The organism is Acinetobacter sp. UNC436CL71CviS28, assembly GCF_000620525.1.
In the GTDB taxonomy this organism is placed as follows: domain Bacteria; phylum Pseudomonadota; class Gammaproteobacteria; order Pseudomonadales; family Moraxellaceae; genus Acinetobacter; species Acinetobacter radioresistens.
Map to the genome: position 1 here is coordinate 1 of NZ_JIBB01000012.1, position 84,308 is coordinate 84,308.

Annotated in this window: 81 protein-coding genes, 1 other RNA gene and 1 pseudogene; 51 read left to right on the forward strand and 32 right to left on the reverse strand. The window is 42.9% G+C overall.

From position 1 onward, the window contains the following. Positions 1-334: pseudogene (locus tag N518_RS0106005) on the forward strand (IS4 family transposase); the annotation flags it as partial. A 96-nt stretch (positions 335-430) separates the two neighbouring features. After that, positions 431-1,198, forward strand: coding sequence for a class I SAM-dependent methyltransferase (locus N518_RS0106010; RefSeq protein ID WP_005027564.1), 768 nt, complete (start codon positions 431-433; stop codon positions 1,196-1,198). Positions 1,199-1,241: 43 nt separating this feature from the next. On the opposite strand, the gene N518_RS0106015 is transcribed toward N518_RS0106010, so the two are convergent. Further along, a complete protein-coding gene (locus tag N518_RS0106015) occupies positions 1,242-2,051 on the reverse strand; it encodes a cytochrome C assembly family protein (protein ID WP_005027562.1) in 810 nt (269 codons plus the stop codon). Between the two features lie 144 nt (positions 2,052-2,195). On the opposite strand from N518_RS0106015, the gene ffh reads away from it, so the two are divergent. After that, on the forward strand, positions 2,196-3,611 hold the full coding sequence (ffh, locus tag N518_RS0106020; protein ID WP_005018824.1) for a signal recognition particle protein: 1,416 nt from the start codon (positions 2,196-2,198) through the stop codon (positions 3,609-3,611). Between the two features lie 156 nt (positions 3,612-3,767). Continuing rightward, entirely contained in the window at positions 3,768-4,334 is a 567-nt protein-coding gene (locus tag N518_RS0106025; protein ID WP_005018825.1) for an RBBP9/YdeN family alpha/beta hydrolase, read from the forward strand. Here the strand turns inward: N518_RS0106025 and N518_RS0106030 are convergent. Together N518_RS0106030 and N518_RS0106035 are read right to left on the reverse strand one after the other, a co-directional pair. Beyond that, positions 4,316-5,050: a type III pantothenate kinase gene (locus N518_RS0106030; RefSeq protein WP_005018826.1), complete on the reverse strand. Its 735-nt coding sequence runs from the start codon at positions 5,048-5,050 to the stop codon at positions 4,316-4,318. The two genes, N518_RS0106025 and N518_RS0106030, sit on opposite strands and share 19 nt — an antisense overlap. Positions 5,051-5,067: 17 nt before the next feature. Then, a complete protein-coding gene (locus N518_RS0106035) occupies positions 5,068-5,814 on the reverse strand; it encodes a biotin--[acetyl-CoA-carboxylase] ligase (RefSeq protein WP_005027555.1) in 747 nt (248 codons plus the stop codon). A 30-nt stretch (positions 5,815-5,844) separates the two neighbouring features. Between N518_RS0106035 and N518_RS0106040 the strand changes: the two genes are divergently transcribed. From N518_RS0106040 to N518_RS0106065, 6 genes are all read left to right on the forward strand, one after another. Continuing rightward, positions 5,845-6,654 carry a sulfite exporter TauE/SafE family protein gene (locus tag N518_RS0106040; protein ID WP_026055462.1) on the forward strand — a complete coding sequence of 270 codons (810 nt, stop codon included), beginning with the start codon at positions 5,845-5,847 and terminating at the stop codon, positions 6,652-6,654. 150 nt (positions 6,655-6,804) lie between these two features. Then, positions 6,805-7,500, forward strand: coding sequence for a GntR family transcriptional regulator (locus N518_RS0106045; protein ID WP_026444054.1), 696 nt, complete (start codon positions 6,805-6,807; stop codon positions 7,498-7,500). A 10-nt stretch (positions 7,501-7,510) separates the two neighbouring features. Then, positions 7,511-10,960 (forward strand): chromosome segregation protein SMC, encoded by a 3,450-nt coding sequence (smc, locus tag N518_RS0106050; RefSeq protein WP_026444055.1) that lies wholly within the window; start codon positions 7,511-7,513, stop codon positions 10,958-10,960. Between the two features lie 2 nt (positions 10,961-10,962). Next, on the forward strand, positions 10,963-11,973 hold the full coding sequence (locus N518_RS0106055) for a cell division protein ZipA C-terminal FtsZ-binding domain-containing protein (RefSeq protein WP_026444056.1): 1,011 nt from the start codon (positions 10,963-10,965) through the stop codon (positions 11,971-11,973). 75 nt (positions 11,974-12,048) lie between these two features. Further along, positions 12,049-14,085 carry an NAD-dependent DNA ligase LigA gene (ligA, locus tag N518_RS0106060; protein WP_010700205.1) on the forward strand — a complete coding sequence of 679 codons (2,037 nt, stop codon included), beginning with the start codon at positions 12,049-12,051 and terminating at the stop codon, positions 14,083-14,085. Positions 14,086-14,355: 270 nt separating this feature from the next. Then, positions 14,356-15,555, forward strand: a complete 1,200-nt coding sequence (locus tag N518_RS0106065) for an MFS transporter (protein WP_034593708.1) — start codon at positions 14,356-14,358, stop codon at positions 15,553-15,555. Between the two features lie 93 nt (positions 15,556-15,648). Here N518_RS0106065 and N518_RS0106070 read toward each other — a convergent pair whose 3' ends face one another. Continuing rightward, a complete protein-coding gene (locus N518_RS0106070) occupies positions 15,649-17,085 on the reverse strand; it encodes an alpha,alpha-trehalose-phosphate synthase (UDP-forming) (RefSeq protein WP_026444058.1) in 1,437 nt (478 codons plus the stop codon). Further along, complete coding sequence (gene otsB / locus N518_RS0106075; RefSeq protein WP_026444059.1) at positions 17,073-17,921, reverse strand: trehalose-phosphatase; 849 nt, start codon at positions 17,919-17,921, stop codon at positions 17,073-17,075. The genes N518_RS0106070 and otsB overlap by 13 nt, the downstream gene beginning before the upstream one ends. Positions 17,922-18,454: 533 nt before the next feature. On the opposite strand from otsB, the gene ftn reads away from it, so the two are divergent. From ftn to bioD, 6 genes are all read left to right on the forward strand, one after another. Beyond that, positions 18,455-18,919, forward strand: coding sequence for a heteropolymeric bacterioferritin subunit Ftn (gene ftn / locus N518_RS0106080; RefSeq protein WP_005018842.1), 465 nt, complete (start codon positions 18,455-18,457; stop codon positions 18,917-18,919). A gap of 107 nt (positions 18,920-19,026) precedes the next feature. Then, positions 19,027-19,743, forward strand: a complete 717-nt coding sequence (locus tag N518_RS0106085) for a transporter (RefSeq protein ID WP_026444060.1) — start codon at positions 19,027-19,029, stop codon at positions 19,741-19,743. Positions 19,744-19,848: 105 nt separating this feature from the next. Continuing rightward, entirely contained in the window at positions 19,849-21,141 is a 1,293-nt protein-coding gene (gene bioA, locus N518_RS0106090; RefSeq protein WP_026444061.1) for an adenosylmethionine--8-amino-7-oxononanoate transaminase, read from the forward strand. Beyond that, positions 21,128-22,285, forward strand: a complete 1,158-nt coding sequence (locus N518_RS0106095; protein WP_005018849.1) for an 8-amino-7-oxononanoate synthase — start codon at positions 21,128-21,130, stop codon at positions 22,283-22,285. Before bioA ends, N518_RS0106095 begins: the two co-directional genes overlap by 14 nt. Then, positions 22,282-23,064 carry a malonyl-ACP O-methyltransferase BioC gene (gene bioC, locus N518_RS0106100; protein ID WP_026444062.1) on the forward strand — a complete coding sequence of 261 codons (783 nt, stop codon included), beginning with the start codon at positions 22,282-22,284 and terminating at the stop codon, positions 23,062-23,064. Before N518_RS0106095 ends, bioC begins: the two co-directional genes overlap by 4 nt. Next, positions 23,061-23,705 (forward strand): dethiobiotin synthase, encoded by a 645-nt coding sequence (bioD, locus tag N518_RS0106105; protein WP_026444063.1) that lies wholly within the window; start codon positions 23,061-23,063, stop codon positions 23,703-23,705. Before bioC ends, bioD begins: the two co-directional genes overlap by 4 nt. A gap of 48 nt (positions 23,706-23,753) precedes the next feature. On the opposite strand, the gene rluB is transcribed toward bioD, so the two are convergent. The 6 genes from rluB to N518_RS0106135 all read right to left on the reverse strand — a co-directional run bounded on the left by rluB (position 23,754) and on the right by N518_RS0106135 (position 28,035). Then, a complete protein-coding gene (rluB, locus tag N518_RS0106110; RefSeq protein ID WP_005027528.1) occupies positions 23,754-24,659 on the reverse strand; it encodes a 23S rRNA pseudouridine(2605) synthase RluB in 906 nt (301 codons plus the stop codon). A 41-nt stretch (positions 24,660-24,700) separates the two neighbouring features. After that, the gene (gene scpB / locus N518_RS0106115) at positions 24,701-25,291 is read right to left on the reverse strand and encodes an SMC-Scp complex subunit ScpB (protein ID WP_005027526.1); all 591 of its coding nucleotides are present in this window, start codon (positions 25,289-25,291) and stop codon (positions 24,701-24,703) included. Then, positions 25,288-26,079 (reverse strand): segregation and condensation protein A, encoded by a 792-nt coding sequence (locus N518_RS0106120; protein ID WP_005027523.1) that lies wholly within the window; start codon positions 26,077-26,079, stop codon positions 25,288-25,290. The genes scpB and N518_RS0106120 overlap by 4 nt, the downstream gene beginning before the upstream one ends. Before the next feature lie 237 nt (positions 26,080-26,316). Continuing rightward, on the reverse strand, positions 26,317-26,586 hold the full coding sequence (locus N518_RS0106125) for a hypothetical protein (RefSeq protein WP_005018862.1): 270 nt from the start codon (positions 26,584-26,586) through the stop codon (positions 26,317-26,319). 74 nt (positions 26,587-26,660) lie between these two features. Beyond that, positions 26,661-27,278, reverse strand: coding sequence for an L-threonylcarbamoyladenylate synthase (locus N518_RS0106130; RefSeq protein WP_005018864.1), 618 nt, complete (start codon positions 27,276-27,278; stop codon positions 26,661-26,663). Between the two features lie 94 nt (positions 27,279-27,372). Then, positions 27,373-28,035, reverse strand: coding sequence for an elongation factor P hydroxylase (locus tag N518_RS0106135; RefSeq protein ID WP_005018867.1), 663 nt, complete (start codon positions 28,033-28,035; stop codon positions 27,373-27,375). A 97-nt stretch (positions 28,036-28,132) separates the two neighbouring features. Between N518_RS0106135 and N518_RS0106140 the strand changes: the two genes are divergently transcribed. The 6 genes from N518_RS0106140 (at position 28,133) to lysM (ending at position 31,881) form a co-directional block, all read left to right on the forward strand. Further along, entirely contained in the window at positions 28,133-28,690 is a 558-nt protein-coding gene (locus N518_RS0106140) for a YceD family protein (protein ID WP_005018869.1), read from the forward strand. 73 nt (positions 28,691-28,763) lie between these two features. Beyond that, on the forward strand, positions 28,764-28,949 hold the full coding sequence (gene rpmF / locus N518_RS0106145) for a 50S ribosomal protein L32 (protein ID WP_000290730.1): 186 nt from the start codon (positions 28,764-28,766) through the stop codon (positions 28,947-28,949). A 154-nt stretch (positions 28,950-29,103) separates the two neighbouring features. Continuing rightward, positions 29,104-30,090, forward strand: coding sequence for an ACP S-malonyltransferase (fabD, locus tag N518_RS0106150; RefSeq protein ID WP_005027519.1), 987 nt, complete (start codon positions 29,104-29,106; stop codon positions 30,088-30,090). Beyond that, positions 30,087-30,821 (forward strand): 3-oxoacyl-ACP reductase FabG, encoded by a 735-nt coding sequence (fabG, locus tag N518_RS0106155; RefSeq protein WP_026444064.1) that lies wholly within the window; start codon positions 30,087-30,089, stop codon positions 30,819-30,821. The genes fabD and fabG overlap by 4 nt, the downstream gene beginning before the upstream one ends. An 85-nt stretch (positions 30,822-30,906) precedes the next feature. Next, the gene (acpP, locus tag N518_RS0106160; protein WP_005018879.1) at positions 30,907-31,146 is read left to right on the forward strand and encodes an acyl carrier protein; all 240 of its coding nucleotides are present in this window, start codon (positions 30,907-30,909) and stop codon (positions 31,144-31,146) included. A 219-nt stretch (positions 31,147-31,365) separates the two neighbouring features. Next, complete coding sequence (lysM, locus tag N518_RS0106165; RefSeq protein WP_005027514.1) at positions 31,366-31,881, forward strand: peptidoglycan-binding protein LysM; 516 nt, start codon at positions 31,366-31,368, stop codon at positions 31,879-31,881. 84 nt (positions 31,882-31,965) lie between these two features. On the opposite strand, the gene N518_RS0106170 is transcribed toward lysM, so the two are convergent. Continuing rightward, complete coding sequence (locus N518_RS0106170; protein ID WP_005018882.1) at positions 31,966-32,733, reverse strand: hydroxymethylpyrimidine/phosphomethylpyrimidine kinase; 768 nt, start codon at positions 32,731-32,733, stop codon at positions 31,966-31,968. A gap of 99 nt (positions 32,734-32,832) precedes the next feature. Here N518_RS0106170 and N518_RS0106175 point away from each other — a divergent pair, with 99 nt between their 5' ends. Further along, the gene (locus N518_RS0106175; protein WP_005027511.1) at positions 32,833-33,489 is read left to right on the forward strand and encodes an HAD-IA family hydrolase; all 657 of its coding nucleotides are present in this window, start codon (positions 32,833-32,835) and stop codon (positions 33,487-33,489) included. 123 nt (positions 33,490-33,612) lie between these two features. On the opposite strand, the gene hemJ is transcribed toward N518_RS0106175, so the two are convergent. Beyond that, the gene (gene hemJ, locus N518_RS0106180) at positions 33,613-34,062 is read right to left on the reverse strand and encodes a protoporphyrinogen oxidase HemJ (RefSeq protein WP_005018886.1); all 450 of its coding nucleotides are present in this window, start codon (positions 34,060-34,062) and stop codon (positions 33,613-33,615) included. Next, positions 34,062-35,291: a beta-ketoacyl synthase N-terminal-like domain-containing protein gene (locus N518_RS0106185; protein WP_026444065.1), complete on the reverse strand. Its 1,230-nt coding sequence runs from the start codon at positions 35,289-35,291 to the stop codon at positions 34,062-34,064. Before N518_RS0106185 ends, hemJ begins: the two co-directional genes overlap by 1 nt. A 291-nt stretch (positions 35,292-35,582) precedes the next feature. Between N518_RS0106185 and N518_RS0106190 the strand changes: the two genes are divergently transcribed. The 7 genes from N518_RS0106190 to rimI all read left to right on the forward strand — a co-directional run bounded on the left by N518_RS0106190 (position 35,583) and on the right by rimI (position 43,453). Continuing rightward, positions 35,583-37,052 (forward strand): EcsC family protein, encoded by a 1,470-nt coding sequence (locus N518_RS0106190; protein ID WP_005027509.1) that lies wholly within the window; start codon positions 35,583-35,585, stop codon positions 37,050-37,052. A gap of 159 nt (positions 37,053-37,211) precedes the next feature. Continuing rightward, on the forward strand, positions 37,212-37,586 hold the full coding sequence (gene rpsL / locus N518_RS0106195) for a 30S ribosomal protein S12 (RefSeq protein ID WP_000246374.1): 375 nt from the start codon (positions 37,212-37,214) through the stop codon (positions 37,584-37,586). A 164-nt stretch (positions 37,587-37,750) separates the two neighbouring features. Continuing rightward, positions 37,751-38,221, forward strand: a complete 471-nt coding sequence (gene rpsG / locus N518_RS0106200) for a 30S ribosomal protein S7 (RefSeq protein WP_004655203.1) — start codon at positions 37,751-37,753, stop codon at positions 38,219-38,221. A 133-nt stretch (positions 38,222-38,354) separates the two neighbouring features. After that, complete coding sequence (fusA, locus tag N518_RS0106205) at positions 38,355-40,490, forward strand: elongation factor G (RefSeq protein ID WP_026444066.1); 2,136 nt, start codon at positions 38,355-38,357, stop codon at positions 40,488-40,490. Between the two features lie 95 nt (positions 40,491-40,585). Further along, positions 40,586-41,776, forward strand: coding sequence for an elongation factor Tu (gene tuf / locus N518_RS0106210; protein WP_026444067.1), 1,191 nt, complete (start codon positions 40,586-40,588; stop codon positions 41,774-41,776). A gap of 237 nt (positions 41,777-42,013) precedes the next feature. Beyond that, positions 42,014-42,889: a metal-dependent hydrolase gene (locus tag N518_RS0106215; protein WP_005406897.1), complete on the forward strand. Its 876-nt coding sequence runs from the start codon at positions 42,014-42,016 to the stop codon at positions 42,887-42,889. 105 nt (positions 42,890-42,994) lie between these two features. Then, positions 42,995-43,453: a ribosomal protein S18-alanine N-acetyltransferase gene (gene rimI, locus N518_RS0106220; protein WP_026444068.1), complete on the forward strand. Its 459-nt coding sequence runs from the start codon at positions 42,995-42,997 to the stop codon at positions 43,451-43,453. 11 nt (positions 43,454-43,464) lie between these two features. Here the strand turns inward: rimI and N518_RS0106225 are convergent, their stop codons facing one another. The 3 genes from N518_RS0106225 to trxB form a co-directional block, all read right to left on the reverse strand. Next, on the reverse strand, positions 43,465-44,280 hold the full coding sequence (locus N518_RS0106225; protein ID WP_005027500.1) for an arginyltransferase: 816 nt from the start codon (positions 44,278-44,280) through the stop codon (positions 43,465-43,467). A 19-nt stretch (positions 44,281-44,299) separates the two neighbouring features. Continuing rightward, complete coding sequence (gene aat, locus N518_RS0106230) at positions 44,300-45,031, reverse strand: leucyl/phenylalanyl-tRNA--protein transferase (RefSeq protein ID WP_005027498.1); 732 nt, start codon at positions 45,029-45,031, stop codon at positions 44,300-44,302. A 127-nt stretch (positions 45,032-45,158) separates the two neighbouring features. Further along, complete coding sequence (gene trxB / locus N518_RS0106235) at positions 45,159-46,118, reverse strand: thioredoxin-disulfide reductase (protein WP_005018904.1); 960 nt, start codon at positions 46,116-46,118, stop codon at positions 45,159-45,161. A gap of 251 nt (positions 46,119-46,369) precedes the next feature. On the opposite strand from trxB, the gene N518_RS0106240 reads away from it, so the two are divergent. Then, positions 46,370-49,501: a DNA translocase FtsK gene (locus tag N518_RS0106240; protein ID WP_005027496.1), complete on the forward strand. Its 3,132-nt coding sequence runs from the start codon at positions 46,370-46,372 to the stop codon at positions 49,499-49,501. Between the two features lie 64 nt (positions 49,502-49,565). Here the strand turns inward: N518_RS0106240 and N518_RS0106245 are convergent, their stop codons facing one another. The 6 genes from N518_RS0106245 to N518_RS0106270 form a co-directional block, all read right to left on the reverse strand. Further along, entirely contained in the window at positions 49,566-49,853 is a 288-nt protein-coding gene (locus N518_RS0106245) for a PA4642 family protein (protein WP_005027494.1), read from the reverse strand. Positions 49,854-49,981: 128 nt separating this feature from the next. Further along, on the reverse strand, positions 49,982-50,254 hold the full coding sequence (gene minE, locus N518_RS0106250) for a cell division topological specificity factor MinE (RefSeq protein ID WP_005018909.1): 273 nt from the start codon (positions 50,252-50,254) through the stop codon (positions 49,982-49,984). A 2-nt stretch (positions 50,255-50,256) separates the two neighbouring features. After that, positions 50,257-51,069: a septum site-determining protein MinD gene (gene minD, locus N518_RS0106255; protein ID WP_005018911.1), complete on the reverse strand. Its 813-nt coding sequence runs from the start codon at positions 51,067-51,069 to the stop codon at positions 50,257-50,259. Between the two features lie 60 nt (positions 51,070-51,129). Then, positions 51,130-51,831 (reverse strand): septum site-determining protein MinC, encoded by a 702-nt coding sequence (gene minC / locus N518_RS0106260; RefSeq protein WP_005027492.1) that lies wholly within the window; start codon positions 51,829-51,831, stop codon positions 51,130-51,132. 120 nt (positions 51,832-51,951) lie between these two features. After that, entirely contained in the window at positions 51,952-53,001 is a 1,050-nt protein-coding gene (locus N518_RS0106265) for a hypothetical protein (protein WP_005018915.1), read from the reverse strand. Positions 53,002-53,036: 35 nt separating this feature from the next. Beyond that, positions 53,037-53,951, reverse strand: coding sequence for an acyltransferase (locus N518_RS0106270; RefSeq protein WP_005018916.1), 915 nt, complete (start codon positions 53,949-53,951; stop codon positions 53,037-53,039). Positions 53,952-54,191: 240 nt separating this feature from the next. On the opposite strand from N518_RS0106270, the gene N518_RS0106275 reads away from it, so the two are divergent. The 9 genes from N518_RS0106275 (at position 54,192) to N518_RS0106315 (ending at position 63,332) form a co-directional block, all read left to right on the forward strand. Continuing rightward, positions 54,192-54,821, forward strand: coding sequence for an OmpA family protein (locus tag N518_RS0106275; RefSeq protein ID WP_005018918.1), 630 nt, complete (start codon positions 54,192-54,194; stop codon positions 54,819-54,821). A 125-nt stretch (positions 54,822-54,946) separates the two neighbouring features. Beyond that, entirely contained in the window at positions 54,947-56,986 is a 2,040-nt protein-coding gene (locus tag N518_RS0106280; RefSeq protein ID WP_005018919.1) for a UvrD-helicase domain-containing protein, read from the forward strand. 39 nt (positions 56,987-57,025) lie between these two features. After that, complete coding sequence (dut, locus tag N518_RS0106285; protein WP_005027489.1) at positions 57,026-57,478, forward strand: dUTP diphosphatase; 453 nt, start codon at positions 57,026-57,028, stop codon at positions 57,476-57,478. A 219-nt stretch (positions 57,479-57,697) separates the two neighbouring features. Continuing rightward, positions 57,698-59,122 carry a phosphomannomutase/phosphoglucomutase gene (locus N518_RS0106290; RefSeq protein ID WP_005027487.1) on the forward strand — a complete coding sequence of 475 codons (1,425 nt, stop codon included), beginning with the start codon at positions 57,698-57,700 and terminating at the stop codon, positions 59,120-59,122. Positions 59,123-59,132: 10 nt separating this feature from the next. Next, on the forward strand, positions 59,133-60,053 hold the full coding sequence (argB, locus tag N518_RS0106295) for an acetylglutamate kinase (RefSeq protein WP_005018923.1): 921 nt from the start codon (positions 59,133-59,135) through the stop codon (positions 60,051-60,053). A gap of 143 nt (positions 60,054-60,196) precedes the next feature. Further along, positions 60,197-61,045, forward strand: a complete 849-nt coding sequence (locus N518_RS0106300) for a class II glutamine amidotransferase (protein WP_005027485.1) — start codon at positions 60,197-60,199, stop codon at positions 61,043-61,045. A 284-nt stretch (positions 61,046-61,329) separates the two neighbouring features. Then, the gene (locus N518_RS0106305; RefSeq protein ID WP_005404364.1) at positions 61,330-61,776 is read left to right on the forward strand and encodes a bacteriohemerythrin; all 447 of its coding nucleotides are present in this window, start codon (positions 61,330-61,332) and stop codon (positions 61,774-61,776) included. Between the two features lie 150 nt (positions 61,777-61,926). After that, a complete protein-coding gene (locus N518_RS0106310; RefSeq protein ID WP_005027483.1) occupies positions 61,927-63,009 on the forward strand; it encodes a membrane protein in 1,083 nt (360 codons plus the stop codon). After that, positions 63,009-63,332: an RnfH family protein gene (locus N518_RS0106315; protein ID WP_005027482.1), complete on the forward strand. Its 324-nt coding sequence runs from the start codon at positions 63,009-63,011 to the stop codon at positions 63,330-63,332. The genes N518_RS0106310 and N518_RS0106315 overlap by 1 nt, the downstream gene beginning before the upstream one ends. A gap of 45 nt (positions 63,333-63,377) precedes the next feature. On the opposite strand, the gene N518_RS0106320 is transcribed toward N518_RS0106315, so the two are convergent. After that, positions 63,378-63,776 carry an outer membrane protein assembly factor BamE gene (locus N518_RS0106320; protein WP_005027479.1) on the reverse strand — a complete coding sequence of 133 codons (399 nt, stop codon included), beginning with the start codon at positions 63,774-63,776 and terminating at the stop codon, positions 63,378-63,380. Positions 63,777-63,887: 111 nt separating this feature from the next. Between N518_RS0106320 and fur the strand changes: the two genes are divergently transcribed. Further along, positions 63,888-64,325, forward strand: a complete 438-nt coding sequence (fur, locus tag N518_RS0106325; protein WP_005018930.1) for a ferric iron uptake transcriptional regulator — start codon at positions 63,888-63,890, stop codon at positions 64,323-64,325. A 64-nt stretch (positions 64,326-64,389) separates the two neighbouring features. On the opposite strand, the gene N518_RS0106330 is transcribed toward fur, so the two are convergent. Both N518_RS0106330 and N518_RS0106335 read right to left on the reverse strand, forming a co-directional pair. Then, positions 64,390-65,508: a PilT/PilU family type 4a pilus ATPase gene (locus tag N518_RS0106330; protein ID WP_005018931.1), complete on the reverse strand. Its 1,119-nt coding sequence runs from the start codon at positions 65,506-65,508 to the stop codon at positions 64,390-64,392. A 28-nt stretch (positions 65,509-65,536) separates the two neighbouring features. Then, entirely contained in the window at positions 65,537-66,574 is a 1,038-nt protein-coding gene (locus N518_RS0106335) for a type IV pilus twitching motility protein PilT (RefSeq protein WP_005018932.1), read from the reverse strand. A 123-nt stretch (positions 66,575-66,697) separates the two neighbouring features. Between N518_RS0106335 and N518_RS0106340 the strand changes: the two genes are divergently transcribed. Continuing rightward, entirely contained in the window at positions 66,698-67,393 is a 696-nt protein-coding gene (locus N518_RS0106340; protein WP_026444069.1) for a YggS family pyridoxal phosphate-dependent enzyme, read from the forward strand. Positions 67,394-67,452: 59 nt separating this feature from the next. Here the strand turns inward: N518_RS0106340 and N518_RS0106345 are convergent, their stop codons facing one another. Further along, entirely contained in the window at positions 67,453-71,055 is a 3,603-nt protein-coding gene (locus tag N518_RS0106345) for an AAA family ATPase (protein WP_026444070.1), read from the reverse strand. Then, on the reverse strand, positions 71,052-72,314 hold the full coding sequence (locus tag N518_RS0106350) for an exonuclease SbcCD subunit D C-terminal domain-containing protein (protein ID WP_005027472.1): 1,263 nt from the start codon (positions 72,312-72,314) through the stop codon (positions 71,052-71,054). Before N518_RS0106350 ends, N518_RS0106345 begins: the two co-directional genes overlap by 4 nt. Positions 72,315-72,769: 455 nt before the next feature. On the opposite strand from N518_RS0106350, the gene N518_RS0106355 reads away from it, so the two are divergent. Together N518_RS0106355 and N518_RS0106360 are read left to right on the forward strand one after the other, a co-directional pair. Beyond that, the gene (locus N518_RS0106355) at positions 72,770-73,225 is read left to right on the forward strand and encodes an ABZJ_00895 family protein (RefSeq protein WP_005027469.1); all 456 of its coding nucleotides are present in this window, start codon (positions 72,770-72,772) and stop codon (positions 73,223-73,225) included. A gap of 18 nt (positions 73,226-73,243) precedes the next feature. Then, positions 73,244-74,158: a TIGR01777 family oxidoreductase gene (locus tag N518_RS0106360; protein WP_005027467.1), complete on the forward strand. Its 915-nt coding sequence runs from the start codon at positions 73,244-73,246 to the stop codon at positions 74,156-74,158. 10 nt (positions 74,159-74,168) lie between these two features. Here the strand turns inward: N518_RS0106360 and N518_RS0106365 are convergent, their stop codons facing one another. Together N518_RS0106365 and hemB are read right to left on the reverse strand one after the other, a co-directional pair. Then, complete coding sequence (locus tag N518_RS0106365; protein ID WP_005027466.1) at positions 74,169-75,302, reverse strand: NAD(P)/FAD-dependent oxidoreductase; 1,134 nt, start codon at positions 75,300-75,302, stop codon at positions 74,169-74,171. 15 nt (positions 75,303-75,317) lie between these two features. Next, entirely contained in the window at positions 75,318-76,331 is a 1,014-nt protein-coding gene (hemB, locus tag N518_RS0106370; RefSeq protein WP_005027463.1) for a porphobilinogen synthase, read from the reverse strand. Positions 76,332-76,436: 105 nt separating this feature from the next. Here hemB and N518_RS0106375 point away from each other — a divergent pair, with 105 nt between their 5' ends. The 4 genes from N518_RS0106375 to N518_RS0106390 are packed head-to-tail and all read left to right on the forward strand — an operon-like array spanning position 76,437 to position 79,919. Then, positions 76,437-76,937: a thioesterase family protein gene (locus tag N518_RS0106375; protein WP_005027462.1), complete on the forward strand. Its 501-nt coding sequence runs from the start codon at positions 76,437-76,439 to the stop codon at positions 76,935-76,937. Continuing rightward, positions 76,927-77,238 carry a hypothetical protein gene (locus tag N518_RS17090; protein WP_026444071.1) on the forward strand — a complete coding sequence of 104 codons (312 nt, stop codon included), beginning with the start codon at positions 76,927-76,929 and terminating at the stop codon, positions 77,236-77,238. The genes N518_RS0106375 and N518_RS17090 overlap by 11 nt, the downstream gene beginning before the upstream one ends. Continuing rightward, positions 77,235-78,383 (forward strand): EmrA/EmrK family multidrug efflux transporter periplasmic adaptor subunit, encoded by a 1,149-nt coding sequence (locus N518_RS0106385; protein WP_026444072.1) that lies wholly within the window; start codon positions 77,235-77,237, stop codon positions 78,381-78,383. Before N518_RS17090 ends, N518_RS0106385 begins: the two co-directional genes overlap by 4 nt. Positions 78,384-78,389: 6 nt before the next feature. Then, positions 78,390-79,919: a DHA2 family efflux MFS transporter permease subunit gene (locus N518_RS0106390; RefSeq protein WP_005027456.1), complete on the forward strand. Its 1,530-nt coding sequence runs from the start codon at positions 78,390-78,392 to the stop codon at positions 79,917-79,919. Positions 79,920-79,967: 48 nt separating this feature from the next. On the opposite strand, the gene glpK is transcribed toward N518_RS0106390, so the two are convergent. Next, the gene (gene glpK, locus N518_RS0106395; RefSeq protein ID WP_005027454.1) at positions 79,968-81,455 is read right to left on the reverse strand and encodes a glycerol kinase GlpK; all 1,488 of its coding nucleotides are present in this window, start codon (positions 81,453-81,455) and stop codon (positions 79,968-79,970) included. Positions 81,456-81,584: 129 nt separating this feature from the next. Between glpK and ssrA the strand changes: the two genes are divergently transcribed. Together ssrA and N518_RS0106400 are read left to right on the forward strand one after the other, a co-directional pair. Continuing rightward, positions 81,585-81,943, forward strand: a transfer-messenger RNA (tmRNA) gene (gene ssrA, locus N518_RS16710). Positions 81,944-82,124: 181 nt separating this feature from the next. Beyond that, on the forward strand, positions 82,125-83,477 hold the full coding sequence (locus N518_RS0106400; protein ID WP_026444073.1) for a tyrosine-type recombinase/integrase: 1,353 nt from the start codon (positions 82,125-82,127) through the stop codon (positions 83,475-83,477). A gap of 192 nt (positions 83,478-83,669) precedes the next feature. Here N518_RS0106400 and N518_RS0106405 read toward each other — a convergent pair whose 3' ends face one another. After that, complete coding sequence (locus tag N518_RS0106405) at positions 83,670-83,963, reverse strand: hypothetical protein (RefSeq protein ID WP_026444074.1); 294 nt, start codon at positions 83,961-83,963, stop codon at positions 83,670-83,672. A gap of 88 nt (positions 83,964-84,051) precedes the next feature. On the opposite strand from N518_RS0106405, the gene N518_RS16715 reads away from it, so the two are divergent. Next, positions 84,052-84,308, forward strand: a 257-nt coding sequence (locus N518_RS16715; RefSeq protein ID WP_026444075.1) for a transposase, incomplete at its 3' end; no start/stop codon positions are given.

Consider the following 84,308-nt stretch of genomic DNA (forward strand, 5'->3'; position numbering starts at 1 on the left):
CTGGGAAATTGAAACCTTATTCAGTTGTCTCAAAGGACGCGGGTTTAATCTTGAAAATACGCGCTTGACAGACCCTAGACGAGTGAAAAAATTGATTGCGGTGTTAGCTATAAGCTTCTGTTGGTGTTACTTAACGGGTGAATGGCAACATGATCAAAAAAAAGCGATAAAAATAAAGAAGCATGGACGACTCTCAATGAGTTTATTTCGCTATGGTTTAGACTATGTTCAAATGGCGATTCAGCGTTTAATTGGTTTTGGGAAAAAAGAAGAGTTTAAGGAAATTTTGGCAATTTTAAGAAGGCAGAACCCTGATAGGATAAGGGTTCTGTGAAATTTGTCGTGTACAGAGAACTATTTTAATAGATAGCAACAGGATAGGCTTTGCATTGTACAAGGTTTTATTCAAATTCAGGCAGGATGGGTTCCCATGGAAAACCGACAGTTTAAGGACCATTTTTCAAAAGACTCAAGACAGTATGCATTGTACCGGCCGAATTACCCCCATATATTAGCCAAAATGCTGGCCGAGCTTGCTCCATCTTGTGCGCGTGCATTGGATTGTGGCTGCGGTACAGGCCAACTTTCGGTCTTGCTTGCCGAGTATTTTGATGAGGTGGTTGCGACAGATGCCAGTACAGAGCAGATTGCCAAGGCTCAGCCACATCAACGGATAAACTATAAAACTGCCTTGGCAGATAATAGTGGACTACCCGGAGAAAGTGTAGATCTGATCACGGTCGCGCAAGCCGCGCACTGGCTTAAACTGGAAAGTTTTTATGAAGAGGTGAGACGGGTTGCACGTCCAGATGCCATAATCGCTCTGATAAGTTATGGTGTGTTACATGTAGACGGAGAGGTAAATGCACCTATTCAACATTTTTACTACGACACCATCATGCCTTATTGGCCTCCTGAACGGCGCCATGTAGAAGATGAATACCAGAACTTGGCTTTTCCATTTCAACCAGTTGAAACACCTGCTCTGAACATGCACATGATGTGGAATCTGGAACAGCTTCTCGGGTATATCAGTACATGGTCTGCATTAAAACAAGCCAGACAGAGCTTGGGTATTGATCCCTTAAAGTCACTTCAAGCCGAATTAGTGGCAATGTGGGGCAATCCTCAACAGACCAAACTGGTTAAATGGCCATTAGCCTTGCGTATTGGTCGTGTACATCCAGTATTAAAATAAGAAGCTGACGTAAAACTGAGATTCAAAAAATACTCAATTTTATTTAACGGCCTAATATCATTTCTAAAATAAATTTACTGCCAATGAAGCCAATAGCCAGCAAAAGAAAACCGACTAATGTAAAGCGAATCGCCTTTTGACCACGCCAGCCGAATTTGTAATGCCCAAGTAAAAGGGCACCATAAATAAACCAGGAAATGATACTAAAAGCCGTTTTATGAGCCAGATGCTGGGCGAAGAAGTTATCAACAGTAAAGAAACCCAGACCCAAGGCAATCGTAAGTAAAATAAAGCCGGTAATAATCAGGTCAAATAGCAGGGATTCCATTGCCTGAACAGAAGGCAATAAATTCACCCAAATCCGGCGTTTCTGTTTGTTTTTAAGTTCACGGTTCTGGAACCAGAGCAGCACCGCATGAATAGTTGCCATCAGCAGAACCGCGTATGCAGATAATGATAAGATAATGTGCAGGTCTAAACCTAAATCCCGCTGCTCAATAATCTGGGTCGGACGGCTAAAAGCGAATCCCATGACCAGACCGGTCGCCGCTACAGGTATACCTAACAGGTTTAAGGCCAATACCGGTCGGTAAGTACTAAACAGCAGGCTCAACAGCAGCATCAGTCCTGAGGTGAAAGACATCAGGTTGAAAACATCATAATTAATGCCCGCTGGTGTAAGCATATCGCTATACAATACTGCTGCATGCAGAAAAAGTCCTAAGCCCAGCATAATGCCGATGAGCCCATGGTTTGGTTGATGTTTAGACATTAAATTAACAAACAAATACCAGAATGATGTGGTATAAGCGATTAATGCTAAGATCGTAAAAACCAAGGGGAGACTGAGCATGTCAAACCTTTTCTCGGACTATGAATATTGAAGTTATAAGATATAAATTCTACGCGAACTACAGTATCCTATAGCATTCTATGCATAAATTTTCTATTTTTAGGAAAGATTTTTTGCAACTGGCCATTTTAAGCGGATTTTGCAATGTTTGATACCTTAACAGAACGACTCACGCAGAGTTTAAGAAATGTTACTGGCTCAGGGCAACTGACCGAAGACAATATTAAAGATACGTTACGCGAAGTACGTATGGCGCTTCTTGAAGCCGATGTTGCGTTACCTGTAACTCGTGAATTTATTGCGAAAGTTAAGGAACAGGCATTGGGTCAGGAAGTTATGAGCCAACTTTCTCCTGGGCAGGCTTTTGTCAAGATCGTCTATGACGAACTGACCAAAATGATGGGAGAGGCTAATGAAAGTCTTGACTTAGCTGCAAAGCCTCCGGTTATAGTACTACTTGCAGGTTTGCAGGGCGCTGGTAAAACGACAACTGCTGCAAAATTGGCTCGCTTTTTAAAAGAACGTCAAAAGAAAAAAGTAGCAATGGTTTCTGCCGATATTTACCGCCCGGCAGCCATTAAACAGCTTCAGACCGTTGCGAATGAAGTCGGTGCGGAATTCATTGAGTCAAGTGCTGATGAAGATCCGATTGTTATTGCGAATCGTGCCATAGAACAGGCCAAGATCAAGTTTGCTGATGTGCTGATTGTCGATACTGCAGGCCGTCTGCATATTGATGATGACATGATGGGTGAAATTAAAGCACTCCATGCTGCCATTCAGCCAACTGAAACCCTGTTCGTGGTAGATGCCATGACTGGTCAGGATGCTGCAAATACTGCCAAGGCGTTCAATGATGCCTTGCCTTTGACTGGCGTGATCCTGACCAAAACTGATGGTGATGCACGCGGTGGTGCGGCATTGTCAGTGCGTGCTATTACCGGCAAGCCAATCAAATTTCTGGGGATGGGTGAGAAACTTGATGCCCTGGAACCTTTCCATCCGGAACGTGTTGCACAGCGTATTCTGGGTATGGGTGATGTTCTGTCACTGGTCGAAGAAGTTGAACGTAAGATCGACAAAGAAAAAGCCGAAAAAATGGCGAAGAAACTGCAAAAAGGTGGCAGTTTTAACTTTGAAGATATGCTGATGCAATTCGAACAGATGAGCAAAATGGGCGGCATGATGGGTTTTCTGGACAAGTTGCCAGGTATGAGCAACTCAGGAATTCAGCAGGCGCTAGAGCAGGCTAATCCTGAAAAGCAGGTCAAGAAAATGGAAGCTATCATTCAGTCTATGACTGTAAAAGAGCGCCGTAATCCTGACCTGATTAATCCGAGCCGTAAAAAACGTATTGCTGCTGGTTGTGGTATGGACGTCGCCGAAGTCAATAAACTGATTAAACAGCATGCTCAGATGGCAAAAATGATGAAAAAGTTCTCCAATCCCGCAGGTATGAGCAAGATGATGCGTTCACTTGGCAATCTGCAAAAACAGTTTGGTGGCGGTGGTGGCGCAGGCCCGCTTTTTGGCGGAAACGACCCGCAGAAAAAGCCTTAATCGTATTTAAAAACAGAGCGCACTAAGCGCTCTTTTTTATTTTCAAGCTTAAGAATTTAGATATTTTAAGGTTAAGAAAACCCAACATTTGCTTACCCGAATCAGTCATAGTTTACGGCACACTCAAGGCATTCATCGTCAAAAGTGAGAAGAAAAATGACACAGGTTATTGTAGTTCATGGTTATACCGCTGGCCCTGAACAGAACTGGTTCCCCTGGATTCAACAATATGCCAAACAGCAAAATGTCAGTTTGCAGGTACTACGTCTGGACCCTTCAACAACTCCTAAACTGCAAGACTGGGATCAGCAAATGGCTGAGCAAATTAAAGAGATTAATGAAAACAGTATCTTTATTGGTCACAGTCTGGGCTGTATTGCCACCTTGCATTACTTATCACATCAATTAAAGAACCAGAAGATCAAACAATTGGTACTGGTGGCAGGCTTTAACGGTCGTTTAGGGCGTCTTGAAGAGGTTGACCCTTTTATTGATGCCTGCAAAATTGACCTGGAACTATTAAAGCAGCAGATAGAGCATCGGGTTGTGATCTATTCAGAGGGTGATGACCGTGTACCACCAAAATTTAGCTTGGAACAGGCTAAAAGCCTGGATGCTGAAGTTATCCAGGCTAAGCATCAAGGGCACTTTATTGACTCTGAAGGCTGTACCGAGCTGCCGGAGGTGTGGCAGGCGATTGAACCTTATGTGCTGACTGAATAATAATGAATATAACGTTGTAGCCCCTTGAGCAGTAAATCAGTTTCAACTTCAGGTTGATACTGCTCAAGGAAGCGGGCAAACAGTGGTGCATCGCCTCCAGTCAGAATTAACTGACGGGGGGACTGTAGCAAGACATGCTTGATAGTACTGAGGAGGCCTAATAATATTCCATGGTGTACTGCATCGAGTGTATTACGGCCAGGGCTCAAGTCATCAAAAGCTGCTTCAGGAATACGAATTCCTTTAGTGTGCTGAATCAATGCATCACGTTGCAGATAGAGGTTCGGCAAAATATATCCACCTAAATGCTGATGACCGTGTGTCAGATCAATAGTCAGTGCTGTTCCACAGCTGATGATACATAAGTCCTGTTTTGGCCGGGCTACGGCAAGAACCTGCAGCCAGCGGTCAATACCGAGCTGCGTGACATCATAGGCACATTCAAGGCCAGCATATTCAGCATGAACTTTGGCAAAAGTTACAGGAATATTCAGGAACCTTAAAATTTTATAAATACGATCATTATTTTTTTTATCCTGAACCGAAGATACGCCAACCCGGGATAAATCTAAACTTTTAAAGTGCTGAATCAGACCTAACAGCAAGTCAGACGGTGACTGTAAATGCAACTCGGCTGCATGTTCAATCACCTGTTGATCTTCAGTAATCCAGTATTTCAGGCGTGTATTGCCAATATCTAACCATAACTCTCTCATAGCACAACCCTGATTTTTTACTGCTGACGGCGTAAGCGGCCCTGATAAAAAGTATGGCTTTCATCAGCGATTTGTAACGTAACTGCGCCATCATTTTGAATTCCGATGAATTTTCCTTCAGCAATACCTTGATGATGCTCGAAGTAAACCATATCGTTTAAAAAAGCGGCATGATGATTAAAGCGGTTTGCCAGCTGATGGCTACCATGACTAAACCATTCTCCTGCCTGCTGGATGGCATGATAAAGTTCAGCGATAAGTTGCATTAAATCTATTTGAGCCAAACCCAGTTGTGTCAACGAAGTTACCGACTGGTCGAGTACATCATGTATCTGGTAAATGTTGATCCCTACGCCAATAATAGCTTGCTGTGCAGTAATTGGTTCCACCAGAATGCCGCCCCATTTCCCCTGATGGCTGTAAAGGTCGTTTGGCCACTTGACCTGAAGTTTAAGGGGTTGTAAAGAAGGGCATTGCAAGATATTCAGGGCTATTTCAAGAGCCAGCCGGCCGTCTATTGCTGTTCCTGTCTGCAACAATGTGCTTAAATAAATGTTTCCTTCAGGCGATACCCAAGGCCTCTGATGCTGGCCACGCCCTTGAGTTTGTCTGGCACTACAGACCAGTGCAGACTTTATTCCTTTCTGTGCAATTTCACGGACATCATCATTGGTTGAGGTGGTCTCTGCTTTAAGTACTACTGCCTCAGGGCAATGGTGTGTTTGCGCCAGTAGTTGCTGGAGCCGGCGGGAATCTAAATCCATATTGAAATAAAGAGAAATGAGAAATTAATGATGGAGTTAATCATATATTTGCTGATTGGTGCAATTGCAGGTTTTGCTGCCGGTCTGTTTGGAGTAGGCGGCGGCCTGATTATTGTACCTATTCTTTATATCGTTTTTACCCAGTTAAATTATGATCCGAATGTGCTGATGCATATGGCGGTTGGTACTTCTTTAGCCACCATCATTGTTACTTCAATCAGTTCGGTAATGGCACATCATAAACGCGGTGCCGTATTATGGGCAGTGTTTAAAAACTTGGCTCCTGGCTTGGTTCTTGGTTCTTTTCTGGGAGCGGGTGTGGCAGATCTGCTGTCTGGACAGCATCTGCAGCTGGCTATTGGGCTGTTTGCCATATGGGTTGCATACAAGATGTTCAGGGGTGCACATGTTCAGGTAAATCCGGACCGCACATTACCTTCTGCACCGGTACAAATGCTGGCCGGAGGAGGTATTGGTATAGCTTCTGCCATTTTTGGCATTGGTGGAGGCAGTCTGACAGTGCCTTATTTAAACCGGCATGGTGTGATCATGCAAAAGGCTGTAGCTACCTCTGCGGCCTGTGGCTTACCAATTGCCATTGCAGGTGCCTTGGGCTTTATCTGGTTTGGACACCAGGCAAATGTAGAAGTGCCAAATGCGATTGGCTATGTTCATATCTATGCATTTATTGGTATCAGTACAATGAGTTTCATTACTGCCAAGCTGGGTGCCAGAGTCGCCCATATGCTTTCTCCCGTTATGCTCAAAAAGTGCTTTGCCGGAATGTTGAGTGTCGTAGGTGTATATTTTATTTATCAGGCAGTCAGTATTTATTTCTAAAGCTTTCTCTTTCATGATGTGAGAATTGACCTAAAATACCTGAAAATTGTCCGACAATGACATAGTTTTAAAGTTTAAAGCTGTCAACAATTCATTTACCAATAAAAAACTGCATTCAGTGCAGTTTATATAAATAAAAGTAGGTGAGTCATGACAGTTAAAGCAACAGACAGTCTCTCTGAACAAATTGCTAAAAGCATTGCTGAACAGATTATCAGCGGAGAACTGGTTGAGGGTGAACGGATACAGGAATTGAGAATTGCCAAGGAGCTGGATGTCAGCCGTGGGTCAGTCCGTGAAGCACTGCTTTTATTAGAGCGTACTCATCTAATTGAGATTTATCCGCGTCGGGGGGCAATTGTAGCTGAAATGTCGCCTCAACAGGTTCGAGCGCTATTTGATACCAGTTGCTTGCTGCTCGGGCAGGTGGTCCAGCAAATCAGTCAGGGCTGGCGTGGTACAGATGCCCAGATTCTACAGCAACTTCTGGTTTATTTGCAGGAGCAGGTAAAACATGGCCATACGGAAAAATTTTATGATCAGATTTTCGAATATCTGATGGAGCAGCAAGGAATAGTTGCCAATCTCTATTTAATGAAATTTCTGAATGAGCTGTTACCTTCTTTGAGACGCAGCTATTTTCTGACCTTAAATACTTCACGTCGTGAGCTGCAGGAGTCATTTGAACTGTTTAAATTAGTGATTGATGCTATTTTGAACCGAAATTCACAACAAGCCACTTTATTTATGGAAGATTTTTGTCGACACTTGCGCAACCTTGTGTTGGAATCGCTGACACGAATGAAACAGATCGAATTAGCTTGGGCCCGTCGCTCGCGTCGCTAATCAGGACACTATGCGTTTAAGCAGTTTAAAACTTTCCGGCTTCAAATCGTTTGCCGATTCAACCACCTTGAATTTCAGAGATAGCCGCAGTGCAGTGGTAGGCCCAAATGGCTGTGGCAAATCTAATGTGATTGATGCCATCCGCTGGGTAATGGGCGAGTCTAGTGCTCGTCAGCTGCGAGGTGGCAGCATGCAGGATGTTATTTTTACCGGTACAGCAAAACGAAAACCTGTGGGTATGGCCAGTGTCGAGCTCCGCTTTGACAACACCTATGGAAAACTGGGCGGCGCCTACAATGCATATAACGAACTGGCTGTACGTCGACAGGTTAACCGTGAAGGTAAGTCTGAATATTTTCTTAATGGTACGCGCTGCCGCCGCCGCGATATAACCGATATCTTTTTGGGAACCGGTTTGGGCCCACGTTCCTATGCCATTATTGAACAGGGCATGATTAACCGGCTGGTAGATGCCAAACCTGATGAAATGCGGGTTTTCATTGAGGAGGCCGCCGGTATTTCACGTTATCAGGCCCGTCGCCGAGAAACGCTGCTACATCTTGAACATACCACTCAAAACCTGTCCCGTCTGGAAGATATTGCGCTAGAGCTTAAAAGTCAGCTAAAAAGTTTAAAAAAACAGGCCGAAACTGCAGTTCAGTACAAGGAACTGGAAAATCGGATTCGTACCCTTAAAATCGAAATTCTCTCTGTGCAATGTGAACGAAGCCAGCATTTGCAGCAGGAATATACCTTGCAGATGAATGAACTGGGAGAGTCTTTTAAACTGGTGCGTTCTGAGCTACATACTCTAGAGTATAATCTGACCTCGACCAGCGAGCTATTTCAGCGGTTATTGCAGCAATCTGCCCCTTTACAGAGTGAGTGGCAGCAAGCTGAAAAGAAAATGGCTGAACTCAAAATGACGCTGGAACAGAAGCAGTCACTATTTCAGCAAAACAACACGATGCTTAACCAGCTTGAGCAGCAGAAAGTTCAGACTAAAGAAAGGCTGAAGTTGATTGAGCTTCAGCTGGAAAATCTGTATCAGCAACAGGAACAGCTGGATGAGCAGATACAGCAACAGGAACAGCAGCACCAAGGTCGGACTCAGGATATACAACTTTTAAAAGCCCAGCAGCAACAGGTAGGGCAACAGTTTGAGCAGCTCAAACAACAGGTCGAAAAACAGCAACAGCAGAAAATGCAGATGTTGGCGCAGACCGAGCAGCTCTTAAAAAATATTGCTCGGATTGAACAGCAACGTGAAACTTTACATACCCAGATTGCCCAGCTTCAACAGCAGTATGAATCAGATGAGCTTGAACAGCGATATACTGAAAAACAGCAGTTGCAACAGCAGATTGAAGTTTTAGAACTGCAGATTAATGCAAGAAAGCAGAAAATTATCGGGCTTGAATCAGGCTATACACAAAAGAGCAGTGAACTGGGAGAGCTGAAATCATCAATTCATGTACTATATTCTGAACAGAAAAACCTGAAACAGTTGATGACTCAACATGGTCCGGTAATCCAGAAAGACCAGGTACAGTTAGTACAAATACTTAAACTGAACAAGCAGGCTAAACCATATGCAAGCCTCATTGAAAAGTTTCTGTCTAAATGGCTGACTGCACATGTGCTAGAGACCGGGCAAAGCTTCAGCGAGAACATTTCAAGACAACTTAAAGGCCACTCAGATGAACTCATTCAACTGGACCACTTACCTTGTTTAGCCAACTGGATTGAAACACCACATTATTCTTTATGGACACAGGTTGCGGTCGCTACAACTTTATCTGAAGCGCTATCTTTACAGGATAAACTGCATACTGGTCAGTCCATCCTGACACTCGATGGTTATCATGTAGGTGCAGATTGGACCATTGCACTTTATTATGATGATGACAGCCAAGCCGGACAGGGTATGTTAAGCCACCGTATCCGTCTGGAAGAAATCGAAGCATTATTAATACAGTCTGGTGAGCAGCTGGAACAGCAAGAAGCTCAGCTGTTAACGGTCAAGCAGCAAGTCCAGACCGAGCAGCATCAACAGCAATTACAGCTTGATCTGCTTAAGCAGCAGCAAACAGTATTACAGCAGCTTGATATCAGCATTGCTAAAATACAAAGTACCGCACAGGCACTGAAATTACAGCAGCAGCAATTACATATCCAGCTGCAACAGTTTGATCTTCAGCTGCAAGAAGATGCCATGCAAAAGGATGATCTAGAAATTGATCTGCATGCCTTGGGTTTAAAGCTCGAGCAGATACTGCCAGACTATAAAGCCCAGCAGTTCCAGTTTGAAGAATTGACTGAGCAGCTGGAAAGTACCCAGCAAAATCTGCAACATGCCCAACAGGAGCTGGATTTAATACGCCGGCAGGCAATACAAACCAGGCAACAGATTGAATTGCTGGAAAAAGATGCTTCATTTTTAAAAGTCCAGTATCAGCAGATTATAACGCAAATAGAGCAGTCTAAAAAATTTGTTGACCCTATTCAGCTGGAGTTACCTAATCTGGAGTCGCAATTTTCACAGCAGCAGCAACTTACTGAAAATTTAGAAAAAAGCTGGCATAAATGGCAAGTTGAACTGAATCAGGTTCAGGAAAAACAACAGCAACTGACGGAACAGCGTCATCGTTTTCAGCAGCAGGATGAGTCTTTGCGTACCGAGCTGGAAGAAAAGCGTCTAGCCTGGCAGGCGGCCAAATCAGACTTTTTGCATTATGCTGAACAGCTTAAAGAATTAAATAGCGAGCCGGTTTTAGGGCTAAAGATTGATTTGTCTGGTCATCAGCAACAGCTTGAAAAAATACAGCAAAAATTTGAAAAAATTGGTGCAGTAAACCTGGCTGCTTCACAGGAATATGATGAGGTAAGCCAGCGTTTTGAAGAGCTGATTCATCAGATGCGGGACTTGGAAAATACTGTAGAGCAGCTAAAAAATGCCATGAAGAGTATCGATCAGGAAACCCGTAAGCTGTTTATGAGTACTTTTGATCAGGTAAATGCCGAGCTACAGGTACTATTTCCTAAAGTCTTCAATGGCGGTGAGGCCAGTCTGAGCTTGGAAGATGACTGGCAATCTGGTATTAAATTAATGGCACGGCCACCTGGGAAACGTAACAGTTCTCTGGCTTTATTGTCAGGTGGAGAGAAAGCACTGACTGCACTGGCCTTGGTATTTGCAATTTTCAGGCTAAATCCGGCTCCGTTTTGTGTACTGGATGAAGTTGATGCGCCTTTAGATGATGCCAATGTTCAGCGGTTTTGTAATTTGGTAAAAGAACTTTCTGAACAGGTACAATTCATTTACATTACACATAATAAAATTGCAATGACCATGGCAACAGACTTACTCGGTGTAACCATGCCTGAGCCAGGAACATCAAAATTAGTCACAGTCAATTTAGAACAAGCAAAAGAATACGGTTTAGTCGCGGAGGCATAAGTATGGAAGTCACTACCATGATAGGGATTATTGTTGCTGTTATTATTATTCTGGTCGGGCTGCGTATGATGCTGAAAAAGCCAAATACGGCACCCTCACTCGAATCTGAACTTTATATAGACCCGCAAAGCAACAAGCCGGTGATTCCCCGTCATGTCCGTGACCAGCTACAGGCCAGCGAGAGTGCGGTTACACCAACAGTGCGCAAAGAACCACAGCTTGATCAGAGCTCGGCCACTCAACAGTCTGTACCAACAGCCGGACAACATTCTAAACAAGCTTCAGAACCTGAAGTATCTGCTTCTCAGTCTGTCTCTACAGATAAGGCTGAAACTCGGGCTCAGCCAGAAGCACCTGCAGAAGCTATTGCTTTGAGTGAAACTCAGGCGCAAGTAAAGAAAGTAGAAAAGACAACTTCAGAATCAACTGAAGTGGCTGATGGGTCTGAGCCAAAAGAGCCGGAATTTAGCTTGAATCCCACTATTGAAACTGCCGAAATTGCCGAGTTTGATGGTGAAAGCAATATCCTTGATGTACATTTACATGAACAGCAGCGCTGTGATGATGAAAGTGCTCTAGCAACTGCGCAGCAGATTATTGCACTGAATGTTTATCCGAATCCGCGCCGTGCTTTATCAGGTGATAAAGCCCTGAAGGTACTGTTAAAATATGGTTTGCGTTATGGTGAAATGTCCTGCTTCCACCGCTATGAAAAAACAGAAGAACAAAGTCCACTGATGTTCTCTGTACTGCGTATTACTGATGAAGGTCCGGCAGGTTTTGACCTTGAAAGTCTGTCTACCGAGCAAGTACAGGGTTTGGCTTTCTTTCTGGCATTGCCGAATCCGAATGCTATTACCGGTTTTGATATGATGACCAGTATTGCCGGCCTGATTGCGCGGGAAATTGATGGTAAAGTATATGATGAACAGAATCTTGAGTTTACGCCACAGCTTAAAGAGCACTGGCGTCATCAGGTGATTGATTACCGGCCGGATCATGTCAGTGTCTGATCGGATATTTAATTAAAAAACAGATTGAAAGCAGCATCAGGGCGGGAGTATCCGCCCTTTTATATGGTGAATCTTATGGAATCTACAGCAGGCATTGTGACGCAGATGCGTCAACTTATACAGCTGATCGCACAGCATAATCACGCTTATTATGTAATGGATCAGCCCAGTATTTCCGATAATGAATATGATTCCCTGTTTCATCAGTTAAAAGCACTCGAAGAGCAGTATCCGGATCTTGTTCAAAATGATACGCCGACTCGTCGTGTAGGTGGACAAGCTCTGAGCAAGTTTATGACAGTCAGACATGCAGTGCCGATGCTGTCGCTCGGAAACGTGTTTAATAAGGAAGACCTGTTCGCGTTTGCCCGTCGGGTAGAGGAGCGTCTTCCGGGACAACAGGTCAAGTATGAGGTTGAGTTAAAACTCGATGGGCTGGCTATTTCACTCTGGTACGAAAATGGTGAGCTGGTACGTGGGGTAACGCGGGGCGATGGAGAAACTGGAGAAGATATTACCCAGAATGTTAAAACTATCCGTAATTTGCCAAAGTACCTTTATTCTGATCAGGCTGCTATACCTAAATTGCTGGAAGTACGAGGGGAAGTTCTAATTCCTAAAACCGGTTTTTTAAAATTAAATGCTGAAAATGAAGCCAAAGGTGAAAAAATATTTGCCAATCCGCGCAATGCTGCTGCTGGAAGCCTTCGCCAGTTAGATCCGGGTATTGCCGCTGCACGTCCATTGGCCTTTTATGCTTATGGAATTGCCCAGTGTGAACCAGAGCATCACTTAAATTCCATGACCGAAAGTCTGCACTGGTTACGTGATCTGGGCTTTGAAATTGCCGAACGGCAATTTTTATGTGATTCGATTGAAGAAGTACAGCGCCGCTATGAAAAAATTATGGAAGAGCGCGCTGACCTGGGTGTAGAAATTGATGGCATGGTGGTTAAGGTAGATAGCCTTAAACAGCAAAAACAGTTGGGCTTTCTAAGCCGGGAACCACGCTGGGCAACTGCCTATAAGTTCCCTGCAATTGCAGCCCTCACTACAGTAGAGAATATAGACTGGCAGGTAGGACGAACAGGTATCCTGACGCCTGTTGCCCGGTTAAATCCGGTATTTGTCGGAGGTGTAACAGTATCCAATGTAACACTGCATAATATTGGCGAGATTCACCGTCTGGATGTAAGAATTGGCGATACAGTGAGCGTTTACCGAACCGGAGACGTGATTCCTAAAGTGGAAAAAGTCTGGCCTGAGTTTCGTCCGGACACTGCCGAAGTCATAAACCTACCGGAAACCTGTCCTGTGTGTGCCTCACCTGTAGTGATGCCGGAAGGTGAGGCTTTGGCCCGCTGTTCGGGAGAGTTATATTGTGCAGCACAGCGAATTGAATCAATTCGCCATTTTGTGTCCCGCAAGGCTATGGATATTGAAGGTTTGGGGGACCGCTGGGTAGAGTCACTGCTGCATCTTGAACTGTTGAAAGATGTCTCAGACATTTATCATCTGCACCAGCATCGGAATACGTTGCTTGGCATTGAAAAAATGGGTGAAAAATCAGTTCAGAACCTGATCAATGCAATTGAACAAAGTAAAAAAACTACACTGGCCCGTTTTATTTATGCCCTGGGGATACGAGGTGTCGGTGAAACAACGGCACGGATGCTGGCCAACAGCTTTCAAACCCTAGAAGCCTTGCAACAGGCAGATGTAGATAGCTTGAAAAAAGTGCCTGATGTAGGCGATATAACAGCCGAATGGATTTATGACTTTTTCCGTGCAGAACATAACCTGGAAGTAATTGATCGATTGCTGGCCGCAGGCATCCATTGGGATGCACCAATTGCCTCAACGCGTCAGCCATTGAATGGTGAAAGCTGGGTTTTAACAGGCACACTTGAGCACCTTACACGCGAACAGGCTACCCAGATGTTACAAGCTTTAGGCGCACGTGTAAGTGGCAGTGTATCTGCCAAAACTAAATGTGTGGTTGCCGGGGAAAAGGCTGGGTCAAAACTGGAAAAAGCACAAAAGCTTAATATTCAGACACTAAATGAAAGGCAGTTTATTGAGCTAATGGAGACCTATGGTCAAGTAATTTAATGTAAATTAAATTACATGGTTTATCCACATTCATGCTGTTTTTTAGTGCATTGAAAATGTTTTCAAAGCCTTACGTAGTAAGACTTTTACAGTTACAAAAAAGACTGAAAAAATATTTTGAAATGGATGTATTGTTCTTGTAAGTGTGTATAATTTCGCCATCAAAAGCCCTTGCCAATAAGTAGATATATCTACAAACCGGTAGGGGTTTTTCTATTGGAATTCTCTGGAATGGAATACCAAGGTCTTTTTTAATGGTGGTGGCACACTGTGATACTTTTCTCCAGAACAGCAGTTTTAGATAGCGCAGCTCAACTGAGTGCACAACGTCTATCTACACGTTTGAACTTTTTTAGCTTGGGCTTTGGAACGGCGGCCTGGGCGCCCTTGATTCCATTTGCACAGCAGCGTCTAAATTTAAATCATGCTGATTTTGGTTTGTTATTGCTCTGTATGGGTGTAGGGTCAATGATTGCTATGCCTGCGACTGGGGCTCTGGTACAACGAATCGGTTGCCGTGCAATTATTGGCTTTGCGGCGCTGTTGATACTGTTAGTATTGCCGGGGCTTGCTGTCTGGAATACATCAGTAATGATGGCGGTTTCTCTGTTCCTGTTCGGTACAGCTGCAGGAAGTTTTGGGGTTGCCCTCAATTTACAGGCAGTTATTGTAGAGAAGAACAGTCTGCGTGCCATGATGTCGAGTTTTCATGGTATGTGCAGCTTAGGTGGCTTGGCTGGTGTAATGACTGTAACGGCGCTTTTAGCGGCTGGCGTATCGCCACTGATTAGTGCGCTGGCAGTAAGTATTATGCTATTCGTCATTAGCATTATTGCGGTTCCAGCTTCATTAAGTGAAATTGAACGCGATGAACAGATTGAAGCAGACACGGCAGAGCATAAAAAAAGTCACAAAAAACTGCCTGCGCCTATTATCTTGCTGATTGGACTAATGTGCTTTATCGCATTTTTATCGGAAGGTGCGGCCATGGACTGGAGTGGCATTTACCTGACCAGCAAATATGGTGTTAATCCCGCCTTTGCAGGGCTGGCTTACACTTTCTTTGCGATTGCCATGACATTGGGCCGTTTCTCGGGGCGTTACCTGTTGAAAAAACTGGGTGAAAAAAATATTGTAACTTATAGTGCTATCTGTGCTGCTACAGGTTTAGCAGTGGTGGTACTGGCTCCACATTGGTTTATTGTACTGTTAGGTTATGCACTGGTTGGTCTAGGTTGTTCAAATATCGTACCTGTCATGTTTTCACGTGTTGGACGTCAGAACTTTATGCCTAAAGCGGCAGCCCTATCTTGTGTATCGACTATGGCTTATACAGGATCTCTGTCTGGCCCGGCATTGATCGGTGTAATTGGTGAGATGACCGGCTTAACCATCATGTTTGCGAGTGTGGCAGTATTATTGGCTATTGTAGCTATTTTAAACCGGTTTACTCGAGTAGACCCCGCCTAAAGTCAGCTTATTTAAACGCCACTACATAAAAACCGGTAAGCTGGAATTTTACCGGTTTTTTTATGGACAATACTTCTATATAAACTGAGGGCACTACAGCAATTGATAAACTGGATTGGCTGTATCACGGCCAGGCCGTTTAAAGTTCTGCAATTCATTATTTTGACGCAGGTCAACCAGAAATGCATTACGCCAGTCATTAATATCAAAAGCTTTAAGCCCCGCAATCAGTTTTTGATAACGGCGGGTACGTTCCTCTTGAGACATATCTAGCGCAAGTTTTAATGCCTGAACCATTGCTTTAGGATCTTCTGGATCAACAATAATAGCTTCTGGCATCTGCTCAGCAGCCCCTGTATATTTTGAAAGGATCAATACACCAGGATTTTCAGGATCCTGAGCTGCAATGTATTCTTTTGCTACCAGATTCATACCATCACGGATTGAACTGATCCAGCAGATACTTGATTTGCGGTAAATGCCCATTAATGCCTCATGAGCGACGACATCATGACTGCATTCAATTGGCAGCCAGTTATCTTGAGCAAATTGTGCATTAATAGTTTTAACCTTCTCTTTTAGACGTTTAAATAATTCCTGGTAAGCCACAATATCCAGACGGCATGGGCAAGCAATCTGTAAATCTGTTACTTGACGGTGATATTCCGGATAAGTAGCTAAAAAGTCGGAATATGCATTAAAACGTTCAAGTAATCCTTTGGAATAATCAATTCGGTCAACCCCAATAATAGTCTGCTGTTTACCTAAGGCATCAAAGTCAAAAACAGACTGTGAGTCATCGGCATACTGACGGGCTACTTTCTGAATATGATCCGGATTGACCCCAATCGGATAACATTTAATAGTGGTAATGCGTTTCTGGTAACTAAGCAGGTATTGCTGAATCTTTTGTGCCTGAAGTAGGGTGGTGCAGGCCTGCATACACAGGTTCTGATCATGTTCAGTTTGTAAACCCACCACATCATACTGACATAGGTCTTGAATGAGGCGGTTTGCCATAGGTATCTGGCGCCATATCGCTAAACGTGCAAATGGAATATGCAAGAAGAAGCCAATTTTGTTTTGCATACCTAATTCACGGCAATAGCGTGCTACGCTAAAAAAATGATAGTCATGAACCCAGATCACATCATCTGGCTGGGCAATATCTTTTAGTTTTTCAGCAAACAAGCGGTTTACCTGCTGATAGGTTTCATATTCTTCTGCATTACATTCAATCAGGTCTGCGCGCTCATGCATCGCAGGCCATAGTGTATTATTGGCAAAACCGCAGTAGTACTGCTCATATTGCTGGTGAGTCAATGGACAGGTCAGATATTCTACATTTTTATTATTAATGCGACCAAACTCGGCTTGTTGATCATTATTGATTTGCTCGCCATTCCAGCCTAACCATATCCCGCCGGTTTCATCAAGTGCATCCTGTAACGCCACTGCCAAGCCTCCCGCAGCGGGCTTGTCGGGATTTGGCAGACTAACACGATTCGATAATACGATTAGTTTAGACATGCTTTTTCTCCATTTGGTGTTTGATTCTGTGTCAAAACACGCGTTTTTAAGAATTCTGAAAATAGTGCAAGAAAATCAGCTACTGTTTTAATATCTTTGAGCCGATAATGAGCCTGGGTTTCTCCTGGGCCGACTTTTATACTTATACCGTTATGGTTGTTTATTGTTCTAAAACCAGATTCATCGGTTTTATCATCACCTATAAAAATCGGTAAAACTTGAGTAAGTTCCAAATGCTTTAATATGGTATTTATTGCTTCTCCTTTATCGGCTTGTCGAGGAAGTAACTCAATAACACATTTACCTTCATTGATTTTAAGTGCCGTATGAGATTGATGCAGTACCTGCATGATTTGCTTTGCTGTGTCTGCCAGTTCAGGACACTGCCGGTAATGCAAAGCAACCGAGTACTGTTTATCCTCAATTAACAGCTGGGGATAAGGTGCACAAGCTGCTTCTAAATCCTGCCTCAAGCGGACAAAATCAATCTGACTCAGATCAGGTTTGAAATGCGTATGAGCATCAATTTGGATATCTAGCCCATGCAGTCCAGCAACCGGAATGCATAAGGGGGCAAAAAGAGACTGGGCGACCTGTACATGTCGGCCGGTTACCGCAATAACAGGCACATCAAGCTTTAAAATGGTCTGAAGAATATTTAATGTATTTTCAGGAATAAAACTATCTTCGGGATCATCCTGAAAATCAGAAAGTGTGCCGTCAATATCGAGAAACAAACAATAATGAGTATTTTCCTTATGACCATCTGCAATCATCTTCTGTAATAAAACAGCAGAGAACTGTACTGTGGCAGAGGAAAATGCAGATTCGTTCATTGCTCAAATAGCCTGATTATTCTGATAAATGGTCTATCTTATTTATCATTAAAAGTTGACTTTTGGCCGGAATTTATTATTAAACCTACATAAGGTTAACAACCTTTACATACTTTATTCACATTAACAATATAGTAAAAATAAGCCAATTTGATATGTTGCGTGAGTGCTGTCTAAAAAATTGAAAGACCTGGCTTTTTCTATATTACTTATAAAAAGTAGGATCCAGCTGCTTTATATAGTTCACTCAAATAATATTAAAACCCGTTTTTGAGAGGTATTTAGTTATAGCTCAGCAGTTAATAAGATTACTTTTTTAATTTTTTGTAAATAAATTAAATGACTTTAAAAAATCGCCAATCTCAAAATAAGAAAAATCTATTATGAAAACAACCAATTAATTGATGATATAAAATGCAAATGCGTATGCTTCTCATTTTTAATTTATATAAATCATAAACTTACATAATTTTAATTTTGCATTCTAAATACCAATCACCCATAATAACTTTAAAATGATGAGGAGTAAGAATATGCGCGGCAATCCAGAAGTCATAGACTACTTAAATATGTTGATTGGTGGCGAACTGGCAGCTCGCGATCAATACCTGATTCATTCTCGCATGTATGAAGATTGGGGCCTGAGTAAAATCTACGAAAGAATTGACCATGAAATGCAGGAAGAAGCAGCTCATGCTGATGCAATTATCCGTCGTGTCCTGTTTTTAGGCGGTACACCTAATATGGAACGTGACAGTATTGATGTTGGTTCAGATGTTTGCACCTGCTTAAAAGCTGATCTTGCACTTGAATATCATGTGCGTGAAAAACTGGCCCGTGGTATCCAGTTATGTGAAGAAAAAGGGGATTACATCAGCCGTGACATGTTACGCCAGCAGTTGTCTGATACTGAAGAAGATCATACATATTGGCTGGAAAAACAGTTAGGTTTGATTGAATTGATTGGCCTGCAAAATTATATCCAGTCTCAAATTTAAAATTTGTATGATTCAAGCAAGCCCAGTCAGAAGATTGGGCTTTTTAATGACTGTATTCTATTGAGCAGTATTTTATAGTAGAACCGATCAATTAAATCAGATTAAGCATGCAAAAGATTTTACTTATTAGTGGCTGGGGCTTGGGCCTTCAGCCTTTAGCCGGACTTAAAACTGCTCTTGAAAACCTGTATTTTCAGGTTGAACTGATTGATATATTCGACAGTTTTAAACCGGCAGTTTTGGAGGGGGTGCTTCAAAAAGCGGTTAAAGCTGATATTTTAATGGGCTGGTCGCTAGGAGGTCAGCTTGCCACTATTCTGGCTCAGAAGATTTTTGAACAGACCGGTCAGGCTAAAATTCTGGTTACATTGGCTTCCAATCCGTGCTTTGTTGCTACAGTAGAGTGGCCAAATGCAATGTCTCGTGTAACTTTTGAGGCATTTAAAGGTGCTTTTCTGAATGACAGGGAGGCTACTCTAAAGCGTTTTTGTCATCTGGTCGGTGCAGGGGGAGTTACAGCTCGTAACGATATAAGATATCTACAAAGTTTTATTAAAACTGATGATCCTATAAATCTGATTTCTGGTTTACAGCAACTTGAGCAATTAAATTTAGTTTCAATCTTACAAAAATATCCAGGTCGACAGTATCATCTCGTCTCTGAACAGGATCAGCTCATACCCTGCCAGATTATCGCTGATTTTCATTTTTTAAAGGCAAATTTACTTAAAATCGAACTGTTGCCTAATGTTGGACATGGTTTTCCTTATAGTGAAATTACATTAACTAGCAAAAAAATTTGTAGTTTTTTAAATATGACTTAGGGAAATATAAACTTTGTTGTTTCTCGCAATTTATTTTATTGCTTTACGCTATTAAGATGGATGAGTTATATAAATAATAGTTTTAATGTGAAGGATGGGTGTTGGATGGCTGACTTATTTGATCTTGAGCATCTTTGGCATCCTTATACTTCTATGACTCAGCCTTTACCAGCTTTCAAAGTAAAACGGGCCTATGGCTCAACTATCGAACTGCAGAATGGTCACAAGCTTGTTGATGGTATGTCATCTTGGTGGTGTACTATTCATGGTTATAATCATCCTGAATTAAATCAGGCTGTTCAAGATCAGTTACAAGATATGGCACATGTCATGTTTGGTGGACTGACCCATAATCCTGCGATTGAGCTGGGCAAGCTTCTTCTGAATATTACGCCACCAGGTCTCGATAAGATTTTCTATGCTGATTCCGGTTCGGTTGCAGTTGAAGTCGCTTTAAAAATGGCAGTGCAGTATTGGAGCGCACAGGGCCAGCTGAAGAAGACTAATTTTGTTACGCCTCGCTCCGGGTATCATGGTGATACCTGGAATGCAATGTCGGTATGTGATCCAGTAACCGGCATGCACCAGATTTTTGGTAGCAGTCTGCCCAACCGTTTTTTTGTTCCGGCTCCACAAACTGCTTTTGATGAAAAGTGGAATCCGCAAGATATTGCAGAGCTAGAGCAAACTTTAGTACAGCATCATACCTGTATTGCCGCGCTGATTCTGGAACCCATTGTACAGGGTGCAGGAGGTATGCGTTTTTATCATCCTGAATACTTGCGTCAAGCCAAGCTACTTTGTGAAAAGTATCAGATCCTGCTTATATTTGATGAGATTGCTACCGGTTTTGGACGCACTGGTAAACTGTTTGCTTGGGAATACGCGGGCGTTGAGCCGGATATCATGTGTATAGGAAAAGCCTTAACTGGCGGATACATGACTTTGTCAGCAACTTTAACCAGTAAAGCGATTGCTGAAAAAATCAGTCAGGGAGAGGCAGGGGTATTTATGCATGGGCCTACTTTTATGGCCAATCCACTTGCCTGTGCAGTTGCCCTTAAAAGTACACAGTTATTACTGGCTCAAGACTGGCAAGCCAACATCCGCCGTATTGAACAGCAACTCAAACAGTACTTACCTGCGCTATCTCAACTGGAGTATGTTGAGGATGTTCGAATATTAGGTGCTATCGGTGTTGTTGAACTAACTGTGCCGGTAAATATGCAAATTCTACAACAGGAATTTGTCCGTCGTGGAATTTGGGTACGTCCGTTTGGAAGACTGGTATATGTGATGCCTCCTTATATCATCACTTGTAATGAACTGGATTATTTACTTCAGCAGTTGGTAGAAGTAGTGCAACAGCTACAGGAGCTTCAGCATGAAACTGCTTGAGCATTATACCAAGCAGCTGGAGCAGTTAAGACAGCAGGGGAATTTTCGCCAGTTTACGGCCAACCGGCAACAAGGACGGATCATTGAAATTGCAGGCCAGCATATGCTGAATCTGTCTTCTAATGATTACCTGGGGCTGGCTGCTGATCTCGAATTAAGACAGGTCTTTTTTGATCAGTGCCCTCTGGAACAGCGCTGGCTCAGTTCCTCTTCATCACGTTTGCTTACTGGTAATTTTCCGGAATATGAACAGCTGGAAGCCTGTATGAGCCAGGCTTTTGACGGGCGTGCAGTGCTGCTGTTCAATAGTGGCTACCATATGAATATAGGGATTTTACCGGCATTAAGTGATGGTAAGACTCTGATTCTGGCCGATAAACTGGTTCATGCCAGCATGATTGATGGAATTCGTCTGTCCTCAGCCAAATACCTGCGGTACCGTCACAATGATTTAAACCATTTACAGCAACTCTTGCAAAAGTATCATGCAGATGACACTTATGAACGCATCATTGTGGTCACCGAATCTATTTTTAGTATGGATGGCGATGAAACAGACCTGAACCAGCTGGTGTCGCTAAAACGGCAGTTTGCAAAAGTTATGTTATATGTCGATGAAGCTCACGCTATTGGTGTCCGCGGAGCGCGGGGATTAGGCTGTGCGGAGCAATATGCAGTAATTAACCAGATTGATTTTCTGGTAGGCACCTTTGGTAAGGCACTTGCTTCAGTGGGAGGATATCTGGTCTGTGAACCTGTAATTCGTGAATATCTGATTAACAGCATGCGTCCACTTATTTTCAGTACCGCATTACCTCCGCTTTCGATAGCTTGGACTCGGTTTGTTTTCGAGCATATGCAAAAAATGCAGAAGCAGCGCGATCACTTGGTAAATTTAAGCCATCATTTACAGCATAAAGTTCAGAGTCTTGGTTTTTGTTGTCCCTCAAGTAGTCATATTGTTCCAGTTATTATCGGAGATAGTCAGCCGGCGGTAGACAAAGCCAACTATTTACAGGCACAAGGTTTTTATATCATGCCAGTACGCCCACCTACTGTACCGGCCAATAGTGCGCGACTGAGAATCTCACTGACATCACAAATTCAGCCAGAAGAAATTGAACAATTGGTAGCATTACTGTGAGTCAAAATTTTCATATAGATACCGGGCTGATTGCCCAGCGCTTTGCTAAAGCCGCCTCCAGTTATTCTGAACATGCAGTCGCGCAAAAGATAATTTGCCAGCGATTAATTGAAATGATGCGCCGGCATATAGCCATACAAATTCCTCGAGTACTGGAACTGGGCTGTGGCTCAGGTCACTTAACAATATTACTGCAACAGAACTTTCAGATTGAACAGCTCATACTTAATGATCTGTATCCTGAGGTCAGACAGCATTTTTCTGCTGCTGAACAGCTGGACTGGTGTATTGGAGATATTGAACGGCTTGATTTTCCGGGACAACTTGACGCTATTATGTCCAGTTCAGTCTTGCAATGGGTGCATGACCTGGAGCAGGTATTTAAGAAATGCAGCGAGGCATTAAAACCGCAGGGCTGGTTTTGTTTTTCAAGCTTTGGTTCAGAAAACTTGCGTGAGATTAAAACTTTAACGGGTCAGGGGTTAAACTACCTCAGTCTGGAAGAGCTAAAAGAAAAAATGTGCAAATCAGGGTTTGAAGTCCTTGAAATACAGGAAGAGCAGGAAACCTTATATTTTGAGCATCCAAAACAGGTTCTCCAGCATTTAAAACTGACCGGCGTAACGGCAACCAGTAGTCAGCATCGCTGGACTAAGCAGTCACTATACAAGTTTTATGATCAGTATCAGCAGTTTGTAAAGAGTCCAGCTTATGAGGGAATACAGCAATATCCATTAACTTACCACCCAATTTATTGTATAGCTCGGAGAGTTCGATGACAGGCTCAATTTATTTCGTGAGCGGAATTGATACTGGTATAGGAAAGACCTTTGCCACTGGTTATCTGGCCAAAATCTGGAATGAACATGGTACCCGTACTATTACACAGAAACTGGTACAAACCGGAAATATCAACATTTCGGAGGATATCGAACAGCACCGGACTATTATGGGCATGGGCTGGTTTGCCGAAGATGAAGAAAAGCTTACGATGCCAGAAATTCTGTCTTATCCAGCTTCGCCGCATCTTGCAACAAAAATTGATGGGCGTGAAATTGATCTGGATAAAATTCATGCTGCGACTCAAGAACTGGCTAGACGTTATGATGCAGTGCTGCTAGAAGGTGCCGGCGGGCTTATGGTTCCTTTAACAGATGATGTGCTTACTATTGATCATATAGCGGCTCATCAGTTCCCTGTTATTCTGGTTACCTCTGGGCGTCTGGGAAGTATTAATCATACGTTACTGAGTCTGGAGCTGCTGAAAAGCCGAGGGGTAGAGCTGTTTGCTGTGGCCTATAATGGAATGGATGATTCTCAAGACCCGTTAATTGCCTGTGATACATCAAATTATCTACGGGCTTACATAACAAAGCATTTCCCGGAAGCAGAATGGATTGAAATCCCGGTGATCCGTTAAAAAAAGTCGCCAAGGCGACTTTTTTGTTTAAAGCAGTAAAAGACCGTTTTAAAACTTCTTCGGACTATAAGGCTTGCGTGGTGCAGCAGTTTGTTCTGTTCCTTCATTCTCGCGGCGCTGTTGACGCAAATAACCACCGCGGCGAGCTGCCATAGGTTTTTCAGCCATACGTTCAGTACGACGTTTCGCCATGCCATACAGGCCAGTACCTTGACGCGGTTTAAGCTCAACCGACTTGGTCAGGTTATCGATATCTGCTTTATCCAGCTCAATCCAGCGCCCAGTGCGCAGCTCACGCGGCAGAATAACTGTACCATAGCGAGTACGTAAAAGACGACTTACTTTTAAACCCTGTGATTCGAAAATACGGCGAACTTCACGGTTACGTCCTTCTTTAACCACAACCTGGTACCAGCGGTTAATACCATCACCACCAATTTCAGAAAAAGTTTCAAACTTGGCTGGGCCATCATCTAGCACGACGCCATTTAGCATATTCTGACGGATCTGCGGGGTAACTTCGCCCATAACACGGACTGCGTATTCACGTTCGATCTCATTTGAAGGATGCATTAGACGATTTGCAAGCTCACCGTCATTGGTAAACAGTAAAAGGCCGGTAGAGTTAATGTCCAGACGGCCTACCATAACCCAGCGGTCATTGGCGATTGTAGGCAAATGATCAAATACAGTCGGACGTGACTCTGGATCATTGCGTGAGCAGATTTCACCTTCTGGCTTATAGTAAATCAGAACGCGACGACGAATCTCATCTTCAATCTGAAATTGCACCTTACGCCCATCAATACGCAATTCGTCGCCTGGTTCAATACGCTCACCGACCTGAGCAACACGACCATTGACACTTACGCGACCAGCAGCAATGACCTCTTCCATATAACGGCGAGAACCTAGCCCGATACGTGCTAGGACTTTTTGCAATTTTTCACTCATGACAGCATAACCTTAGAAATAATTATCAACAGTCCACCGATTCATGACATTGCTGCATTAGCATCAAGCGTCATGAAAGCTTCCTTGGCATCCTGCAGGGGAGGCAATTGACCTAATGAAGCCAGGCCAAAAGCATTTAAAAATTGAGACGTCGTCACTAACAACGCGGGGCGTCCCGGAATCTCTCGGAAACCGGATTCTTTAATCCAGTTCCAGTCAAATAATGTTTTCAAAATCTGGCTATTATTCGAAACTCCGCGAATCTGTTCAATATCTGCACGTGTAACAGGCTGATGATAAGCAATGACAGCTACTGTTTCGAGCAAAGATGGGGAAAGCCGGGTTGGCCGCTCCGGCCAAGTCTGGGCAATAATCTGTTTGTATCTGGCACGAACCTGAAAACGAAAGCCCTGAGCACTTTCGACCAGCTCAATTGAACGGCCATGTTGTAAAACAGCCAGCTGCTGTAAAAACTGTCGCAACTGCTGTTTATTATACTGGTTCTGGAAAGCTTCTTTAAGCCTCAAAAGACTGACCGGTGCTTCACTGGCAAAAATAATGGCTTCAAGCTGCATCAGAACTTCATGATGCAGCTCATCAACTGAGAATGCTGCACTTTGGTCGATGGTCATGCTACTGCTCCCTGAATAGTCAAGGGTGCTTCTATTCCGCTATGAATAATCTGGATTCTCTGCTGGCGGGTGAGCTCCAAAACTGCCATGAATGTCACCACCATACCCATTTTACCTTGGCTCGGTTTGAGCAGCTCGTCAAAACTTAAGCTTTTGCCTGATTCAATCAATTCTTCAATATAGGCAATCCGCTCTTCAAGTAAAACTGGTTCCTGCTGAATCTGATGAACGACAGGCTCAGGGCGGTTAAAGATGCAATATAGCGCGTCTCGCAGATTTGCAGCTTCATAGCCTTCATAAATACTATTTACTGTTCCTAAACTTACATTCACATTGAATGTATCACGTTCCAAAACTGGCATTTGTCCTAAACGTTCAGCTGCCTGTTTAATGCGCAAATAATTTTCGAGCCGGTCAATCAGCTGCTGCTTGGGATCTTTTTCCAGAGTTATAGCAGCAGGTTTAGGTAATAGCAGTCGGGACTTCAAGTCTGCAAGCAAAGCTGCCATGACCATATAGTCCGCAGTCAGTTCAATGTTGAGAGATTTCATGCTATCCATGTAGGACAGATATTGGCTGGCAATTGGTGCGATATCTAACTGCAGTAAATCAAAGCCATTTTTCTGGATCAGGTAAATTAAAAAGTCGAGGGGACCTTCGAAATGTTCAAGTAAAATTTCGAATGCAGCAGGCGGAATATAAAGATCATCTGGAATACTGTGCTGCCATTCATCCATTACGCGGATATAAGGCAACTGTTCCATAGAACTATGGGTCGCTTGATTCATTTCGGTTATAGGCCACGCGAATTTTCAAAGGCATGAAAGCTGGAGAACTTCTAGGATCTTGCACGCAAGAAAGCGAGATCACTAAAAAGCAAAAAATAAGGTGAACGTATTCTAATAGAAAAGCCAGGCTGAATAAATTATAAAAACCATAAAAATGTAAAAAAACTGATAAACCTGCGTGGTAGGCAGGAAAGAATAGGGTGAGCTATAGAAATTGGTAAAGAGCCTTTTTAAAGGTCAGGCATCATTTATGGCGTATTCGATCACTTTCTGACAGCTCTCCCGTAAACAAAGGTTTGTTTTGGTCAGACTAATCAACAGCTCTTCAGCTATATATACTTCTAGAAAATAGCTATAGCTAATATCTTTAATGTTTAGGGTTACGCTCCCGGAGTCTGGTTCTGAGACGACAATTGTTTCAGATTCAAGTGTCCAAGGAAGCTCGGCATAAATAGTGTGATCTTCTGGAAAATTCTCTAAATCAAGAAGGACTTTAAAAAGGTTCATACCAATTGCCTCAGCATCAACTTATCAGATGTTGGGTGCATATGATTTTACAATTGTCCGAGAAAGTGTAAAACCTACTCAAAAGCACTGACATCACCTTCGCCATAGCGGATAATTTCCGGATTTTCTCCAGAAAGGTCTACGATACTGGTGGTGCTTAGCATGCCAAAGCCCCCATCAATGAAAACATCAATACGTTTACCAAGTTGCTGCTCGATTTCGTAAGGGTCATCCAGCGGGTCTTCCTGTCCAGGTAAAATCAGGGTACTAGTGAGTAACGGTTCTCCCAATTCCTGGAGTAACATCTGGCAAATTGGATTACTTGGAATACGTAAACCAATAGTTTTCCTTTTCGGATGCATTAAACGCCGTGGTACTTCACTGGTGGCGGGAAGAATAAATGTAGTAATTGCAGGGGTATTGGCCTTTAACAGCCGATACATGGCATTATCAACCTTGGCATAGGTTGCAATATCAGAGAGGTCACTGCACATAATGGCGTATTGATGTTTAGGCCCTAAACCGCGGATTTGCGCAATACGTTCCATAGCATTTTTATTTCCGATCTGGCAACCAATTGCATAAGCAGCATCGGTGGGGTAGACCACTACATCGCCCGCACGGATCCGTTCGACTGCCTGAGTGATGAGCCGTGGCTGTGGATTCTCAGGATGTACTCTTAAATGAAGCATCTTATTGTTCCTCAAAGTTCACAGACAGTAACTTTCTAAATTATCAGTGCCCAGAGAATTGGGTTACAAGTTTAGATCGGTTGATTTATGTAAATTAATCAAGCATTTCTCTTTTAAATTCGCTGGCCTGTAACATTTCGCCACCACGTATGCAGGTACAAATACAGGAAATCAGATACCAGGCGTCTTTTGGCAGACAGGCTTCTGCATTCATATAGCGGCACACTTGGGCATAGACATTGTCTTTAAAGGTATTGCCATTACCACTTTCACCAGTAAGGTTATCTAAAGAGACCCGAAACTTGCGGCCAAAAGCTGTGGCAAAAAGCCATTCAATTGCCTGCGGTTTAACTTCAACCTGTTCGAACAGGGCTTGCTGCTCTCTTGTCCGTCCATCTGGAGCATACCAGTATCCCAGATCAGCCAGCAGGCGACGCTCTTTACCGGCAATCGTCCAATGGCTGATTTCATGCAGGGCGCTGTTAAAAAAACCATGGGCAAACTGGATGCGGGCAGGAGAGGTATCGGTGGCCGGGAAATATTCTGGTTCAAATTCTCCTCGTACCAGCATGACATTATGGTGGGAAAACCAATAATTAAAGTGTAAGATAAGCCAATCAACTTGCTGTTCTTCTGTATGCAGTGCGTTCCAAGGCAAGAGTTGCAGTGCCGCCAGAGCCGATATCTGCCCAGAAGTGGAGTTGATGCGAACAAGAGACGAAGTTATGACTTCAGGTTGCGGCTGCAACTGATCCATGACTGAATAAACCCAAATGATCTGTCTAAATAAGTACAAAATTGTATCTTAATCTTTGACAGAGTACTGATGAATTTGTAGAATTGCCGCCTTAATTATGTCAGCAAATACCTTTCCGGCACAGATTGAGCCGTTTAAATGGGCTGAACAAGGCTTTACATGGTCAGGTACCCTGCCATTGTCTCGCTTTGTTCGTATTGCTCGTGAAGCTGTTGGACCAATTGATCATCAACTGGTCTCTATAGACTGTAAGCTATCAATGGATGCGTATCATCGTGTCGCGTGGTTTGATGGTCATGTTGAAACGAAAGTTCCAATGGAATGCCAGCGTTGTCTGGAACCGGTGGAAATTTCACTTGTTTCAGACTTTCATATCGCGTTACTGGATGATGAGTCACTGATAGAGCGCTTGGATGAGGATGCTGATTACATCGTTCTAGCTGAGAGTGAAGCTTTGATCAAAGGTGATCCTGATGCACCTGCCCTGATTGATTTGGTCACTCTGCTTGAGGATGAGCTGTTATTGTTGGTGCCACTTTCACCTAAGCATGACGCTTGTGAACATAAGCATCGACCTGCCGAAGAGCATGCCGAAGAAAAGCGTGAAAATCCGTTTGATGTTTTGGCAAGTTTGAAAGGCAAACTTAACTCATAAGTGCTATACTTACAGGTTAAGACAACTGAATTTTTGTTCTGATCCATTTTTTCGATCTTTGTAAGGAGCCATCATGGCCGTTCAGCAAAACCGTAAAAGTCGCTCTCGCCGTGACATGCGCCGTTCACATGACGCTTTAACCGAGAATGCATTAACTGTAGACCAAGCTACTGGTGAAACTCATCGTCGTCACCACGTGACTAAAGACGGTTTCTACCGTGGTCGTCAATTGTTCGCTAAAGCAGCTGATGCTGAATAATGAGCAATAATATGCATTAAGCATCATGCTTAAGTATAGAAAAAATGGGAGCGTATGCTCCCTTTTTTTGTTGTATTTCGCAATTAAAAAATGATGAATTAAATGTTAAATTTCTGCACCGGAAATGAGTGAAGACGAAATAAAGGATTTTTATATGTCTGCTAAACGACTCGAGCAAGTGGCTCAGGCAACAAAAACTGCATTTGTGTTTCCTGGTCAGGGCTCACAAAAAGTCGGCATGCTCGCTGAACTTGCAGAACAGTTTAGTGGTGTGATTGATACTTTTGCGGAATCTTCAGAGGCTGTGGGTTTTGATCTTTGGCACATTGTACAAAGTGGTGAAGGCCTGGACCAGACAGAAAATACTCAACCGGTGCTGTTAACGGCAAGTATCGCCTTATGGCGTATATGGCTGGAACTTGGTGGCTTAACACCGAAGTATTTAGCTGGTCACTCTTTGGGAGAATACAGTGCGCTGGTGGCTGCAGAAGCGATGTCTCTGGCAGATGCGGTGAAACTGGTACATTTGCGCGGAAAACTGATGCAGTCTTCCGTACCTCAAGGTGAGGGTGCCATGGCAGCAATTCTGGGCCTTGCAGATGAGCAGGTGGTTGAATTGTGTCAGGTTGCTTCACAGGCGGGTCAAGGTTCGGTTGAAGCAGCAAACTATAATGCACAAGGTCAGGTAGTCATTGCAGGAACTGCTGCACTGGTAAGTAACGTCATGGCCCAGGCCAAAGAAAAGTCAGGCAAGGCAATTGCACTTCCGGTATCTGTACCATCACACTGTTCATTAATGAAGCCTGCCGCAGAGAAATTTGCAGAAGCATTGGAACAAACTGCCATTGAGCTACCTGTGCTACCTGTAATACAAAATGTCAGCGCAGAAATCGCGACAGATGTTGGCCAGTTGCGTCAAGCTTTAACTGCACAACTGTATCAGTCAGTTCAGTGGACCAAAACTATGCAATACCTGCAAGATCATGGTATCCAGTACGTTGTAGAATGTGGTCCGGGTAATGTACTGGCAAATCTGGCAAAGCGTTTACCGAATATTGAAAAAGCATTTCCACTCGACACTAAAGGTCGTATGGAAGATGCGTTAAATGCCGTTTTAGTGGCAGAAGGGAAAATCGCATGACACAAGAACGTAAGGTTGCTCTGGTTACAGGTGCAAGCCGGGGCATTGGTGCGGCCATTGCTCAACAGCTTATTCAAGACGGTTATTTTGTTGTGGGCACTGCAACTTCGGAAGCAGGTGCTCAAAAGCTGACCCAAGACTTTGCAGAACAAGGTGCTGGAGCAGTGCTGGATGTACGTAATGCCGAGGCAATTGATACTCTGGTAACTGAAATTGAGCAGAAATATGGTCCAGTTCTGATTCTGGTCAATAATGCCGGTATTACTAAAGATAACTTATTACTACGTATGTCAGAAGATGACTGGGATGACATCTTAAATATTCATTTAAAAGCTGTTTATCGTCTATCTAAACGTGTATTAAAAGGCATGACACGTGCCCGTTTTGGTCGCATCATCAATATCAGTTCAGTGGTAGCTCATTTTGCGAATCCGGGGCAGGCCAACTATTCTGCTGCAAAAGCTGGTATTGAGGCATTTAGCCGCTCGCTGGCAAAAGAAATGGGTAGCCGCCAGATTGCAGTAAACTGTGTGGCGCCTGGCTTTATAGCAACGGAAATGACAGAGCAGTTGAGCGAAGAAATACGTAAGAAAATGAGTGATCAAGTGGCACTGCAACGTTTAGGTGAGCCACAAGATATCGCTAATGCAGTAAGTTTCTTGGCTAGTGAAAAAGCAAGTTACATTACTGGTACAGTTTTACACGTAAATGGTGGTTTATACATGGCTTAAGGCTGATGGATAAACTTTTAAAATAATTGATATTCAATTAAACTAACGGCAATTAAAAACGCCACAAGCAATGAGGAGAATTCCTGTGAGCGATATCGAACAACGCGTAAAACAGGCTGTAGCAGAACAACTCGGTATGCGTGCTGAAGAAATTAAAAATGAAGCATCTTTCATGGATGACTTGGGTGCAGATTCTCTGGACTTGGTTGAACTTGTGATGTCTTTTGAAAATGATTTCGACATTACTATTCCTGATGAAGATTCTAACGAAATCACTACTGTTCAATCAGCAATTGATTATGTTACCAAGAAACTTGCTCAGTAAGTTATATTTTAGCATGTGCTGATAAAAAGCCACCTTAAGGGTGGCTTTTTTATTTCATCCTTAATTGAAACAAAAGACTAATAGGTAGTAAGTAGAGCGTAGTAAGTCTTACATAAGTTTACTGTTTACAGCCGAAATAAAACTTAAGTACCTTAAATTGTTCGGTATAAAAATAAGATAGCAATACACAATATTCATCCACTAACATGGAGTAGAACGATGGGACTTTTTGACTTTGTAAAAGGTATTGGTAAAAAGAATGAAGCAAAGGTAGAACAGCATCAAGCTGCTACGCCTGCTAATTCTGCCCCTCAAGCGGCTCCACAGGCTCCACTTAAGGCTGCAGAACCTTCAGCACAACAGATCGCGAATCAGTTACTGGCTCATGTAAAGAGTCTGGGGCTTGGTGTAGAAGGTCTGTCAGTCAGTTATAATAGTAATACTGATTTGGCTACAATCAAAGGCCAGGTGAAAAGTCAGGCAGACCGTGAGAAAATTATTCTGGCCGTCGGTAATATTGATCATGTGGCTCAAGTAGATGATCAGATGACAGTTGCTACACCTGAACCGCAAAGCAAATTCTATACTGTAAAGTCTGGGGATTCTCTTTCTAAAATCTCTAAAGAATTTTATGGTGATGCTAATCAATATAATAAAATTTTTGAAGCTAACCGTCCTTTGTTAAAAAATGCTGATGATATTTATCCAGGTCAGGTTTTACGTATTCCCCAATAGACAGGGTGAGTAAGCAAAAATTGTTGTTTGTATGCTCGATAAAGCAATAATAAAAAGCCCGCTATATTAAGCGGGCTTTTTATTTTAAAAACGTTTTGGTATTTTCTGCCCATCAGGCACTGGAGTTTCTGCATTTTTTAAGACACCAAATAGCCAGGTTTCTGCATGTTGGACTGCCTGAACCAGCTCATCTCCTAATGCTAAGCGTCCTGCGATAAAGCTTGCCAGTGAACAGCCAGAACCATGATATTCACCTTGTAATCGTGGACAGTGGCTTTCTGCCACCATTTCACCCTGAATATAAAGTGCATTACGAATATAGTCTGGGGTATTCTCATGCCCACCTTTAACCAGAACGGCTTTTGCACCCATTTCAAACAGCTTTTGAGTGGCAGTTTCCAGGTCGTCAAAACCAGTTAAAGCCCGCAGTTCGACTGTGTTAGGGGTTAGAATGCTGGCCAGAGGAATAAGCTCTATAAATGCTTTAACTAAAGTTTCCTGATTACCAAGTGAACCGCCACTATTGGCAACCAGTACCGGATCAAGCACATATTGATAATCCGGGTGAGCTCTTAAAAATTCAGCCAGCGCGCTAATATTTTCTGTAGTACCCAACATGCCAGATTTTACACATCGGATAGGTAGGTCACCGACTACTGCATTGGCCTGCGCTAGTAATAATTCTCGTGAACTTGCCTCAAAACCAAATACTTGTTGAGAGTTCTGTATGGTTAGAGCAGTACAGGCAATTGCAGCATGTGCACCACTTTGCCCAATTGCTTCAATATCAGCCTGCAGACCTGCGCCGCCTGAAGGATCAAGTCCGGAAAAACAAAGAACTGTAGGACGCACTGCCGTATCCTTATTTAATGCAAATTACGCTAGTATAGAATAGTTTACTTCATCTCTCGACCTTAATCCCGCGTTAAACCTACTGAATGACTGTGCAACATGACTATAAAGAATCTGCTGATTGACCTTGATGGCACCCTGACTGATCCTAAGGTGGGAATACATACTTGTATCCGCTATGCCATGGAAAAACTGGGTTATCCCCTAAAGCCCGATCTGGATATTGACTGGACCATTGGGCCGCCTTTAAAAGCATCTTTTGTTAAGCTGCTTGATAATGGAGATGAACAACTTGCTGAGCAGGCTTTGCTGGGGTATCGGGAGCGTTTTTCTGTAGTCGGACTTTTTGAAAATAAAGTTTATCCAGCTGTGTCAGAAACTCTCGGATATCTCCAAGAGCAGGGGTATCAATTATTTCTTGCCACAGCAAAACCTACTATCTATGCCAGACAAATTTTGGAACATTTTCAGCTCGCAGATTATTTTACTCAAATTTATGGAAGCGAGTTGAGCGGTGAGCGTACAAACAAAGCAGAATTAATTGCTTTCATTTTGCAGCAGGAGCAACTTAGGCCACAGGAGTGTTTAATGATTGGAGACCGTGAGTATGATATTTTAGGGGCGCGTTATAATGGCATAAATACAATTGCGGTCGAGTATGGTTACGGTTCCGCAGAAGAACTCATGCAGGCACAGCCTCAATATATGATAAAAAGTTTTGATACATTACCGGCAATTTTAAGTAGGCTGAGCTAAAAAATATGGGAATCAGTTTTTAATTTTTTATTTATATAATTTAAAGATTTTATACAAAATAAATTTAAAAAGCTGAGACAAATAAAAAAGCCCCGAATCTGGGGCTTTTTCGATTATTGATAATTAAAAGGGTTTGACCACTACTAGAATGACAATAGCAAACAGTAAAAGGGTCGGCATTTCATTAAAAAAACGCCAGAACTTATGTGTCTTGTAATGTGCATTTCCGATCAGTTTTTTACGGTAATAGCCACAAACAAAATGGTAAATGACCAGTAAACCGACTAATGCTACTTTTAGATAAAACCATAAAGCTTCATGGTAATGATAAAACTGATCCCCCCAGTCCACCAGAAAGTGTGCTGTAATCAGGGTGGCTATCATTGCAGGCCACATAATTCCCCGGTACAACTTACGCTCCATTACTTCAAAGCGCTGATGACTGACTGTATCATCACTCATGGCATGATAAACATAAAGACGTGGTAGATAGAACAGAGCAGCAAACCAGCATACCACGGCAATAATATGTAAAGCCTTTATCCAAAAGAAAGCATCAGAAGGTGCATTCATCAATTATCCCATTTCTTGAAAATCAGGCAGGCATTGACGCCGCCAAAACCAAAACTGTTACTCATTACAGTATTTAGTTTCGCATCACGTTTTTCAAGCACAATATCAAATGGTTTAGCGCCTTCATCCAGTTCGGTCACGTTAATGTTAGGAGCAATGAAGTCATTCTGCATCATTAAAACAGAATAGATTGCCTCATGTACTCCTGCTGCCCCCAGACTGTGACCAGTCATGGACTTGGTTGAGCTGACTGCTGGTACATGGCCTTCGCCAAAAGCGCGTTCCATTGCTTTAAGCTCGGTTACATCGCCAGCAGGTGTTGATGTCCCATGAGTATTCACATAATCGATGCTTTCTATACCATGCTGCTTGGCTTCTTCAAGCGCCATTAAAATACAGCGGGTTGCACCTTCACCACTTGGTGCTACCATGTCCGCACCATCAGAATTGGCTGCATATGCAACCACTTCAGCAAGGATTTTGGCGCCGCGAGCCTGAGCATGTTCAAGAGATTCTAAAACAACAAAACCACCGCCACCCGCAATGACAAAGCCATCACGATCAGCTGAATATGGGCGTGAAGCTTTTTCTGGTGTGTCATTATATTTTGAAGACAATGCGCCCATAGCATCAAATAACAGGCTTTGAGACCAGTGATCTTCTTCACCGCCACCTGCCAGCATTAGGTCCTGTTTGCCTAGCTGAATCAGATTATAGGCATACCCAATTGCATCAGCAGAAGTAGCACAGGCGCTGGTAATAGAGTGCGCCATACCTTGAAGTTTGAATGCAACACCTACGTTAGCAGTAATGGTATTACTCATATTGCGTGGCACAAAAAAAGGTCCGATTTTACGTGCGCCTTTTTCTTCTAGTAACTTGGTCATTTCAACTACAGAAGCTGTTGAGTTGCCGCCAGAGCCACCCGCAATGCCATAGCGTGGATTGCCAGCGAGATCTTCTACCTGAAGGCCCGCATTTTCTACTGCAGCCACAGCCGAGTTATAAGCATACATCGCACATACGCCCATAAAACGTTTCAGTTTACGGTCAATATTGTCAAAGTTCTGTTCTGCAGCTGCACTTACATGACTTTTGAAATTAAGTTCAGCATAAATTGGATTAAAACGTGTTCCTGAAATGCCGTTTTGTAAAGAGTGAGTAACATCTTCTAAAGTATTACCAATGCATGAGTTAATACCCATACCAGTGATTACAACACGTTTCATCTACAGTTCCCTTTATGGTGAGGTTATGAGCTTGGCTTGGACACTCTGGCAGGAGCGGGGTTATGCCGGATGCGCTACGCTACTCATCTTTCAAATTGAACTCATAATAACAGAAAGGTTTTTGTTTTCTTATGGCAAATCCTATGCGTATTGCAAGCTATACACGAGTTGCACATAGCATGCTTTGAGTTACCTGCTTATAACTAAAAGAAACACTTTAGAATTGTGTTAAATCTTCACTACACCTAGTATTTACTATCAAATAACTAACTGAATGAAGAGGGGAGATTGATGACGAATACTAATAATAATCAGTCAGCAGGTTTTATTTCCAGTGCTGTGAAAGTGGCTAAAAAGCTCAGTTCTACAGGTTTGGATATGCTGAATCAAGCAACGCCTGGTGGTGCCACTAAGCAGAATGGACAGACAGATCAGAATCAGGTTATTGAAGGCTCTGCTCGTGTAAAAAGTCCAATGGAAGCTAGTCCTGATGATCATCCACAGCATATTTTACGTGATTATGTGCCCAAAATGTCACGTCAACTATTAGGTCGTCATTACAACCGTTTTAATGGTATTGCTAATTTTATTCCTCCTGAAGTCAGTAACAAAATCTCTGATTATATGTTTGAATGTCTGAGTGAACTCAGTTCACAACTCAGTTCGGTGGAAGCCATTTTAAGCGAGGCAGGTGCCAGTAAACTTGAAGAGCTCGAAAAAGATCCTAAACGTTCAAAACGTTTAAGTCAGGCTCTGGCAGAGCAGAATAAATGGATTGCATCAGTCCAAGGCGCAGTCAGCGGTGCAACCGGTATTGTAGGGGCCGCGGTTGATGTACCAGCATCTCTAGCGTTAGCTCTTAGAACCATTTACCAGACCGGACGGGCGCATGGCTTCGATTTGAAAGAAGATCAGGAAATCGTACAGCATGTGCTACGGCAGATTGACATGGGTTTGATTGCTGAAAAACAGGCAATACTGATGGGCCTTAAAGCTGTGAGCGGTATGCTGCAAAATAATGATGTTTCACAGTTACAGCAGCTTTTAGGGTCGAGTAATGATTTTGAAATGCTTAAAAAATGGATCGGGCAGGATGGTCAGCGACAAGATAATCCTACTGTTTTTTCTAAGCTATCTATATTGACTAAACTTACTCCTTTGGCTGGTGCAACAGTTGGCGCAATCTATAGCTGGAAACTGGTTGAAGAGGCCAGCCAAAAGGCACAGACAGCATTTGCTGAAGCACGATCTTATCTAGAGCAGCATAATGACTCTTCACTTTCACCTCTGGAAGCATTTAACCGTTCAGAAAAAGCCTTAGAGCAGGCAAGTCCTACGGTTTCTGCCAAACCGGAAAAAATTGAACAGCCGGAACAGGTCAATCTTGACAAGGTAAAAGAAGTTGAGCTTAAAGACCATGACACGATTGCCAAGGTGAAAGTTCAGAAAAAACCTTCTGAAGAAGAGAAAAAGACAGAAACTGATATTGAGCAGGAAGTTCAGCAAGATATCGAAAGCTTGGCGGAAGATATGGTGGAGCCTCATGAAGCAGTAGAGCCTCAAAAGACTGCTGTTCCATTAGATGAAGATAACCCGGTAGTTGATGAGGAAGAACTGGTTGCTAGCAATCAGGCTAAACTTGCAGCCGAAGAAGCAATAGATAAGCCTGTTGATCAGGTTAAAGTTGAAACTGGTGACACTACAAACTCTTCTACAGAAGCTAAAGAAGCAGTTACAAAAAACTCTTCTTCGAAAAAATAGGCTAAAAACATAAAAGCTTGATAAATAAGCTTTGTCAGGTACTTGGTCAACATTTGTTATGGCATCAAATGTTGACCATTTTTGTGTCTTGGCTTACAATTGCATGCCCTCAAAAAGTGGTATTTTTTTGAGGTTTTTTATTTACGGGAGAATTGCCATATGGCAACAACAAATCAGTTGATCCGCAAGGGTCGTACGACTTTGGTTGAGAAATCCAAAGTTCCTGCGTTGAAGGCTTGTCCACAACGTCGTGGTGTTTGTACACGTGTTTATACAACTACACCTAAAAAACCTAACTCAGCAATGCGTAAAGTTTGCCGTGTTCGCTTAACTTCAGGCTTTGAAGTATCAAGCTATATCGGTGGTGAAGGCCATAACCTGCAAGAGCACAGTGTTGTTCTGATCCGTGGTGGTCGTGTTAAAGACTTACCAGGTGTACGTTACCATACCGTTCGTGGTTCTTTAGACTGCGCTGGCGTTAAAGATCGTAACCAGTCACGTTCTAAATATGGTGCTAAACGTCCTAAGAAATAATTTCTTAAGGATATAGAGCCACAAACCTTTATCGTCTCGCTTGTCTGATTTCTGCATTTATTTTTGTGAAATTCAAGCGACGTGTAGTAAGGCCAGCGAATGCACACGACACTTTGTGCTACTGCTGGATTAACCTGAAGTGTCATATTTATAGGTAGTTTAAAATGCCAAGACGTCGCGTAGTCGCTGCTCGTGAAATCCTTCCGGATCCAAAATTCAGCAGCCAAACCATCGCTAAATTCATGAACCACGTAATGCAAGATGGTAAAAAATCTATTGCTGAAAGCATCGTTTACGGTGCTTTAGACCGCGTTCAAGAAAAAAACAAAGTAGATCCGGTTGAATTTTTCGAGACTACTCTTGAAAAAGTTCGCCCTATGGTCGAAGTAAAAGCACGCCGTGTTGGTGGTGCTACTTATCAAGTACCTATGGAAGTGCGCCCATCCCGTCGTACTGCCCTAGCAATGCGTTGGTTAGTAGATGCTGCTGCTAAGCGTTCTGAAAAAACTATGGCTTTACGTCTTGCTGGTGAGTTGCTAGATGCAGCTGAAGGTAAAGGCGCAGCGATCAAAAAACGTGAAGATGTGCACCGTATGGCTGAAGCTAACAAAGCCTTCTCTCACTACCGCTTCTAAGCGGTTAAAACAGGCCCTAATCAGGAAGATGATAGGCATGTTTTTCATTGATCTGTCATCAATTCGCTTTAAGTTGCAAAAGTAGCTTAAAGCGTCCTGTTTTAAACAACAAAATTTAGGAATGCTAGAAATCATGGCACGTCAAACCCCAATTTCTCGTTATCGTAACATTGGTATCTCTGCGCATATTGATGCGGGTAAAACCACCACTACAGAACGTATTTTGTTCTACACAGGTGTATCTCACAAAATTGGTGAAGTACACGATGGTGCAGCAACAATGGACTGGATGGAGCAAGAGCAAGAGCGTGGTATTACCATTACTTCTGCTGCTACTACTACCTTCTGGTCAGGTATGTCTAAGCAATTCCCTGAACACCGTATTAACGTAATTGATACACCGGGACACGTTGACTTCACTATTGAAGTTGAGCGTTCTATGCGTGTTCTTGATGGTGCATGTATGGTTTACTGTGCTGTAGGTGGTGTACAACCTCAGTCTGAAACTGTATGGCGTCAAGCAAACAAATACCAAGTACCTCGTTTAGCATTCGTGAACAAGATGGACCGTACAGGTGCAAACTTCTTCCGTGTTGTTGAGCAAATGAAGACACGTTTAGGCGCGTCTCCAGTACCTGTAGTCATTCCTATTGGTGCTGAAGAAAACTTCCAAGGCGTAATCGACTTGATCGAAATGAAAGCGATCATTTGGGATGAAGCGTCACAAGGTATGAAGTTTGAGTACGGTGAGATTCCAGCTGATCTTCAAGCGACTGCTGAAGAATGGCGTACAAACATGGTTGAAGCTGCTGCTGAAGCATCAGAAGAACTCATGGACAAGTACCTAGAAGAAGGCGAACTATCTAAAGAAGATATCGTTGCTGGTCTACGTACTCAAACTTTGGCTTGTCAAATTCAACCAATGCTTTGTGGTACAGCATTCAAAAACAAAGGTGTTCAACGTATGTTGGACGCAGTGATTGAATTCTTGCCATCACCAACAGAAGTGAAAGCAATTGAAGGTGTTCTTGACGACAAAGCTGAAACTAAAGCGATTCGTGAAGCATCTGACGAAGCTCCGTTCTCTGCACTTGCGTTCAAAATCATGAACGACAAATTCGTAGGTAACTTAACGTTCGTACGTGTTTACTCTGGTGTTCTTAAGCAAGGCGATTCTGTTTATAACCCAGTTAAATCTAAACGTGAACGTATCGGCCGTATCGTGCAAATGCACGCGAACGATCGTCAGGACGTTGAAGAAATCCGTGCGGGTGATATCGCTGCATGTGTAGGTCTCAAAGACGTAACTACAGGTGATACTCTGTGTGATGAGAAAAACAACATTACACTTGAGCGTATGGAATTCCCAGAGCCAGTAATTGCATTGGCTGTTGAGCCAAAAACGAAAGCTGACCAAGAAAAAATGTCAATTGCTTTAGGTCGTTTGGCTAAAGAAGATCCATCGTTCCGCGTTCGTACAGACGAAGAGTCAGGTCAAACGATTATTGCAGGTATGGGTGAGCTTCACCTTGACATCATCGTTGACCGTATGAAACGTGAATTCAACGTTGAAGCGAACATTGGTAAACCAATGGTTGCTTACCGCGAAACAATCAAAAAGACTGTTGAGCAAGAAGGTAAGTTCGTACGTCAAACTGGTGGTAAAGGTAAATTCGGTCACGTATACGTACGTTTAGAGCCGCTTGATCCTGAATCTGGTAAAGAATACGAATTCGCTGAAGAAGTTGTTGGTGGTGTAGTACCTAAAGAGTTCTTCGGTGCAGTAGACAAAGGTATCCAAGAACGTATGAAGAATGGTGTCTTGGCTGGTTACCCAGTTGTAGGCATTAAAGCGACATTATTCGACGGTTCTTACCACGATGTCGACTCTGACGAACTATCGTTCAAAATGGCAGGTTCTTACGCGTTCCGTGACGGTTTCATGAAAGCAGATCCTGTTCTTCTTGAGCCAATCATGAAAGTTGAAGTAGAAACTCCAGAAGACTACATGGGCGATATCATGGGTGACTTAAACCGTCGTCGTGGTATAGTTCAAGGCATGGACGACTTACCTGGTGGTACTAAAGCAATTCGTGCAGAAGTTCCTCTTGCAGAAATGTTTGGTTACGCAACTCACATGCGTTCTATGTCTCAAGGTCGTGCGACTTATTCTATGGAATTTGCTAAATATGCTGAAACTCCACGTAACGTGGCAGAGGGCATTATTGCTAAATTCCAGTCTGGTGGTAAAAAAGGTGACGACGAGTAATCTTTCGATTACTATAAGCGCAAACTAATTTATAGTTAAAAAACCTAATGCTCATGGAGTGATCCTCCATGAGTTGTTTTAAAAAGGAAGATCTCATGGCTAAGGCTAAGTTCGAACGTAATAAGCCACACGTTAACGTGGGCACAATCGGTCACGTTGACCATGGTAAAACAACTTTAACAGCTGCAATTGCAACTGTATGTGCAAAAAAATTCGGTGGTGAAGCGAAAGACTACGCTGCAATCGACTCTGCACCAGAAGAAAAAGCACGTGGTATTACCATTAATACTTCTCATGTAGAATACGACTCTCCAACTCGTCACTACGCGCACGTAGACTGCCCAGGCCACGCTGACTATGTTAAAAACATGATCACTGGTGCTGCTCAGATGGATGGTGCGATCCTTGTATGTGCTGCGACTGACGGTCCAATGCCACAAACTCGTGAACACATCCTTCTTTCTCGTCAGGTAGGTGTACCTTACATCGTTGTATTCTTGAATAAATGTGACCTTGTAGACGACGAAGAGCTTCTTGAGCTAGTTGAATTGGAAGTTCGTGAACTTCTTTCTACTTACGACTTCCCAGGTGATGACACTCCAGTAATCCGTGGTTCAGCTCTTCTTGCGCTTAACGGCGACGCTGGTCAATATGGTGAAGCTGCAGTTGAAGCGCTTGTTGAAGCGCTTGACACTTACATCCCAGAGCCAGTACGTGCAATCGATCAAGCATTCTTGATGCCAATCGAAGACGTATTCTCTATTTCTGGTCGTGGTACAGTAGTAACTGGCCGTGTTGAAACTGGTATCGTGAAAGTAGGCGAAGAAGTTGAAATCGTAGGTATCAAAGACACAGTTAAAACAACTGTAACTGGCGTAGAAATGTTCCGTAAACTGCTTGACGAAGGTCGTGCAGGCGAGAACTGTGGTGTTCTGCTACGTGGTACTAAACGTGAAGACGTTCAGCGTGGTCAGGTACTGGCTAAACCAGGTACAATCAAGCCGCACACTAAATTCGATGCAGAAGTATATGTACTTTCTAAAGAAGAAGGTGGTCGTCACACTCCATTCCTGAATGGTTACCGTCCACAGTTCTACTTCCGTACAACTGACGTAACTGGTGCGATCCAGCTGAAAGAAGGCGTGGAAATGGTTATGCCAGGTGACAACGTTGAGATGTCAGTTGAGCTGATCCACCCGATTGCGATGGACGCTGGTCTGCGTTTTGCGATTCGTGAAGGTGGTCGTACAGTAGGTGCTGGTGTTGTTGCGAAAGTAACTGCATAATCACTTTACTGTGTCAAAAAAAAGCGTCCTTTTAGGGCGCTTTTTTTATTTATATAAATATATATCTAAATAACTTTATAAAATTGTCAGACAAAAATAAATATCAGCTGTCCTTAACTGATAATTCTATGTCCTTATCTGCCCTTATAGCACAATAAAAAAAACGTATGATAAGAAATAAGAAATCAAAAAATAAAAGCAAGCTAGCGAATTGCTCACTTGCGAGGAGTAACCCTAATGAATGCTAAAGTAAATATTTCAAATCGTGCCGGTGCTAGCTTTCCTGTACGTCGTATGGACTTTGAATTTAATCAGGTTCCACGTTACTGGGCGAGCGGCGATGCCGGTATAACCCATTTTATGACAGCTTTATCTGCACTGTTTCCAGAGGGTGAAAAATTTTTTGTAGATAGTACCCGTGCGGTGCGTCAAAACCCTAAACTCTCAGATCCAGCACTTCAAAAAGAGATTAGTGCTTTTATCGGGCAAGAAGCTATGCATTCTAAGGAGCATCTTGCCTTTAATGCTTCTGCTCAGGCTTATGGTTATGATGTACGTAAAATGGAAGAGCAGACAGGGCAAGTACTTAAAGTAGGTACGGAAGTTGTATACCGTCTGATGAAACCGTTCGGTTACACCAAGGAAATGGTTGATTTAACAGGTACATGTGCTCTTGAACATTTTACTGCCACTATTGCGGCTGAGCTGTTGCAGAATGCAGATGTGCAGGCCTTATTTAATGATGAGACCATGTATAAACTCTGGATGTGGCATGCCATAGAGGAAAATGAGCATAAAGCTGTAGCCTTTGATGTTTATACAGCAATGTATGGGCAAGGGCCTAAGGCTTATTTTATGCGCTCTTCGGCGCTAATCATTGCCTTAACGCTGATTTTCTTTACACAGTCATATTTTACTGTGCGTCTCTTAAGCGCAGATAAAAAACTAACCTGGAAAGATACCAGATATATGCTGAAATTTATGTATGGCCGTAAGGGTTTTATAACTCGACAAATTCCTGAACTGGCAGACTTTTTAAGACCAAAATTTCATCCAAATGATACAGATACCACAGCTCTTTTAGAAAAATGGCGTAATAAACTAGGTTTCTAAAAGTATATAAGAAAAGGGACAATTTAAATTGTCCTTTTTTATTCTCGATTTTTCATAAACAATTCTTATAATGCAAGTTGGATAGCTATAAAAGCCCTGTTGTATATGATCCGCTTAATGCAAAAATCTGACCTGCCTCAGGTGACTGAGATTGAAAAACAGGTTCAGACTCACCCGTGGTCTTTTCGATTATTCGAAGAGGCATTACAAAGTTATCTGTGTACTGTATACGAGCTGCAAGGTCAGGTTATCGGCTTCTGTATTCTACAGCCTATTCTAGATGAAGCTAACCTGTTATTAATGGCTATTCATCCTTCCTGGCAAGGTAAAGGACTAGGTTATACCCTGCTTGAGCAATCAATTTCACTTTTAGAAAATATGCCTGTACAAATTTTTCTGGAAGTACGTGAAAGCAACACAGCTGCCATTGCACTTTATGAAAAGAGCGGCTTTCATCAAATTGATCAGCGACGTAATTATTATCCTGGACCGAATGGAGGACGTGAACATGCCATTATCATGGTCAAGTCTTGTAGTGAGGATTTCAGCCAGTTATTTTGCTAAGTCAAACTGATTTATTTAACAATCAGCTGATTCCAGCCCGAAGGAAGGGTGGTGAGGAGCGAATCACCCAGCGCATGAATCTCTTCAGCGTTTAAGGATCGGTTCAAATGCCGCCACTGTCCATCTAGTAAAATTTCTAATGGGGTATATTGGGATTTATAGTTCATTTTAGCTGAATGTGGTACCCAGTAACCGAGGTAAATGTAATCTAGACCTAGCATTTTTACATATTCAATCTGCTTTAAAATTGCAAATACTCCTAGGGAGCGACGGTTTTCATCAGGATCAAAAAAAGTATAAACCGCTGAAATACCATCATCCAGCGGATCACATGTAGAAACGCTGATGAGCTGTTCATCCTTCCACAGCTCAAGAAAGAAGCTTTCTGTACAGCTATGTACCAAGAATTTTTCAAACTGGTCTTGACTGGGTGGATACATGTCTCCATCAGCATGACGTGCCAAAATATAGCGCTCATACAGTGCATAATGCTGCCAGGTTGCATCACGGGTTGAAATAATATTCATGCGTAAATTCTGGTTACGCTTCCATGCTTTTTTCTGGCTGCTGTTCATTTGAAAAGCATTTACAGGGACCCGACAGGAAAGGCATTGCCGGCACAGATGGCATTCTGGACGATAGATAAAGTCGCCACTACGTCGGAAGCCTAGCCGAGAAAGTTCAGACAATGTTTCTACGTCAATACGATGAACAGGGTCCAGAAAGACCATGCGTGCAGATTTCTTTTCTAGATAACTACAGTCATGTGGTGGTGTAATATAGTACTGCAAGTCATTTAACAGGGACTTAGGGTGATAAGATTTCATACATGGTCCCTCATTATTATCATTCGCTCAGGCGGCTATTAAGTGCAACTGTTTCACTTGAAAATACACGCTCCTGATACTTTTTCCAATCGATAGCAGGTTGAATAATTACATCTTGTAACGATTTAAGATAATCCTGCCGAGAAACTGTACAGGCACCCAAGCTAAGCAGATGTTCATTTACCAGCTGGCAGTCGACCCAAGGTAAATTATTCTCCTTTGCAATTAACATGAGGCTATAAAAAGCCATTTTTGAAACATCAGTGCGGGTACTGAACATCGATTCACCGAAACAGCCTTTGCCAATGGTGACCCCATACAGGCCTCCTACCAACTTTGTATCGTCCCAGACTTCAACACTATAACCAAAACCTGCATTGAACAGGTTGCAGTAGCCTTGGATAATTTGTTTGGAAATCCACGTCTCTTCACTATAGCTACGCGGTAGGGCACATGAGGAAATAACCTGTTCAAAGGCCTGATTGACCGTGATGTGATAGTCGTACTTTTTCATACTCCGTAGTAAAGATTTGCTCGGTTTATAATGTTCTGGATAAATTACACAGCGTGGTTCTGGTGACCACCAGCAAATAGGTTCACCTGCATTAAACCAGGGAAATAACCCATGTGTGTAAGCTTCTAATAAAGTAGATGGAGAGAGGTCAGCCCCAATACATATGAGGCCTTCGCCTTCAGGATCGGCTTCTATAGGATCAGGAAAAATATATTGAGAGGGGGGAAGCATGGTCATGATTCAGTCTGAAAAAATCACTTTAATTTATGGTAAGTAATTTCATACAGCCATACAAGCACAACTGTAAAACTGAAAATAAGAATAGCCGCACTAAGGCGGCTATTAAGAAAATAACCAAACTCTGTTAACTTTCTGGTGTTAAACCATCCAGGTATTTCTCTGCATCAAGTGCAGCCATACAGCCTGAGCCCGCAGAGGTAATGGCCTGGCGATAAACATCATCTGCTACATCACCTGCTGCAAATACGCCTGGGATTGACGTTGCAGTCGCATTACCTGCTGTGCCACTTTGTACCTGAATATAGCCATTACGTAATTCAAGCTGGCCCTCAAACATTGAGGTATTTGGTTTGTGGCCAATAGCAACAAATAAACCTTGAACATCAACATCACGTAGTGTGTCATCCTGAACAGATTTAAGTCTTACACCGGTTACTCCCGTATTGTCGCCCAGGACTTCTTCAACCTGATGGTTCCAGAGAATCGAAATTTTGCCTTCTTTCTCTTTTTCAAACAAGTGATCTTGTAAAATCTTTTCTGAACGCAGTTTGTCACGACGGTGTACAAGCGTAACATGTGAAGCGATATTTGATAAATACAATGCTTCTTCAACCGCAGTATTACCTCCACCTACTACCATAACTTTCTGGTTTTTGTAGAAGAAACCATCACAGGTTGCGCAGGCACTTACACCCTGGCCCATAAATTTGGCTTCGGATTCCAGACCAAGATACTGGGCAGTTGCGCCTGTTGCCACAATCAGGGCATCACAGGTGTACTCTTCCATATCACCCTTCAAAACAAAGGGACGAACATTTAAGTCCACTTCATTAATATGGTCATAAATCATCTCAGTACCAAACCGCTCTGCATGAGCATGCATACGTTCCATTAAAGCTGGACCAGTCAGACCCTCAGGGTCACCTGGCCAGTTGTCTACTTCAGTAGTGGTCGTAAGCTGGCCACCCATCTGCATGCCTGCAATGAGTGTCGGCTTTAGGTTTGCACGTGCTGCATACACTGCTGCGCTGTAACCGGCAGGGCCCGAACCCAAAATAATTAACCGTGAGTGACGAATGCTCATTAAAGCTATCCTTTTTTATGTAGAATTGTTAAAAGTATACGTGAAACATCAGCAAAGTTGTGTTCAATCCATGTGGATAATCTTGATGATGGAAATCGGTTTGAGCTATATAAAATATGTTAACAACACAAATAAATAATGATGCATCATTTTAATGGGAACCGGTGCATAATATAAAGTTTTCTTCTTTGAAGAAAGCCTGACGGCTTCTATATAAGAACATCAATTGATAAATGGTTACGGGACAGTATATGACTGCGGTGTCAAATGTTTATGCACAGCGCTTATTAATGACATTATTCTTGGTTTCATTCGGGATTTACCTGTTTCTGGCAACAGTAACATATACACCGTTTGACCCCGGGTGGATGCATATTTCCAGTGATACCCAGCAAGTCTCTAATGCCAGTGGCGTAGCGGGTGCCTGGATTGCAGATTTGCTTTTTGGCTTTGTAGGATGGGCAAGTTTGCTTATTCCCATCTACCTGTTTATTGAAGCTATCCAGCTCTGGTGGCCACGCAGTTTCCTGAACCGTCCGTTTCGTTATGCTGCCCAGTTTTTTTTAATCCTGACCACGTCCAGCCTTTTATATCTACACTGGAATTTACCTGCAGATACTCTGGAAAATGCCTCTGGTGGCATTATCGGTTATGAACTGGGAAGTAGTCTGGCGCAGGTGTTAACAATTTATGGTGCTACTTTCTTTCTGATTGTATTTTGTCTAATTTTACTGACCTTGGCATTTGGTATTCAATGGAATAAAACCTGGGTTACGCTTAAGGCAACCCCTGCATACCTGCAAGATCTGTTTTACCGTAATGTACCTTCCAGTGAATCAGACTTTGACCGCACTGAACAGCAACCAATAAAAAAGTCGGTCGCGATCAGAACCAGAGAATCTGCACAAGAGCAGGTTTTAGCTTCAGAAATAAAGCAGCCAGCTAAGATAGTCTCTCAACCTTCAGCAGCAGACCTGCAAGCAGAGCGTCTATTTAACGATATGTTGGCAAAAGAGCAGATACAACATCAGATGCCTTCACTTGATCCTGAAGATGAAGCAGAGTTTGAACGTACTTTAGAAAAAGCCCATCAGTTACAGCAGGACAGCCAGCGTGTGGTCGCAACCGGTGAAGTATGGCGTGCTTTACAACATGATGATAATCATGACCGTGATATTGATGCCCTGTTAAAAGCTGCCGAAGATGACAAACCGGTTACACCACATGAGCATCTGCAACAAGTGGTAGTGGCTCAGGAAGAAAGACAGCCTGAATCCCGTTCTCCTGCGTATCAGCCTCAAACATCACATGATGATGAGATATTGGACTGGAATGATGACCAGATTTTTGATGAACTGTTAGCTGCTGTACCGCCAACTAAAACGGCAACAGATGTACATACACCTTTTAACAGCAAAAATATATCAAATGGACAGGGCTCATCTGCCGCATCAGCTACTGTATCCAGTGTGACAGCCAGTGTTTCTGGGGCAGCAAGCGCCACGGGAGTTCAATCTGCACTGATGAGACAGTCTATGCAGAATAACGGCAGTGATGTTGCTGAGCTTGAGGAGCTGGTTGATTTTCTGGTGGAAGATGAAGATCACTTTAAAGATCAGCCTGTGAGAACAACAAGCAGTTATGCTCAGTCTACACCCTTTGTAAAAGCAGAGATTAAAACTCAGTTTAATGCACCAGAGCGTGAAACAGAGATTGAGCAACATCTAGATGAGCGTAAAATTCTTGCCAAAGATAAAGAAGCCTTTATTGAGGCTTGGCATGAAACGGCTGGTAAACCTCAAGAAATTGAAGAAGAATTTGATCTTGATGCGCCATTAACTGACCGGGCCGGGCGGCCGATGTCACGTGCCATGCAAGTGGTACACAAGCGTCGTGATCTATCAACTTTGCCTCCAGTTGACATTCTAGATCCGGTAGACCCGAACAAGAAAGTAAACTTTACTGCTGAGCAGTTGGCACGCCTGTCAGAACTGCTAGAAATCAAGTTGCAGGAGTTTAATGTTAAAGCCAAGGTGGTTGAGGCTCAGCCAGGGCCGGTAGTCACCCGTTTTGAACTGGATCTGGCGCCTGGGGTAAAAGCTTCTAAAGTAACCAATATTTCCCGTGACCTGGCTCGCTCAATGTCCATGGCTTCGGTGCGTGTAGTAGAAGTTATACCAGGCAAACCTTATATTGGAATCGAAGTACCGAACAGTAGCCGTGAAATGGTACGTTTAACCGAGCTACTGGAAACACCAGCATATCGCGACCCGAATGGTCTTATCTCAATGGCTATGGGTAAGGATATTTCAGGTAATCCGGTTTTGACTGATCTTGCCAAGGCACCTCACATGCTGGTGGCAGGGACTACCGGTTCGGGTAAGTCAGTCGCTGTAAATGCCATGATTCTTTCCATGCTGCTCAAATATACCCCCGATCAGTTGCGTTTAATTCTGATTGATCCGAAGCAATTAGAACTGGCTAACTATAATGATATTCCTCACCTTTTAACGCCTGTAGTGACTGATATGAAAGATGCGGTCAGTGCACTAAACTGGTGTGTTAATGAAATGGAACGTCGTTACAAGCTGATGTCCTTTATGAAAATTCGTAAGATTACTGATTATAACCGTAAGGTCGAAGAAGCAATTGCGAACGGTGAGGATCTGATTGATCCGACATGGAAACCCGGTGATTCGGCAACTCAAGAGCGTGCCCCACGCTTAACTCCTTTACCTATGATTGTGATTGTGGCTGATGAATTTGCAGATATGATTATGCAGGTGGGTAAAAAAGCAGAAGAAATGATTACTCGTCTCGCGCAAAAATCACGTGCTGCTGGTATTCATTTATTGCTTGCAACTCAGCGTCCTTCTGTGGATGTCATTACCGGCCTGATTAAAGCCAATATTCCTACCCGTGTGGCATTACGTGTTAACAGCAAAATTGACTCCCGTACTATTTTAGATGCAGGTGGGGCAGAGGACTTGTTAGGGCATGGTGATATGCTGTTCTTGGGGCCAGGTAAAATTGAACCCGAACGTGTACATGGCGCCTTCATTTCTGATGATGAAGTTAACCGTATTTGTGATGCATGGCGCGAACGTGGTGATCCTGATTACATTGACGAGATATTGACACCGTTTGATGAAGAACCAAGCTCACGCGGTTTCGAGGATGGTGGAGAAGGCGGTTCCGACCGGGATATGCTTTACGACCAGTGTGTCGCATTTGTACTGGAAACCCGTAAAGCCTCTACGTCTTCTCTCCAGCGTAAATTTAGCTTGGGTTACAACCGTGCTGCGCGCATTATTGATCAGATGGAAGAAAATGGTATTGTAAGTGCGATGGGTGCAAATGGTAAGCGTGAAATTTTAGTATAAAAGGTCTTTAAATAAAAAACCTGCTTCAAGCAGGTTTTTTATTATTTCGGTTATAAAGCTGTTTTTAAGCAAACTTAGCTAGAACTTCTAGAAATGGAGCACTTTGGCGCGGAAATTCAGCAATCACTTCATGAATACGTTGTCCCTGAGGATTAGTAGCATTTAGATCCCGGCCATCAGCAATAAACCTGTTCAGCAAACGTTCATAATCACTTGGACGCATATGCTTGAATGCATGATAGAGAACGTGAAAGTCAGCATTTATGCCTTCAGGAGGAAGCTGATTCAAATAGCCAAACACACGTTCATCTGACCATTCTTCATTGAATGTTGCTGGCTGTGACAATGCCATCACGATCTCCTCAGTATTCAAAACAAAATTAAAAAAGCAAAATACTTGCAGCAGGAGAAAGAGATACTTTCCATGCGCTGCTGCATATTTTGCCTTGATTTAATTCGGTTGCCTAATCAGTAATGAGATTAACGTTCTTCAGGCAAATTGATATTCATCTCTAGCATTTCGATGTTCGCTTCAGAACGAACAGACATCTGAATATGCTGCTCATCTACACCGCGTACATAACGGTTGACCACCTGCATAATTTCTTTTTTCATCTGGTCTATTTTGTCTTGGCTTAGACGTCTACCTAAACCCTGTTCAGAGGCCACGATGACTTTCAGTCGGTCTTTAGCTGTTTTAGCACTTGATGGTTTTTCATCACCACTAAAAAGCTTACTCCAGAATCCTGCCATAATTATGCTCCAAATAGTCGTGCTAACCAGCCCTTCGGTTTCACAGTAATGTGACGATAAGGACGTTCTTCACCAAGGAAGCGCGCAACCAGGTCATCATAAGCCTGTCCGGCACTGGTTTCAGTATATAGAATAACCGGTTTACCTTCGTTTGATGCCTGAAGTACAGTTGGACATTCTGGAATCACCCCTAAAGTCGGGACACGTAAAATATCTTTTGAAATATCATCAATTGATAACATTTCCTGACGGTCTGCACGTTCTGGATTAAAACGAGTGATACACAGATGCTTGCGTACACGACCCTCATTTTGTTCTACTTTTTTAGTCTTGCTGTCCAGCATGCCAATAATGCGATCTGAGTCTCGCACAGAAGAGATTTCAGGGTTGGTTACGATAATCGCTTCATCAGCATGATACATGGCCAAGATAGCACCACGTTCAATACCGGCTGGTGAATCACAGATAATATAGTCAAACTCTTGTGAGAGCTCATCTATAATTCGGGCAACACCCTCATCTGTTAATGCATCCTTATCACGGGTCTGTGATGCCGGTAAAATATAAAGATTTTCAATATCTTTATCACGGATCAAAGCTTGTTGTAAACGGGCTTCATTATTTAAAACATTGACAAAGTCATAAACCACGCGGCGTTCACAACCCATGATCAAATCCAGGTTACGTAAGCCTACGTCAAAATCAATAACGACGGTTTTGTGACCACGTAGGGCTAAACCTGTTGCAAAAGATGCGCTTGTTGTAGTTTTACCCACTCCACCTTTGCCTGATGTTACGACAACAATTTTGGCCACCGAATCCACTCCTGTTATGGTCCATCCCCTTAAATGGGGCTTTTGGTGATAATTTATACCTTAAAATTCCAAGGCTTCAAATTCAAGCTCTTGGTCATCATTCAAGTAAATATGTACAGGTTTTTTGGCGACATGCTGCGGGATGTCGTCTGCTACACAGTATGTGCCTGCAATAGATACCAGTTCTGCCTCAAGGGAATGACAGAAAATTCTTGCAGAGGTATTGCCTCCTACGCCGGCAATGACTCTACCACGAACACTGCCATAAATATGTATATTTCCTGAAGCAATCACTTCAGAGCCGCTGTTGATTCCGGCTTTTAGAATAATATCGCCATGGTCTTGGACCAGACACTGCCCAGTACGTAAAATCTCATCGTGATAAGAGGTAATATAACGAATACTGCCTGTTTTTTCAGCCTCAGCCTGTTGAGATACTGGCGCTTCAACTACCTGTTCTTTGGTAGGCTTGATGCGCTGTAACGGGCGGTCAGAGGCGAGTACCGGGAACTGAATGGCGCGTGCCTGATCACCTAGGATGCCGTCAATTACAGCCATAGGCTGCAAATCTAGGCTGACGAGCAGCTGGATCAGTGCAATCAGTTCCTGCTCGACTGTACTGTCAAGAATAACCAGGGCACCCTGATAAGCATTTTCATCGAGTAGAGTGTTCAGTTGCTGGCGGATAGCATCATGATCATTGGTGTCAAAGGTTAACCGGGTAAAGTTAACCATTCTGCCTGTAACCCGTATATCAGCCATAATTATTCCTTAGAGGCTTTTAACTTAAAGTTTGCCAAAGTCATGTTATTAAATAGAGCAAATCCTAGACTAAAATGCATGAATTCTCTAGCCGAAGTACAAATATTTTGACCGAGATGTTTATTCTTTGGCTACTTTGCTCTCGGCCAGAATCTGTTGCCATTGTTTAATTTTTACTTGTTTACGGATGGATTCTAAACTTTCAAATACTGCTGATTCAACCAATTGCTCAAGTGCCTGATTATTTATATTTAACTGGCTGGCTCTTTGTGCGATCAGCATATAGGTCGAGTTTGGCTGATCCAGTGTTCCATCTACCAGCGGATCAATTAAACCATAAGTAATATTTTCACCCAAGCGTTGGCCGATACTCTGTATCTGCTGTTCAATACGGCTGCCTACAATCGGTATCAGGCGTAGCAGTTGGGTGAGCTCCGGCGTTTCTTCGATGGCCCGGTTAACAATCAGGCCAACCTCTTTTGAGAGCTGATTCTGATGTTCTTTTAAGGCCAGAGCTAATGATTCCTGTAATACCTGAGCCAGAGCTGCCGCAAAAAGGTCCCGGTGGTGATCGACCAGATCATGGATCAGCTTTTTATGGGTAGTACTGGTGACCAGTTCACGATGTACACCATCTAATATGGTTAAGACTACACGACTGGAAAGTTCTTCCATTACCACGTGATAATAGAACAGCGCACGCTTATAAATGCTTTCAGGAATAACCTGATAACCCAGTTCATTTAAACGGTAAGCAATTACCCCGGCGCGCAGTAATCTTAAAAAACGTAATTGTGGAATGATGGCGAGTAATTCATACCAGTGTATAAAAGGAAAAAAGAACCAGCGTGGGTGATGTTTATAAATAATGGCAATCAGCCAGCGTACCAGAAGCTCTACCACCAGAAAGCTGGTAAACCAGCCTTCTGTTTTAATCACCCAAGGACGCAATTCAGTCTTATAAAACTGAAGGGCTTCAGGCACACGGATAAACTCAAACAGCCATTCTCCGAAGTCACTCATTAAAATGGCATTACCACTTAAACAGACCAGATTAATGACAATCAGTACCATCATGAATACGTCATAAACCAGAAACAATTTCCAGGCTAACGTATCATGTCGCACTGGAATAAAACTGGTTCTCGCTTTGACGGGCTCTTCTTGCATACAGGTCCTTAATGATTGTTCAGAGTATAGAAAAACTAGGCATATTTTTGCTGTATGGATTCAATTAACTGATCTTTTTCAGTCCAGATCTGATGTACCCAGGCTTGAAAGCGTTTACGGTATTCTTCATCTTCTTCGTAATTGCCACCTTTAACCCAAGCAGGTATTTCAATTTTACGCAGGTTTACTGCAATCCGGCTTACGTCACCTAACCAGAAATCTCCATAGCCTGGGACACCATCCGGATAAACAATAGTCATATCCACCAGCGCATCAATATTATCTTCTAAAATATTCAATGCTAATGCCAGTCCACCAGCCTTAGGTTTAAGCAAATGCTTATAAGGTGATTTCTGCTGGTCATGTTTTTCTTGGGTAAAACGTGTCCCTTCCAGATAATTGAGCAGGGTATAAGGCTGACTTACCAGTTGCTGACAGGCCTTGCGTGCTTCTTCCAAATCACGGGTTTTTAAATCAGGATTCTTTGCGATCTGCTCTTTGCTGTGCCGCTTCATCATCGGAAAACCTAAAATTTTAAAAGCCTGGCCGACAAAAGGAATAAAGATCAGTTCCCATTTGGTAAAAAAACGGGTTAGAGGCATACGGGTCAGACCAAAGTACTGATTCACTGTAGTGTCTACCCAGCTCTGATGGTTGCAGGTCATTAGATAACGACCTTGCATGCTTAAATCGAGATTTTCATCAATGGTAATATCCCATTTTAAATCAGAAAGTACATGCTCAATTAACCAGTTATTGACTGCTAACCAGCGGTTCGTAATCTCAATATTCGTTTCATCAATTTTACGCGAGTTTTTGATCAGCTTTGTTAACCCGAGCGCCAGCACAGGTGGTCCGTGCAGGAAAGTACTTCCTGTAATTACCGAGCCTACGGTCAGTCCACGTGTAATTTTTTTTAGTAAAGCTTGTTTCTTGTTTTGGGATGACATAGAAAGGTCCTGTTACCTGAACCCTGTCATCCTAAATGAAGCAATTCATGAAATGAAGTATTTCATCAAAAAAACTCATCAATAAGCGAGTATGAAGAAATTATGGGCTATGACTTCCGAAAAAGATCTAAAAGTATTACAAAATGTAAATAATCCATTATTTTTTAACAAAAAATCAATGTTATAAAAATTTTTTTTATTTCATTATCCTTTTAGACAACAAGGACAAGGAGGCATGCAATGCGTGCACTAATGATTTCAACTGTGGTAGGGGCAATGGCACTTTCGGGTTGCCAAAACATGGAATATGATAAAGCAGCAATTGGTACCGGTCTGGGTGCACTTGCGGGTTATGGTATTTCTAAGTCAAATGCAAATTCAAGTGCACAGAATAACCGTGCAGCAGCAATTGGTGCGGTGGTCGGTGCAGCTACAGGCGTGTATCTTGACAATAAAGAGAAAAAACTTCGTCAACAAATGGCAGGTACTGGGGTAGAAGTTAACCGTAACCCGGATGGTTCTGTTGGTCTGATTATGCCAGGCAACATTACATTTGATACCAACAAGTCTACGATCAAGCCAAACTTCTATACAACGCTTAATAAAGTAGCTCAAACCCTGACAGAAGATAACAAGAGTGCCATTTTGGTAACTGGTTATACTGACAGCACTGGTAATGATTCAATCAATATCCCGCTATCTCAGGCGCGTGCTCAGGCTGTAGCCAACTATCTGGCTGGCCAGGGCGTTCCACGTACCCGTATTAATGCTCAGGGTCTAGGTGCTTCTAACCCGATTGCATCAAATGCAACTGCTGAAGGCCGTGAACAAAACCGCCGTGTAGAAATTAGTATTTATGCAACCCAATAATTTAATTGAAGTTGTATAAAAACCACCTTCGGGTGGTTTTTTTATGGCTATTTGTTACCCAATTAACATTAGGCATCTGAAACAGACCTGTCTATAATCATGCTCGGTTCAGGAGAGGTAGTATTATGTCGTCGGCAAGTCAGTTAAATAACAAGCAACTTGAAGCTATGAAATACACTCAAGGACCCTTGTTAGTACTTGCAGGGGCAGGTTCAGGTAAAACTTCGGTAATTACCCGTAAAATTGCTTATTTAATCCAGCAGTGCCGAATACCGGCGCACCGGATTACAGCAATGACCTTTACTAACAAAGCTGCACGAGAAATGAAAGAGCGTGTCGGTAAATTGTTGTCACGTGAGGAAATTAAAGGACTTTCAGTTTCGACCTTTCACACTTTTGGCTTAAACATGTTGCGCCTTGAGCTGAAAAATACGCCTCTTAAAAACAACTTTTCTATTTTAGATGCAGATGATTGTAAACGCATACTGATGGATCTGATGCATCGTGACAATCTATCGGGTGCAGAAAGTAAAGAACTCATTGCGAAGGCAATGAAAAAAATCTCTGACTGGAAAAATGATCTGATTTTACCGGAACAGGCACATAGTACTTGTGAAACTCCAGAAGATGTACAGATGGCACATCTCTACCAGTTATATGAGCGCAACCTTCGTGCCTACAATGCTGTTGATTTTGATGACTTAATTGTGATGCCGACCCGCTTGTTGCAGGAAAATGCGGAAGTACGTGATAAATGGCAAAATCGGGTACGTTATCTGTTGGTCGATGAATATCAAGATACCAACACCGCACAGTATATTCTGGTTAAGCTGCTGGTAGGCGTGATGGGCCAGTTTACAGCTGTAGGTGATGATGACCAGTCAATTTACGCCTGGCGAGGGGCTAAACCTGAAAACATGGCATTATTACAGCAGGATTTTCCTAACCTAAAAGTAATCAAGCTTGAGCAGAATTATCGTTCGACCAGCCGTATCCTGAAATCTGCCAATGCGGTAATTGCCAATAATCCTCATATCTTTGATAAACAGCTCTGGAGTGATAAAGGCCACGGCGATGTGATCCGGGTCATTACCTGCCGTAATGACGATGATGAGGCAGAACGTGTTGTAAAGGATATTTTAACGCATAAACTGATGAATGCCCGCAGCTGGAAAGATTATGCAGTACTGTACCGTGGTAACTTTCAGGCACGCGTTTTAGAAACCCAGCTTCGCCAGATGCAAATTCCCTATAAACTGTCGGGTGGCCAGTCTTTCTTTGCCCGTGCAGAGATCAAGGACGTCATGAGTTATCTGCGCCTTATTATTAATCCAGAAGATGATAGTGCCTTCTTGCGTATTATTAATACACCCAAGCGTGCAATTGGACCGGTAACCTTAGAAAAACTTGGACTATTTGCACAAGATAACCATCTGTCTTTATTATCTGCAGCCGGAGATCAGCGGCTCACGATGGTTATTCCTAAAAAAGCTGTAACACAGTTGCACGAGTTTGCTGACTTTATTGGAAATTTTACCCGTGAATTGCTGGATGATGACGAACCGGTTCCTAAAATTCGCCAGATGATGAATGAAGCAGGTTATATCGACTATATCCGGGAACAGGCAGCTACACCTGCTCAGGAAAAGAGCAAGTTAGATAATATTGAAAGTCTCTACAGTAGTATTCAAAGTCTGATTAACCGTGCAGAAGATGTAGATGATAAAAATATTGAGAGTGTCATTCGTAAAATGGTTCTGCTCGATATGCTGGAGCAGCAACAGGAAGAGGAAGATATTGATAAAGTAAACTTGCTAACTCTTCACGCTGCTAAAGGGCTGGAATTTCCGTATGTTTACATGATTGGACTAGAAGAAGAATTATTGCCCCATAAAAATTCGATTGCCAGTGAAACTATTGAGGAAGAGCGTCGCCTGATGTATGTGGGTATTACCCGTGCCCGTCAGGCTCTAACTCTAACTCTGGCAGAGCAGCGCAAGAATGGGGGACAAATGAAACAGATGACGCCAAGCCGCTTTCTGGATGAGTTGCCTCAAGATGAAGTTGAATGGCTAGGCCGCAAGAAAAAACTGGTTGCTAATGTAGACCCGAAAGAACAGGCACAGCAATATTTACAGAATCTCAAAGCTTTATTGAAACGTTAAGTCAGCCGGTCTGTACTCGACATAGAAATAGGAATACTTATGAAAGTTCAAATTAAAGTACTCGACACGCGTCTGGGTAATGAATGGCCTTTGCCAACTTATGCGACCTCTGGTTCTGCCGGATTGGATTTACGTGCCTGTCTGGATGAGGAGGTGCAAATTAAACCTGGTGAGACTATTCTGGTTAAAACTGGAATGGCGATTTATATTGAAGACCCAAATTTTGCGGGTCTAATTTTGCCACGTTCTGGACTGGGTCATAAGCATGGGATTGTACTTGGTAATCTGGTGGGCCTGATTGACTCAGACTATCAGGGCGAGCTTATGGTATCTGTCTGGAACCGTAGTCAGACAGTTTTTACACTGGAACCTGGTGAGCGCCTAGCTCAATATGTACTGGTTCCTGTAGTCCAGACACAATTTGAACAAGTGAATGAATTTACTGTATCCGAGCGGGGAACTGGCGGTTTTGGCCATACCGGGCAGAAGTAAAATAACAGCTTATAAACAGAGAATAGTCTGTTTATAAGCTAATAAAACTTTTAAAAACAATTTCTTAACATTTCTTGTTGAAACATTACTGAATCTATATTAAAAAATATTCTTTTTTTAGGTATACCTTATGCATTCTGATAATAACCCGCCTACTTTTTTATTCTGAATTTTTAGTTTTTATTTCCAAGGTAGGCGCCTTGAATAAAAGAATATAGTATGGAATTAAATCATTCTCCTTTTCCAAAAGCTATTTTTCGCGCATATGATATCCGTGGAAAACTTGCTTGTTTTACCCCGGCTGTGGTCCGGGCAACTGCACACGCCTTGGCAAAACAATTCAAAGAGGCTGGCCAGTCTGAACTGGTGATTGGTTATGATGCGCGATTAAGTAGTCCTTTCTATGCACAAATTCTGACTCAAGTATGTGGTGAAGAGGGGCTGAGCGTTACTGAAATTGGTTGCTGTTCCAGTCCGCAAATGTACTATTTAGCGCGCAACTATAGTGGAAACGGTATAATGGTGACCGCTAGCCATAATCCAAAAACCGATAACGGAATTAAATGGATTATTCAGGGTGAACCGCCGTGTCCAGATATGATCCAAACCATCGCAAGTACAGCAGAAAATTATTATCAGCCTCCTATATTTGATTCTATTTTAACCTTGCCACATCAGCATAAGGCCGAGTTCTGTAGCCTTTACCAGCAGGCAATTTTAAAAGATATTCACTTAAAACAACCGCTCAAGGTGGTACTTGATGCGTTGAATGGTTCAGCAGGAGAGTGTGCAGAAACCATTTTGAAGAAACTCGGCTGTGAAGTGATCGCTTTGCGCTGTAAGCCTGATGGTAATTTTCCAGATCATGCCCCGGACCCATCTCAAGCTGTTCATTTAAAACAGTTACAGGCAAATATGATTGAACAGCAGGCCCATATTGGTATCGCACTGGACGGTGATGGGGACCGGGTAGTACTGGTCGATGAACAGGCAAATATTATTACTGCAGATCGTCTGCTTTCTTTATTTAGCCAGATGTGTCTGGAAAACCATCCCGGTCACGCAGTGGTATTCGATGTTAAATGTTCCAGCATGGTCCGTAATACGGTTCGAAACTTGGGTGGACATCCGCATATGATCCGTACAGGAAGCAGCTTTCTCAGAAAATATTTATCACAATCTGGGGGCTATGCTGTTTTTGGTGGAGAGTACGCTGGCCACTATGTATTTAATGATGGTCGTGGTTTTGGCTATGATGATGGTTTATATGCAGCGTTACGTGTCATTGAATATATGGGACATTTCCCAGATAAAAAGTTATCAGAGCTGTTGGCGGTCTATCCTGAGCGCTGCTGTACCGAAGATACTTATATCAGTACACATCAAACCAATCCTAAAACCGTATTAGAGGATATCGAAATCCTGAGTCACCGTTTTGGTGCCCAACTGAGTAAGATTGATGGAATACGCCTTGATTTTAAAGATGGTTTTGGCATTATTCGAGCTTCCAATACTGGCGAGTACTTTACCGTACGTTTTGATGCGGACGACCGCCTGACGCTGGATAAAATACGATATAAATTTGTTTCAATGTTAAGTGAACGATATCCTGAAATTGCACAAGATATCCTAGATGCTCAATAAGGAGAGGTGAATGCCACATCAGCAAACTAGTGCTGGCATCAACAAGGCTGAAATTCTGACCGAAGCGTTGCCGTATATTCAACATTTTGCCGGTAAAACGCTGGTGGTAAAATATGGTGGTAATGCCATGACTGATCCGGCACTGGAAAGCTCCTTTGCCCGTGACATTGTTCTGTTAAAAACAGTCGGTTTAAACCCGGTCGTCGTACATGGTGGAGGCCCGCAGGTCGATTCATTTCTAAAACAGTTAGGCCGCGAGTCTGAGCGTATAGATGGGATGCGTGTAACAGATCCTGCGACTATGGAAGTAGTCGAGATGGTGTTAGGTGGCAGTGTTAACAAATCTATTGTCAATCTGATTAACCAGCATGGTGGCCGTGCAATTGGTTTGACCGGCAAAGACGGTAATTTGCTTAAAGCCCGCAAACTTCTGATGGAAAAACAGGCAGAAGATGGCAGCATTCACCAGATTGATCTGGGACTGGTAGGGGAAGTCGTTGAAGTAAAAACCGATGTCATCGAAATGTTTACCCAGAGTGACTTTATTCCGGTGATTGCACCACTGGGTGTAGATGAGGAAGGTAATACTTACAATATCAATGCTGATCTGGTTGCAGGGAAGGTGGCTGAAGCTCTAGGTGCTGAAAAACTGGTACTGTTAACCAATATTGCCGGTGTACTGGATGAAAATAAAAAATTGCTAACAGGCCTTACCACACAGGAAGTTGATCATCTGATTGAAACAGGCGTGATCTATGGTGGCATGATTCCTAAAGTTGGCTGTGCACTTGATGCAGTCAAGGCAGGGGTAGTTAGTGCCCACATTGTTGATGGTCGCGTACCTCATGCAACCCTACTGGAAGTCTTTACTGATCATGGAGTTGGAACTTTGATTACTAACCGTGCCCATTTTGGTGCAAGCAGGTCATAACTGGACAGTTTAAAAAGTCACTTCGGTGACTTTTTTCTGTTTGCAAAAAATAAAACAGACATACACCAAGATTAAGATTTACAAGTTTAAGATGACTCATGCACAATAACTTCAAGATTTTATTAAGACCCTGATTAAAGATTATGTGTCAGCTTTTGGGAATGAATTGTGCAACTCCGACAGATATAACGTTTTCTTTTCGCGGCTTTTCACAGCGGGCTGGAGTAACTTCTGACCATTCAGACGGTTTTGGTATCGCTTTTTTTGAAGATAAGGCCTGCCGGCTATTTGTAGATAACCAGTCGGCAGTAGAATCGCCGATTGCTGAGCTTATCCGTAATTATCCTATCAAATCTCGAAATGTAATTGCCCATATCCGTAAAGCAACACAGGGTAAAATTACTTTAGAAAATTCACATCCATTTATACGTGAATTATGGGGGCGCCACTGGATTTTTGCCCATAATGGTGACTTGCATGAGTTTAATCCTCCATTGACTGGCCGCTTTACGCCGGTAGGAAATACTGACAGTGAATATGCATTCTGTTATTTGCTTGATCAGCTGGTTGAGCATTTTGGCTATAATGAGCCTGCAATAGAAGAGATCTTTGCTGTACTAGAGGACGTTGCACCTAAAATTGCAGAGTACGGTACGTTCAATTATTGCCTTTCAAATGGCCAGGCATTATTTAGCTATGCCACCACCAAGCTGCACTGGCTGGTACGTGAATATCCGTTTCAGCCTGCACAATTAATCGATTTAGATGTTGAAGTCGATTTTAGTCATGTGACTACACCAGAAGACCGGGTTGCAGTTATTACTACAGAACCTTTGACTCATAATGAGATCTGGACTGCATATCAACCAGGGGAAATGATTTTATTTCAGCATGGAAAACCGATTAAATATGCCTTTACGCATATTGAACGACTCATTCGGGAAGCTAAAAATCCTGAATTAAAGCGAGTCACTAAAGCTGATCAATATTAAAATATAAGTTACTATAAAATAATAGATTTATTATATGGCCCTTAATATATAAAATATAGAAAAGCTTGTATTAATAAAGTATTAAAAATTAAATATAATATAAATTGGTTAAAAAATAACTTACTCTTTTGGTCTGGTTAAAATATTTTTTATATCAAAAATAATAGTTTGAATAATAAATATGGAAATTATATTAAAACCAACTAAATTACTTCATTTTTATTTTGTTTTTTTACCGATATGATTCTCTCAGTACTTAATTGATTATAGCTGGGGCGGACGTAATGAAAATGAAATGGAGTCCAGAGTATAATACTGGTATTGATGTAATTGACGATCAACACAAGCGGATTCTGGATTATATTAACCAGATTGACCAGAATACAGATCGTCATCATACGAAACAGATTCTTGATGATATTATTGATTACACCCAGTCACATTTTACTTTTGAAGAGAGCTTGCAAGAAGAAGCCGGTTATAAATATCGTGTACCTCATAAACGTGTACACGATCTGTTTATTAAAAAGATTGAACTTTACCGTCAACAGTTTGAACAAGGGGCGTCTATTGAACATGAGTTACATGAAATCCTTTCAAAATGGTTAATTAACCATATTCAGCATGATGATGCTGATTATGTTGGCGCTGTAAAAGAAAATATGATGGGCATCCTGAAAGAGAAAGAAAAGAAAAAGGGAAAAAATTGGTTTGCTCGTTTCTTTTCATAAGAAAACTGACATAAGAATAACAAGGAATAAGTAAATAAAAAATTAGCGCTGCAAATCATCTTTCGGGGTGGTTTGCATTTTTTATTTGAGTCTTTGATTTTCGTTCATGAGAAAGGCAAAATATCGGCAGACTCATTCAAGGAACGCATCATGCAGGACAATTCTATGTCACGATGGTTATCGCCGCTGATGGCATTTTGTTTAACCTTTATTATTATTGCGACGCTTGCCCCTGTGGTGGGGATTCAGTTCGAGCGACAGTTTGATTTTTGGTTGCTCTGGTTAGGAACGATGCTATTTTTAGCCTTACCGATTACTTATCTGGAAATTGCACTCGCTAAACGTTCCAAAACTACCGCATTAAATGCTTTATCTGGGCTGACCCGCGATGCAGATGCCTCAGCACGCTGGCGTCTGGTAGGCTGGCTTGCAGTTATCTTTATTCCATTCTTGGCTGGTGCCGTATTATTTAATGCTGCTCAGCTGATTCAGCTGCAAATGATTCCGGACTTTGCTCCACATCTTGTTTTTCTAGCAATGGCAGTAGTTGCATTAATTGGCTCTTTTATTCCACGCCAGTTCCTTGTTCCTGTGACAGCTTTAGGCGTTATTGTTTCACTAATTACTGCAAACACCCTAGGTACGCCGGCTGCAAGCTGGCAATGGACATCAGTCGAGTTTAGCGAGTGGGGAAGTGCAACAGTACTTGCGCTTGTGGCCAGTGGTCTGGGATTGGGCTTATACTGGCAAAGTAGTTTGCCCCGGGTACAAACACAAAATGCAGTAACGGGTACGGTTCTACCGATCTGGTTTGCACAGCTAGTCGCTTTAATTGCTTTTGGGTTCTTTGTTGCCAATGGTGAGCTTCCTGTTATTGCATTGGTAATTACTGCACTAGCAGCAGCGGCATTGTTTATTCAATTTGCCCGTGAGCAGTTATTACAACGTCAAGTTGCGATTGTTCTACAATGGGCGATTTTACTAATTGCTTTATTGGTTTGGGCAATTCCAGAAATTTATTCAGCGCTAAATCTGGTATTAATGTTATGGGGTCTTATAATTTGCCTGATCTATGCCATTTTTGCTGGCTGGATCATGAAGATTAGCCATTTACGCAAATCTATGAACTTTAGTAATGAGCTGTTTTACAACTTGTGGCGTATTGCAGTGCGTATTGTTTTACCGTTATCTATTTTATTAGCTATGGTTGCGATTATCAGGCAGTTTATATAATGGTGAAGCATCAGCAAGTCTGGGTCGCTTATGCCCATCCTGAAGTACAGTTTCTGATTGCTGTTGAGTTTACTGAAGGAATGACCGTTCGGGATGCAATAGAGCAAAGTGGTATACGGAATAAGATTGATTTACCTGAAGTGCTACAGACCGGAATTTTTGGCATAAAAGTGACTGCGATGAGTCAGCCACTACAGGCAGGAGACCGGGTAGAAATCTATCGGCCTTTAACCATAAATCCGAAAGAGACTCGCCGTAAACGGGCAGAAAAAAATCCGGTAGGACGTTATGCCAAAAGTAATCGTCTCAGACAATTGAAATGATATGAAAAACCCCTCATCGAGGGGTTTCTTTTTATTTTAAAGCGTCTATAGTGGGGGCGCATTTAAAATCGCTTCTCTGGAAGCTGGCAGACCAGGTTGGGATTCTGGAATAGTTTCCAGCCCTTCAATTTTGGTAACAATGCCTGTTTCATTAAAGTAAATCTTTAAATGCTGGCCATGTGCCGCTGGAATCTTGGCTTTCTTGGCATAGGTTCCTGGGATATAGTTGTAAATGTAATCCCAGCGTAATGGATTCAATGGATCAGTTACGGTTGGGCTTCCAAGCAGAAAACGTACTTGCTGATGAGACATACCCACCTGGACTTTTGAAGCTTGTGCCTGAGTTAATGGCGTTCCCTGAGGGATATCAACTTTATAAACGCCCAAGGTTGAACAGCCGACAAGCAGTGAAGTGACGACTAACGTCAGCATAAGTTTTTGCATTTTGCTACACTATCCCAATTAATTATGATGCATTTGATCCAAGGATAAATCATACTGCATCTAAACTCTGTTGCATATTCCAACTTAAAATTTGTTGAGAGACCTTTTTTCATGGCTATTTCAAATCAAGATTTACGCAAAGCTGGACTTAAAGTTACCCTTCCACGAATCAAAATATTGGAATTATTAGAAAATTCAAAACAACATCATTTGAGTGCGGAAGATATTTATAAAACTTTACTCGAACAGGGTGAAGATGTAGGTTTAGCAACCGTTTATCGTGTGTTAACCCAGTTTGAAACAGCCGGTATTATCCAGCGTCACAATTTTGAAAATAGCCATTCAGTTTTTGAAATTATGCAGGAAGATCATCATGACCATCTGGTCTGCCTAAACTGTAATAAAGTGGTTGAATTTACAAATGATATTATTGAACAGGAGCAGCATAAGGTTGCTGAGCAATATAATTTTCATTTGACAGGTCACTCGCTCAATTTATATGGTTACTGTGGCGATACTGAATGCCAAGATGCTTTTCGCAAGAAATAAAATCTACATAAATACAACATATTAAAAGGGCCATGGAATGGCCCTTTTTTATTGTCGTTATCGTTTATTGACCATCAAAAGTAATATTACGTCCTGCAGCCATTAACTGACTGGCCCCTTCTTCGGACAGTTTGATTTGCAGACGTAAATCATTTGGAGCATCGGCATGTTTAAGGGCATCTTTGTAACTAATCTGACCGGCCTTATACAAATCATATAGTGCCTGGTCAAACGTCTGCATACCCAATTCACGTGAACGCTTCATCAGGTCCTTGATTTCATGTACTTCGCCTTTACGGATGTAATCTGCAAGCAGAGGGGTATTGATCAGGACTTCAATTGCAGCACGCCGGCCATTACCATCTAGAGTAGGAATCAACTGCTGGGCAATTACCGCTTTTAAGTTCAGTGATAAATCCATATACAGCTGGCTATGCCGGTCTGCCTCAAAGAAATGGACAATACGATCTAGTGCCTGATTGGCATTATTGGCATGTAAAGTTGCCAGGACCAGGTGACCAGTCTCTGCAAATGCAATCGCATAATCCATTGTTTCCCGTGAACGAATTTCCCCGATTAAAATAACATCAGGTGCTTGTCGCAGCGTATTTTTTAGCGCAATTTCAAAGGATGCTGTATCAATACCTACTTCACGCTGAGTAATAATACAGCCGGCATGTTCATGAACAAATTCAATCGGATCTTCAATGGTAATAATGTGACCTTTGGAATTATGGTTCCGATAACCAATCATTGAAGCAAGCGAGGTTGACTTACCTGTACCGGTGGCACCCACGAAAATAATAATGCCGCGCTTGGTCATAGCCAGTTCTTTTAACACCTGTGGCAGTTTCAGGTCATCCATTGTTGGAATCTGTGTTTCAATCCGGCGTAAAATCATGCCGGGTAAATCACGCTGCTGAAAGGCGCTGACCCGAAAACGGGCTGTTTTTTCCCGGTTAGTGATAGCAAAGTTGCATTCACGTGTATCTGCAAATTCCTGCCGCTGTTTATCGGTCATAATTGCATGAATTAGCTGTCCGACAATCTCACCAGTCAGTTTGTTTTTTGAAACCGGAACAATCTGGCCATTAATCTTCATTGACGGTTCAACATCGGCAGTAATAAACAGATCCGATGCTTTTTGTTCCATCATCAGGTTAAGCAAGTCATTAAAGTCCATGTGCTATCTCACTTAATTACATTGCAAATTACATAAAAGCTTCGGGCTGTTTTGCTGCCATACGGGCAGTTTGCGGGCTGATGACGCCTTTAGAGACTAAAGTTTTCAGGCTTTGGTCAAGGGTAGTCATACCATGGTTGGCGCCGGTCTGAATAGCAGAATACATTTGAGCAACTTTATTCTCACGTATCAGGTTACGGATGGCCGGTATTCCGATCATGATTTCATGGGCGGCTACACGACCACCACCATTTTTCTTGAGGAGTGTTTGTGAAATCACAGCCTGAAGTGACTCAGATAGCATGGCACGAACCATATCTTTTTCTTCAGAAGGAAATACGTCAATTACACGGTCAATTGTTTTTGCAGCTGATGTGGTATGCAGGGTACCAAATACCAGGTGACCAGTTTCTGCCGCAGTCAGTGCCAGACGGATAGTTTCAAGATCACGCATCTCACCTACCAGGATAATATCCGGATCTTCACGTAAGGCTGAGCGCAGGGCTTCATTAAAGCCATGTGTGTCACGGTGGACTTCACGCTGGTTAATCAGGCATTTTTTAGACTGATGTACGAATTCAATCGGATCTTCTACTGTTAAAATATGGTCATAACGGTTTTCATTAATATAATCGAGCATTGCTGCCAGCGTGGTTGACTTACCCGAACCTGTCGGGCCAGTAACCAGAACAATACCACGTGGGTAGTCACAGATATCACGGAAGATTTGGCCCATGCCTAGATCTTCCATAGTCAGTACTTTCGATGGAATGGTCCGGAAGACTGCACCAGCTCCACGGTTCTGATTAAATGCATTCACACGGAAACGGGCGACACCGGGAACTTCAAAAGAAAAATCGGTTTCCAGCAGTTCTTCATAGTCACGGCGCTGCTTGTCATTCATAATGTCATAGACCAGACGGTGTACATCCTTATGCTCAAGTGCCGGCAGATTTATACGGCGGACTTCTCCATCGACCCGGATCATCGGCGGCATTCCTGCTGAAAGATGTAAGTCTGAGGCACCATTTTTAACCGAGAATGCCAAAAGTTCTGTAATATCCATAATGTCCCCGCCACCGTAAAAGAATTCTTGATTATTTTGTAGAATAATACGGCTTTCCCTCAGCTGAACCAACAGTTGAATACAGGGAATTTAAAAAAACTTGGCAAAATGAGAACTCAGTCAATGAATAAACTTCAAGATGCCCGTGATCAGGTTCTGGCACAGATTCGAGAAGCAAGCCACAAAGCAGGACGTGCAGATGAAGCAGTACAATTACTGGCAGTTTCCAAAACACATTCTGCTGGCGTCTTACGTGAAATGTATCAGGCTGGGCAACGCAGTTTTGGTGAAAACTATCTACAGGAAGCACTCGAAAAAATACACAGCCTGCAAGATTTAAATGATATTGAATGGCATTTTATCGGACACGTGCAGCGCAATAAAACTAAACTGCTGGCTGAAAATTTTGACTGGGTACATGGGGTAGACCGTCTTATTATTGCAGAGCGGCTGTCTGCTCAGCGACCTGAACAGCGAGCTGCTTTAAATATTTGCATTCAGGTTAATATTGATGGGCAAGAAAGCAAAGATGGCTGTACACCTGAACAGGTTGCAGAGCTGGTCAAGATGATCAGTCAGCTTCCAAACTTATGCCTGCGTGGCCTAATGGTTATACCGGCACCAGGCCATACTGATGCATTTGAACATACCCGGCAACTATTTAACCAGGTGCGCACATTTCATGCCCATCCGCAAGTTTGGGATACCTTGAGTATGGGAATGTCAGCTGACCTTGAAGCTGCAGTGGTAGCCGGCTCTACCATGGTGCGGATTGGAACAGCGCTATTTGGCACCCGGGATTATTCAGATAAAGTATAATCAGCACCGAAACAACTATTTTCAAATCTGCCGGCAGTTTAAAATGAAGCTGCCTTATATTAACCAACAATTTGAATCCGACTGGCGCCAGAGCCAACCGCTTTCACCTGAATCTGGATAGGAATACGCTCATGCATTTCCTGTACGTGTGAAATTAAGGTTACTTTACGACCTTGACCCTGTAAACGGTCCAGTGCATCCATGACTACATGTAGAGATGCCGGGTCTAGCGTACCGAAACCCTCATCAATAAATAAAGATTCGATTTTCATGGAACCTGAAGCCATGTTGGCGATTGCCAGTGCCAATGCGAGTGAAACCAAAAAGGTTTCTCCGCCAGAGAGTGACAGGACCGGCCGGACTTCGCCGTTCATGTGGTGATCAATAATAGCCAGTCCCAGACTGTCTTCAATTCGTTGCAACTGGTAGCGTGGTGCTAATGGTTGAAGCTGCTGGTTGGCATATTCGACCAGAATATCCAAGTGATGTTCCTGAGCAAGTTTTTTAAAGCGTGCACCGTCTGCACTGCCAATCAGCTCCGAAATACGGCTCCAACGGTATTCTTCCTGCTGTACCTGCACAATCTGTTTTTGAAACTGTTGCTGCTTATGCAAATTATGCTGCTGGATTTCCAGTTTTGTTCTTAGCTGATCACGTTCCTGATAAGTATGTTCTAGCTGTATTTCCAGATTTTCAAGCAAATTCTGTAACTGTTCAAACTCATGGGCCGGTTTGGTAGCAAGATGCTGTTCAAACTGTTCCTGTAGGGTATTTAAGGCAGTTTTTGCCTCAGATAGACCCCGATCGTTCGCCTGAATCAGTTGACGTATTCGCTGTTCTTCTGTCGCATCTTGTAATACTAAAAACTCAATCAGTTCAGGGGAATAGTCAGGATGATCATTGAGCCAGTGTTGAACTTGGGCATATATATTCGTATATTCCTGCTGAACATGCTGCCGGGTCGCCTGAAATTGAGAAATTTTGGATTGCTGCTGCTGATAGTTTTGCTGAAGTCCTTCAAAATATTGCTGTTTTTCCAAGCAGGATTGTTCCAGTATGGAAAGCTGTTGCGTAAGGTCATCCAGCCAATGTTGGGCCTGTTCATAAGTTTGTCCGGCAACTTTCAGCGTTAATTCTTTAACCTGTGCAACATTATCTAGACCTTGCTGCTTGAGCTGTTCCAGCTCTTGCTCTAATTGAACAATTTGCGTATTTAAATATTGATATTGAAGCTGTTGAGGCTGTAATTTTAGGTTTAGCTGCTCTACTGAGCCTTTATGAGTATTTAGCTGCTCAAGCTGTAACAAGCGATTCTGGAAGACCTGATAAATATGTTGTGCTTCTTGAAGGCTATTGTCATGCCAGTCTGAATGTTGACTTGAAGGCAGTTTCTCTAAAATTGGAGTAGCGAGCTGTTGTAATTGCTGTGCACGGGTACATTGTGCTCGAAGCTTTTCGAGTTGCCGAACCAATTCATTATACTGCGACTGGGTCTTTTGAGTTTCTGTAATATTAAAATCAAGCTGTTCACGTACTTTAAGCTGAATCTGTTGTAGCTCTCCTAGTTTTAAAAGCAATTGTTCGGGGGGCTGTTCCCATAGAAGCTCTAGCCCGGAAAAACTGTATTTGTGCTGAAGCTGCTGTTGTAATTGCTGTATCTGTTCAAGAGAGTACTGCTGCTGTTGCTGCAAATGTGACAGGACGGTTTCCTGTTTTAGATATTGCTGCCGGGCAGCCAGCCACTGATTTTGAGCCTCCTGTTCTTTTTGCAGATAATTTTTTTCCTGCTGTTCCTGTATAGCCAGCAATGATTTCTCAAGTGAATGCTGCTGTTCACGATAAGGATGCTGCTGGCTGCCGCAGACCATACACGGTTCATCTGGCTGCAGAGCTGCACGTAACTGCTCAATATTTTCTGAAAAGAGTAGACGCTGTTGCTGTAATTGCTTCTGTAACAGTTCACGCTCTTTCTTGTCATGCTCATAAGCTGAGTGCTGTTCCAGCATTGCAGTGTGCAGCTCTTGAATCTCACTTTTTAATTGATGAATATTCTGGTCGAGGCTTTGATGTTCACTATAGTGTATCTGCCAACGTTCCAGCTGGTGTTGGAGCTGTTCAAACTGATAGGTGCGTTCCAGCTGTTGCTCACGCTGCTGATACAAATCACGCAGTTCTTTCTCAAGCTGGTTGGCATTACCTGCATGTTGAACCAGTTTATGAAGTTGCTGTTCAATTGAATCCTGCTGGATTTGAAGATGGACAATTTGATCTTGCGTGTACAGTTCCGATGCCTGTTGAGCCTGAGCTATATAGGCTTTCAGGTGCTGTAAACTAGCTTGCGGTTCACTATCAAAACCGCACAATTGCTGGCTTTGTGCAAGTTGCTGCTGTAGTTGCTGCTGTATATTTTCCAGCTGCTGATATTGTTGCTGTGCCTGCTGTAACTGTTCAAGTTGCTGCTGTTGTTCAGCAGTTTTTTCCTTAAGTTTATTGCGTATCTGCGTATACTGACTCTCAATTAGCTTCCGCTGGTCCAATAACTGCTTGGCCTGATTCAAATAGGGAGCTAGCTGGTTCTGACGCAGCTTTTCATCTTCTACTGCAGTTCTGGCTGCCTGACAGCTTTTTTGTGCTGTCTGATACTCTTCACAAACCTGCTGGAACAACTGCTGGTGTTGAGAAATTTGTTTTTCAAGATTCTGCAATTGCTGCTCACAGCGTTTTTGCTGAAGCAGGACTGGACGAATGGAGGCGAACTGCTCAAGCTGTTGTAAACGCTGGCGCTGTTCACCCAGCTTCTGGTTGGCATCCAGCTGGACCTGATAAAACTCCTGCTTGGCCTGTATCTGAGTGTAGAGCAGGTCGTGACTTTTATGCCATTGCAGCTCATTTCTTAAAATCTGGCGCTGTTGCTCAAGTTGCTGCACTTGCTGTTGTCGTGCTTTATATTGATCTTCGAGTTGCGCCATCTGTTCAGTACTGAGCAGCTCTACATGGCCAATCAGCTCATTTAATTTTTCTCGCTGTATCCGGACCATTTTGGTCCGTTCAAACGCAGCCTTACCCACCAGACTGAAAATATTGGAATTGGTCAGGTATTCCAGTAAGTCAGCCCGCTCATTGTCTTTGGCTTTTAAAAAAGCTCCAACTTCTGACTGCGCCAGAAGTACGGCCCGGGTAAACTGTTCAAAGCTCAGGCCAATCAGCTCCAATACCTGTTTATCACACTCTTTAGCCTTGTCTGTAAGCATGTTGCCATCAGTGACACAGACCAATGCACGCTGCACTGCCTGTAATTTACCTTCGGCATGTCCGCGTGCACGTTTTAATTCCCAGCGGGCAATATAGCGTTTCTGGTTCTGGGCGATGAACTCAAGCTCACTATAGGCATGGGCTGTTCCTCGCCGCAGGATATTGAGAGTTGAATCAATCTGTACGTCTTGGCCACTGACATCCTTGAGCTTACCTTCATGGGTTTTTAATCTGGGAATTTTATTAAATAATGCCAGACACATCGCATCCAGCAGGGTCGATTTTCCTGCACCTGTGGCGCCAGTAATAGCAATCAGACCAGCATGCTGTAGAGGGTCAGCCTCAAAATCGATTTCCTGTTCACCCGCCAAAGAAGCCAGATTCTGGAGTTTTAGGCGTACAATTTTCATGTATTATCCGCCGTTTTCACTTTATGTTCTGACTGCTGTGCATCTTGCAGTAGTGTCATAAAATCTTGCTTGACCTGTTCATCCTGACTATAGCCCATTTTTTGCCATAACTGTTCAAAGAGCTGTTCAGGGGTTGGCGGTGCCAGATCAATTTTAGATGCATGAACTTCAGATGAACTCTGCTGTAAATATTTTCGGCTAATCCGCACCAGCCGATAGCGCTCGGGTGGGAGCAGATCTTCAATTTTTTTGCGTAAGTCAGGTGGAGGCGGAGTCAGGCTATAATATTCAATATCAAGATAATCACGCTGGTCGATATCAGAAATTTCTCCTGCAGGTAGTAAGGTAAGCTGCGTTAATACCTCATCGAGTTCACCGCTCAAGCGGTGTAGCTGTACAGTACGCGGAATATAAAGCGGATTCATCTCGAGTCTATTCTCAGATAGATCCGGATCAATATTGACCTCAAGTACCTGATGTTTATAGTTGAGTTCGCTAAATGAAAGAGGAATCGGAGAGCCACTATAACGGACATGTGGAGACTGGACTTTCTGTGGTTTATGTAGATGACCCAAAGCCACATAATCAATTTCAGGGCTAAACAGTTCAGTCGAAAGTGCTTCATGGTTGCCAATAATGATGGGCCGTTCCGACTCTTTAGATTCATCAGCACCCTGCATATGTGCATGAGACATAAGAATTAATGCCTGATCTGCAGTTTTACGCTGCAAGGCCTCCTTAATAAGTGCCTGATGTATGTATTCGATTGCCTGCTGGCTGTCTTGGGTTGCTTCACCATGACCGGTAATTTCAGCCGGGCGTAAAAAGGGCAGTGCAATACACCAGGCAACTATTTCTTGATATTCATTATGAATAGGTAAAATCAGCCGGTCGAAATCAAGACGATGCTCGGTATTCCAGCGCACGATACCGACTGTTTTTGCATTGTATTTCTCAAGTAAAGGTTCAACCTGTTCAAGACGATAACCAGAGTCATGGTTGCCGGCAATCATCAGGGTTTGCATATGGGGAGCAGCAGAGTGCGCATCGGCCAGAAATTGATAGAGCTGCTTTTGAGCACTAGATGCCGGATTAATCACATCAAAAACATCACCAGCAATTAGTAGCGCATGTGGCTGTTTGTCTTTAATCTGTTCTATAAGCCAGGTCAGAAACTGTTGATGTTCATACTGCCGCGAATGGTTATAGAAAAACTGCCCCAAGTGCCAATCTGAAGTATGAAAAAAACGTACCGCCATGCCTGCCCCAAAACTCAATGCTACCACTGCAAGGCTATACTATAAGCATTTCCGCCTGTACTTGGCTAGTTGCCAGCAGATAATCTATTGTATGTCAGCTTAAAACTTATAAGGATAAATAAATAGAAATAAAGGGTTTTAAAGTAGCAAGCTAAAATATACAGGCAAAATAAAAGCCGACGATTCGAGTGATGAGTAAATCGTCGGCCAAGGAAGGAAACTTCGATGAGTGATACCAAGATATACACTCGCCATGAAGTTCAAGTTATTGCTTTGATAAGTAAAGGCCACCGTAAACAGATGCGGATGCCATGCATCGTTTGCGGTTGCTGCTGGCCTTGTACCCTATATAACGTAATGTCCTCGGATTTGGTTGACAAAGAAATGCAAAAAAATTAAAAAAACTTTTTATCCGGCTTATACTGAAAAAAATCTGTTGTTTTAGGACTGGTCAAATGCCCTCGCTTACAAGATATTATTTGCAGTTTTTCCTTTGGTGTTTGGGACTTACCTTAGTGGTAGGCGTGGTCGCTGCATTATTACCGGCGGGTCTGGGCGGTATCTTGACTATTATTCCTTATATGGCCGCGATGATCATTACCCTATACAAGTTTTTAAATCAACAGGGCCGTGCGCCAAGCCAGCGGGAAAGAAAAAGGCTGACTTTGGGATTTACCCTGATATTTTGGGGTTATAACCTGAGTTTTCTGGTTCTAGGTTTAGTGTGGTTTTCAAGAAAAGATCCGGAAATATGGCAGAATTTTATGCTGTATCTTCAGCACCCGCAATTTTTGAGTCTGGTTGTAATTATGTGTCTGCTCATGGCCATTCCTTTATATTTACTGACATACTGGTTCTATGGACCACAAGCCCAGCGTATGGCTCAGCATAAATTTGGCTCATCTGACTAAAAAATATAAGAGGACTACATGATGCAGCAGAAACCACAGGTATTAATCACCGGTGCCAGCGGTTTTATTGGCCAACATCTTGCTGCTTACCTGATTCAGCAGGGTTATCAGGTGATTGGTCTGACACGTAATCCAAATAGAAGCTCTTCTCAGGCCGGTTTGCGATATATTCACCGTTTGGAACAGATCAGTCAGGAACCGATTGATTATGTAATTAATCTGGCAGGTGAGAATATTGGCCAGTCACGCTGGACAGAAAAGCGCAAACTTGAACTGATCAATAGCCGGATTGAGACAACACGTCAAGTATTTGAATGGCTACAACAGAACAGGATACAGCCACATCGCATCATTTCAGGTTCTGCGATAGGGTACTATGGTATTGATCCACAAGAACAGTGGAGCGGATACTGTAATGAAAGCTCACCGCCGCAGGATATCTTTATGTCCGAGCTATGTCAGCGGTGGGAACATCAGGCAAAAAACAATCCCGGACAACAGGTTAGTATTATCAGGCTTGGAGTAGCCTTTGCCAGAAACGGCGGGATATTGCCACAGATGCTTATGCCAATCCGTTTTAATCTGGTCGGCAAGATCGGTCATGGCCTTCAGCCGATAACCTGGATTCATATTAATGATGTGGTGCGTGCCATTACATTTATTTTACAGCAGCGTGAGGCAAAGGCAGTCTATAACCTGGTAGCGCCAGAACAGGGCACTCAGAGAAAATTTGCTGAAATAGCTGCTGCTAAATTACATAAAAAACCATTGTTGAGTATGCCAGCCTGTGTATTGAAAACAATGCTGGGTGAACAGTCACAACTGGTATTAAATGGGCAGTTTGTAATGCCTCAAGCTTTATTGGAACAAGGCTTTGAGTTTCAATATCCAGATTTAAATAGTGCACTTACCGATCTTTTAGATGAGAAATGATCATCTGCTTTTAGCTGGCCGTTGAGTGAACCCTATCATAGCTTTGAGGAATTAAGCGTTCAGGTGAATAAACTTGAGGCTCAACCAGGGGCGGCTGCTTAAGAATGAGCTGACGCAGCAGGCGGGCAGATGCAGGTCCCATGCAGAGACCATTACGGAAGTGCCCAAAATTCGCCCATAAATTATTAATATCCGGTATTTTTCCGATGTAAGGGATACCTTCTGGAGAACCGGGACGCAGTCCAGCCCACTGTTTCACAATAGGAAATTGAGCCAGTTCAGGCACCATTTCCAGAGATGCAGTTAAAATACTTTCTGAAGTCTGAGAATTTATAGAAGTATTAAAACCCTGATGAGCCATGCTCGAACCACAGACAATATGGCCATCAGAACGTGGTATCAGATACATTACCCGGTTCATGCACATGGTCGGTAACCAGTTCTCCGGTGTCTTGAACAGAATCATCTGTCCATGTACCGGTTGTACCGGTAACTGGATATTTAACTGTCTAGACCACTGTTCAGACCAGGCACCTGTAGTCAGTACAAACTGATCGGCCTGGAAGCTACGAAGATTCTGGTCTCGTACAGCTACAATCTGTCCATGTTGAATATCAAGCTGTTGAATTGCTGTATTTTCGAAAAACTGCACGTTAGGATGCGTTTTTAAATAATTCTGAATGGATTGTAATAGCCGTGGATTACGAATATTAGCAAGCTGAGGGAAATAGAGGGCTTCTTTAAAACCAGATGCAATATGCGGATTAATCTGACGAAGCCGCTCATGCTGTACAAGCTCACAGATTTGCATTGGCTCCTGAAATTGCTGGCTATAACTCAGGCCCTGCCTAAAATCTTCCTGGTCAAAAATCAGCATACCGGTTTCATGAATCTGAAAATCTATTCCTGAAACCGGTTGCAACTTCTGGTTCCATTCCTGGTATAAAGCTTTGCCAAATTGAGCCAGCTGGTTTACGGCGGGTGCATAACGCCAGGGATACATTGGAGAGAGGATTCCACCGCCTGCCCAAGAGGCACTCCCGCTGTAGGGCTGATCAAAAATATCAACTGAACAGCCCTGTTCTATAAGCTCAAGTGCCGTAAGCAGTCCACTGATTCCGGCTCCAATAATGGCAATCTTCATTATCCTGTCCGAATTTTACTGCATGGCTTTAAGTTTAAGCGCTGCTTCTTCAGCAAAATAGGTCCAGATTCCATCCGCACCAGCCCGACGGCAGCAAAGTAATGATTCAAGGATGGCACTGTCGGACAGCCAGCCATTCTGGATCGCGCCTGCCAGCATCGCATATTCGCCACTTACCTGATAAATAAAAGTAGGTACACCGAAAGTATCTTTCACCTCTCGAACAATGTCGAGATATGGCATACCTGGCTTGACAATCACCATGTCTGCACCTTCCTGCAGGTCTAGGGCAATTTCATGCAGGGCTTCGGCACGGTTACCTACGTCCATCTGGTAATTATATTTATTCCCACCTTTCAGATTGCTGGCTGAGCCTACCGCATCGCGAAAAGGGCCATAGAAACTAGAAGCATATTTTGCTGAATAGGCCATGATACTGGTATAAATATGTCCATTGGCTTCAAGCGCCTGACGGATTGCACCAATGCGTCCATCCATCATGTCACTTGGTGCAATCACATCTGCACCTGCTTCAGCATGGCTTAATGCCTGCTTGATCAGGCATTCTACAGTCTCATCATTAAGTACATAGCCACTAGCATCAATAATACCGTCCTGGCCATGAGTCGTATACGGGTCAAGTGCACCATCCGTGATAAGTACCATATCAGGTAACTCTTTTTTCAGCAGGCGAACAGTAGTTTGTACCAGACCATCTTCATGCCATGCAGCCTCAGCTGTCAGGCTTTTATCTTCTTGAGGCGTCACCGGGAATAATGCCAGCTTGGAAACTCCGAGTTCCAGAAGACGTTCCGCTTTTTTTAGTAATAGGTCTGCAGAGAGGCGCTGTACATTCGGCATGCTTGGAATATCCTGGCTCTGATTTTGTCCAGGTAACACAAATACGGGATAAATCAAATGATCAGCTGTTAGTTGCGTTTCCCTGACCATTGATCTCATTTTTTCATTTTTTCGAATACGACGCATGCGGGTGGCAGGAAATGCAGGACGATTGAACGTATAAGTCATAACAATCTCGATCATCAGTATTAAACTACCCGCTATTGTAGACCCATAATCTGGGTTTAGGGCGAAGGTATTTATTTATTTATTCAATAAAGGTAATTCGGGTAAATGGTTAACGAGACAAATAAAAGCTGGACTGGCAATATTCATCTGGGCTCGAAAGTCGATATTGATGTGGTGCTCAAACAGTTATGCAAGGCCTTTAACAGTTCTCCCTATTTTCAGCATAATGGCATGACTATGCGGGTCGTTGAAGGGCAAATTGAGGGTTACATTGAAATGCAGCCTTATATGATCGGTAATGTGGCTTTCCAGATTCTGCATGGCGGTGTGGCTGCAACTTTGCTGGACAGTATCGGTGGTATTGTTGCCATGGGTGAGCTATATAAGCGCGCGCCTGCAGAGCAACTGGCAGATACCATTAAAAAAGTTTCCCGACTGGCGACTGTTGATATGCGGGTTGATTATCTGGCTCCGGGCCGTGGACAGCAGTTTATTGCACGTGCTGAAACGCTCAGATTAGGACGTAAAGGCTGTACCATGCGTATGACTATGGTCAATGACGAAAACAAGGCGATTGCCACAGCAATTGCGTCTTATGCCTATTAGAAAAATAGTTAAAGCAGGACCGCCTGATGCAGATGAGATAAAGTCGGCTTTGGAGTTAAATGCTAAAACTTCTATAAAATTGGAGTTTCTATTTGGAGAATCGGCAGAGCTTTCTCATATAAAGAGAACTCGCCAGTTACATTTTTTTTGCGACATTTATTTCAAAGCTGCATTAAAATCCATCTCCTTCTCCAAAGCCGTGCATGAAAAACAAGCCCCAAATAAAAGTTGGATAGGCTCCAGACAAGGTCTTTTCACCCATACAGTGCTTTGGTCCATATTCAAAAGGAATAGCCTATGACTGATGCTCAAGCTCATGATCTCGAACCGGCGCAAGTCACTTCTTCTGGCGATCTCCCTCCTCCCAATAAAAGAAAAAAACTTCTTAAAATTGTAGCGATTCTTTTTATTGTCGCGGTGCTGATCTATGCATTGTGGATGTACTTTGCCAGCCGTTCGGTTTCTACAGATAATGCCTACGTAGGGGCCGATACTGCCCAGATTACCTCTATGGTGAGCGGACAGGTTACAGAAGTGCTGGTCAAGGATACCCAACAAGTCAAACAGGGAGATGTACTGGTACGTATTGATCCGCGTGATGCCAAAATTGCTCTGGCGCAGGCACAGGCAGAACTGGCCAAAGCCAAACGTCAATATAACCAAACCTCGGCCAACAGCCAGTCACTAAATTCACAGGTGTCGGTACGCGCTGATGAGATTGCCAGTGCTCAGGCACAGGTTAAGAAGGCAGAGGCTGATCTTGCCAAGGCTCAGGCTGATTATGAACGCCGTCGCAAGCTCTCAGAAACAGGCGCAATTTCCAAAGAAGAAATGAGCAGTGCGCAAACCGTGTTAGATACCGCACGAGCTAGCTTGACCTTGGCACAAGCGGGGCTGTCTCAAGCTGAGGCTAACCGTAAAGCAGCACAAAGCACACTGGCCGCCAACGAAGCACTGATTCGCGGTGCTACTGAACGCTCTACTCCTGATGTGCTGATTGCCCAGGCACGGGTAGAGCAGGCGATGCTCGATCTGGAACGGACAGAAGTACATGCGCCACTTGATGGTGTGGTTAGCCGCCGTAATGTGCAGGTCGGACAGCGTGTAGCGCCAGGAAACTCACTCATGGTGGTGGTTCCTGTGGCCCAGCTTTATGTCGATGCTAATTTTAAAGAAAGTCAGCTGGCAAAAGTCAGAACCGGTCAGGCTGTAGAGCTGATATCAGATTTCTATGGTGATGAGGTGGTTTATCATGGCAAGGTTTTAGGCTTCTCCGGGGGAACTGGAGCTGCTTTTGCTTTAATTCCAGCCCAGAATGCCACAGGAAACTGGATCAAGGTGGTTCAACGTCTACCAGTACGGATTGCACTTGACCCGAAAGAGCTGGCACAGCATCCGCTCAGGGTAGGGCTGTCCATGAACGCAACGGTTGACCTGACCAGGTAATTCAATATGAATAGCCAAAGCACACCTTTTGCCGACCTTAAAGGCGGACGGCTGCTGATTGCAGCGCTGGTGCTGGCACTGGCTAACTTTATGGTGGTCCTTGATACCACCATCGCCAATGTCTCATTACCACATATTACTGGAAGCCTTGCTGTTTCAAGTACACAAGGTACCTGGGTAATTACTTCCTATGCTGTTGCCGAAGCAATCTGCGTACCATTAACCGGCTGGCTGGCTGGCCGCTTTGGAGTGGTCCGTACCTTTGTTGCCTGCGTCATCGGGTTTACTGTCTTTTCAGTATTATGCGGCCTTTCAAACAGCCTGGCCTTGCTGGTCATTTGCCGTATCGGGCAGGGGCTTTTTGGCGGGCCGATCATGCCACTGAGCCAGACTCTGCTTATGCGGATTTTCCCGCAGGAAAAACATGCACAGGCGATGGGTCTCTGGGCGATGACTACCGTCATTGGACCAATTCTTGGACCAATTCTTGGCGGTACAATCAGTGATAATATTTCCTGGCACTGGATTTTCTTTATTAATATTCCAGTCGGTATTATTTGCGCTTTAGGAGCAGTGAGCCTACTCAAAAGTGCTGAAACTCCATTAAATAAGCTCAAGATTGATCATATCGGACTTATCCTGCTGGTAATCTGGATTGGTGCCCTGCAATTGATGTTGGATCTGGGTCATGAACATGACTGGTTTCACAGCAATATTATCAACAGTCTGGCTGCAGTTGCGATTGCCGGATTTATCGTATTTTTAATCTGGGAAATTACCGAACATAATCCGATCGTAAATGTACGGGTCTTCAGGCATCGGGGATTCACGATTTCAGTACTGGCCTTATCGTTTGGTTTTGGTGCATTTTTTGGCAGTATTGTGCTGATTCCACAGTGGCTACAGATCAATATTGGCTATACTGCGACTTGGGCCGGATATGTGACAGCAACAATGGGTTTTGGCAGCCTGACCATGTCTCCTGTGGTTGCCAAGCTTTCTACCCGTTATGATCAGCGTGCCTTGGCGTGTTTCGGTCTGTTAGTCTTGGGCGGAGTAACCTTTATGCGAGCACTCTGGACCTCGGAAGCAGACTTTATGGCATTGGCAATTCCACAGATTCTACAAGGTTTTGCAGTGCCATTTTTTTTCATTCCATTGTCGAATATTGCTCTGGCATCGGTATTGCCTCAGGAAATAGCCTCTGCTGCTGGTCTGATGAGTTTTATGCGAACGATGGCAGGTGCAATAGGTGCTTCTATGTCTGCCACGATGTGGGATGATCATGCCAAACTGGCACGCAGTGAAATTGTGTCGAGCTTGAACCCTGAACCGGCACAACATACATTAGTCCAAAGTGGTATGAGTCCGGAAGGTGCTTTAGCGATGATTTCCAACCTGGTAAACAAAGAGGCACTCACATTAGCGGCTGACCATGTGTTTTTACTATTTTCACTGGTATTTGTTGTATCTGGCCTGATTATCTGGTTGTGTCCAAAACCAAAAACAGGCGCTGCAGCGGGGCCAACACACTGATGAAAAAACCAGGCTTGGCCTGGTTTTTTATTATTTACTCTTGTTGAATTAGCTTAGGTCGGACCGTACCCGCTGTAGGGCATCTTTCCAGCGCGCTAAATGTTGCTGACGCTCATCTTCTGACATTTGCGGTATAAATTCTCGCTCCAGTTGCCAGGAAGCTGAAAGATCATCCAGACTATTAAATACTCCAGCTTTTAGCCCCGCCATGGCTGCGGCGCCCCATGCCGTCGATTCCTGTAGTTTAGGCCGTAACACTGGCACATTCAGCAAATCTGCCTGAAACTGCATCATCATATCATTGCAACTGGCTCCACCATCTACACGCAGTTCTTTTAAGGGCTGATCCAGATCAGCCTGCATTGCAGATAATACATCAGAAACTTGAAAGGCAATTGCTTCTAGCGAAGCACGTGCAATATGCGCTTTTGTAGTTCCGCGTGACATACCACAAATCATGGCCCGTGCTTCACTATCCCAATGCGGTGCGCCTAATCCGGTAAAAGCAGGCACTAAAACTACACCTTCACTGGATTTAACCTGTGCTGCCAGTTTTTCAGTATCACTGCTTTTTTGAATGATCCCTAAACCATCACGTAGCCACTGCATAATTGCACCCGCCATAAAGACACTCCCTTCGAGTGCATAATGGGCTTGATACTGGCATTGCCAGGCTAAGGTGGTCAGCAGCTTGTTCTGACTGAACTGGATGTCAGTGCCTGTATTAAATAACATGAAACAGCCTGTACCATAGGTATTCTTGGCTGTACCTGCCTCAAAGCAGGATTGGCCAAATAGTGCAGCCTGTTGATCACCTAAAACTCCCATAATTGGAATGGTTGAGCCCAAAAGTCCACTGGCGGTATCTGCAACATAGCAGTCAGACGAGATAATTTTAGGTAATACGGAACATGGAATATTAAACAGCTCTAAAAGCTCTTCATCCCAACTTTGGGTTTGCAGATTCATGAGCATGGTTCGTGAAGCATTACTCGCTTCGATGACATGTTCAGCACCTTGTGTCAGATTCCAGATTAACCAGCTGTCAATTGTTCCAAACGCTAAATGTCCCTGATCAGCCAGTGTACGCAGTCCCTCGACATGTTCGAGTAACCAGACCAATTTGCTTGCACTGAAATAAGGATCAATTCGCAGTCCGGTTTTTTCCTGGATTAACTGCATGTGGCCCTGTTCAATCATCTGATTACACCAGTCGGATGCACGACGGTCCTGCCATACAATGGCAGAAGTAAGTGCCTGACCAGTACGTTTATCCCATACGACCGTAGTTTCACGTTGGTTGGTTAAACCTAAGGCTTTAATATCCTTCGCCAGCAAATTTGCTGAGGCGAGTGCCTGCTGAACTACGGCAATTTGTGTAGTCCAGATTTCCTGTGCATCCTGTTCCACCCAACCGGAATGAGGAGTCTGTATATGAATTTCACGCTGTGCAGTGGCATGAATGCGGCCTGATTCATCAAAAACAATTGCCCGGCTGGAAGTTGTTCCCTGATCGAGTGCTAATAAATAACTCATGTTTTTATAAGAAGAACTTGAAAAATAAAATACTACCGCAATTATAGTATTAAACCTATCTCGCTCTTGATTTTAATGAATTACAGCATGGTAAATCAGTAAAAGTATGCTAAGATAGGAACGTAACTTGGGGGTGTCTCTGGCTTCGACGCTGGTGATGAAACTCATAGATGCATGCCGAGAGCGCATTTTCTCTCGTAAATCAAATTTGCATTTTTTAGTCGCAAACGACGAATCATACGCTCTAGCTGCCTAAGGGCAGCTTGTCCGCCTCTCTGAATACTTGTGGTTAGGGAGTCCGACTGAAGCGCACGCACACAAGTCCGTATAAAACCAAGCCTCGGGGTTTTGTACTAAATTAAGAGGATCGCGATTTGTACCCTGTTCGTCGGGTCACAAAGAGTTAAAAAAGTAGACGATATCTAAGCATGTAGTATTCTCGAGTGTAGTGCTGGCGGACGCGGGTTCGACTCCCGCCACCTCCACCAAATTCTTAAATTCATATGAAGTTACATAACTAAATATGACTAAAAAAGCCTTAAACATCAGTGTTTAAGGCTTTTTTTATGCATATACATAAATAGCGACGAATATGTATAGTCTTGTATTGTTTGTATGGTGCCATGTATATTGTGAGTTGTAATAAAATCACCATACAAGGCTTTAACGATGAAAAGAGTCGATATAAAAAAATATCCTTTATCTGATACTACTCTTGCAAGTTTAGAGCCTGAAGAAAAAGAGTACCGTGTTAAAGATAGCAATAATCTATATTTCACTGTTCATAGTAAAGGAAACAAACGCTGGGAATTAAGATACAAAAGACCAAGTGATGGTAAGTGGACATGGTTGGGTTTAGGAGGATATCCGTCAGTCGGGGGAAAACTTGCAAGAAAAAATGCAGAAGAAATGAGAAAATTAATTTCAGAGGGGATAGATCCAAAAATTGATAGAGAAAATAAAAAGCAAGCCGATTTATTAAGCAACTCATTCACATTTGAGCAATTAGCTATAGAGTTTTGTTTAACTAAAACATGGACAGAGGCGACGAGAGTTAGAAATGAAGGCGCATTAAAAAACCATATTTATCCAGTCATGGGAAAACTGGATTATAGAAAAATAACAAAAAAAGCATGGTTAGAGTTATTTCAAGCGATTCAAAAAAAATTACACCCTAAAACAAAAAAACCTATTGTTGAAATGGGTAAAAGGCTATGTACATTATGCAGAGAGATTTATGATTTTGCAGAAGTTACAGGTCGTATAGATTACAATCCAGTCACTGGTATTACAAAATTTTTGGACAAACATGAAAAGCAAAATATGCCACATGTTTCAGAAAAAGAGCTGCCAGAATTATTGAAAAAAATACGAGCATATCCAAATAGAATGACGGCTATTGGATTAGAATTGAGTATTATGTTAGGTACCCGCCCATCAGAAATGAGGCAAGCTGTATGGGAGGAATTTGATTTTCAGGAAAATCTATGGTCTATTCCTGCACATAGAATGAAAAAAAGGAAAGAGCATATTATCCCTTTACCACTACAAGCCTTATCACTTCTTAACGAGCTAAAAAGAATCACTAGAGATTCTTTATTCTTGTTTCCTAGCAGAAGTACCAAGAAACAACCCATTTCCAATAATACATTTAATAAAGCCTTAAAGTCATTAGGTTACCAAGGACGCCAAACTCCGCATGGGTTTCGGCATATTTTAAGTACTACTTTGAGAGAAAAAGGCTTTAGAAAAGAATATGTTGAGACTGCATTAGCTCATGCTGTTGGTGGAGTTGAAGGCGTTTATAATAAAGCTCTTTATTTAAAACAAAGATCTAAAATGATGCAAATTTGGGCAGATTATTTGGATGCATTAATAAATGATCAGCATTTTAATTTTGATACTGAGCAATTTGATGTCATCGATAATTTAAATACTTTGACTTCTGACAAAGTTAAGGTATCTCAATTAAAATTATTTATTCTTGATATGTTGAAAGATGAAAATGATTTAGCATCTTAGAGCGACATGATCTATTTGTCTAAAATCTAATTGGCGCTATATTTACTCTAGTTTTACGTTCTGAAGTCTATGGTCTAACATGATCTAAATTGTCTAAGCTCAAATTGAGCATTAGACAATTTAGACTTCATTAGATATTACAATCTACGTTCAAAGCCTTATCATGTATATATTTTAGTTGTTTTAGGCAATTTAGATGTTCTCAAGAGCTTTATCAGTCAATGAGATATATTCTCTTTTTCCGATTTCTTCTATATTGATATAGTCAGCTTCGATTAAGTATTTTAGGGCTGCATCTCTTAATTGAGCAGTTTTTACTTTCCTAACATTTTGATTAATGCTAGATTTTAAAATTACTTTATTTCCACGTTTATATTGCTCTTTAATCCAAGAAAATAGTATTTCACTATCTGTTTTTTCACCCTTATTATAATATATTAGCCATTGATTTAGAGAATACTTACATATATCAATAGCATTTCTCATGATTTTGGCATCAATTATATTTTTAGATTCAAAAGGCTTTGTTGCACAAACCTATCTGTAAAGGCTTTTTCAGCGATATAATTTTCAAATGAAGAAGCCTGCACACAAAATCTACCGCACAACCAATTGGCCCGCATATAACCGAGCACTCATGAGTCGCGGAAATATTGCCATTTGGTTTGATCCTGCTACGCAATGGTATGCTCCATCAAAAGGCAAACAAGGGCGAAATCAAACCTACTCCGACGCAGCCATCCAATGCTGCTTAATGATTAAATCTTTATTCCGTCTGCCTTTACGTATGGTCACTGGCTTTGTGCAAAGTCTGATTAAACTTTGCGGATT

Bases quoted from the DNA above. Each gene is read 5' to 3' on its own strand.
- N518_RS0106010 (WP_005027564.1), top strand. From the start codon at position 431: ATGGAAAACCGACAGTTTAAGGACCATTTTTCAAAAGACTCAAGACAG.
- N518_RS0106015 (WP_005027562.1), bottom strand. From the start codon at position 2,051: ATGCTCAGTCTCCCCTTGGTTTTTACGATCTTAGCATTAATCGCTTAT.
- ffh (WP_005018824.1), top strand. From the start codon at position 2,196: ATGTTTGATACCTTAACAGAACGACTCACGCAGAGTTTAAGAAATGTT.
- N518_RS0106025 (WP_005018825.1), top strand. From the start codon at position 3,768: ATGACACAGGTTATTGTAGTTCATGGTTATACCGCTGGCCCTGAACAG.
- N518_RS0106030 (WP_005018826.1), bottom strand. From the start codon at position 5,050: ATGAGAGAGTTATGGTTAGATATTGGCAATACACGCCTGAAATACTGG.
- N518_RS0106035 (WP_005027555.1), bottom strand. From the start codon at position 5,814: ATGGATTTAGATTCCCGCCGGCTCCAGCAACTACTGGCGCAAACACAC.
- N518_RS0106040 (WP_026055462.1), top strand. From the start codon at position 5,845: ATGGAGTTAATCATATATTTGCTGATTGGTGCAATTGCAGGTTTTGCT.
- N518_RS0106045 (WP_026444054.1), top strand. From the start codon at position 6,805: ATGACAGTTAAAGCAACAGACAGTCTCTCTGAACAAATTGCTAAAAGC.
- smc (WP_026444055.1), top strand. From the start codon at position 7,511: ATGCGTTTAAGCAGTTTAAAACTTTCCGGCTTCAAATCGTTTGCCGAT.
- N518_RS0106055 (WP_026444056.1), top strand. From the start codon at position 10,963: ATGGAAGTCACTACCATGATAGGGATTATTGTTGCTGTTATTATTATT.
- ligA (WP_010700205.1), top strand. From the start codon at position 12,049: ATGGAATCTACAGCAGGCATTGTGACGCAGATGCGTCAACTTATACAG.
- N518_RS0106070 (WP_026444058.1), bottom strand. From the start codon at position 17,085: ATGTCTAAACTAATCGTATTATCGAATCGTGTTAGTCTGCCAAATCCC.
- otsB (WP_026444059.1), bottom strand. From the start codon at position 17,921: ATGAACGAATCTGCATTTTCCTCTGCCACAGTACAGTTCTCTGCTGTT.
- ftn (WP_005018842.1), top strand. From the start codon at position 18,455: ATGCGCGGCAATCCAGAAGTCATAGACTACTTAAATATGTTGATTGGT.
- N518_RS0106085 (WP_026444060.1), top strand. From the start codon at position 19,027: ATGCAAAAGATTTTACTTATTAGTGGCTGGGGCTTGGGCCTTCAGCCT.
- bioA (WP_026444061.1), top strand. From the start codon at position 19,849: ATGGCTGACTTATTTGATCTTGAGCATCTTTGGCATCCTTATACTTCT.
- N518_RS0106095 (WP_005018849.1), top strand. From the start codon at position 21,128: ATGAAACTGCTTGAGCATTATACCAAGCAGCTGGAGCAGTTAAGACAG.
- bioD (WP_026444063.1), top strand. From the start codon at position 23,061: ATGACAGGCTCAATTTATTTCGTGAGCGGAATTGATACTGGTATAGGA.
- rluB (WP_005027528.1), bottom strand. From the start codon at position 24,659: ATGAGTGAAAAATTGCAAAAAGTCCTAGCACGTATCGGGCTAGGTTCT.
- scpB (WP_005027526.1), bottom strand. From the start codon at position 25,291: ATGACCATCGACCAAAGTGCAGCATTCTCAGTTGATGAGCTGCATCAT.
- N518_RS0106120 (WP_005027523.1), bottom strand. From the start codon at position 26,079: ATGAATCAAGCGACCCATAGTTCTATGGAACAGTTGCCTTATATCCGC.
- N518_RS0106125 (WP_005018862.1), bottom strand. From the start codon at position 26,586: ATGAACCTTTTTAAAGTCCTTCTTGATTTAGAGAATTTTCCAGAAGAT.
- N518_RS0106130 (WP_005018864.1), bottom strand. From the start codon at position 27,278: ATGCTTCATTTAAGAGTACATCCTGAGAATCCACAGCCACGGCTCATC.
- N518_RS0106135 (WP_005018867.1), bottom strand. From the start codon at position 28,035: ATGGATCAGTTGCAGCCGCAACCTGAAGTCATAACTTCGTCTCTTGTT.
- N518_RS0106140 (WP_005018869.1), top strand. From the start codon at position 28,133: ATGTCAGCAAATACCTTTCCGGCACAGATTGAGCCGTTTAAATGGGCT.
- rpmF (WP_000290730.1), top strand. From the start codon at position 28,764: ATGGCCGTTCAGCAAAACCGTAAAAGTCGCTCTCGCCGTGACATGCGC.
- fabD (WP_005027519.1), top strand. From the start codon at position 29,104: ATGTCTGCTAAACGACTCGAGCAAGTGGCTCAGGCAACAAAAACTGCA.
- fabG (WP_026444064.1), top strand. From the start codon at position 30,087: ATGACACAAGAACGTAAGGTTGCTCTGGTTACAGGTGCAAGCCGGGGC.
- lysM (WP_005027514.1), top strand. From the start codon at position 31,366: ATGGGACTTTTTGACTTTGTAAAAGGTATTGGTAAAAAGAATGAAGCA.
- N518_RS0106175 (WP_005027511.1), top strand. From the start codon at position 32,833: ATGACTATAAAGAATCTGCTGATTGACCTTGATGGCACCCTGACTGAT.
- hemJ (WP_005018886.1), bottom strand. From the start codon at position 34,062: ATGAATGCACCTTCTGATGCTTTCTTTTGGATAAAGGCTTTACATATT.
- N518_RS0106185 (WP_026444065.1), bottom strand. From the start codon at position 35,291: ATGAAACGTGTTGTAATCACTGGTATGGGTATTAACTCATGCATTGGT.
- N518_RS0106190 (WP_005027509.1), top strand. From the start codon at position 35,583: ATGACGAATACTAATAATAATCAGTCAGCAGGTTTTATTTCCAGTGCT.
- rpsL (WP_000246374.1), top strand. From the start codon at position 37,212: ATGGCAACAACAAATCAGTTGATCCGCAAGGGTCGTACGACTTTGGTT.
- rpsG (WP_004655203.1), top strand. From the start codon at position 37,751: ATGCCAAGACGTCGCGTAGTCGCTGCTCGTGAAATCCTTCCGGATCCA.
- fusA (WP_026444066.1), top strand. From the start codon at position 38,355: ATGGCACGTCAAACCCCAATTTCTCGTTATCGTAACATTGGTATCTCT.
- tuf (WP_026444067.1), top strand. From the start codon at position 40,586: ATGGCTAAGGCTAAGTTCGAACGTAATAAGCCACACGTTAACGTGGGC.
- N518_RS0106215 (WP_005406897.1), top strand. From the start codon at position 42,014: ATGAATGCTAAAGTAAATATTTCAAATCGTGCCGGTGCTAGCTTTCCT.
- rimI (WP_026444068.1), top strand. From the start codon at position 42,995: ATGATCCGCTTAATGCAAAAATCTGACCTGCCTCAGGTGACTGAGATT.
- N518_RS0106225 (WP_005027500.1), bottom strand. From the start codon at position 44,280: ATGAAATCTTATCACCCTAAGTCCCTGTTAAATGACTTGCAGTACTAT.
- aat (WP_005027498.1), bottom strand. From the start codon at position 45,031: ATGACCATGCTTCCCCCCTCTCAATATATTTTTCCTGATCCTATAGAA.
- trxB (WP_005018904.1), bottom strand. From the start codon at position 46,118: ATGAGCATTCGTCACTCACGGTTAATTATTTTGGGTTCGGGCCCTGCC.
- N518_RS0106240 (WP_005027496.1), top strand. From the start codon at position 46,370: ATGACTGCGGTGTCAAATGTTTATGCACAGCGCTTATTAATGACATTA.
- N518_RS0106245 (WP_005027494.1), bottom strand. From the start codon at position 49,853: ATGGCATTGTCACAGCCAGCAACATTCAATGAAGAATGGTCAGATGAA.
- minE (WP_005018909.1), bottom strand. From the start codon at position 50,254: ATGGCAGGATTCTGGAGTAAGCTTTTTAGTGGTGATGAAAAACCATCA.
- minC (WP_005027492.1), bottom strand. From the start codon at position 51,831: ATGGCTGATATACGGGTTACAGGCAGAATGGTTAACTTTACCCGGTTA.
- N518_RS0106265 (WP_005018915.1), bottom strand. From the start codon at position 53,001: ATGCAAGAAGAGCCCGTCAAAGCGAGAACCAGTTTTATTCCAGTGCGA.
- N518_RS0106270 (WP_005018916.1), bottom strand. From the start codon at position 53,951: ATGTCATCCCAAAACAAGAAACAAGCTTTACTAAAAAAAATTACACGT.
- N518_RS0106275 (WP_005018918.1), top strand. From the start codon at position 54,192: ATGCGTGCACTAATGATTTCAACTGTGGTAGGGGCAATGGCACTTTCG.
- N518_RS0106280 (WP_005018919.1), top strand. From the start codon at position 54,947: ATGTCGTCGGCAAGTCAGTTAAATAACAAGCAACTTGAAGCTATGAAA.
- dut (WP_005027489.1), top strand. From the start codon at position 57,026: ATGAAAGTTCAAATTAAAGTACTCGACACGCGTCTGGGTAATGAATGG.
- N518_RS0106290 (WP_005027487.1), top strand. From the start codon at position 57,698: ATGGAATTAAATCATTCTCCTTTTCCAAAAGCTATTTTTCGCGCATAT.
- argB (WP_005018923.1), top strand. From the start codon at position 59,133: ATGCCACATCAGCAAACTAGTGCTGGCATCAACAAGGCTGAAATTCTG.
- N518_RS0106300 (WP_005027485.1), top strand. From the start codon at position 60,197: ATGTGTCAGCTTTTGGGAATGAATTGTGCAACTCCGACAGATATAACG.
- N518_RS0106305 (WP_005404364.1), top strand. From the start codon at position 61,330: ATGAAAATGAAATGGAGTCCAGAGTATAATACTGGTATTGATGTAATT.
- N518_RS0106310 (WP_005027483.1), top strand. From the start codon at position 61,927: ATGCAGGACAATTCTATGTCACGATGGTTATCGCCGCTGATGGCATTT.
- N518_RS0106315 (WP_005027482.1), top strand. From the start codon at position 63,009: ATGGTGAAGCATCAGCAAGTCTGGGTCGCTTATGCCCATCCTGAAGTA.
- N518_RS0106320 (WP_005027479.1), bottom strand. From the start codon at position 63,776: ATGCAAAAACTTATGCTGACGTTAGTCGTCACTTCACTGCTTGTCGGC.
- fur (WP_005018930.1), top strand. From the start codon at position 63,888: ATGGCTATTTCAAATCAAGATTTACGCAAAGCTGGACTTAAAGTTACC.
- N518_RS0106330 (WP_005018931.1), bottom strand. From the start codon at position 65,508: ATGGACTTTAATGACTTGCTTAACCTGATGATGGAACAAAAAGCATCG.
- N518_RS0106335 (WP_005018932.1), bottom strand. From the start codon at position 66,574: ATGGATATTACAGAACTTTTGGCATTCTCGGTTAAAAATGGTGCCTCA.
- N518_RS0106340 (WP_026444069.1), top strand. From the start codon at position 66,698: ATGAATAAACTTCAAGATGCCCGTGATCAGGTTCTGGCACAGATTCGA.
- N518_RS0106345 (WP_026444070.1), bottom strand. From the start codon at position 71,055: ATGAAAATTGTACGCCTAAAACTCCAGAATCTGGCTTCTTTGGCGGGT.
- N518_RS0106350 (WP_005027472.1), bottom strand. From the start codon at position 72,314: ATGGCGGTACGTTTTTTTCATACTTCAGATTGGCACTTGGGGCAGTTT.
- N518_RS0106355 (WP_005027469.1), top strand. From the start codon at position 72,770: ATGCCCTCGCTTACAAGATATTATTTGCAGTTTTTCCTTTGGTGTTTG.
- N518_RS0106360 (WP_005027467.1), top strand. From the start codon at position 73,244: ATGATGCAGCAGAAACCACAGGTATTAATCACCGGTGCCAGCGGTTTT.
- N518_RS0106365 (WP_005027466.1), bottom strand. From the start codon at position 75,302: ATGAAGATTGCCATTATTGGAGCCGGAATCAGTGGACTGCTTACGGCA.
- hemB (WP_005027463.1), bottom strand. From the start codon at position 76,331: ATGACTTATACGTTCAATCGTCCTGCATTTCCTGCCACCCGCATGCGT.
- N518_RS0106375 (WP_005027462.1), top strand. From the start codon at position 76,437: ATGGTTAACGAGACAAATAAAAGCTGGACTGGCAATATTCATCTGGGC.
- N518_RS17090 (WP_026444071.1), top strand. From the start codon at position 76,927: ATGCCTATTAGAAAAATAGTTAAAGCAGGACCGCCTGATGCAGATGAG.
- N518_RS0106385 (WP_026444072.1), top strand. From the start codon at position 77,235: ATGACTGATGCTCAAGCTCATGATCTCGAACCGGCGCAAGTCACTTCT.
- N518_RS0106390 (WP_005027456.1), top strand. From the start codon at position 78,390: ATGAATAGCCAAAGCACACCTTTTGCCGACCTTAAAGGCGGACGGCTG.
- glpK (WP_005027454.1), bottom strand. From the start codon at position 81,455: ATGAGTTATTTATTAGCACTCGATCAGGGAACAACTTCCAGCCGGGCA.
- N518_RS0106400 (WP_026444073.1), top strand. From the start codon at position 82,125: ATGAAAAGAGTCGATATAAAAAAATATCCTTTATCTGATACTACTCTT.
- N518_RS0106405 (WP_026444074.1), bottom strand. From the start codon at position 83,963: ATGAGAAATGCTATTGATATATGTAAGTATTCTCTAAATCAATGGCTA.